Origin of the sequence: Chryseobacterium koreense CCUG 49689, assembly GCF_001045435.1 — a bacterium.
Taxonomy (GTDB): domain Bacteria; phylum Bacteroidota; class Bacteroidia; order Flavobacteriales; family Weeksellaceae; genus Kaistella; species Kaistella koreensis.
This window is the reverse complement of sequence record NZ_LFNG01000006.1, coordinates 172131-287473: the sequence shown is the minus strand read 5'-3', so window position 1 is coordinate 287473 and position 115343 is coordinate 172131. Positions and strand designations below refer to the sequence as shown.

The 115343-nt window shown below is 41.0% G+C and carries 104 protein-coding genes, 2 tRNA genes, 3 rRNA genes and 1 pseudogene (1 of these 110 only partly in view); 93 read left to right on the top strand and 17 right to left on the bottom strand.

All coding sequences use genetic code 11. The features are described from left to right. The first annotated feature begins 12 nt into the window (after window positions 1–12). The 5 genes from ACM44_RS06165 (at window position 13) to ACM44_RS06145 (ending at window position 3285) form a co-directional block, all read left to right on the top strand. Window positions 13–1284: a hypothetical protein gene (locus ACM44_RS06165; protein ID WP_048499138.1), complete on the top strand. Its 1272-nt coding sequence runs from the start codon at window positions 13–15 to the stop codon at window positions 1282–1284. Continuing rightward, the gene (locus tag ACM44_RS06160) at window positions 1281–1610 is read left to right on the top strand and encodes a metal-sulfur cluster assembly factor (protein WP_048499137.1); all 330 of its coding nucleotides are present in this window, start codon (window positions 1281–1283) and stop codon (window positions 1608–1610) included. Before ACM44_RS06165 ends, ACM44_RS06160 begins: the two co-directional genes overlap by 4 nt. Window positions 1611–1700: 90 nt before the next feature. Then, a complete protein-coding gene (locus ACM44_RS06155; protein WP_048499136.1) occupies window positions 1701–2471 on the top strand; it encodes an alpha/beta hydrolase family esterase in 771 nt (256 codons plus the stop codon). An 83-nt stretch (window positions 2472–2554) separates the two neighbouring features. Beyond that, window positions 2555–3046, top strand: coding sequence for a hypothetical protein (locus ACM44_RS06150; protein ID WP_048499135.1), 492 nt, complete (start codon window positions 2555–2557; stop codon window positions 3044–3046). A gap of 56 nt (window positions 3047–3102) precedes the next feature. Continuing rightward, window positions 3103–3285, top strand: a complete 183-nt coding sequence (locus ACM44_RS06145) for a hypothetical protein (RefSeq protein ID WP_048499134.1) — start codon at window positions 3103–3105, stop codon at window positions 3283–3285. A gap of 110 nt (window positions 3286–3395) precedes the next feature. Here the strand turns inward: ACM44_RS06145 and ACM44_RS06140 are convergent, their stop codons facing one another. The 6 genes from ACM44_RS06140 to miaE all read right to left on the bottom strand — a co-directional run bounded on the left by ACM44_RS06140 (window position 3396) and on the right by miaE (window position 7388). Beyond that, the gene (locus ACM44_RS06140; protein WP_048499133.1) at window positions 3396–3917 is read right to left on the bottom strand and encodes a hypothetical protein; all 522 of its coding nucleotides are present in this window, start codon (window positions 3915–3917) and stop codon (window positions 3396–3398) included. A gap of 117 nt (window positions 3918–4034) precedes the next feature. Beyond that, window positions 4035–4337 carry a type II toxin-antitoxin system RelE/ParE family toxin gene (locus tag ACM44_RS06135; RefSeq protein ID WP_152669308.1) on the bottom strand — a complete coding sequence of 101 codons (303 nt, stop codon included), beginning with the start codon at window positions 4335–4337 and terminating at the stop codon, window positions 4035–4037. Beyond that, window positions 4325–4549 carry a hypothetical protein gene (locus ACM44_RS06130; RefSeq protein ID WP_048499131.1) on the bottom strand — a complete coding sequence of 75 codons (225 nt, stop codon included), beginning with the start codon at window positions 4547–4549 and terminating at the stop codon, window positions 4325–4327. The genes ACM44_RS06135 and ACM44_RS06130 overlap by 13 nt, the downstream gene beginning before the upstream one ends. A gap of 90 nt (window positions 4550–4639) precedes the next feature. Then, the gene (locus ACM44_RS06125) at window positions 4640–6016 is read right to left on the bottom strand and encodes a tryptophanase (RefSeq protein WP_048499130.1); all 1377 of its coding nucleotides are present in this window, start codon (window positions 6014–6016) and stop codon (window positions 4640–4642) included. 100 nt (window positions 6017–6116) lie between these two features. Then, window positions 6117–6737, bottom strand: coding sequence for a DUF502 domain-containing protein (locus ACM44_RS06120; protein ID WP_048499129.1), 621 nt, complete (start codon window positions 6735–6737; stop codon window positions 6117–6119). 69 nt (window positions 6738–6806) lie between these two features. Further along, window positions 6807–7388: a tRNA-(ms[2]io[6]A)-hydroxylase gene (gene miaE / locus ACM44_RS06115; protein ID WP_048499128.1), complete on the bottom strand. Its 582-nt coding sequence runs from the start codon at window positions 7386–7388 to the stop codon at window positions 6807–6809. 179 nt (window positions 7389–7567) lie between these two features. Here miaE and ACM44_RS06110 point away from each other — a divergent pair, with 179 nt between their 5' ends. Next, on the top strand, window positions 7568–7807 hold the full coding sequence (locus ACM44_RS06110) for a hypothetical protein (RefSeq protein ID WP_048499127.1): 240 nt from the start codon (window positions 7568–7570) through the stop codon (window positions 7805–7807). Window positions 7808–7836: 29 nt separating this feature from the next. Here the strand turns inward: ACM44_RS06110 and ACM44_RS06105 are convergent, their stop codons facing one another. Next, the gene (locus ACM44_RS06105) at window positions 7837–8934 is read right to left on the bottom strand and encodes an acyltransferase family protein (RefSeq protein ID WP_048499126.1); all 1098 of its coding nucleotides are present in this window, start codon (window positions 8932–8934) and stop codon (window positions 7837–7839) included. 168 nt (window positions 8935–9102) lie between these two features. Between ACM44_RS06105 and speB the strand changes: the two genes are divergently transcribed. The 35 genes from speB to trmB all read left to right on the top strand — a co-directional run bounded on the left by speB (window position 9103) and on the right by trmB (window position 61317). Beyond that, window positions 9103–9957 (top strand): agmatinase, encoded by an 855-nt coding sequence (gene speB / locus ACM44_RS06100; protein ID WP_048499125.1) that lies wholly within the window; start codon window positions 9103–9105, stop codon window positions 9955–9957. Between the two features lie 197 nt (window positions 9958–10154). Beyond that, window positions 10155–10769, top strand: a complete 615-nt coding sequence (locus ACM44_RS06095; protein ID WP_048499192.1) for an alpha-ketoglutarate-dependent dioxygenase AlkB family protein — start codon at window positions 10155–10157, stop codon at window positions 10767–10769. 203 nt (window positions 10770–10972) lie between these two features. Next, window positions 10973–11449 carry a BON domain-containing protein gene (locus ACM44_RS06090; protein WP_048499124.1) on the top strand — a complete coding sequence of 159 codons (477 nt, stop codon included), beginning with the start codon at window positions 10973–10975 and terminating at the stop codon, window positions 11447–11449. 6 nt (window positions 11450–11455) lie between these two features. Continuing rightward, window positions 11456–11875, top strand: coding sequence for an SH3 domain-containing protein (locus tag ACM44_RS06085; protein ID WP_048499123.1), 420 nt, complete (start codon window positions 11456–11458; stop codon window positions 11873–11875). A 399-nt stretch (window positions 11876–12274) separates the two neighbouring features. Beyond that, window positions 12275–13525 (top strand): dicarboxylate/amino acid:cation symporter, encoded by a 1251-nt coding sequence (locus ACM44_RS06075; protein ID WP_048499191.1) that lies wholly within the window; start codon window positions 12275–12277, stop codon window positions 13523–13525. A 143-nt stretch (window positions 13526–13668) separates the two neighbouring features. After that, entirely contained in the window at window positions 13669–14772 is a 1104-nt protein-coding gene (locus tag ACM44_RS06070; RefSeq protein WP_048499121.1) for an Mrp/NBP35 family ATP-binding protein, read from the top strand. 103 nt (window positions 14773–14875) lie between these two features. Next, window positions 14876–15121 carry a NifU family protein gene (locus tag ACM44_RS06065; protein WP_048499190.1) on the top strand — a complete coding sequence of 82 codons (246 nt, stop codon included), beginning with the start codon at window positions 14876–14878 and terminating at the stop codon, window positions 15119–15121. A 104-nt stretch (window positions 15122–15225) separates the two neighbouring features. Next, window positions 15226–16086 carry a BadF/BadG/BcrA/BcrD ATPase family protein gene (locus ACM44_RS06060; protein WP_048499120.1) on the top strand — a complete coding sequence of 287 codons (861 nt, stop codon included), beginning with the start codon at window positions 15226–15228 and terminating at the stop codon, window positions 16084–16086. A 170-nt stretch (window positions 16087–16256) separates the two neighbouring features. Beyond that, window positions 16257–18542, top strand: a complete 2286-nt coding sequence (locus tag ACM44_RS06055) for an NADP-dependent malic enzyme (protein ID WP_048499119.1) — start codon at window positions 16257–16259, stop codon at window positions 18540–18542. Between the two features lie 127 nt (window positions 18543–18669). Further along, a complete protein-coding gene (ruvA, locus tag ACM44_RS06050) occupies window positions 18670–19254 on the top strand; it encodes a Holliday junction branch migration protein RuvA (RefSeq protein ID WP_048499118.1) in 585 nt (194 codons plus the stop codon). A gap of 3 nt (window positions 19255–19257) precedes the next feature. Next, complete coding sequence (gene sov / locus ACM44_RS06045; protein WP_053215440.1) at window positions 19258–26331, top strand: T9SS outer membrane translocon Sov/SprA; 7074 nt, start codon at window positions 19258–19260, stop codon at window positions 26329–26331. Window positions 26332–26480: 149 nt separating this feature from the next. Continuing rightward, window positions 26481–27146, top strand: a complete 666-nt coding sequence (folE, locus tag ACM44_RS06040) for a GTP cyclohydrolase I FolE (protein ID WP_048499117.1) — start codon at window positions 26481–26483, stop codon at window positions 27144–27146. A 99-nt stretch (window positions 27147–27245) separates the two neighbouring features. After that, window positions 27246–28712, top strand: coding sequence for a cysteine--tRNA ligase (gene cysS, locus ACM44_RS06035; protein ID WP_048499116.1), 1467 nt, complete (start codon window positions 27246–27248; stop codon window positions 28710–28712). 174 nt (window positions 28713–28886) lie between these two features. Beyond that, entirely contained in the window at window positions 28887–30047 is a 1161-nt protein-coding gene (locus ACM44_RS06030; RefSeq protein ID WP_048499115.1) for a T9SS type A sorting domain-containing protein, read from the top strand. A gap of 218 nt (window positions 30048–30265) precedes the next feature. After that, complete coding sequence (locus tag ACM44_RS06025; RefSeq protein WP_048499114.1) at window positions 30266–32923, top strand: 4-alpha-glucanotransferase; 2658 nt, start codon at window positions 30266–30268, stop codon at window positions 32921–32923. A 276-nt stretch (window positions 32924–33199) separates the two neighbouring features. Then, the gene (locus ACM44_RS06020) at window positions 33200–34120 is read left to right on the top strand and encodes a hypothetical protein (RefSeq protein ID WP_048499113.1); all 921 of its coding nucleotides are present in this window, start codon (window positions 33200–33202) and stop codon (window positions 34118–34120) included. A gap of 130 nt (window positions 34121–34250) precedes the next feature. After that, window positions 34251–34757, top strand: a complete 507-nt coding sequence (locus ACM44_RS06015; RefSeq protein ID WP_152669307.1) for a hypothetical protein — start codon at window positions 34251–34253, stop codon at window positions 34755–34757. Window positions 34758–34867: 110 nt separating this feature from the next. Further along, the gene (locus tag ACM44_RS06010) at window positions 34868–35848 is read left to right on the top strand and encodes a glycosyltransferase family protein (RefSeq protein ID WP_048499112.1); all 981 of its coding nucleotides are present in this window, start codon (window positions 34868–34870) and stop codon (window positions 35846–35848) included. 96 nt (window positions 35849–35944) lie between these two features. Continuing rightward, window positions 35945–36355, top strand: coding sequence for a hypothetical protein (locus ACM44_RS06005; protein WP_048499111.1), 411 nt, complete (start codon window positions 35945–35947; stop codon window positions 36353–36355). Window positions 36356–36482: 127 nt separating this feature from the next. Further along, window positions 36483–38369 carry a DUF3857 domain-containing protein gene (locus ACM44_RS06000; RefSeq protein WP_048499110.1) on the top strand — a complete coding sequence of 629 codons (1887 nt, stop codon included), beginning with the start codon at window positions 36483–36485 and terminating at the stop codon, window positions 38367–38369. After that, on the top strand, window positions 38366–40297 hold the full coding sequence (locus ACM44_RS05995) for a DUF3857 domain-containing protein (RefSeq protein WP_048499109.1): 1932 nt from the start codon (window positions 38366–38368) through the stop codon (window positions 40295–40297). Before ACM44_RS06000 ends, ACM44_RS05995 begins: the two co-directional genes overlap by 4 nt. A gap of 503 nt (window positions 40298–40800) precedes the next feature. Further along, the gene (gene rpoB, locus ACM44_RS05985) at window positions 40801–44628 is read left to right on the top strand and encodes a DNA-directed RNA polymerase subunit beta (RefSeq protein ID WP_048499188.1); all 3828 of its coding nucleotides are present in this window, start codon (window positions 40801–40803) and stop codon (window positions 44626–44628) included. A gap of 197 nt (window positions 44629–44825) precedes the next feature. After that, window positions 44826–49094 (top strand): DNA-directed RNA polymerase subunit beta', encoded by a 4269-nt coding sequence (gene rpoC / locus ACM44_RS05980; RefSeq protein WP_048499107.1) that lies wholly within the window; start codon window positions 44826–44828, stop codon window positions 49092–49094. 106 nt (window positions 49095–49200) lie between these two features. Then, window positions 49201–49506 carry a DUF3467 domain-containing protein gene (locus ACM44_RS05975; RefSeq protein WP_048499106.1) on the top strand — a complete coding sequence of 102 codons (306 nt, stop codon included), beginning with the start codon at window positions 49201–49203 and terminating at the stop codon, window positions 49504–49506. A 276-nt stretch (window positions 49507–49782) separates the two neighbouring features. Beyond that, a complete protein-coding gene (locus ACM44_RS05970) occupies window positions 49783–50280 on the top strand; it encodes a thermonuclease family protein (RefSeq protein WP_083993653.1) in 498 nt (165 codons plus the stop codon). A gap of 200 nt (window positions 50281–50480) precedes the next feature. After that, window positions 50481–52004 carry a TlpA family protein disulfide reductase gene (locus ACM44_RS05965; RefSeq protein ID WP_048499105.1) on the top strand — a complete coding sequence of 508 codons (1524 nt, stop codon included), beginning with the start codon at window positions 50481–50483 and terminating at the stop codon, window positions 52002–52004. 80 nt (window positions 52005–52084) lie between these two features. Further along, complete coding sequence (locus tag ACM44_RS05960; protein ID WP_048499104.1) at window positions 52085–52381, top strand: hypothetical protein; 297 nt, start codon at window positions 52085–52087, stop codon at window positions 52379–52381. A gap of 2 nt (window positions 52382–52383) precedes the next feature. Next, entirely contained in the window at window positions 52384–52686 is a 303-nt protein-coding gene (locus tag ACM44_RS05955) for a hypothetical protein (RefSeq protein WP_048499103.1), read from the top strand. A 131-nt stretch (window positions 52687–52817) separates the two neighbouring features. Next, window positions 52818–54233 (top strand): 23S rRNA (uracil(1939)-C(5))-methyltransferase RlmD, encoded by a 1416-nt coding sequence (rlmD, locus tag ACM44_RS05950; RefSeq protein ID WP_048499102.1) that lies wholly within the window; start codon window positions 52818–52820, stop codon window positions 54231–54233. Window positions 54234–54267: 34 nt separating this feature from the next. Further along, window positions 54268–54744, top strand: a complete 477-nt coding sequence (locus tag ACM44_RS05945) for a DUF6452 family protein (protein ID WP_048499101.1) — start codon at window positions 54268–54270, stop codon at window positions 54742–54744. Beyond that, window positions 54710–55369, top strand: coding sequence for a DUF6048 family protein (locus ACM44_RS05940; protein ID WP_048499100.1), 660 nt, complete (start codon window positions 54710–54712; stop codon window positions 55367–55369). The genes ACM44_RS05945 and ACM44_RS05940 overlap by 35 nt, the downstream gene beginning before the upstream one ends. A 341-nt stretch (window positions 55370–55710) precedes the next feature. Beyond that, window positions 55711–58647, top strand: a complete 2937-nt coding sequence (locus tag ACM44_RS05935) for a reprolysin-like metallopeptidase (protein ID WP_048499099.1) — start codon at window positions 55711–55713, stop codon at window positions 58645–58647. A 174-nt stretch (window positions 58648–58821) separates the two neighbouring features. After that, complete coding sequence (locus ACM44_RS05930; protein WP_048499098.1) at window positions 58822–59613, top strand: hypothetical protein; 792 nt, start codon at window positions 58822–58824, stop codon at window positions 59611–59613. Window positions 59614–59754: 141 nt separating this feature from the next. Further along, window positions 59755–60486: a DUF6759 domain-containing protein gene (locus ACM44_RS05925; RefSeq protein ID WP_241477147.1), complete on the top strand. Its 732-nt coding sequence runs from the start codon at window positions 59755–59757 to the stop codon at window positions 60484–60486. Between the two features lie 129 nt (window positions 60487–60615). Further along, window positions 60616–61317 (top strand): tRNA (guanosine(46)-N7)-methyltransferase TrmB, encoded by a 702-nt coding sequence (trmB, locus tag ACM44_RS05920; RefSeq protein ID WP_048499096.1) that lies wholly within the window; start codon window positions 60616–60618, stop codon window positions 61315–61317. An 8-nt stretch (window positions 61318–61325) separates the two neighbouring features. On the opposite strand, the gene ACM44_RS05915 is transcribed toward trmB, so the two are convergent. Then, on the bottom strand, window positions 61326–61802 hold the full coding sequence (locus ACM44_RS05915; protein ID WP_048499095.1) for a Dps family protein: 477 nt from the start codon (window positions 61800–61802) through the stop codon (window positions 61326–61328). Window positions 61803–61904: 102 nt separating this feature from the next. Further along, complete coding sequence (locus ACM44_RS05910) at window positions 61905–63533, bottom strand: leucine-rich repeat domain-containing protein (RefSeq protein WP_048499094.1); 1629 nt, start codon at window positions 63531–63533, stop codon at window positions 61905–61907. Window positions 63534–63618: 85 nt separating this feature from the next. Between ACM44_RS05910 and ACM44_RS05905 the strand changes: the two genes are divergently transcribed. Continuing rightward, window positions 63619–65226, top strand: coding sequence for a glycosyltransferase family 39 protein (locus ACM44_RS05905; protein ID WP_048499093.1), 1608 nt, complete (start codon window positions 63619–63621; stop codon window positions 65224–65226). A 1-nt stretch (window position 65227) separates the two neighbouring features. On the opposite strand, the gene ACM44_RS05900 is transcribed toward ACM44_RS05905, so the two are convergent. Continuing rightward, complete coding sequence (locus tag ACM44_RS05900; RefSeq protein WP_048499092.1) at window positions 65228–66085, bottom strand: hypothetical protein; 858 nt, start codon at window positions 66083–66085, stop codon at window positions 65228–65230. Between the two features lie 151 nt (window positions 66086–66236). Between ACM44_RS05900 and rpsL the strand changes: the two genes are divergently transcribed. The 4 genes from rpsL to rpsJ are packed head-to-tail and all read left to right on the top strand — an operon-like array spanning window position 66237 to window position 69601. After that, entirely contained in the window at window positions 66237–66650 is a 414-nt protein-coding gene (gene rpsL, locus ACM44_RS05895) for a 30S ribosomal protein S12 (RefSeq protein WP_048499091.1), read from the top strand. A gap of 25 nt (window positions 66651–66675) precedes the next feature. Further along, window positions 66676–67152, top strand: coding sequence for a 30S ribosomal protein S7 (gene rpsG, locus ACM44_RS05890; protein WP_048499090.1), 477 nt, complete (start codon window positions 66676–66678; stop codon window positions 67150–67152). Window positions 67153–67158: 6 nt separating this feature from the next. Continuing rightward, window positions 67159–69276: an elongation factor G gene (gene fusA, locus ACM44_RS05885; protein WP_048499089.1), complete on the top strand. Its 2118-nt coding sequence runs from the start codon at window positions 67159–67161 to the stop codon at window positions 69274–69276. 19 nt (window positions 69277–69295) lie between these two features. Further along, window positions 69296–69601 carry a 30S ribosomal protein S10 gene (gene rpsJ, locus ACM44_RS05880; RefSeq protein ID WP_002661363.1) on the top strand — a complete coding sequence of 102 codons (306 nt, stop codon included), beginning with the start codon at window positions 69296–69298 and terminating at the stop codon, window positions 69599–69601. 192 nt (window positions 69602–69793) lie between these two features. On the opposite strand, the gene ACM44_RS05875 is transcribed toward rpsJ, so the two are convergent. Beyond that, window positions 69794–70288 (bottom strand): hypothetical protein, encoded by a 495-nt coding sequence (locus tag ACM44_RS05875; RefSeq protein ID WP_160303968.1) that lies wholly within the window; start codon window positions 70286–70288, stop codon window positions 69794–69796. 372 nt (window positions 70289–70660) lie between these two features. On the opposite strand from ACM44_RS05875, the gene rplC reads away from it, so the two are divergent. The 29 genes from rplC (at window position 70661) to ACM44_RS05735 (ending at window position 85579) form a co-directional block, all read left to right on the top strand. Continuing rightward, entirely contained in the window at window positions 70661–71287 is a 627-nt protein-coding gene (rplC, locus tag ACM44_RS05870) for a 50S ribosomal protein L3 (protein WP_048499087.1), read from the top strand. Then, window positions 71278–71907: a 50S ribosomal protein L4 gene (gene rplD, locus ACM44_RS05865; RefSeq protein WP_048499086.1), complete on the top strand. Its 630-nt coding sequence runs from the start codon at window positions 71278–71280 to the stop codon at window positions 71905–71907. The genes rplC and rplD overlap by 10 nt, the downstream gene beginning before the upstream one ends. 3 nt (window positions 71908–71910) lie before the next feature. Continuing rightward, window positions 71911–72198: a 50S ribosomal protein L23 gene (rplW, locus tag ACM44_RS05860; RefSeq protein ID WP_048499085.1), complete on the top strand. Its 288-nt coding sequence runs from the start codon at window positions 71911–71913 to the stop codon at window positions 72196–72198. A gap of 56 nt (window positions 72199–72254) precedes the next feature. Further along, window positions 72255–73076, top strand: coding sequence for a 50S ribosomal protein L2 (rplB, locus tag ACM44_RS05855; RefSeq protein WP_048499084.1), 822 nt, complete (start codon window positions 72255–72257; stop codon window positions 73074–73076). Window positions 73077–73078: 2 nt separating this feature from the next. After that, window positions 73079–73357 (top strand): 30S ribosomal protein S19, encoded by a 279-nt coding sequence (gene rpsS, locus ACM44_RS05850; RefSeq protein ID WP_048499083.1) that lies wholly within the window; start codon window positions 73079–73081, stop codon window positions 73355–73357. A gap of 2 nt (window positions 73358–73359) precedes the next feature. Further along, a complete protein-coding gene (gene rplV / locus ACM44_RS05845; protein WP_048499082.1) occupies window positions 73360–73761 on the top strand; it encodes a 50S ribosomal protein L22 in 402 nt (133 codons plus the stop codon). 3 nt (window positions 73762–73764) lie between these two features. Further along, complete coding sequence (rpsC, locus tag ACM44_RS05840) at window positions 73765–74511, top strand: 30S ribosomal protein S3 (RefSeq protein WP_048499081.1); 747 nt, start codon at window positions 73765–73767, stop codon at window positions 74509–74511. A gap of 92 nt (window positions 74512–74603) precedes the next feature. Further along, the gene (gene rplP, locus ACM44_RS05835) at window positions 74604–75029 is read left to right on the top strand and encodes a 50S ribosomal protein L16 (RefSeq protein WP_048499080.1); all 426 of its coding nucleotides are present in this window, start codon (window positions 74604–74606) and stop codon (window positions 75027–75029) included. A 10-nt stretch (window positions 75030–75039) separates the two neighbouring features. Then, window positions 75040–75228, top strand: coding sequence for a 50S ribosomal protein L29 (rpmC, locus tag ACM44_RS05830; protein ID WP_048499186.1), 189 nt, complete (start codon window positions 75040–75042; stop codon window positions 75226–75228). A 12-nt stretch (window positions 75229–75240) separates the two neighbouring features. Further along, on the top strand, window positions 75241–75498 hold the full coding sequence (rpsQ, locus tag ACM44_RS05825; RefSeq protein WP_152669306.1) for a 30S ribosomal protein S17: 258 nt from the start codon (window positions 75241–75243) through the stop codon (window positions 75496–75498). Beyond that, the gene (rplN, locus tag ACM44_RS05820) at window positions 75498–75866 is read left to right on the top strand and encodes a 50S ribosomal protein L14 (RefSeq protein WP_031503404.1); all 369 of its coding nucleotides are present in this window, start codon (window positions 75498–75500) and stop codon (window positions 75864–75866) included. The genes rpsQ and rplN overlap by 1 nt, the downstream gene beginning before the upstream one ends. Window positions 75867–75886: 20 nt before the next feature. Next, window positions 75887–76207: a 50S ribosomal protein L24 gene (gene rplX, locus ACM44_RS05815; protein ID WP_048499078.1), complete on the top strand. Its 321-nt coding sequence runs from the start codon at window positions 75887–75889 to the stop codon at window positions 76205–76207. A 13-nt stretch (window positions 76208–76220) separates the two neighbouring features. Continuing rightward, a complete protein-coding gene (gene rplE / locus ACM44_RS05810) occupies window positions 76221–76772 on the top strand; it encodes a 50S ribosomal protein L5 (RefSeq protein WP_048499185.1) in 552 nt (183 codons plus the stop codon). Window positions 76773–76775: 3 nt separating this feature from the next. Continuing rightward, entirely contained in the window at window positions 76776–77045 is a 270-nt protein-coding gene (rpsN, locus tag ACM44_RS05805; RefSeq protein ID WP_031503409.1) for a 30S ribosomal protein S14, read from the top strand. A gap of 148 nt (window positions 77046–77193) precedes the next feature. Continuing rightward, window positions 77194–77592, top strand: coding sequence for a 30S ribosomal protein S8 (gene rpsH / locus ACM44_RS05800; protein WP_048499077.1), 399 nt, complete (start codon window positions 77194–77196; stop codon window positions 77590–77592). A gap of 17 nt (window positions 77593–77609) precedes the next feature. Then, window positions 77610–78155, top strand: a complete 546-nt coding sequence (rplF, locus tag ACM44_RS05795) for a 50S ribosomal protein L6 (protein ID WP_048499076.1) — start codon at window positions 77610–77612, stop codon at window positions 78153–78155. A gap of 14 nt (window positions 78156–78169) precedes the next feature. Then, window positions 78170–78517, top strand: a complete 348-nt coding sequence (rplR, locus tag ACM44_RS05790) for a 50S ribosomal protein L18 (RefSeq protein ID WP_048499075.1) — start codon at window positions 78170–78172, stop codon at window positions 78515–78517. 19 nt (window positions 78518–78536) lie between these two features. Beyond that, window positions 78537–79058, top strand: coding sequence for a 30S ribosomal protein S5 (rpsE, locus tag ACM44_RS05785; RefSeq protein WP_048499074.1), 522 nt, complete (start codon window positions 78537–78539; stop codon window positions 79056–79058). 10 nt (window positions 79059–79068) lie between these two features. Then, on the top strand, window positions 79069–79245 hold the full coding sequence (rpmD, locus tag ACM44_RS05780) for a 50S ribosomal protein L30 (RefSeq protein ID WP_048499073.1): 177 nt from the start codon (window positions 79069–79071) through the stop codon (window positions 79243–79245). A 77-nt stretch (window positions 79246–79322) separates the two neighbouring features. Then, window positions 79323–79769, top strand: coding sequence for a 50S ribosomal protein L15 (gene rplO / locus ACM44_RS05775; RefSeq protein WP_048499072.1), 447 nt, complete (start codon window positions 79323–79325; stop codon window positions 79767–79769). Between the two features lie 9 nt (window positions 79770–79778). Then, window positions 79779–81158, top strand: a complete 1380-nt coding sequence (gene secY, locus ACM44_RS05770; RefSeq protein ID WP_048499071.1) for a preprotein translocase subunit SecY — start codon at window positions 79779–79781, stop codon at window positions 81156–81158. An 11-nt stretch (window positions 81159–81169) separates the two neighbouring features. Continuing rightward, window positions 81170–81385, top strand: a complete 216-nt coding sequence (gene infA, locus ACM44_RS05765) for a translation initiation factor IF-1 (RefSeq protein ID WP_004917349.1) — start codon at window positions 81170–81172, stop codon at window positions 81383–81385. Between the two features lie 89 nt (window positions 81386–81474). Further along, on the top strand, window positions 81475–81591 hold the full coding sequence (gene rpmJ / locus ACM44_RS14975) for a 50S ribosomal protein L36 (protein ID WP_007839480.1): 117 nt from the start codon (window positions 81475–81477) through the stop codon (window positions 81589–81591). A gap of 9 nt (window positions 81592–81600) precedes the next feature. Then, window positions 81601–81978 carry a 30S ribosomal protein S13 gene (gene rpsM, locus ACM44_RS05760; protein WP_048499070.1) on the top strand — a complete coding sequence of 126 codons (378 nt, stop codon included), beginning with the start codon at window positions 81601–81603 and terminating at the stop codon, window positions 81976–81978. A gap of 15 nt (window positions 81979–81993) precedes the next feature. Continuing rightward, window positions 81994–82383, top strand: coding sequence for a 30S ribosomal protein S11 (gene rpsK, locus ACM44_RS05755; RefSeq protein WP_048499069.1), 390 nt, complete (start codon window positions 81994–81996; stop codon window positions 82381–82383). Between the two features lie 81 nt (window positions 82384–82464). Beyond that, a complete protein-coding gene (rpsD, locus tag ACM44_RS05750) occupies window positions 82465–83073 on the top strand; it encodes a 30S ribosomal protein S4 (protein ID WP_048499068.1) in 609 nt (202 codons plus the stop codon). Between the two features lie 34 nt (window positions 83074–83107). Beyond that, complete coding sequence (locus ACM44_RS05745; protein ID WP_048499067.1) at window positions 83108–84103, top strand: DNA-directed RNA polymerase subunit alpha; 996 nt, start codon at window positions 83108–83110, stop codon at window positions 84101–84103. Between the two features lie 6 nt (window positions 84104–84109). Beyond that, window positions 84110–84664 (top strand): 50S ribosomal protein L17, encoded by a 555-nt coding sequence (rplQ, locus tag ACM44_RS05740; RefSeq protein ID WP_048499066.1) that lies wholly within the window; start codon window positions 84110–84112, stop codon window positions 84662–84664. A 435-nt stretch (window positions 84665–85099) separates the two neighbouring features. Next, entirely contained in the window at window positions 85100–85579 is a 480-nt protein-coding gene (locus tag ACM44_RS05735) for a hypothetical protein (protein ID WP_048499065.1), read from the top strand. A 153-nt stretch (window positions 85580–85732) separates the two neighbouring features. Here ACM44_RS05735 and ACM44_RS05730 read toward each other — a convergent pair whose 3' ends face one another. Continuing rightward, window positions 85733–86098, bottom strand: a complete 366-nt coding sequence (locus ACM44_RS05730; RefSeq protein WP_262486471.1) for an integrase core domain-containing protein — start codon at window positions 86096–86098, stop codon at window positions 85733–85735. 111 nt (window positions 86099–86209) lie between these two features. On the opposite strand from ACM44_RS05730, the gene ACM44_RS05725 reads away from it, so the two are divergent. From ACM44_RS05725 to ACM44_RS05700, 6 genes are all read left to right on the top strand, one after another. After that, window positions 86210–87726, top strand: a 16S ribosomal RNA gene (locus ACM44_RS05725). A gap of 209 nt (window positions 87727–87935) precedes the next feature. Continuing rightward, window positions 87936–88009, top strand: a tRNA-Ile gene (locus ACM44_RS05720). Between the two features lie 85 nt (window positions 88010–88094). Further along, a tRNA-Ala gene (locus tag ACM44_RS05715) sits at window positions 88095–88168 on the top strand. A 171-nt stretch (window positions 88169–88339) separates the two neighbouring features. After that, window positions 88340–91103 (top strand): 23S ribosomal RNA (locus ACM44_RS05710). A gap of 65 nt (window positions 91104–91168) precedes the next feature. Then, a 5S ribosomal RNA gene (gene rrf, locus ACM44_RS05705) occupies window positions 91169–91277 on the top strand. The 16S, 23S and 5S rRNA genes sit together here with 2 tRNA genes alongside, the layout of an rRNA operon. A gap of 177 nt (window positions 91278–91454) precedes the next feature. Continuing rightward, the gene (locus tag ACM44_RS05700) at window positions 91455–91967 is read left to right on the top strand and encodes a hypothetical protein (RefSeq protein ID WP_048499064.1); all 513 of its coding nucleotides are present in this window, start codon (window positions 91455–91457) and stop codon (window positions 91965–91967) included. Window positions 91968–92273: 306 nt separating this feature from the next. Here ACM44_RS05700 and ACM44_RS05695 read toward each other — a convergent pair whose 3' ends face one another. Beyond that, complete coding sequence (locus ACM44_RS05695; RefSeq protein ID WP_048499063.1) at window positions 92274–93878, bottom strand: BamA/TamA family outer membrane protein; 1605 nt, start codon at window positions 93876–93878, stop codon at window positions 92274–92276. Window positions 93879–94133: 255 nt separating this feature from the next. On the opposite strand from ACM44_RS05695, the gene ACM44_RS05690 reads away from it, so the two are divergent. The 10 genes and pseudogenes from ACM44_RS05690 (at window position 94134) to ACM44_RS05645 (ending at window position 104461) form a co-directional block, all read left to right on the top strand. After that, window positions 94134–95834, top strand: a complete 1701-nt coding sequence (locus ACM44_RS05690) for a T9SS-dependent choice-of-anchor J family protein (RefSeq protein WP_048499062.1) — start codon at window positions 94134–94136, stop codon at window positions 95832–95834. Window positions 95835–95999: 165 nt separating this feature from the next. Continuing rightward, complete coding sequence (nadD, locus tag ACM44_RS05685) at window positions 96000–96584, top strand: nicotinate (nicotinamide) nucleotide adenylyltransferase (protein ID WP_048499061.1); 585 nt, start codon at window positions 96000–96002, stop codon at window positions 96582–96584. A 67-nt stretch (window positions 96585–96651) separates the two neighbouring features. After that, on the top strand, window positions 96652–97449 hold the full coding sequence (locus ACM44_RS05680; RefSeq protein WP_152669304.1) for a hypothetical protein: 798 nt from the start codon (window positions 96652–96654) through the stop codon (window positions 97447–97449). Between the two features lie 31 nt (window positions 97450–97480). Continuing rightward, window positions 97481–97819, top strand: a complete 339-nt coding sequence (locus ACM44_RS05675) for a DUF3817 domain-containing protein (protein ID WP_048499059.1) — start codon at window positions 97481–97483, stop codon at window positions 97817–97819. 353 nt (window positions 97820–98172) lie between these two features. Beyond that, window positions 98173–99018 (top strand): RteC domain-containing protein, encoded by an 846-nt coding sequence (locus tag ACM44_RS05670; RefSeq protein WP_048499058.1) that lies wholly within the window; start codon window positions 98173–98175, stop codon window positions 99016–99018. Window positions 99019–99293: 275 nt separating this feature from the next. Beyond that, window positions 99294–99620 (top strand): helix-turn-helix domain-containing protein, encoded by a 327-nt coding sequence (locus tag ACM44_RS05665; RefSeq protein ID WP_446662284.1) that lies wholly within the window; start codon window positions 99294–99296, stop codon window positions 99618–99620. 12 nt (window positions 99621–99632) lie between these two features. Next, a complete protein-coding gene (locus tag ACM44_RS05660) occupies window positions 99633–99941 on the top strand; it encodes a helix-turn-helix domain-containing protein (protein WP_002978404.1) in 309 nt (102 codons plus the stop codon). An 85-nt stretch (window positions 99942–100026) separates the two neighbouring features. Then, the gene (locus ACM44_RS05655; protein WP_048499057.1) at window positions 100027–101493 is read left to right on the top strand and encodes a DUF3945 domain-containing protein; all 1467 of its coding nucleotides are present in this window, start codon (window positions 100027–100029) and stop codon (window positions 101491–101493) included. 6 nt (window positions 101494–101499) lie between these two features. After that, window positions 101500–103593 (top strand): type IA DNA topoisomerase, encoded by a 2094-nt coding sequence (locus ACM44_RS05650; RefSeq protein ID WP_048499056.1) that lies wholly within the window; start codon window positions 101500–101502, stop codon window positions 103591–103593. Further along, a pseudogene (locus ACM44_RS05645) lies at window positions 103583–104461 on the top strand (ORF6N domain-containing protein). The gene ACM44_RS05650 and the pseudogene ACM44_RS05645 overlap by 11 nt, the downstream one beginning before the upstream one ends. A 41-nt stretch (window positions 104462–104502) precedes the next feature. Here ACM44_RS05645 and ACM44_RS05640 read toward each other — a convergent pair. Together ACM44_RS05640 and ACM44_RS05635 are read right to left on the bottom strand one after the other, a co-directional pair. Next, window positions 104503–105261 carry a Swt1 family HEPN domain-containing protein gene (locus ACM44_RS05640; RefSeq protein ID WP_048499055.1) on the bottom strand — a complete coding sequence of 253 codons (759 nt, stop codon included), beginning with the start codon at window positions 105259–105261 and terminating at the stop codon, window positions 104503–104505. A 30-nt stretch (window positions 105262–105291) separates the two neighbouring features. Beyond that, entirely contained in the window at window positions 105292–107502 is a 2211-nt protein-coding gene (locus ACM44_RS05635; RefSeq protein WP_053215439.1) for a DUF262 domain-containing protein, read from the bottom strand. Window positions 107503–107606: 104 nt separating this feature from the next. On the opposite strand from ACM44_RS05635, the gene ACM44_RS05630 reads away from it, so the two are divergent. Together ACM44_RS05630 and ACM44_RS05625 are read left to right on the top strand one after the other, a co-directional pair. After that, a complete protein-coding gene (locus ACM44_RS05630) occupies window positions 107607–108044 on the top strand; it encodes a DUF1896 domain-containing protein (RefSeq protein ID WP_048499054.1) in 438 nt (145 codons plus the stop codon). Continuing rightward, complete coding sequence (locus ACM44_RS05625; protein WP_048499053.1) at window positions 108031–113475, top strand: N-6 DNA methylase; 5445 nt, start codon at window positions 108031–108033, stop codon at window positions 113473–113475. Before ACM44_RS05630 ends, ACM44_RS05625 begins: the two co-directional genes overlap by 14 nt. Before the next feature lie 59 nt (window positions 113476–113534). Here ACM44_RS05625 and ACM44_RS05620 read toward each other — a convergent pair whose 3' ends face one another. Together ACM44_RS05620 and ACM44_RS05615 are read right to left on the bottom strand one after the other, a co-directional pair. Further along, window positions 113535–114356 (bottom strand): RteC domain-containing protein, encoded by an 822-nt coding sequence (locus ACM44_RS05620; protein WP_048499052.1) that lies wholly within the window; start codon window positions 114354–114356, stop codon window positions 113535–113537. Window positions 114357–114721: 365 nt separating this feature from the next. Next, window positions 114722–115343 carry the 3' portion of a DUF1259 domain-containing protein gene (locus ACM44_RS05615; protein ID WP_053215438.1) on the bottom strand. The gene runs 347 nt beyond the window's last position, so the window shows 622 of its 969 coding nt (coding positions 348–969); the start codon falls outside the window, past its right edge; it ends in the stop codon at window positions 114722–114724.

Sequence of the window (115343 nt, the reverse complement as noted above, 5' to 3'; positions counted from 1 at the left end):
CGAATTCAAAAAGTGGCAGAAATCAACATCGGTAAAGCACCGGGAAACAGCGCAATTCTTCCGTTTTATGCAACAGGAGCAGTGGTTTTTCTGGTTCTTTGCGTGGTGATGTTTTTGACGCCGGAATCCTTTACCCGGCATTATTTCACCCCGCATTTATTGACCATTGTGCACCTCGCCGCTTTGGGATGGGGAACGATGATTATTTTTGGGGCGGTTCATCAGTTGCTGCCCGTGATTTGCGAGCAGGATCTCTACAGCGAAAAAATGGCTTCCTTAAGTTGGTACACCCTCACTTTGGGTATTATTTTGCTCACCTGGAAATTTTGGAACCTCGATGTGGGTTGGGTGATGATTTCGGGTGGTTCGCTCATCGTTTTTTCGGTGGTGCTTTTTGTGGTGAATGTGCTGAAAACCGCCAGGATTTGCGCCAGATATTCCGCCCAGAAAATGTTCATTACCGGTTCGGCAATTTGGTTGCTTTTCACGGTTTCTGTGGGGCTTTTGTTGGCAATCAACCTGAAGATGAGGTCGTCCATTTTTCCGATCAGCCATTTGGAGGTGCTGAAACTTCATGCGCACATGGGAATTGCGGGATGGTTTCTGCAGCTCATTGCGGGCGTTTCCACCAAACTGGTTCCCATGTTTTTGTTGGGGAAATCTACCAAAGAATATTTGCTGAAAAGGGCATTCTTTTTTCAAAACCTCGGGTTAATTTTATTTTTGATAGACGGCTTTTTCTTCCAGATCACCTGGCGGATTTTCATTGAAGCAGGTCTCGTTTTTCTCGGAATCGTCTTTTGGCTGACGTATCTTTATGATGCCTACAAAAACCGTTTGCGAAAAAGGGTCGAACTCCTGATGAAGCATGCCTTTCTTTCCTTTTTAAGTTTAATAATAGCGGTGCTTATCATTCCCGTGGTTTATTATTCCGAAGGTTACCGATGGGTGATGGTTTATGGGACGCTGATTTTCCTGGGTTGGATCACCAATATTATTTTAGGAAAAACCTTCAAGACCTTGCCTTTCATCATTTGGAATGGCCATTACAAACACCTTTCGGGGAAGGTGAAAGTGCCGCTCCCGAAGCATTTGTATAGCGAGCGACTCACCATTTGGCAGTTCCGGATTTTTATCGCGGCGATGCTCACTTTCGCTTTAGGACTGATTTTGCAGCATTTAGTCGTCATCAGAATCGGCCTTTTCCTGTGGGTGGTTTTGGCGGTGATTTATAATGTGAATGTCTTTAAATTACTCTTACACAAAACAAAAAAATTAGCATGACTTTCGACGAAAACGATAAAAATTACGACTTCCAAAGACGCGCAGAAATGGTGCTCTATGAAGTGATGGATCCTGAATTAATGGTCAATATCATCGATTTGGGATTGGTGTATGACATTGATTTCCCGGCTGAAGATAAAGTGCACGTGTTGATGACTTTGACCTCGCCATTTTGTCCGATGGGTGACGCCATCAAAATGGGGGTGACCAACGCCCTGGAAAAAGAATTTCCGGAAATAGAAGTGGAAATAGAACTCACCTTCGAACCCGCCTGGAACTATGATTTTGTCTCCCCGGAAGGCATGATGGAGCTGCAGAATCGGTAGCTGGTTTTTTGAAATGGGCAAATCACGCATAACTTCGCTTTTATTGAAATAAGAAAACCGGCAATTTTTTCGTTTACCTCAAAAAGTTATATGAAAAACATTTTGATTTTTCTGCTGGCAGCGCTGTCTCCATGCTGTTTTGCACAAAAGGAATTCACTTTCAATATCAATGGTGCCGAGCGAAAAGCGCTGATTTATGAACCAGACAAAACCGGCGAAAAAATTCCCGTGGTCTTTGTCTTTCACGGACATGGCGGCAACGCAAAGCACGCATCGGGAACCATGCCTTTCCAAAAATATTTTCCGGAAGCTTTGGTGGTCTTCATGCAGGGCATCCCCGGGACTTCGGGCTATGTGATCGATAAAAAGGGACTGCTGAACGGTTGGCAAATGTTCCCGAACGAAAATGGAAACCGGGATGTGCTTTTTTTCGACGAGGTTTTAAAGCAATTGCAGAACAAATTCCACTTGGATTCCGATAGGATTTACTTGGCGGGCCATTCCAACGGTGCGCGTTTCGTGAATGTTTTGTGGAAAGAAAGAGGCGACAAGATCGCGGCCATCTGCTCCGTGGCCGCACAGGGAGGTTTGATGGTGAAGAATGCAAAGCCTGTTTCGATCTGGATGAGCATGGGCAAAAATGATCCGCTGGTTCCGTACCGCATGCAGAAACAGTCCATCGATATCGTGGCGTCCAATTTGAAAACGGACGCTAAAACCGCCGTGGTAAAAGGGGACCAAACTTTTTATAAGGGAATCAATGATACGGAACTTGTCGTGGAAGAACGCAATGCCGGACACGAATTTCCCAAAGAATCCCTCCCCGAAATGGTGGCGTTTTTCAAAAGGCATCACAGGTAGAACATCAAATAGGGTGTTTTCACGGGTGTTTAGTTGACTGGGTTATAGTATTTTCTTAATGCTAACCATTAAAACTTATAGTTATGCCTTTAACAAATCTCAACAATGCACATCTCACCCCGGCTGAGATCGCTGCCGCAGAAGACGCCCTCACCCAATTGGAAACTACCCTCGCAATGCTGACGGTGACCCTGACTCCCCATGAGCGCATGATCTACGGAAGCATCAACGAGCAAAACAAACTCCTGGTCAACAAGGTGTGGGATTACCGCCAGAATATGCCCAACCTTTCGGTGCCGGATCTGGATTGGACGGAGTTTGAAAACGATTACAAAAGCCGCTTGGTAATGGAAAATCTGGAGAACCGTTTGGGTGCCTTGCAGGAAAAAATCAAAAACACCAAAATCTTGCACGATCACGACAATTACCAAAGCGCGCTGGAAGATTACGCCTACACCGTTTACAGGGCCGGCTCCCAGGTGGCGGGTTACGAAACGAAGATGAACGAGCTGAAGCAGTTCTTTTTGTCGAGAGGCAACAGAAAACCCCCTGGTGAACAGCCGAGTGGCGAATAACTGGCCAACATTTCACTACCATATCCCTGCCTCGTGCGGGGATTTTTTATGCAATCGTGGTTCCGAGGCAACACAACGCGGTTGCAGACCGGGAATTCGTGGTTCGGGACCGGGACATCGTGGTTTGGAACCGGGAATTTGGGGTTATAGACCGGGAATTTGTGGTTTGGGACCGGGAATTTGGGGTTGTGGACGTCAAGGATGGGTATGTGGACGTATCATTTGGTGTTGGAAAGTAAACTGGCTAAGTAGCGGGCGCAAAGTGGGGAGGCTTTGGTAATTGAAGCTTTGTAAATGCAAAAAAAGATCCGTTCAGCAATGCCAAACGGATTTTGTGGTTTTTACTACTTTATTGTTTTTGTCCAATTCTTGAATTAACAACATTCCACTTTTCTAGATCTCTTTTAAGGATGTAAATATTTTCCTGAAAATAACCAAGTTTATCCCACTTTGTAACTACAATAAAAGCCATCTGATCATTGCTGAGGAAAATTGGACTTGAAACCTGAAAGGTGTTTTTATTACTTTTTGCAGTGTTATATTTCAATTTAGGATTAATATCTTTTATAATATTTATTCTATTCAGCTCATAGGTATTATTAAGAATTTTTAAAGAATCAGTTTTAGTGTAATTTGGGTAAGCGTTTAAAATCTCTTCTATATCAACAGAAGGATATTGATAGATTATATTATCACGCTCATTCGATGAATATACTGTGAGCGGGAGTATTTCTGGATTAATTTTATTCGTTAGCGAATGGTAAATACAGATGCTTTGAACTATTCTGTTTAATTCTTCGTTTTGTTGTGTTTCAGAATTATTACAGCCAAAAAATAAAATAAGTGAAAAGGTGATGAAAAATCTTATCATTGATAAGGGTGTAAATTAGCAGCAACTCTCAAATATCCAACTAAAAACTCAATCCACCAAACAATAATTACCTACAACATAGCGAATTAAAAAATCCGCTCAGCAATGCCGAACGGATCAAATGCCTAAACCATGTTTGTGATGATCTTCGTGGGTGCTCTTGAAAGCAATGATATTTATCGTGCGCTGCGTTACTTTATAATAAATGTAAAATTGATTGAGCATCGTGATTTTTAAAACAGAAAGTTCGGTATTGGTCGTTTTGCCCAGATGAGGATTAGAGATCAGAATTTCCTCAAATCTTTCTACTTCCTGCATTATTTTCAGCGAATATTCGGTGGATTTGTTGTGCTCAATCCAATATTCCAGGGTCGAATAATACTCCTGTTCCGCTTCGGGCATCCACCTTATCTTGAACATATTTCTCTTGCCTTATTGCGGATTTCGGTACTGTCTTTTCCCAATCCCTGTTTCAGCTCTTCCAGTCCTTTCTGTATGCTTGGCAAATGTTCCGCCGGAATTTCTTCCTCTTCACTTTCTATCTTAACCACTTCAATATCCAATGATTGCAGCAGCTTTTTTAAGGTTGCCAGACTGAAATTATTTGGGTTGTTGATCGTAATGGTTGTCATGTCGGTATATTATTTATTCAAAATTACGCAAAAAAAAACATTGCTGAAGCTCAAAACATCAGCAATGCTCCTCATGATTTTCTCTAAATTTTAAGCTTCCTCCAGTTTCACGGTGAAGTGTCTCAGGATTTCAGATTCCCACGTGATGTGATACCCTTTCAGAATCTCGTCTCGTCGGTCGAAAACGTTTTTCACCGCTGCCGCGATATAATCCATGTGGTTGTTCGTGTAGGTTCTGCGCGGGATGGCGAGGCGAACCAGTTCCAGTTTTGGGTAGCGGTTTTCTCTGGTGTCCGGATCGCGGTCTGCCAAAATGGTCCCGATTTCCACCGTGCGGATTCCCGCTTCCTTGTAGATTTCGTTGGCCAGGGTTTGTGCGGGGTATTCCGCTCTTTTTACGTTGGGCAAAAACTTTAAGGCATCGATGAAAACGGCATGTCCGCCAATCGGCTTCTGGATTGGGATTCCGTATTCAATCATCTTGTTTCCGAGATATTCCACCTGCGATATGCGGCTTTCCAGATAGGGGAATTCCGTGGCTTCATTCAAGCCAACCGCCAATGCGGCCATGTCTCTTCCCGCCATGCCGCCATAGGTGATGAACCCTTCATAGATGATGGTGAAATTGGATGCGGCGCGGTAGATTTTTTCATCGTTTAGGGCGATAAATCCGCCGATATTGACCAAGCCGTCTTTTTTGGAACTCATCGTCATTCCCACTCCATAAGAAAATACCTCTCGCGCGGTTTCCTTTATCGAACGGTTTTCCTGGCCTTTTTCTCTTTGTCTGATGAAATAGGCGTTCTCTGCAAAACGCGCGGAATCGAAATAAATCGGGATTCCGTAACGGTCTGAAAGTTCTTTCACGGCCCTCATGTTTTCCAGGGAAACCGGTTGTCCGCCGGAAGAATTGCAGGTAATGGTAATTAAACAGAACGGAATTTTTTCTTTCGGATAGATTTGGTAAACGTGCTCCAATTTTGCCAGGTCTATATTTCCCTTGAATGGATATAGGTTTTCAATATCGAAAGCTTCGTCCACCGTGCAGTCGATGGCATGTGCTTTTCTGAATTCAATGTGTCCCTTTGTAGTGTCAAAATGCGAGTTTCCGGGAACCACGTCGCCCTCTTTCACCAAAACTGAAAACAGCACGTTTTCGGCGGCTCTTCCTTGGTGCGTGGGGAGCAGGTATTGGTAGCCGGAAATTTTTTGCACGGTTTCATGCAGCTGCTGGAAGCTTCTGGAGCCGGCGTAGCTTTCGTCGCCCGTCATCAGGGCGCCCCATTGTTGGTCGCTCATGGCGCCGGTTCCGGAATCGGTTAACAGATCGATAAATACCTGCGATGATTTCAGGTTGAATAAATTGTAATTGGCTTCTTTCAGCCATTGTTCTCTTTGTTCGCGGGTGGATTGTTGGATTTCTTCCACCATTTTTATTCTGAAAGGTTCAGCGTATGGGAGTTTCATAAATAATGAATAATTAATAAATAATGATTGGAAATTGAGAGTTTTAAACAAAAATTGGGGCTACTGCCGTTTCTTTGTTCATTATTAATTGTTCATTATTTCATTCCGGTGCCTTGAAAACATTGTCATCAGAATGGAAACCTGCAACGCCGCCGCTCACGGCAAACTTCATCGCTTGCGCTGCGGAAACATTTTCGAGATGCACGATATTGGTGGCCAAAACAAAAACCACCCAACCGGAAACCGCATAAGAATGCGGCAGATAAACCGAAACGTAATCCGGATAACCCACTGAGCTCAAATCATTTTGGGTTAAAAATCCCACGCGCCAAATCTCCGGATTTTCACCGGTCTTGATGAGTACGGGTTGGTTGAATTTCTTTTTGTCGCCCACGAATGAGGTCATCACATCTTTCAGCGAGGTGTAGATGAATTTGATTCCCGGGGTGTGCTCCAGGAGATAATCGAAACTGTCGACCACCACACGCCCGATAATGAATTTATTGCCTAAATATCCGATGAGTGTGGTCCCCAGAATCACAATCAGAAAGGTGATTCCGGGATACAGTTTCTCCGAAAGGGCGGGGATGATGTTATCGATAGTCGAAACAATGTACCAGATGATCCACACGGTGAGCGCAAACGGCCCGATAATGAGCAATCCCTGAAAAAATGATTTTGCCAGAGTGTTGAGAAGTTGTTCGAATCGGGTACGGTCCATTGACGTTTTCAGACTTATTGTTAATGATGGTAAAAATACTAAAAATCCGAAAACCTGGGCTAAAAAATACTATCCGTGGATGGTTTCTTTTTTACCGTAAGACTGAATGACTTTGGATTCATACTCCAGCCATTCTTCCCAGCGCTGGTTGACTTTTTCGGGATCGCCCAATTTTCTGGCAAAACCGATGAAGGTGGTGTAGTGATTGGCCTCGGAAATCATGAGTTCCTTATAGAAAACTTTCAGTTCTTCGTCTTTGATGTTTTCAGTCAAAACCTTGAAGCGTTCGCAGCTTCGGGCTTCAATCATCGCGGCGAAGAGCATGCGGTCGATAATCCTTTCGTCTCGGGTACCGCCTTGTCGGACGAATTTCATGAGTTCGCCTACATAATCGTCTTTTCTTTCCCTGCCGAATTCGTAACCCCGTTTTTTAATGATCTCGTGAACCATTTGAAAATGTTCCAGCTCTTCCTGTGCAATCGCTAAAAGTTCGCTCACGATTTCAGGATATTCGGGAAGCATCGTGATCAATGTGATGGCGTTGGTGGTAGCTTTTTGTTCGCACCATGCGTGGTCGGTGAGGATTTCTGAGAGATTTCCTTCGGCGATATTTGCCCATCGCGGATCGGTCAATAATTTCAGTTTAAACATGTGGAAAACTTTTCGGTAAAAATAGTGATTCTATTTGAGGTCACCTGTGCTCTTTTCCTCGCGTCAGGATTGTCAAAAATACGGATATTGGGATTCTGATTTGAATAATTGATAAATAAAGGTCTAAAATATTGGCATAAAACTTGAAAGTAGAATAAACAACATTAAAATATTAAATTATGAACACGCATGTTATTTCCAAAAAAATTGAAAATCTGGGGATTTTCTTACTTACTTTTTTCTTCAGCATCCTTGCTTTGGCACAAGAAGAAACGCCTAAAGTAGATGTAACCACCACTTCCACCAAAACCACCACCACCGAGGAATGGTTTACCAATCCGGTTTACTGGGTGATTGGAGCGCTGCTTTTCATCATTTTGATCGCAGTAATTGTGAGAGGCGGCGGAAAGAAAGAATAATTTGCCGCTATGGTCAATCCATTGCCGTTTCAGTTTATTGCTGAAGCGGTTTTTTTTCGCAGAAATTCCAAAACTTTCCAGCCGAAATCATCCAGTTTTTTGGCGCCTTCGGCAATGATGACGGCTAAAAGGAGATTGATGCAAAATATCAGAATCATCAAAATCCACCACGCCATATATTCTTTTAAAGGAACCGCGATGAAATAGACCAAAGACGAACTCATTCCCTGTGCGAAATAATAGAAAATCGCATTTTTCCCGATATAGGTGACGAAGTTGTCCTTCTCGATTTTCAAGCGGTTGTACAAAACAAAAAGCGTCAACAAAGAGAAAGAGGACCAGAAAATGTAGAGCAGTTTCGGCGGGAATTTGGCTTTGTTCATCTTCATGAAAAAATCTTTGCCGAAATTCCAGAACAGGATGACCAAAATTGCAATTAAAACTCCATACAGCGCAGGAATCCACTTTTTCGGAATTTGTTTTCCTTTCAGCTGATGGGCTACTAAAAACAATCCGAGATAAAACGCCACATAGCCGACTTGTCCATTAGGATAATACCATGGCAAAATATTGAAAAGTAAGGTCAAACCGAAACAAAGCGCGATAAACCATTTGACGTGTTTTGGAAAAAACCTTAAAATCAAAACACCGAAAACCGTTAAAATGAAATACACCTTCAAATACCAGAAACTTCCCATCACCACAGGAAAAGTGTCCGCCATTGTATATTGATGCAGATACCAGTTCCCGAGATTTTGCCATTGCGGTTCGGTGGAAATATTTTTTGGGGTATATTTTGCACCAAATGTGGAATAGAAATCTTTCATCCAATCCAAACCAAAGAAATTCAGCCCGAAAACTTTAAAGAAATAATCAAGGAAAAACAAAAACGTCACGAAAATCATATAGGTGATCTGCAGCTTCAGCAAGCGGTACATCGTTTTTTCCACATTGCCACCGGAAGTCAGCCCGCTCAGCGCATAAAACAGCGGAACATCCACCAGCAAAGACAAAACCCGCAATTCTGTAGGGACATAAAACTGACCGGACCAGAAAACGGTGTGGATGAAAATAATGGCAATGGTCGCCATTCCTTTTGCAAAATCAATGTAGAGATCCCGTTTCATTCGTTTATTTTTTCAAATATATGAAATTGGAAGTTTCCTTAGGAATAAAAGTTTTTTTGAATTTAATCTTAAATTTTCTAATGATATTCAAGCCAATTGAAACTCATTCAAACCAAATCAAGCCGAACATTTTCATATCTTTGTCACTCAGAAAAAACCAATCAAAATATGAATACTTACGCCGGAATTCCAGAAGAAAACGCGACCCTTGAAAACGCAAAAGTAATGCTTGTCACCGTTCCTTATGATGGAACTTCAACCTGGGGAAAAGGTGCCGACAAAGGCCCGGAACTCTTCCTGGATGCCTCAGAAAACATGGAGCTTTTCGATATTGAAACCAGAACCGAACCTTATCTGGAAGGAGTTTACCTCGCGGGTGAAGTTTCTGAAAAATCTTCTCCGGAAGCAATGACGGAAGCGGTTTATCAGAAAACCAAAGAATTGCTGAATCACGAGGGAAAATTGTTCACGCTTTTCGGAGGCGAACATTCCGTTTCCATCGGCTCAATTCGTGCAGTTGGCGAAAAATATGAAAACCTGACGGTTTTGCAACTGGATGCGCACACCGATTTGAGACCGGATTTCCACGGTTCCACTTGCAATCACGCTTGTGCGGTTTACGAAGCCAGCAAAAAGCATAATTTGGTACAGGTGGGAATTCGATCATGCGACATTGAAGAAATGGAGCACGTGAAGGAAGAGCAATGTTTTTGGGCGCACCAGATCGCCGTCAATGAAAACTGGGTGAATGACGTTCTGGAAAAAGTTTCCGGCAATGTTTATATCACCATCGATTTGGATGCTTTCGATCCATCCATCGCGCCATCCACAGGAACTCCGGAACCGGGCGGATTGCAGTGGTATCCCACTTTGGAATTATTGAGAAAGGTTTTTGAGAAATGCAATGTGGTGGCTTTTGACATTGTGGAACTGATGGATTCGCCGATGCCGAAACCGACTGCGTTTTTGGCCGCGAAACTGTACTACAAAATGTTGGCGTATTACCACATCAGTAAATCGTAAAAACGCAATTCATTACGTCTAAAGACATGGTCCTAAACTGAACGCTTTTAATTTTGCAGAAATTAAAAGCGTTTATTCAATGAGATTTCTTAGAGGAGATTCATGAACAGTTCAGTAGGGGCGGATTTTATCCCGATTTCCGGCATAGCCAGGATTTGACTTTCTATGGTGAATTTAATTCTCCGTATTTTATGAGTATGCATCACCTTTTCGACCAAGAATCCGACCCGGAAACAAACCTCCTTCCAAGAGATGGAACGGTGAACTATTATGGCAAAATATTAGATCCTGAAAAAGCAGATTATTTTTTCGAGCAACTGCTGAAAAAGATCAACTGGAAAAACGACGAAGCCATAATTTTTGGGAAAAAGATTTTAACCAAGAGAAAAGTGGCGTGGTATGGAAATGAAGATTTTGAATACACCTATTCGAAATCCACCAAAAAAGCTTTGCCATGGATTCCTGAATTGTTGGAGCTGAAAAAACGGGTCGAGGAAATCTCCGGTGAAACCTACAATTCCTGTCTTTTAAACCTGTACCACGACGGAACCGAAGGAATGGCCTATCACAGCGATGGCGAAAAAGACCTGAAGAAAAATGGCGCCATCGCTTCACTGAGTTTCGGTGCGGAAAGAAAGTTTTCCTTTAAACACAAAGAAACCAAAGAGAAAGTGGAACTGGTTTTGGAACACGGCAGTCTTTTGGTGATGAAAGACGAAACTCAAACCTTTTGGCTTCACCGGCTGCCACCGACCAAAAAAATATTTTCGCCCAGAATCAACCTCACTTTCCGCACGATTACGGAAAAATAATTACCTCGCAAAATCTGGTCGGACGAGTAATTTCAGCGCGGTTTTTTTCGATTGATCTTTAAAAGAAAACCATTTCGAAATCCCCAAATTAGTTGGAATTTTTCAGATACTTTAAGAAAAATTTATATTTTTTTACCAAATTGGCACATAAATTATTGCTAAATTTGAGCATAAGTTTTTTATTAACATTAAATAATCCAACTATGAAAAAAACACTCGCTATGGCAGTTTTGGCACTGGCTGTGTCATTCGGTACAATTGCCTGTAAGAAAAAAATTTCCGATGCCGAACTTCAAACCACGGCAACCACTGTAGTAACTTCTAATCCGAGTGCTTCCGTGGAAGTGAAAGACGGAACTGCACATTTGAGCGGAACTTTCGCGGACGAAGCTTCAAAAGATGCGATGATCGCCTCCCTAAAAGCAATTCCGGGAATTAAAGACGTGATGGACATGGCAACCATCGCTCCTCCAGTGGTAGAAACCGTTTCCGCTGTGGATCCCGAAGTTCAGCAAAAAGTGGCTGATGCCGTGAAAGATTTCCCTTCAGTGAAAGTGGAAGTGGTGAATGGAGAACTTACCCTTACCGGAAACGTTTCTCCAGAACAGGCAAAAAAGATCAAAATGTCTGTAGATGCTTTGAAAGCAGGAAAAGTCAATTACAATTACACCGTAAAATAATTTAAGATGAGTGCATTACAAGATAAATACGCCGGAGTAATCTCCGCAGCGCAATCTGCAGGAATTTCGAACCTGCAGGTTACCGAACAAAACGGGATTCTTTACGTGTCCGGGAATGCAGCCAATTCCGCGGCCAAAGATGCCGTTTGGAACGCATTGGGAGCAATTGATTCCACCTATACCGCTTCTGATATCAATGTAGATGTGCAGGTTTCCGGATTGGCAGCCGGCACCTCATTAACCGTGGCTACCGAAGATTCCAACCTCAACATCAGACAGGAACCATCCACCGAAGCCGCGATCATAGGAAAAGCCGCAAAAGGTGAAAACGTAACCTTGGTAGAACAAACTTCTGACGACTGGTGGAAGGTGAAAACCGCTTCAGGAACAGAAGGCTATGCTTACGCCAGATATTTGCAGGCATAATCTAAAACAAAATCCAAATCAAACCTCTGCATTTCCAGGGGTTTTTTTGTTTCCCCAAAATTCATTACACCCGATCATCTTCCTCGTGAAATTTTTTTTGGGGCCATCCCGAAAAATTTCGCCACGCCACATCCAACCCAAAAATTTTCGGGACCGCGCTATCCACTGCAATCTTTTTGTTTTTCCCCAGCAGTTCCCCATGCCAAAAAACAAAAAGGATTTCCGTTACTATCGCTTGTCCGGGATTCCGCATGTTCCCAAAAACATCCTGAACAATGGAAAACCACCCTTCTTTTCGCAGGATTCCCGCACTCCGCTGCCAAAAATCATGCAAAGCGCAATTTCCACCCAACCAAAAAAAATCTATATTTGTAACCTTTGAAAAATAAATCAAAACAAATGAAAGGTCAAAACAAACTCTTCATCGCCATTGTCATCGGTTTGATTCTGGGCGTGATCATGGGCGGAGTGGTGCACACGCAATATCCTGAAAGCATAGATTCTTTCTCGAAAAACATCAAACTTTTGGGAACCGTTTTCATCAGATTGGTTCAGATGATTATCGCGCCGCTGGTTTTCACGACACTGGTAGTGGGGATTGCCAAAATGAGCGATATGCGCATGATCGGAAGAGTGGGTACAAAAGCGATGCTCTGGTTTATTTCCGCATCACTGGTTTCACTGTTCATCGGGTTGATTTTTGTAAACTGGCTGGAACCGGGACATGTCACGCAACTTCCGATTCAGGACCATTCTTCAGCAGAAGATTTGATCAAGTCCAGCAAGGGATTTTCAATGGATGATTTCGTAAAGCATATTTTCCCGAAAAGTATTTTCGAGGCATTCGCCACAAATGAAGTCTTGCAGATTGTGGTTTTTTCAATCATGTTCGGAATCGCTCTAGCAAATATGGGCGAAGAATACACCAAGCCCATCATCAAAGCGTTTGATATTTGTGCACACGCCATCCTGAAAATGGTGGGTTACATCATGTGGGTTGCACCATTGGGAGTTCTGGGCGCAATTGCCGCAGTGGTTGCCACAAACGGATTTCAAATTTTTAAGGTTTATGCCATTTATCTCCGGGATTTCTTTTTCGCACTGGGTGTTTTGTGGTTAGTGCTTTGCATCGTGGGATATTTCATCCTCGGAAACAGACTATTTGAATTGTTCCGCAGAATCAAAGAACCTTTACTCATCGCATTTTCCACCACGAGTTCAGAAGCGGTATTCCCGAAACTGGTGGAGGAACTAGAGCGATTTGGCTGTAACAATAGGGTGGTGTCGTTCATTTTGCCTTTAGGATATTCCTTCAACTTAGACGGAAGTATGATGTATATGACTTTCGCAGCGATCTTCATTGCCCAGATTTATGGAATCGACATGACCATCGGCCAACAAATCACAATGCTTTTGGTTTTAATGTTGACTTCCAAAGGAATCGCCGGAGTGCCAAGAGCGAGTCTGGTCATCATTGTCGCAACCTGTACCATGTTTGGGATTCCGCCCGAAGGAATCGCATTGATCCTCCCGATCGACCATTTCTGCGATATGGGAAGAAGCATGACCAATGTTCTCGGAAATGCGTTGGCCACTTCTGCCGTCTCCAAATGGGAGGGGCAACTTGATAATCACGGCGGCGAACTGTAAAATCAAATTTACTTTAAATAAAATATTATAATGACTGCTGAAAAGGCGGTCATTTTATTTGAAAGACAAAAGTCATAGATTTTATTCATTCTAAATAAGAAAAAATTTGCCTAAATTTGTCACTCAATTTTTAGAAGAAAATTATGTTGACGAAAGCAAAAGTTCAGGATTTCCTGAAAGAGATAGAAGTGGACGATTTGGTTCACAATTTCCAGGTGATGGGAAACGACGTGTATATCGATATGACCGCACATTCACCCGCAATGCACGAAAAGAAGAAGTTGGAAGTGGCCATGAAGCAGGCGTTTGCAACAGAGTTCGGTGAAGAGGTGGTCTTGAAATTGAAAATCGCTTCTCCAGAACCAACCGAAGTTCAGCAAAATCAAATTAAAGGGAAGCAAATCCCCGGTATTCAGAATATTATCGCCATCGCTTCCGGTAAAGGAGGTGTTGGGAAATCTACTGTTACCACCAATATCGCGGTCACTTTGGCTAAAATGGGATTCAAAGTTGGCGTTTTAGACGCCGATATTTATGGGCCATCCATTCCGACCATGCTGGATACTTTCGGCGACAAACCATTATCCATAGAAGTAGATGGAAAAAACCTGATGAAACCCATTGAGAATTACGGCGTGAAAATGCTTTCGATAGGGTATTTCTCCGGTGCAAATCAGGCCGTAGTTTGGCGTGGACCAATGGCTTCAAAAGCATTGAATCAGATGATCAGAGATGCACATTGGGGTGAGCTGGACTTTCTTTTGATCGACCTTCCTCCGGGAACAGGAGACATCCATTTATCCATCGTTCAAGAAGTTCCCGTCACTGGAGCGGTAATTGTCTCAACACCGCAACATATCGCATTAGCCGATGTAAGAAAAGGAATCGCAATGTTTACCATGGACAGTATCAATATCCCGGTTTTGGGGCTGATAGAAAATATGGCATATTTCACTCCGGAAGAATTACCGGACCATAAATATTATATCTTCGGAAATCAGGGAGCTCAATTTCTTGCGGAAGATTTGGGAATCCCGGTTCTGGGCGAAATCCCATTAATCCAAAGCATCCGTGAATCGGGTGATGTGGGCCGCCCTGCAGCATTGCAGGATGGATCAAAGATTGCCGAAATCTACACCAAAACCACTCAAAATATGATCGAAAGTTTGGTGGAAAGAAATAAAAACCTGCCTCCAACTGAAGCGGTGAAGATTACCACCATGGCCGGATGTTCGCCGAAGAAATAGTGGCAGCGTTGGCGATTGGAGGAGTGAATGGAATAGAGGTTTAGGGAACCGATAGATGGAAGATGTATCCGGAAGCTTGTATCTCGAAAAAAAAGAAAGAATTATGAAAAATATAAAATACGAAGAAACCGTAACGAAGGTTTTGGATGCACTGGAAAGTATCCGACCATTTTTGAACAAAGATGGTGGAGATATTGAACTGGTGGATGTAAAGGGAAAAACGGTTTTTGTAAAACTGGTCGGGAATTGCAACGGTTGCCCCATGAGTTTCTCCACGATGAGGTTAGGGGTGGAAAACACCATTAAGCAGTTCGTTCCGGAAATTGTTGAGGTTCTGAATGTTGAATAAACTTCCGCTACTATAAAGAAAGGCAGTTCATTTTGAACTGTTTTTTTTATTTCAAATCCATTTTTGAAATTAAATTAATATTTTAGCAGATTAAACTTTACTGTATGATTGCCATTGTTGACGGCGGCTCCACAAAATGCGACTGGGTGATTCTGGACAAGTTCGGGAAGATTTTCCTGAAAACGGAAACCATCGGCTTTAATCCCAATATCATAGACGCTGAAATGATCGTTCCCGAAATCGAGAAAAACAATAATCTGCTTTCGATCAGGGATTCTTTGCAAAAGGTGTTTTTTTACGGATCTGGTTGTGGCGTTCCTGAAAATGTAGCTTTGGTGGAAAATGAGTTTCAGAAAGTTTTTAAAAACGCTGAAATCACGGTGAAAGAAGATCTTACTGCGGCGGCTTATGCGGCTTATAACGGAAAACCGGCGATTGTCTGCATTCTCGGCACAGGTTCCAATTCCTGCTATTTCGATGGAAAAACCGTAAAACGAGAGTTGCCCTCGCTCGGGTTTTTAATCGGTGACGAAGGGAGTGGAAGCGCAATCGGGAAGCTGCTTCTGCGGAGGTATTTCATGAAAAAACTTCCTTCAGATTTGCATCATGCTTTCGTGGAAAAATACAACCTCACCATTGAAGATGCCATTAAAAACATGTATCATAATCCCAGAGCGAACGCTTATTTAGCAGATTTCAACCGATTTGTAGTGCAGCATAAAAGTCATCCGTATTTTCAGAACATGCTTTTCGACGAGATGAAGAATTTTCTCGATTACCAGGTTTTGCCTTATGATGAAGCAAGAGAGGCCGAAATCAATTTCATCGGCTCCATTGCGTTTTACTATGAGGATTTTATTCGTGCAGCTGCAGCAGAATTAAATCTCACGGTTGGAAACATCGTGCAGAAACCCATTGAAAGTTTGGTGGATTATCACAAAAAATACATCCTGAATCTGGATTAACCCTTAATTTTTCAGTGTTTTTGAAAATCTCTACCATGTGGCGAATAGTAATTCGTTTCAATTTCCGAACTTTGCATCCGCAATTTTGAATTTTCAAAATCACAATCAGAATTTTGAGTCCATTCTTTTGGAACTCAAAATGTTTTTCTAATACTTTAAACCAAAGTCCTATGCCCAACAAAAATAAAAGAGACGAAAAAAACTTTAACCAAGCCGCTTTGGATTATCATAAAGCAGAACCTAAAGGAAAAATAGAGGTGATTCCTTCTAAACCCCATTCCACAGCGAGAGATCTGTCTTTGGCATATTCTCCCGGTGTGGCAATTCCTTGTCTGGAGATTGAAAAAAATCCGAAAACCGTCTACGACTATACTGGAAAAGGGAATTTGGTCGCGGTAATTTCAAACGGAACCGCAGTTCTGGGTTTGGGAAATATTGGTGCAGAAGCATCAAAGCCCGTGATGGAGGGAAAAGGACTTTTGTTCAAAATCTTCGCCGACATCAATGTTTTCGATATTGAGATCGATGAAAAAGATCCCGACAAATTCATCGAAATTGTAAAAGGAATTGCTCCGACTTTTGGCGGAATCAACCTGGAAGACATCAAAGCTCCGGAAGCGTTCTACATCGAACAGCGCCTGAAAGACGAACTCGATATTCCATTGATGCACGATGACCAACACGGAACCGCGATTATTTCTGCGGCTGCGCTGATCAATGCGCTGGAAATTGCCAACAAAAAAATAGATGAGGTGAAAATGGTCGTGAACGGCGCAGGAGCTGCCGCCATCGCGTGTACGAAACTCTACATCGAGCTCGGTCTGAAAAAGGAAAATATCCTGATGTGCGACTCAAAAGGCGTCATCAATCATAAAAGAGAAAATCTCACCCCGGAAAAAATTGATTTCATCGCAGAAACCGATCTTGAAACCCTGGAAGATGCACTGAAAGGAGCTGACGTTTTTGTGGGGCTTTCCAAAGGAAATGTGATGACTCCGGAAATGCTGAAATCCATGGCGGACAATCCGGTGGTTTTCGGACTGGCAAATCCAGATCCGGAAATCGAGTATAATTTGGCGATGGAAACCAGACCAGACACCATCATGGCAACCGGAAGAAGCGATTATCCTAATCAGGTGAATAATGTTCTCGGTTTTCCATATATTTTCCGAGGTGCGCTGGATGTTCAGGCCACTTCAATCAATGAGGCCATGAAATTGGCAGCGGTTCGCGCAATTGCAGATCTGGCGAAAGAACCTGTTCCGGAAGCGGTGATTTTGGCTTATAACTTAAAGGGATTGAATTTCGGGAGAGAATACTTTATTCCTAAACCTTTTGACAACCGACTGATTACGAAGGTTTCTATCGCGGTTGCAAAAGCTGCGATGGAAAGCGGAATCGCCGGAAAACCAATTGAGGATTTCGAGGATTATGAAAATGCACTTTTGGACAGAATGGGTCGCGATGAAAAACTCATCCGAATGATGCAAAACCGGGCACGATCTAACCCGAAAAGAGTCACCCTTGGAAACGCCGAAGAATACAATGTTTTGAAAGCTGCCCAGATTCTGTACGAAGAAGGAATTGCACAGCCGATTCTTTTGGGCGAGAAAAAATTCATCAAGGAACAGATGAAGAAGTTCGGAATCGATCTGAAGGTTCCAATCGTGGATCCAATGGATGACGACCAGGAAGAATACCGTATCAAATACCGCGAAACCCTTTGGAAAATGCGCCAGCGAAAAGGAATGAACGAGTACAAAGCGAAAAGGTATGTCCGCCAAAGAGATTATTTCGGTCCGCTGATGCTTCACCACGGTGATACGGATGCCTTGATCGTTGGTTTTTCTAAGAACTATTCTTCGGTTTTAAAACCGATCCTGAAAATCGTGGAAAAAGAAAAAGGAGTGGATAAGATTTCTTCCATGATGATGATTCTCACGGAAAAGAAACCGATTTTCTTCGCCGATGCGTCAATTATTCAAAATCCAACGGCCGATGATTTGGTGAACATCGCAAAAATGGCGGAAATGACTGTGAAAACTTTCGCCATCGAACCAAGGATTGCCATGCTTTCCTTCGAAAATTTCGCCGCGATTTCCGATACATCAAAAAAAGTGGCAAAAGCGGTCTCCCTTCTTCACGAGAAATACCCAAACATGATTGTGGATGGGGAAATTCAGCCGGATTTCGCCATGAATTCCGATCACCTTGCGGATTATCCGTTTTCAAAATTGGGAACTACGCCGGCAAATGTGTTTATCTTCCCCAATTTGGAGAGTGCCAATATTTCCTACAAAATAATTCGCGGAATGAAAGTCGCACAAGTGGTCGGACCCATTCTGATGGGATTGAAAAAGCCGGTTCACGTGTTACAGATGCGCGCAAGTGTGGATGAAATTGTGAATTTGGCAACGATTGCGGTTTTGGACGCACAACGCCGTGAAAATATGTGATCCGCCAGAGGAAAAGTAAAATTTATGCTGGAATTGGGTTTTCATCGAAATTGATTTTTTTGGTTTCATTTTAAAATATTATATTTATCCCCATTTTAAAAAACACAAATCTTAAACTCCATCCGTAATGATTTATTCTCTAAAGGGCGTTGTGCAGCAACTCAACCCAACCTCCGCCGTGGTCGATGTGAATGGAGTAGGATATTTTGTGGGAATCAGCTTGCAGACTAGCGAGAAATTGGTTTTGGGAAAAGAAACCTTTCTGAATATTCAGCAGATTATCCGTGAAGATGAACATTTGCTTTTCGGGTTTAACACCATTTTGGAAAAAGAAATGTTTAATCTGTTAATTAGTGTTAACGGAGTAGGTCCGGTTTCCGCCCTCATCATGCTGTCTTCACTTTCGCTGGAAGAAATTTCATCGGCCATCCTTACCGGAAGAAGTTTGGTTTTGCAAAAAGTGAAGGGAATCGGTACAAAAACGGCTGAAAGAATCATCGTCGATTTGCGTGATAAAGTCCAAAAATTCAAGGTTTCCGATGAAAATATTTCTACATTTGCAGATAATAAAGTGAAAGAAGAATCGTTATCTGCATTAGAGGTTTTGGGAATTCCTAAGAAGATGAGCGAGAAGATTGCAGACCGGATCCTGAAGCAAAATCCAGATCTTTCCGTGGAAGAATTGGTGAAACAAATATTAAAAAATATTTAACATTTGGAGAAGAAAACTATTTTTCAGCATAAATTATTCGCATTTCTATTTCTATGTTTTTCCTTTGCTTCAGTCTTTGCACAGGTGAAACCAGCAGACAGTGCATCAGTTCGCCAGGATTTTCCCCTGCCAAACCCCCTTCACTATGAGGCGTTTTATGATGTTCACAGTGGGATGTACATTCTGTACCCGAAAGTTGGTAATATGGTGGTCGGGACACCCGTTTCCATGACTACGGATGAATATCATCAATATGTGTTAAGCAATCAGCTTGCAGCTTACTACAGAGAAAAATCGGCGCTCAACAATCTCGGTTACCGAAAAGATCAATCGGATGCGGTGAAGAAGGGACTTCTACCTACTTTAAATATTAAGAATAAACTTTTCGAAACCCTATTTGGAGGCACCAAAATCGAGCTGATTCCACAAGGTTTCGCTTCTTTTGATCTTGGCATCCTTTATCAAAAAATAGACAATCCATTAATTTTACCACAAAACCGGACCAGTTTCGCAATAGACATTCGGCAGAGAATCCAGTTGGGATTATTGGGAAAAGTAGGTGAGAACCTTCAGCTCAAAGCCAATTACGACACCCAAAGTGGATTTGCCTTTGAAAACAAAATGAATTTGGTTTGGCAGGCAAAAGGAACTTGGAAAGATTTGATGAGCAAAGGTCTGAATGACAAAACCACAGGTGGAGAGGATAAAATCATCAAAAGAATAGAATTCGGAAATGTGAATATGCCGCTATCGACCAGTTTAATCCGCGGTTCGGAATCACTTTTTGGTCTGAAAACCGAATTCCAATTGGGAAAAACTTATGGTACTGTGGTATTCTCCCAACAACAAGGTGAAGCTCGGACAATCGTGGCACAGGGAGGAGGCGTGATGAACACCTTCAAATTAAACGCGATTGATTATGAGGATAACCAGCACTACTTCATGGGGCATTATTTCTTTAATAGTTATGACAATGCACTTTTGAATTACCCGCAAGTGAATTCCAGAATCAATATCACAAGAATTGAAGCTTGGGTTTTGGATCAGGGATCGGGGAATCTTCAGGATCAGAAAGGAATTCTTGGTATTCGTGATTTGGGAGAGGGAGCAAGTGGATATCCGGATAACTCGCAGAACAACCTTTACCAGAGTATAACCGCTTTGGGGCCTGCAATTCGTGATGTGAATACCGCATACAATGCCATCAACGGACAGAGTTTCCCAAATGCGAACGGTGTTCCGGAAACCTATACCGATGGCGAACAGTTCATCTTTAACCGAAAAGCAAGAAAACTGAATCCAAACGAGTATAAATTCCATGCACAGCTTGGTTACCTTTCACTTAATCAAAGGCTTAATGACAACCAGTTGTTGGCGGTTGCATATTCCTATACCTTAAACGGAGACAGCAAGGTGTATAAAGTCGGTGAGTTTTCTGAGGATGGATCAGTCTTGGTTACCAAAGTTTTGAAACCCAATACCACGGTGAAAACCACTTCGCCAATGTGGAATTTGATGATGAAGAATATTTATTCCCTCAATTCAAATGCGGTTTCTGCCGACGGTTTCTTGCTCAATGTCTATTACCGCGACGCTCAAAATGGCAAGGTGAATTATTTGCCATCCACGTCGGGCAACCCGGATGTGGACGGACAAAACTTATTGAAACTGTTCAATTGGGACCGACTGAACATCAATGGAGACTTGCAGCAAAACGGAGGCTCCACCGGCGATGGGATTTTCGACTTTGTGCCTAATATCACCATTGACCCCGAAAATGGAAAGGTGATCTTCACAAAGAAAAAACCATTTGGGGAGTATTTGCAAACCAAGTTGGGAAGCAATGATCCGAAATTTGTGTTCAACGACCTCTATGACCAGCTTAAGCAAGTCGCAACCCAAAACAACCTAGCCTTGCGATACACCATGGAAGGTCGCTATAAAGGTTCACAAGGAAGCGGAATTTCGCTCGGTGCAATTAATGTTCCGCAAGGTTCGGTGAAAGTGACTGCAAACGGAGTGCTCCTGCAAGAAGGAATAGACTACACGGTGGATTATATGCTGGGAACGGTGAACATCATCAATGAGGCGGTGAAACAATCTGGTCAGGCGATCAATATTTCCCTGGAAAACCAGTTGACTTTTAATACGCAGAGAAAAAGGTTCTTAGGATTAAACTTAGAAAGGAAATTTAACGAACATTTGACCATTGGTGCAACCGTTGTCAATTATGCCGAAACGCCTTTAACCCAAAAGGTCAATTTCGGTCAGGAGGCGGTCAACAACACGATGGCTGGGTTCAACATGCTCTATAATAACGAATTGCCATTCCTCACCAGATTGACGGATAAGATTCCATTGATCAACACAGAAGCACCATCAAATCTAAATTTTATGGCAGAAGCTGCCTATTTGATGCCGGGACAGAGCAAAGGAACAAATGACCAGTCCTATATTGATGATTTTGAACAAACTACTTCCAAAATATCCTTGAAGGAACCGGGATTATGGGCACTTGCTTCAAAACCGGAGAAAAACCCCGAACCTATTTTCTCCACTGCGGGCCTCAATGATAATTTAGATTATGGAAACGGAAGAGGTTTGCTTACATGGTACAACATTGATCCAAGATTTTATGGTGTAGGTGGAAGCGCACCAAAAGGAATTAATGCACAAGCGGTTTCCAACCACACCTCAAGGCGGGTGCAAATGAGGGAACTCTACAATAGCAGGGATTTTGTAGCAGGAGAGCAGATTTTCACCAATACTCTGGATATTTCCTATTTTCCAAATGAAAGAGGCCCATACAACGTCAACAAAGCAACGGAAACTCCGCTCCAAAGATGGGGTGGATTGATGAGGTCTATTTCTGTGTCCAATTTTATCAACTCCAATATCGAATATGTGGAATTTTGGATGATGGACCCTTATGCAGATGGAAATACTTTTGGAAACAATCCTAAACTTTTACTGCATCTTGGAAATGTTTCAGAAGATGTGTTGAAGGATGGAAAACTTCAATACGAAAACGGATTGCCAACTCCCACTATTCCGGCAAATACCAGTAACACCAATTGGGGAACCCAGCCCAACCAATTTCCGATTCTTTATGCGTTTTCTACAGAAGGAGCTGACAGAAGCGCACAGGATTTAGGCTATGACGGATTGGATGCTGATGGTGAAGCTGCTAAATTCGGAACTAATTTTGTGAATCCGGTGACCAATAATATGGATCCGGCTTCCGATGATTTCGTATTTTATTTATCCGACAAATTCCAGGGTGATCAGGCTTCATCTGTGACAGAACGATACAAATATTTTAGAGGTCCGGAAGGGAACTCTCAATCCAACTCTTTGGAGGTTGCTACCCAAACTCCGGATGCAGAGGACGTGAACCGCGATTACAACCTGGATCAAAACGAAAATTATAACCAGTACACCATCAAACTAGATAAATCCAATATGGTTTTGGGCCAAAACTTTATCGTGGATGTGAAAGAAGTGGAAGCCAAATTCCAAAACGGACAGACCGGAACCAATAAATGGTACCTATTCCGGGTTCCGGTGAGCCAATTTGATCCCAACTCTGTAGGCGGGGTAGCGGATCCATCAATTCTTAATAATGTGCGCTTCGCCAGAATGTTGTTGACCGGTTTTGAGCAGAATGCCACCCTCCGTTTCGGTACTTTGGATTTGGTAAGAAGTGATTGGAGAAAATATACCAAAGATATCGCGACCAACCTCCCAGATCCTGAAGGAACCACCATGGTAACTGACCAAAATCTGGACGTGGGAAGTGTCAACTTAGAAGAAAACGGATTAAATGAACCTCCTTACGTTCTTCCTCCGGGAATCGACCGACAAGTTTTAAGTGGGAATTCCGGAGCACAAAGACAAAATGAATCTTCACTTTATATGAAGGCCGCTCCATTGATGGCAAAAACTTCAAGAGGAGTTTTCAAAAATGTGGCATTAGACATGAGAAGATACAAAAAGCTTGAACTTTTCGTGCATGCCGAAAACCTTCGAGATGTATCTTCTTCCGCATACGACCCGGACGCGAAATTCTTCATCAGATTCGGTAGTGACGCGACTGACAACTATTACGAATATGAAGCTTCCTTAAAATATACTTCCAAAACTGCGAGATCACCACTTGAAATCTGGCCATTAGAAAACACGGTGAATCTGGAAATTCAAAATTTCGTGGATGCGAAAATGAGAAGGGACCAGAATACGCCAAGTGCGATTGACCAAAGAAGTGAAGATGCAGAATTTGGCGCCGCTGATCCGAACAAAAAAATATTCATCAAAGGGCGTCCGAGTTTAGGAAATGTCACCACAATCATGTTGGGTGTGCGGAACAAAGATGCCGCTATTGCCAAAGAAGTGGTACTGTGGGTCAATGAAATCCGCCTTTCTGAAATCGAGAATAAAGGTGGATGGGCAGGAAATGCAAGCGTAAACTTTAACCTGGGAGATTTTGCAATCGTGAATGCGAATGCTTCCCATTCCACAGTGGGATTTGGCGCGATTACCGAAAAACCTTCGGAAAGATCACAATCTGCGCACACGGCTTTCACCATCAATACTTCAGTGAATGCTGATAAATTCTTGCCTGAAAAAGCAGGAATGAAAATTCCGGTGAACTATTCCTATACCCAAACCATTGAAGATCCCAAATACAACCCTCTGGATAATGACGTGACTTTTGATAAAGCTTTAAACAAAGATGAGCTGAAGAAAGTCGCCAGAACTTTCACCCAGCAGAGAAGTATCGGTGTGGTAAATATGCGTAAAGAACGGATGAACCCCAATAAAAAACCGAAATTCTATGATGTGGAAAACCTTTCTGCAACAGTGGTTTACAACGACGATTATTTCCGTGACGTGTACACCAAAAAGAATTACAGACAGTATTTGAAAGGATATATTGATTATAATTATTCGTTCAAACCTTGGGTTCTGCGTCCTTTCAATAAAATGGTAAGCGATACCGCAAAATCGGCTAAATACCTCAGATGGTTTAAAGAATTCAACCTTAATCCTGTTCCCACAAGGCTTTCCTTCAGAACTGAACTTGACCGTAATTACAACGAACTTCAATTTAGAAATATAGAAGCTATTTTGAGTGGGAATGCGGGACAGGAATTCGATGTGATTAGAAACAGGAACTTCTTCTTCGGGTGGCAATATGGATTGGGATTCAACTTCACCAAATCGCTGAAGATGGAGATCAATTCTGCGATGCGTACTTTGAATGATAATGTGAATCCACTGGAAATGAACGACAAATCCATTTTTGCCAATCCTTTCAGGGCAGGAAGACCGGTGCTTTACAACCACAGAGTTCAGCTCAACTACAAGTTCCCGTTTGAATATTTGCCATACCTCGATTTCATGAGCGCAGAAGTCGGTTATGGATTTACCTACAACTGGAATGCCAGAAGTACCGTAATGACCCAGTTCATCAACCCGGATACCAATCAGCCGGAAAGTTTGGGAAGTATTGGTCAAAATACCAACAACATCATCGGAACCGCCGCGGTGGATATGCCAAAATTCTTCAGCAAATTCAAGTATTTCCAAAAAATGAACTCGAAAATGCAGAAAAGAAAACAGGAAATTGACTCCTTGAACAATGCCTATAACGCAATGTGGCAAAAGAAAAATGCCAAGAAAACATTTAAAAATTATAAGTTTAAAAATAAGCTTAATCCGCTACAAAGTATTGCTTATGCGTTGACTTCAATTAAGCAACTCGATATTTCTTATAATGAAAGTAATGGAACAGTACTTCCGGGTTTGCTTTCTGCACCTAATTTCTTTGGATATGGACAAACTATAGGTGGTCCAACTTATGGATTCCTCATGGGTTCGCAAGCAGATATTCGAAGGACGGTCATTGAAAATGGTTGGATTTCCAATTCAAATTACATGAATGATGCGTATTCTCAGATGAAGAACCAAAACTTCCTTGCGAACGTGCAGATTATGCCGGTGAACGATTTCAGAATTGACTTGAATGTGATGAAGAATTACAACAGCAATTTTGTGCAGGGCGGTTACAACGTAGATGCAGATCCAATTAAGGACGGATTCCAGTTCTCTTTTGGTAGTGATATTATTTCCTATTCCAGAACCGCATGGACTTTCGGAACTTCTTTCTCGGGAGGAACTTCCATCTATGACAATTTGATTGCCAATGCCAAACACATCTCCTTGCAGATGGGAGGTGCGGTGAATCCCGATGGTTTCACAGATGGTCATTCCTTGGCAAATGCCTATGTTTTGGTTCCTGCTTTCCAGGCGGCAGTAGAAGGGAAAACTCCGAATGGTCCGGTTACCGATGCCAAGAAATCCGGTTTCCCACTTCCCAACTGGAGAGTTGTTTATTCGGGATTAAAAAATATCCCAATCGTCAACAGTCAGTTCTCCAAATTTGATATTCTGCACGGATATACTTCAACATATACCGCAAGTGGAATCCAGTCCAGCATTAATTACTACAATTACCAAAATAACGGAGGTCCAAACCGAGATTCTTTCGGGGATTTCTATAATCCGTATTCCTTCTCACAGGTTGGTTATGTGGAAGCTTTTTCGCCGCTGATCGGAGCAGATGTCACGATGAGAAACAATATGCAGTTCCGTGTTTCCTACAATCGGGACCGAACCGTAATGTTGGGATTAATCAACCATACTTTGACAGAAGACATCGGAAAGGAATATATTTTCGGATTTGGATACCTATTGAAAGATTTACCGATGAAAGTTTCCTTCAAAGGAAAAGAGCGAACCATCAAAAGTGATTTGAACATGCGTGCCGATTTCTCATTGAGGGACAGCGAGACCAGACTTACCAACATTCTGCAAAGCGATTCACAGATCACCGGTGGCCAAAGAATGATGAGCATCAAGGTTTCTGCTGATTACAACATGTCCAAAAATTTGAATCTGCGTCTGTTCTACGACCAGTTATTGACCCGATACAAGATTTCCACATCATTCCCATTGTCCTCCATTCGGGCTGGTTTGACGGCGACATTTACCTTCAGTGGACAAGGTGGATTTTAATTAAAGACAAAACTCAGGATTTCGATTCTGAGTTTTTTCTTTAGTGCTTATTCATTCTATTTTTTTTTACCCAATCTTCCTTCGCTTTTGGGAATGGGTTTTATTTTAATATTTAAAATCCCTAATTTTGCCTTTTCATCATTAAAAATATGAATCCAGAATTCGAAAATGACGACGACCTCTTCACCGGAAAAGACCACACTCCTTTGCGGAAAGACGCTTTCGAGAAATCACCCGCAGAAAAAATCGAAATCATTCAGGAACATTTCCGCGCCATTATGGAGACTTTGGGAATGGACATGAGTGATGATTCGCTGAAGGATTCCCCAAAACGAGTGGCAAAAATGTACGTGAATGAAATTTTTGGCGGACTTTTACCAGAAAACAAACCTGGAATTTCCACCTTCTCAAACAAGTACAAATACCGGCAAATGCTCGTAGAAAAAGACATCACGGTATATTCATTTTGCGAACACCATTTCTTGCCAATCATCGGGAAAGCGCATGTAGCCTATATTTCGAATGGGGAAGTGATTGGGCTTTCAAAAATCAACAGGATTGTGGATTATTATGCAAAACGGCCGCAAGTTCAGGAAAGACTGACTATGCAGATTGTGGATGCGCTGAAAGAAGCTCTGGGAACTAAAGATGTTGCCTGTATCATTGATGCAAAACACCTTTGCGTGAATTGTCGCGGAATAAAAGATACGGCAAGTTCCACCATCACCGCGGAATTAAGTGGAATCTTCAGAACCAACCCGATTACAAGGCAGGAATTTCTGCATTATGTGGGAAGCCACGCAAAATTTGATTAATTCTTTTGTTCCAAGTTCCAAGTTTAAGGTTCCAAGTTCTTGGACGTGCTTAACTTGAAACTTGAAACCTGAAACTTGAAACCTGAAACAAACTAAGAGATGAACCTCAAAATATACAACTCCCTCTCCGGCGAAAAAGAGACCTTCAAGCCCATCCACGAAAATAATGTCGGGATGTATGTCTGCGGACCCACCGTTTACAGTAACGTGCATCTCGGAAATGTGCGTACTTTCATGTCTTTCGATTTTATTTATCGTACCTTGATTTTTCTTGGCTATAAAGTTCGGTATGTGCGAAACATTACGGATGCCGGACATTTAACCGATGATGGCGATGTGGACAACGACCGATTCGTAAAGCAATCCCGCCTGGAAAAACTTGAGCCCATGGAAATCGTGCAGAAATACACGGTAGATTTCCATAAGGTTTTGGATGCCTTCAATTTGCTTCCACCCACGATTGAGCCCACCGCAACCGGACATATTCTGGAGCAAATCGAACTGGCCCAAAAATTAATTAATACCGGATTTGCTTACGAAAGCAATGGTTCCGTTTATTTCGATGTGTTGGAATACAACAAACGCGGACTGAATTACGGCGAACTTTCCCGAAGAAATATTGAGGAACTTTTTGCCAACACTAGAGATTTGGACGGACAAAACGAAAAGAAAAATCCGCAGGATTTCGCTTTGTGGAAATCGGCTTCTCCGGCGCACATCATGCGGTGGAATTCTCCGTGGGGAGAAGGTTTCCCAGGATGGCATCTAGAATGTACCGCGATGTCAACGAAATATTTAGGTGAAAATTTCGACATCCACGGTGGTGGAATGGATTTGAAATTTCCGCACCACGAATGTGAAGTCGCACAGGGAAAAGCATGCAATGGAACCGCTCCGGTCAATTACTGGATGCATGCCAATATGCTGACCATGAATGGACAGCGAATGAGCAAATCCACCGGAAATTATATTTTACCGATGGAATTGGTTTCCGGGAAAAATGATTTCTTCGAAAAGCCTTTTCATCCTGCAATCGTGCGTTTCAACTTTATGCAGGCACATTACCGCAGCGTTTTGGATATTTCCAATGAAGCGATGGTGGCGAGTGAAAAAGGTTATCAACGATTGATGGAAGCCGTGAAGTTGCTTTCAGGTTTCCCGTTTCAGGTTTCAGCTTCTTCAAGTTTTGACCTAAAATCTTGGAAAGAGAAATGCTACGATGCTTTGACCGACGATTTCAATTCCCCGATTCTGATTTCCCATTTGTTCGAGGCTGTTAATTTCATCTTTAAGCTAAAGGATGGAAAAGAAACCATCACTTCCGAAGATTTGGAAGAACTGAAAAAACTGATGCACGGTTTCGTGTTTGAAGTGCTCGGCTTACAAAACATCGAGGAAAACAACAACGAAAAACTCGATCAGGCGTTACAGGTTTTAATCGAGCTCCGAAACCAAGCGAGAAAATCCAAAAACTTCGAACTTTCAGACCAAATCCGTGATCGGTTGCTTGCCGAAGGAATTGAGTTGAAAGATGGAAGGGATGGAACGACTTATAGTTTGAGTTAAAGGGAAAAATGCAATAAGACAGTGCCTCAATTGAAAGATTGAGGCATTTTTTGCATCATGTAATTACAGAAAAATTATGATTTTGCATTTTAAATTTAACAATTTAATCCCATACCACTTCAAAATAATTCCTAACTTAGTTCTCTCAAAATCACACTTTTAAAACTTCAAATTATGAAAAGAAAACTCTTCACTTTAACAATGTTGGCTTTTGCTGCAAGCATTTTCGCCCAACAGGATGTGTATGCACTTACCGGTAAAAACACTCAGGCGATTCAGTTTAGTGATTTCCGGGCAATTGATGTGAACCATGGTATTTCAGGACAAATCATTTTCAGTTCGGAATCTGCGCCCAATGTTTTTTCACAGGTTCAGAACAGAAATGTGACGGAAATCCAGAATACCTTCAATAATTCACAGGCAGTTTCCATGGCGTCACTCGCCTATGATCAGTTGAATGGAAAATTGATTTACATTCCTATGTTTTCTGGGAATATCTATGTTTTGGACCAAAAATCAAAAAATATCACGTTGGTGGAAAGTCAAGTCATTAAAACTACTGCTTGCGATTTGGCTTCCCATATCACCAGAATGACTACTGGCGCCGATGGAAATATCTATGCGATGAGCAATTCCGGTTCGCAGCTGATTCAGATTTCTAAAAAAGATGGAAAATATATTTCGGTTGATTTAGGATTGGTGGAGGATGATTCCGGTAACGGAGAGAATTCTTTGAAGGTGGTTACCAAGGGTTTTGGTGGCGACATGGTGGCGGATCAGGCGAACAATCTCTACGTTTTTTCGGCTTCCGGAAATGTCTTTAAACTTTCATTAAGGTCAATGACGGCCAAATTCATAGGCAAAATATCCGGGCTTCCTGAGAATTATTCCGTAAACGGAGCTGCCGTGAATGCCAGTGGAAATGTGGTGGTAGCAAGTGCAAAAGGAGAACCCATGTACGAAGTGGGAATTACAGATTTGCAGGCGAAACCCATCGCAGGAAACCTGAAGCTGCCCGTTTACGATTTGGCCAGTCCTTATTTAATCGGCGAAAGACTGACCTTGGTTTCCGCAACTGGTTCGGCTATTTATCCGACAAAAGTGACCGAAGACTATTTCAATGTGAGAATTGACGATAAGAAAATGAACGGAAACATTTCCGTGGAAGTCTATGATTTTTCAGGAGTGCAGATTTTGCAGAAAACACTGTCTAACATCCAGAAAAACAATCCGCAAAGAATTGATTTAAATAATTTGAAATCAGGAATTTATGTGGTTTCGGTTTTGGCTCAAAATGGAAAAGTAATCCTGAGTCAAAAGATTTCGGTGGAATAGATTTCAATAGAAAAATCACTACCCAAAATAGCCTTTTCAATTTCAGTTGAAGAGGCTTTTTTTCTGTTTTTAAGCGTGTTATGAAACTCTGTTTGTAATTGTCTGAAAATGAGATAATAGACCTTGTTTAATGCATTGGAAATGTGTTGGTTTTTTCAGAAATTGATGCTGTTTTTTTGTAACTTGCACCTTTAAAACATCATGTTTAAATTTTCGAGATGAAACTTTATTTTAACATCAACTTCAAAACCAAAATGGGCGAGAAATTGCAGGTTTTGGTGATGGAAGAAGGAACAGAGGATAAAATCCATTTCCTGAAATACACAGACAACGGAAACTGGAATGCGGAAGTAGATTATTTTTCAAAAACGATTTCCTATAAATACCAATTGACGGACGATGGCGGAAATATCCTGGACGAGGAGATTTCGCTGCATTATCTCAATTTTCCCCACAATTACAATGAATTCAGCATTTATGATTACTGGAATCTGAAAAATTTCCCGGAAAATTATTTGAATAATAAAATCCTTAAAAATATTTGGCAAAATTTCAAACCGGAAAAAGCTGCAGTGCTGAAGAAACATACTCATCTTTTCAGGCTGGAAGCACCGATCTATAAAACAAATTGGAGGGTGGTTCTTCTGGGAAATTGCGAAGCTTTGGAAAATTGGGAGTGGCTGAATTCAGTAGCGATGTCGCAAACGGATTTCGGAGTTTGGGAAGTTGCGGTGGAATTGCCGCAAAATCAGATCATACAGTATAAATACGGTTTGCTGAACACTGATACCGGAAAGGTTTTCGATTTGGAATACGGGAATAACCGTTTCGTTTTGGCTAATTCGGAAAAAAACATCCTTCAAATCAAGTCCGACCATTTCTTTAAATTCAAGTCTTACGAAATGTATCACGCAGCCGGAGTTGCGGTTCCTGTTTTCGCGTTGAGGAGTGAAAATGGTTTTGGCGTTGGTGAATTTTCGGATTTGAAAATCCTCGCAGATTGGGCGAAGAAAACCAATCTTTCACTCATTCAGATTTTGCCGATTAATGATACCACTGCAAATTTCACATGGACCGATTCCTATCCTTATGCAGCGATTTCAGTTTATGCGCTTCATCCTCAATACCTCTCCGTTGAAAATCTGGAATATTCATTACCGAAAAATTTAGTTGAAGAATTTAAAACCAAAAAGTCCGAACTGAATGCTTTGGATCTCATTGATTACGAGCTGATGATTTCAGGAAAATGGAAATATATAAAAGCTGTTTTTGAGGAATCGAAAGATGAAATCCTAAAAGATCGAAACTTTAAAAAATTCATCAAGGATCATGAAGGTTGGCTGCTTCCATACGCTGCTTTTTGCGTGCAAAGAGACAAATACAAAACACCGAATTTCAGTAATTGGAAAACGCACAAAAAATATATCGCCGGTAAAATAGCCGTTTTTTTCAGTCCGAAAAGCAAAGATTATGAGGAAGCGATGCTTCATTCCTGGGTTCAGTATCAGCTTCATCTCCAATTGAAAGATGCAGTGGATTACAGCCACAGTTTGGGAATTTCCCTGAAGGGAGATTTGCCGATAGGGATTTACAGATATTCCGTGGAAGCATGGACGGAACCTGAATTATTCGGCATGGATTTTCAGGCGGGAGCACCACCGGATCAGTTTACGGAATTGGGACAGAATTGGGAATTCCCGACCTATAATTGGGAAGCGATGAAAGAAAACGGCTACCAATGGTGGAAAAACCGATTCAAAGCACTGGAGCAGTATTTCGACGCGATGAGAATCGATCATATCTTAGGATTTTTCAGGATTTGGAGAATGCCGATGAGCGCTACTCAGGGAATCTTGGGATATTTTTATCCGGCAGTTCCGGTGAGAATGGAGGAGTTTCATGCCAGAAATATTCCCTTCAATTTCGAGAGGTATTGCAAACCGTTTATCAATGATGAGGTTCTTTGGGATTATTTCGGTGAGGAAAGGGAAGCAATTCATAATGAATTTATGTATAACCACTGTGATGGAACGTACACCTTGAAAGAAGAATTTGATACCCAAAGAAAACTTAAAGATTATTTCGAGGAAAATCCGCATCCATGGGCAGAAGAAAAACTGATTTCGCTCTGTGCGAATGTGCTGTTCCTGCAGGAGGATAAAGAAAATGGGGAAGCGGTGTATCACCCAAGGTTCAACATTGACAAGACCGATTCCTACAAATTTCTGAGCGATGCGGAAAAACAGGCCATTTATGATTTATACCTCGACTATTTTTTCAAAAGACAGGATGGATTGTGGTACCAAAGCGCCATGGAAAAACTTCCCGTCATTCTAAATTCAACCGATATGCTGATTTGTGGCGAGGATTTGGGTCTGGTTCCGAATTGTGTTCCCCAGGTGATGGAGCGGTTGGGAATTACCGCGTTGAAGGTTCAAAGAATGCCTTCTGATAATAGTCCGTGGTACAATCCTAAAAATTCCGGCTATATGAATGTGGTAACTGCAAGTTCGCATGATAGTTCCACGCTTCGTCAGTGGTGGCATGAAGACCGTACTTTGACCCAGAAATATTTCAACCAGCAATTGGGGCAGTACGGAACCGCACCTTGGAATCTGGAGCCAGAGTTGGCGGAAATGATCATGAAGCAGCACCTGTACAATGAGGCCATGCTCGCAGTTTTTCCGATCCAGGAATATTTTGCTACAGATTCGCATTTGGCCAATCCGGAAATGCAAAACGAGAGGATCAATGAACCGGCAGTTTTTCCACATTACTGGCGATACAGGATGCATTTGAATTTGGAAGATTTGGTGAAACAGGATGATTTCAACAGCAAGATTTCTTCCTGGATTGTGGAGTCCAACCGGATTTAGATATTTGTAAACAAAATTATTTTTAAAATTTATTCAAATATTTTGATGAAAATTGGTTGGAGTTAAAAATATTTTATCTTCTGATTATCAGTGTCATATATTATTTTTCAGGGAAGTTGAAACTTTGGTTTTAACTTCCTTTTTCTTTTTAAATCAAACAACTAAAAAATTCTCGTGAATTCTTTAATAAAAGGACTTCATGGGGGATTTGAGGGAAATTATTTGGCATGCTTTTCTAATATTGAAAGGTGAATATTTAAAAGAGACTTTAATACTATGAAAAAAATACTACTTGGACTTTCAGTGTTGTTTGCGACATTGATCTCTGCGCAGAATTATCCGGACTCCTATCCAAACAACAGCTGGGGAAACGGCAGCCAAAATTATGGCTATTACGGTGATGAAGAGGATCAATACTATTTCCCGGACGATTATTATTATCAGTACCCCTCAGATTATTATACCCCTTCTTACTATGAAGCCTATTATAATGACTATTTAAGAAGTATCAATGACGTCAATTGGAACAGGTTTTTCGCAACCTATCGATTGGCGCCGTGGCAAATCCGAGAAATCATCCACCTGAACCAAATGTTCCCGTCTTTTGCCGTTTGGGACCAGTATTACAGATACAATCCTGACCGATGGTACTATGACCGATTCTATGCTTTGGAAAGAATTTTAGGCCCTAGGATTTTCGTGGTATTTCAAAATATATATTATGGCGGTTACAGTCCGGTGGTTTATTACCAGAAATACAGGACGAGACATTATGCCAGAAATATTTATGTGGTTCCCAGATACCGGAATATCAACATCAATGTATATCGATTAGATCGGGACAGTTATCATGCAAGCAACCCGAGACAAAATTGGGGTTCGATCAACGGAATAAGAAATAGCAATTCCCCAAGAATTGGCAACACACCGAGCGCCGGAAACCAGAATGGAGGATTCAGAAATGATGCAGGAAACGGAGGTTTCAGGTCTAATGAAGGTTCGCAGCCAAGAATTGATACAGGGACCAGAAGCGGCGGTTTCAGAAATGATGTGGGAACAAAAGAAAGTTCCATCAGAAATGCCACGCCAGAAAGAAAAATAGAGAGCAGTTCTAATTTTAGGAGCAATGACGGCGCCGGATTCAGGACTCCACGAAATTCCGGTGGAAACTCCGGAATTCGATTGACATCGCGATAATTTTAGTTTTTTTAATGTTAGTAATGATGGAGGGCAGTTTCAGAAATGGGACTGCCCTTTCTCTGAGGCTAGAAATTATTTTGGCACAGAAATGGAAACTTGATCCAAACAACCAAAACAATTATTAGAAATGAAAAAATTATTGATGACACTCAGCCTTGGCGTTTTTATCTTTGGATATTCACAGTCAGATTATTACAATGATTATCAACGAAGTATCAATGCCGTAGATTGGACAGATGTGATCACTTCACTCGCTCTGTCGCAAACTCAGCAAAATCAATTATTGTCGCTGAACAGCCAATACCCGAATTACGATTCCTGGAACAGAGTTTATGGAAATAATCCTGTGAGATGGAGAACAGACCGATATTCCAAAATGGAAGAAATCATGGGGAAAGACAAGTATATGAAATTCAAAAATAAATACTACAAAGGTCAAAATCCAGTTGCGGTGTATAACAGAAACAAAAACAACTACAAAAAATACCAAAACAGCAAGTACAAAAAATACAAATCCCAAAATGACCAGGGCGAAAATTCCAATAAAATGAAAGAATATAAAAAAAGAAAAAATGACAAGGATGGAAGTTACCGGTGGATTAGAAAAAATAAGTCAAACAAAGACCGGGATTAACAAATCCAAATAAAAGGAGGAACAGAGATGTTCGTCCTTTTTTATTTTAAATTATCATTAACTTTTAATGAAATGTTTTGATGGCCGCATTTTAATTATAGTTTTGTGTGATGAAGATTTTGTATTCCATCCAGGGAACCGGCAACGGTCATGTGAGCCGCGCGCGAGAAATTATTCCGCACCTTAAGAATTATGGTGAACTGGATTTGCTTATAAGCGGAACTCAGGCTGAAGTTGGTTTGGAAGATGAGGTGAAGTTCAGGTTCCAAGGTTTTGGTTTTGTCTTTGGCAAAGATGGCGGCGTGGATTTCAAGGAAACCTGGCGAAGATTTGATTCTATTCAGTTTCTGAAGGATTTGAAAAAACTTCCGGTACATGATTATGATTTGATTATCAACGATTTCGAACCGGTTACCGCGTGGTCTTGTAAACTGAAAGGAAAAAAATCTGTGGCAATGAGTCACCAGTCGGCTTATCTTTCACCGAAAACCCCGCAGATCAAAGGTTTTCACTGGGGCAAGATCATCATGGATCATTATGCTCCCGTAAAAAAACATGTCGCGTTCCACTTTGAGAGATATGATGAGTTCATCCATACTCCGATCATCAGAAGTGAAATCAGAAACCTGAAGACCGGTAATCTGGGTCATTACACGGTTTATCTTCCCGCTTATTGCGATGAATTTATTTTAAGCAAAGTAAAAGATATTCCCAATTCTAAATGGGAGATTTTCTCAAAACATAGCGGCGAACATTATCAAAAGTTTAATGCAGAAATTTTCCCCATCAGTAATGAAAAGTTTCAAAAATCTTTAGCCGAATGTTCCGGATTGCTCACCGGAGGAGGGTTTGAAGGTCCTGCCGAAGCACTCTTCCTGAAAAAGAAAGTGCTCGCCGTCCCCATGAAAAATCAATATGAACAGCAATGTAACGCGTTGGGACTTGAAAATTTGGGTGTGCCCGTCATCTGGAAGGAAAATGAATTTGATGACAAATTGAAACATTGGGTGCAAAATGAGGATGTTATCAAGGTCAACTTTCCGGATGAGACCGCCGAAATAGTAAAAAAACTGGTGGAAAATTACGGTTAATTCATTTTTAACAAAAATTTATGAATAAACTGTTTAACCAATTATCATTCTAGCAATCAAAAAGCCAAATAACAATACTAACAAAATTATTACGAAATGAAAAAAATTGTTTTAACCGCGGCTTTCCTCACAGTAGGAGTATTCGCAATGGCACAGCAAAACGGTGGAATGATGCAGAAAGATCCTGCTCAAATGGAGCAAAAAAGAGCAGAAAATCTAAAAAAAATGCAAACTGACCTGAACCTCACTGATGCGCAGGTAAACCAGATCAAAGCCTTGCAGGACAAAAGAATGGCGGAAAGAAAAGAACAGGCTCCAGCTATGCAGGCAGAAAGAAAAGCAAGAATGGAAGCATGGAGAGCTAAAAGAGAGCAGCACATGGCGGAAATGAAACAAATTCTTACGCCGGAACAGTTCCAAAAGTGGGAGGCACAAAAAAAAGAACAAATGCAGAATAGAGGAATGAAGATGAAAGAAATGAAGATGAAAAAAATGCAAAATAACTGAACAAGTTCATAATTTTATTTTTAAGTGGGAGCGGGGATTAATTTCTCCGCTTTTTTTTATTTCACATTCCGAAATAATTGTATATTTGAGTCAACATCCAATTGAGTGGTAATCACCACTAAAACTTATGAATAAACTCTCCAGATTGTTACTGCTTTTGCTGCCTTTCGCCATTTTTTCACAAGATTTAAATGTTGCCAATATTCCTGAAAACCTCAAGGAAAACGCCAAGGCGGTAATTCGCGAGAATCGTGAAGATTATGTGTTGAAGTCTATCGATAACCTGACCATCAAAAGTTCCCGATCTACAACCATCATGAACGAGGGCGGTGACGATTTTGCCTACGTGGTCATCCATTACAATCCCACGACCAGAGTAAGCGACATCAAGGTGGAGATCCTGGATGCCCAGGGAAAAACCATTAAATCCTTTAGCAAAAGAGATTTCACGGATGTCAGCAACGGAAGCGATTCCCCGCTTTATGTGGACGATCGAGTGCTTTATTTAAAGCCGGTTTCCACGAAATATCCGTACACTGTGAAATACTCCTATGAAACCAATACTTCAAATACTGTATACATCAGCAGGTTTGCACCCTATAATTCCTTTGACATTGCATTGCAAAAAAGTGAGATGACTCTGACCAATAATTCGGGAATAAATGTCAGGACAAAGATCACCGAAACCCCTTTGGCAATCCTGAAAACTTCCCAGAATGGTAATACTTCAACTTATTCCTACGAAAATGTTCCGGCCCTTAAAGCAGAAGAACTTGCGCCCACCATTGATTATTTGGTTCCAAGGATTGAGTTTTCGCCCGAAAAGTTTACTTTGGAAGGGAAACAGGGGGATCTCAGCGATTGGAATTCCTTTGGGAAGTGGTATTACCACCAACTCATCAATCCCGTTTCAAAGATAACTCCTGAAATTTCGGCGGAAATTTCGGCACTGAATCTGCAGGGATCCACCGCGGATAAAGTAAAGACCATTTACCGGTACATGCAAGACAAAACACGCTACGTGCTGATTTCCATGGGAATTGGCGGTTGGCAGCCGATGCCGGCTTCGGAGGTGAGCAAAAAAGGTTATGGAGACTGTAAGGCTTTGACAAACTACATGCGCACCCTGCTCAACGCTGCGGGAATTCCTTCTTATTACGCCGTGATTTACAGCGATGATTCTGTGAGGAGTTTTGACCGTGATTTCCCAAAGCTTTCCGGGAACCATGTGGTTTTGATGGTTCCGACCGAAGAGGGAGAGATCTGGCTAGAAAACACTTCGCAAAAAGTAGCATTTAATCACCTGACTTATTCCTCTTACAATAGAAATGTGCTCGGTGTGAATGAAAATGGAATCAAAATCATAGATACGCCGGTTTACCGTCCGGAACAAAGCAAAGAAAAACTCACCGCAAAAATTATTTTGAAAGAAGATGGAGGTTTTAATTCTCAAGCCAACATGGAATTTACCGGTGGTCAATATGATCAAAACTTAAGGTTGTTCAGCCTTAAAAATGATGAGGTGCAGGAAGTTATGAAAAATCGACATTATCACCTCAAATTTTCAAGCCTCAAAATCGAAAACCTGAAAAACGATAAAGATTATGGGGCCATCACCTATGACCTGAACATGGAGGTGAACGGATTTTCGAAAAAGATAGGAAACGACTTGTTTTTCCAGGCAGTACCTTTTTATGAGGCAACCATGTTTTCTGCCACTGAAGAGCGAAAGCTGCCGCTGGAAATCTCATTTCCGTTCCAGGATGATTACGCCATTGAATTTGAGATTCCTGCAGGCTATAAACTGACGGAAATACCTAAATCCTCAGAATTGAGCTCAGAATTTGGTTCTTACTCCATCCATTTTGATTTAAAAGACAACAAATTGATGGTGCGCCGGATTTTAACGATAAAAAAAGGAAATTATCCCAAAGAAAAATATAAAGAATACGTCGCTTTCCGAAAAAAAACCGCCGGAAATGACAATGCTAAAGTCTTAATAACAAAGCTATGATCAAGAAATTTATCCTCATTATTCCAATTCTTTTGAATGGAATCCTTTTGTCCCAGCACAAATTCCTGAATATCCCTAAACTTTCCGATGAAGATTTAAAAAGTGAAAAATCTGAGAAATATCCAGATGCTCCTGCGGAAGTGCTGTATCGCTCCATCCACTTTTTGATAGATTATAATGGCTTTTTGACAAAAAATGTGGTGGACCGGGTGAAAATCTATAACAAGAACAACGCCTCCGAATATCTGGACCAGAAAATAACGCTTTATGACGACGGGAAAGGACTTTATGAGACTTTGAGCAACCTAAAGGCAAACACCTACAATTTCGAGAACGGCAAAAAGGTGACGACCAAAGTGGAACGGAATGAAAAATACAATTCTACCGAGGATAAAAATTACAAGGTCACCAAATTTGCATTTTCGGGCGTGAAAGACGGTTCGGTGGTGGAATGTAGTTATTCGGTTTATACTCCTTTTATGGGCTCCACACCGCGGGTTTTAATTGAGGACAAAATCCCAGTTCGCTATGTGGAATTTGTGCTTGATACCCCGAAACCTTTCGGCTACACCATCAATTACAAAGGCGATGTATCTCCTCAGCACAGACTGGTGGAGGAAGCCAACATGTATGGAAGTCCCTACTTTACTTATAGGTTTGGTTATGATGATATTCCCGCATTTAAGGATGAAAAATATGTTCAAAACAACGATAATTATAAAACCGGAGTGAAGGCGGAAATCAATTCGGTAATGAATAACGGGGTATTGAAATCTTTGGCCATAAGCTGGAAAGATATTAGAAAACGGCTCTATGATCATGACGATTTTGGTGGGCAATTGAGTAAGGATCATCTGGTAAAAGGTCTTTTGCCTGCAGCCATCAATGATTTACCGTCGAATTTGGAGAAAGCTAGGCAAGTTCTGAGATATGTGCAGCAAAACTATACCTGGAACAAGGAAGATAATGTGGTGACCGATAAAGGCATTCGTAATCTGATCAGCACCAAAGTGGGAAATTCTGCAGAAATAAATCTTCTGTTGACCATGCTTTTAAGAAGTGTGGGGGTAAAAGCAGAGCCGGTAGTGCTTTCCACCATCAAAAGGGGAGTATTGCTTGCCTACAATCCGTCTGTTAATCAGTTGAACTATGTGCTGAGCAGTTTTGAGGATAATGGCCAATTGTACCTTTTAGACGGAACCTTAAAACAGTCGGAAATCAATCTGATTTCGCCGAAAGCACTGAATTATCATGGAATCATCATGACCAAAGATGAAGCGAAACAGATCAATATTCTTTATCCGGACGTAAGTCAGAATACATACGCGGTAGATGCGAAAATGAATCCAGATGGTACTTTCGAGGGACGTTTCATAGACCGAGACAACAAATTGTTCGCTTTGGTTGCCAATGAAAAGTACCTGGAAGACAAAGAAAAATTCTCCAAAACCTATAGGGATGCCTATAAATTCCCGTATTCTAATATCACACATCAACTTCAGGAGAATGGGGATTTCGAAACAAGTTTTGATTTTTCGGCTGACACTTTTGCTGATGTTATTGGGAACAAGATCGTCTTTAATCCATTGCTCTTCCTTTACACCCAAAATCACGATTTTAACCAGACCGAACCTAGAAGGGCGCCTTTGGAATTTTATTCTGCTTTCGACCGGGTGAAAAAGGTGACCATCACTTTGCCGGAAAATTATGTTTTCGAAAATGTTCCAAAATCCAAAAAATTCAGAACCGAAGACAGCGCCTTGCAGTACAGTTATCTGGTGACGCAGGAAGGAAATAAACTGACCATAGAAACCACCGTGAAAGTGGATGATCCGGTTTTCCCTAAAGAATACTATCCTGCTTTTACCCAGATATTTGACAATATCACCAAACAGGAGGCACAGGTAGTGACCGCGGTGAAAAATTAAAATTTTAAAGACTGTTCCTTTCTTTTTTCCGGAAGGGAACTTTTTTTAGCTGCCAAAAGTTCAAACACGCGATAAATAATTAACAAAACTTTAAGCATTCCAGCAATTTACACATTTGGACATCATTCAAAATTATCGTACATTTGCAGTCCTTTTGGCGCTAAAAATTGTTCTTAAATCAGTAAAATATTGAAAATCAACTCTTTCATGAGAATGAAGGAGGTTTCGTGTTTTCTACTGTTTTCTGCGGTTTTGATGCCAAATGGAAAATCAAAAAATATTTTGCACTACTCCGTGAAAAGATATACCGGCGTTGCAGTTAGAGAAGATTTTGAGAAAAAGAAACAAGGAATTAAGACAAAAACTCTCAGTTTTCAAAACGTAAGCGCCAACTTAGGTAAGTCTATCCTCTTTTCTCTTTCCTCTATTCTACTCTGATATTTTTGCCCATGTCCGCCGAAGGCGGGAAAATATTTTTTAACCCTCATTCTTTACAAATTTTTATGAGTAAATCTAAAGCAGTCGCAAAAACTCAGCCGAGTGAAAGAATCAATTTTTCCGCAGTGAAAGGGAAAATTGAAACTCCTGACTTTTTGGACATTCAGATCCAGTCATTCAAAGAGTTTTTCCAGTTGGACACCCTTCCGGAAAATAGAGTCAATGAAACACTCTACAAAACCTTTGAAGAAAATTTCCCAATCACCGACTCCAGAAACCAATTCGTTTTGGAATTCCTGGATTACCTGGTTGATTCACCGCGCTACTCGATCGACGAGTGTGTGGAAAGAGGACTGACCTATTCAGTTCCCTTGAAAGCCAGACTTAAACTGTATTGTACCGATCCGGAACACGAAGATTTTCAGACCGTGGTGCAGGATGTTTATTTAGGTCCGGTTCCTTACATGACTCCTTCCGGATCATTCATTATCAATGGTGCGGAACGTGTAATTGTTACCCAGCTTCACCGTTCTCCGGGTGTGTTCTTTGGTCAGACTTATCACGCCAATGGAACCAAACTGTATTATTCCAGAATTATCCCTTTCAAAGGATCTTGGATGGAATTTACTACCGACATCAACAACGTGATGTATGCTTACATCGACCGTAAGAAAAAATTACCGTTGACCACTTTGCTTAGAGCAATCGGATACGAATCCGATAAAGATATCCTTCAAATTTTCGACCTTGCTGAAGAAGTGAAAGTTTCTAAAGCAGCATTGAAAAAAGTGGAAGGAAGAACTTTGGCCGCGAGAGTTTTGAACACCTGGTTCGAAGATTTCGTGGACGAAGATACCGGTGAGGTAGTTTCCATCGAAAGAAACGAAATCATCTTGGATAGGGAAACCGTTCTTGAAAAAGAGCACCTGGATTTGATCTTGGAAGCGGGTGTGAAATCCATCCTGATCCACAAAGAAAATTCAAACGAGTTCTCCATCATCCAAAATACTTTGCAAAAAGACCCTACCAACTCTGAAAAAGAAGCGGTAGAATATATTTACCGTCAGCTGAGAAACGCTGATCCGCCAGATGAGGAAACTGCAAGAGGAATCATCGAGAAATTATTCTTCTCCGAGCAGCGATATTCATTAGGTGAAGTAGGCCGTTACAGACTGAACAAAAAATTAGGATTAAATATTCCTGAAAAAACGGAAGTTTTAACTAAAGAAGATATCATCTCCATCGTTCGCCACTTAATCGAATTGGTGAATTCCAAAGCGGAAGTGGATGATATTGACCACTTGTCCAACAGAAGAATCAAAACTGTTGGTGAGCAATTGGCGGGTCAGTTCGGTGTTGGTCTTTCTAGAATTGCCAGAACAATCCGTGAAAGAATGAACGTTAGAGATAACGAAATCTTTACGCCTATCGATTTGGTTAATGCCAAAACTTTGACCTCTGTGATCAATTCGTTCTTCGGAACCAACCAGTTGTCCCAGTTCATGGACCAAACCAACCCACTTTCGGAAATCACTCACAAGAGAAGACTTTCCGCATTAGGACCTGGTGGACTTTCCAGAGAGAGAGCAGGTTTCGAGGTTCGTGACGTTCACCATACGCACTACGGAAGAATTTGCCCAATTGAAACTCCGGAAGGACCAAACATCGGTTTGATTTCTTCACTAGGTATCTATGCGAAAATCAACAACTTAGGATTTATTGAAACTCCATACCGAAAAGTAAAAGACGGAAAAGTTGACTTGAAGAGTGCGCCGATTTTCCTTAATGCAGAAGATGAAGAGAATAAAGTAATCGCACAGGCCAACGTGGAAATGGAAGATGACGGAACCATCTCTACAGATAGGGTTATTGCCCGACTTGATGGAGATTATCCGGTGGTGGAACCTTCAGAAGTGAACTTGATCGATGTGGCGCCAAACCAGATTTCCGGTATTTCCGCTTCATTGATTACTTTCTTGGAACATGATGATGCGAACCGTGCATTGATGGGATCCAACATGATGCGTCAAGCAGTTCCGCTATTGAAGCCGCAAGCTCCGATTGTGGGAACAGGTCTTGAAAAACAGGTCGCAAAAGATTCCAGAATATTGATCAATGCTGAAGGAAATGGAGTGGTGGAATATGTGGATGCAGATACGATCACCATTAAATATGAAAGAAGTGAAGACGAAGATTTGGTTTCGTTCGAATCCGCTACGAAATCCTATAAGTTGACCAAATTCAGAAAAACCAACCAATCCACTACGATTACTTTGAGACCGAACGTAAGAGTTGGTGACAAGGTGACCAAAGGACAGGTTCTTTGTGATGGATATGCAACCGAAAACGGAGAATTGGCATTGGGTAGAAACTGCGTGGTAGCGTTCATGCCTTGGAAAGGTTACAACTTCGAGGATGCAATCGTGATCAACGAAAAAGTAGTTCGTGAGGACTGGTTTACTTCAATCCACGTGGATGAATATTCTCTGGAAGTTCGTGATACCAAATTGGGTATGGAAGAATTGACCTCAGATATTCCAAACGTTTCTGAGGAAGCAACCAAAGATCTGGACGAAAACGGAATGATCAGAATTGGTGCGGAAGTGAAACCTGGCGACATCATGATTGGTAAAATCACGCCAAAAGGGGAATCCGATCCAACTCCTGAAGAAAAACTATTGAGAGCGATTTTCGGTGACAAAGCCGGTGATGTGAAAGATGCTTCCCTGAAAGCCGATTCATCATTGCGAGGTGTTGTGATCAACAAAAAATTGTTCTCCAGAAATATCAAAGACAAAAAGAAAAGAACCGAGGAAAAACTGAAGCTTGAAGAAATCGAAAATACCTACAAAGCAAAATTCGATGACTTAAGAAACACCCTCCTCGAAAAACTCGGAACTCTGGTAAACGGTAAAACTTCTCAAGGAGTAAATAACGACCTTAATGAAGAAATCATCGGAAAAGGAGTGAAGTTCACCACCAAATTGCTTCAGAGTGTTGAAGATTACGTCAACGTAAGTGGAGCAGATTGGACCGTTGATGCAGATAAAAACGAGTTGATCAAGCAATTGATCCACAACTACAAGATCAAGTACAATGACATCATGGGAGTGAAAAACCGTGAGAAATTTGCAATTTCAATCGGGGACGAACTTCCTGCAGGAATCATTAAATTGGCCAAAGTATATATCGCTAAGAAACGTAAGTTGAATGTTGGTGATAAAATGGCGGGTCGTCACGGAAACAAGGGTATCGTATCCAGAATCGTTCGTGAGGAAGACATGCCATTCTTGGAAGACGGGACTCCGGTTGACATCGTGTTGAACCCACTTGGTGTACCTTCACGTATGAACATCGGCCAGATTTACGAAACCGTTCTTGGCTGGGCCGGTCAGAAATTAGGATTGAAATTCGCAACTCCGATTTTCGATGGTGCTGAATTGGAAGAAATCAACGAGTACACTGACAAAGCAGGACTTCCAAGATACGGAAGCACTTATCTTTATGATGGTGGAACCGGTGAAAGATTCTCACAGCCGGCGACAGTGGGTGTAATCTACATGTTGAAATTAGGCCACATGGTAGATGACAAAATGCACGCACGTTCCATCGGACCTTACTCATTGATTACGCAGCAACCACTCGGTGGTAAAGCGCAATTCGGTGGGCAGCGTTTCGGGGAGATGGAAGTTTGGGCGCTTGAAGCGTTCGGAGCATCAAATATTTTACGCGAAATCTTGACCGTGAAATCTGATGACGTGATTGGTAGAGCAAAAACTTACGAAGCCATCGCAAAAGGAGAGGCTATGCCGGAACCTGGTATTCCAGAATCCTTCAACGTTCTTCTGCACGAACTTCAAGGTTTAGGTTTAGATGTAAGATTAGAAGAATAATTTTAAATTTTAATTCAAAAACAAAATTTGAAATTATCAATACAGGCGGGATTTCCTGCATGGAATGTAGTCGAAATGAGCCCGTCCTAAAAATTGACAATTACAAATGGCTTTGGCCAAAACCTAATTTAAACGGTTTTAGTTTAAAGATTTAAAAACCTGAAACTTTAATCCTGAAACCTTAAACAAAAAAAAGTATGTCAAATAAGAATAAAACAAGTAATTTCAGTAAAATTACGATCGGTCTTGCTTCTCCCGAATCGATTCTTCAGGAATCAAGAGGTGAAGTTCTAAAGCCCGAAACCATCAACTACAGAACGCACAAACCAGAACGTGACGGACTTTTCTGCGAGAAAATATTCGGTCCCGTGAAGGATTACGAATGTGCATGTGGAAAATACAAAAGAATCCGTTACAAGGGAATCGTTTGTGACAGATGCGGGGTGGAAGTTACCGAAAAGAAAGTGCGTAGAGAAAGAATCGGGCACATCAACTTGGTGGTTCCTGTAGCACACATCTGGTATTTCCGTTCATTGCCAAACAAAATTGGTTACCTTCTTGGATTGCCTTCCAAAAAGTTGGATATGATTATCTATTACGAAAGATATGTCGTAATTCAACCCGGAATCGCGAAAAAGGCGGATGGTTCCGATTTCGAGGACATGGAATTTTTAACCGAAGAAGAATATCTGGATATCCTGGATACGCTTCCTGTTGAAAACCAATATCTTGATGATTCCGATCCCAACAAGTTCGTTGCCAAAATGGGTGCCGAAGCTGTGGAGGAATTATTGAGAAGAATCGATTTGGACGCATTGTCATTCGACCTTCGTCACAAAGCGCACAACGAATCTTCAAAACAAAGAAGAACCGAAGCGTTGAAGAGACTGAACGTGGTAGAAGCACTTCGTGGAGCCAACACCAGAATGATCAACCGTCCGGAATGGATGATCATGAGAGTTCTTCCGGTAATTCCACCAGAATTAAGACCACTCGTTCCATTGGATGGTGGCCGTTTCGCAACTTCGGATTTGAACGACCTTTACAGAAGGGTTATCATTAGAAACAACCGTTTGAAGAGACTTTTGGAAATCAAAGCTCCGGAAGTAATCCTGAGAAACGAAAAGAGAATGTTGCAGGAATCTGTGGATTCACTATTCGACAACACCAGAAAATCTTCCGCGGTAAAATCTGAATCCAACCGACCATTGAAATCGCTTTCAGATTCACTGAAAGGAAAACAAGGGCGTTTCCGTCAGAACTTATTAGGAAAAAGGGTGGATTATTCCGCACGTTCGGTAATCGTCGTGGGTCCAAACCTTCAGCTTCACGAATGTGGTATTCCTAAAGATATGGCGGCGGAATTGTACAAACCGTTTATCATCAGAAAACTCATCGAGAGAGGAATCGTTAAAACCGTAAAATCTGCAAAACGAATTATCGACAGAAAAGAACCTGTTGTTTATGATATTTTGGAGAACGTGATGAAAGGTCACCCGGTACTTTTGAACAGGGCACCTACGCTTCACAGACTCGGTATTCAGGCGTTCCAGCCAAAAATGATCGAAGGTAAGGCAATCCAACTTCACCCATTGGTAACCACGGCGTTCAACGCTGACTTTGATGGTGACCAAATGGCGGTCCACTTACCTTTAGGACCGGAAGCGATTTTGGAAGCACAACTCCTGATGCTCGGTTCACAAAACATCTTGAACCCTGCAAACGGTTCTCCAATTACCGTTCCTTCTCAGGACATGGTTCTTGGACTTTACTTCATGACCAAACAACTGGATTCTACAGAAACCAAAAAAGTTGTTGGTGAAGGTCTTGCTTTCTACTCTCCAGAAGAAGCGGAAATCGCGTATGCTGAAGGTAAAGCATCTTTAAATGCAAAAGTAAGATGTAAACTTCCGGTAAAAAATGAAGAAGGGGTCATTGAAACCAAACTGATTGAGACTACCGTGGGTAGAATTTTATTCAACCAAATTGTACCTAAAGAGGTTGGTTTCATCAATGAACTTTTGACTAAAAAATCATTGAGAAATGTCATCGGTAGAATCTTGGCAGATACGGATTTCCCAACTACCGTGAAATTCTTGGATGATATGAAGAACCTTGGTTATGCGAACGCTTTCAAAGGAGGTCTGTCCTTCTCATTAGGAGACATCGTGATTCCTGACGAGAAAAAGAAAATGATCGCTGCTGCGGTAGAAACTGTAGATGAAATCAAGGCAAACTATAACATGGGTCTGATTACAGACACCGAAAGATACAACCAGGTCATCGACGTTTGGACCAATACCAATGCAGGTTTGACCGAAATGATCATGAGCAGGATGAAAACCGACCAAGGTGGATTCAACTCTGTTTACATGATGCTGGATTCCGGTGCGAGGGGTTCCAAAGAACAGATCCGCCAGTTATCCGGGATGAGAGGTTTGATGGCAAAACCGCAAAAAGCAGGTTCTACCGGTGCGGAAATTATTGAAAACCCGATCGTGGCGAACTTTAAGGAAGGTCTTTCCATCTTGGAATACTTTATCTCCACTCACGGTGCCCGTAAAGGTCTTGCAGATACCGCTTTGAAAACGGCGGATGCAGGTTACTTGACCAGAAGATTGGTTGACGTGGCTCAAGACGTCATCATCACTGAAGATGATTGTGGTACTTTGAGAGGAACCGAAATCACTCCTTTGAAGAAAAATGACGAAATCGTTGAGAAAATCTCCGAAAGAATTTTGGGTAGGGTTTCTCTTCACAATATCTTCCACCCAGAAACTGATGAAATCATTCTGGAAGCTGATACCATCATTAATGAGGCGTTTGCAAAACAGATTGAAGACGCAGGAATCGAGGTGGTTGAAGTTCGTTCGCCATTGACTTGTGAGGCCAAGAAAGGAATCTGTGCAAAATGTTACGGTAGAAACTTGGCAACCGGAAAACCAATCCACATGGGAGAGGCAGTAGGAGTAATCGCTGCACAATCCATCGGTGAACCGGGAACTCAGTTGACCTTGAGAACCTTCCACCAAGGAGGTACCGCAGGAAACATCTCAGAAAATCCTTCCATCGTTGCCAGAAGAGACGGTATCGTGGAAATGGATGAGGTAAGAACTGTAACCTCGGAAATCGAAGAAGGCAAAAAAGCTGAAATCGTGGTTTCCCGTTCTACTGAATTCCGTTTGGTTGCTGACAATGCAGCCAGAACTCCATTGATGGTGACCAACTTGCCATATGGTTCAGAACTTTTCGTGAAATCTGGTGACAAAGTAACCAAAGGTCAAACGATCGCAAAATGGGATCCGTACAATGCGGTAATCATTGCGGAAACTTCCGGTAAGGTAGAATACGAGGACATTATCCAGGGAACTTCTTACCAGTTGGAAATCGATGAACAAACCGGTTTCGAGGAAAAAGTAATTTCCGAATCCAGAAATAAGAAAGCCGTTCCTACTTTGAAGGTGGTTGACTCCAAAGGGATTGAGCAAAAAGCTTACAACCTTCCTGTTGGTGCCCACTTGATGGTTAATGACGGTGAGAAAATTAAATCCGGTAAAATCTTGATCAAGATCCCGAGAAAATCTGCAAAAGCAGGGGATATCACGGGTGGTCTTCCAAGAGTTACCGAATTGTTCGAAGCAAGAAATCCATCGAACCCGGCTGTAGTAACCGAAATCGACGGGGTAGTTTCTTACGGGAAAATCAAGAGAGGTAACCGCGAATTGATCGTGGAAGCAAAAACCGGGGAAATCTCCAAATATTTGGTGAAACTTTCCAACCAGATTTTGGTTCAGGAAAACGACTTCGTGAGAGCTGGTTCGCCACTTTCCGATGGTTCCATCACTCCGGACGATATCCTTAAGATCAAAGGTCCAACCGCAGTTCAGGAATATTTGGTGAATGAAATCCAAGAAGTGTACCGACTTCAAGGGGTGAAAATCGACGACAAACACTTCGAAATCATCGTTCGTCAAATGATGACCAAAGTAGAGATCGTGGACGGTGGAGACACCCAATTCCTAGAAGGTGCTTTGGAGCACAAATACGATTTCTTGGAAGAAAACAACAGGGTTTTCGGACTGAAAGTGGTAACCGATGCAGGTGATTCCAAAGAATTCAAACCGGGTCAGATGATCACCGCAAGAGAACTCAGAGATGAAAACTCCAAGCTGAAACGTGAAGATTTAGCATTAGTAGAAGTTCGCGAAGCACTTCCGGCAACGGCAACTCCTGTGCTTCAGGGTATTACGAGAGCCGCTTTGCAAACCAAATCCTTCATGTCTGCAGCATCCTTCCAGGAAACTACTAAAGTGCTGAACGAGGCGGCAGTTTCCGGAAAAGTTGATTATCTTGGCGGTCTGAAAGAAAACGTGATCGTGGGACACAGAATTCCTGCAGGAACGGGTCTTAAAGACTACCAAAGTATTATCGTGGGTTCTAAAAAAGAATTCGAAGACATCAACTAAAAATTCAGTTCCGAGTTTTGGGTTTCAAGTTTCAGGTTTCACCGCCCACAACTTGAAACCTGGAACTTGAAACAAATAATATTAAATAACATCAAAAAATTTAGCAATGGACAACAATCAAAACCAAGATCCAAACAACATCAACATTGAATTAAACGAAATGGTAGCTGCAGGAGTTTACGCAAACCTTGCTTTGGTAAACCATTCTCCATCAGAATTCGTGGTGGACTTCATCCAATTGATGCCAGGAGTTCAGCAGGCGAAAGTAAGATCAAGAGTAATCTTGGCTCCGCTTCACGCAAAAAGAGTTCTTGCCGCATTGCAACAAAACATCGCGAACTACGAGCAACAATTCGGCGAAATCAAAGAAGTTGAGCCGTTTGTATTAGGACAGAACAACGTTCAGGCGTAATAATATCTTTGCCAAAACTTCAAACTTTGGCACAATTAAATCCCGATTCGCAAGATTCGGGATTTTTTTATGGATAAAAATTTCGATCGCAGGTGAAAAAAAATGAAAATTCATGGAATTTTCTGTGTCCAACGAAAAAGCAGGAATTTCACCAAAAATTTCGGTGAAACTCGCCAAATTGCTGAAACGTTAAAAAATCCCGAAATAAACACCAAAGAAAACTTCACCATCAAATGAATTCCTTTTTTCCGTAAATTGCTTTTCTAAATACAAATCATGCAGAAAATACTTTTCTTATTATTCATTTTCATAAGCAATACCTTCATTCCTGGAGCTTTTCATGTTGCTGAACAAAACATAGTAACCTTAAAACTGAAAATCATCGGGGTGAAAGATGGCGACACCGTGGAAGGTCTGTATTATGAATTGCCCATGAACATTCGTCTGGAGCACATTGACGCACCGGAAAAAAAGCAATCGTTTGGGACAAAAGCCAAGGAAAAACTGTCCGATCTATGTTTCGGGAAAATGGTAACTATTATCAGCAAAGGAAAAAACGGAAATTATGATTCCAGAGGAAGGATCATTGCCGAGATTTTCTTGGAAGACGGAACCAACGTGAACAAAGAAATGGTGAAAGCCGGTTTGGCTTGGCATTTTAAGAAATATTCTTCCGATGCCGAATACGCAAGATTGGAAGATGTTGCCAGGAGTAAAAAACTCGGTTTGTGGAGCGATCCGAATTCGGTTTCGCCTTGGAGCTTCCGAAAATAGTTGTGAAAACAGTGGGGAAATCTAACGGAAATAGGGTGGATTTTCATCAACTAATACTTTCGGTGAAAAAAGTTCTGCTCCTCATCTGCCTATTGCACCATTCACAGCAGTGAAAATCATGTTAAAATAATGATAAAGTGCTTATTTTTTCGTGTGTTCGCAAAGAATAAATTATTTTTGCAGGAATTTAATTTTTAATAATGAAAACTTATTTTTTAGTATTTCTTTTTGCCGTACTGGCGGTATCATGTTCAAAAAAAGTAGAAGTTTCCGGAAATTTTGCCGGAGGTTCACCATTGGAAAGAGTAGAGATTATTGAAGCATCCGGTGTGGGAACTTTGCCTTTGATTAATATGGGCGTGGATTCAAAAGGCAGCTTCAGCGGTAGTTTTGATGCTCCGAAAAATGGGATGTATCTCATTTCTTATGCCGGAAAACAGGCGATGGTTTATTTGAAAGGCGGCCAAAAATTCAATATTTCTGGTCAGGCTGCAAATTTTCCGCAACAGTTCACTGTGACTGGAGATGCGAAAAAAAATAATGACTTCATTGCTGAAACTGTGAAATTCATCCAGGAATATGCACCGAAAATCAATATGCAGGAACTGATCACGAAAGATGAAGCGGCTTTCCTGAAGGGAGTGGAGAAAATCAAGACAGATATTGGAAATAATATAGAGTCGGCTGCCAAGAAAACCTCGCCAGACAGCGATGCGGTTCAGTGGAAAAAAGACGAACTTATTGCAAGTATCCTAAGTGTGATGGCACAGTATGAAACCAATCACGGAATGGCTACCGGGAATCCAAGCTTCAAGGTGACCAAAAACTTCCTTGATTTGGAAAAGAAGTTGACCACGGACCACGACAGACTGTTGAGAAATCAGCCTATTTTCCGAAATTACCTTTTAGGGAAACTGACTAACGGATTTCAAGAATTTGCTGCTGCCCAAAACAAGGACGGAAAATCAACCTCGTCCGAGATCTTTGCAAAATATTTGGAAACTAAAAAAGATTTGTCGCAGCTGACTAAGGATTATTTGCTCGCGTTCGTTATTTCCAGCCAGGATGTTTCTCCCAATGAGTCTCCTGAAAGGGCAGAATCCATCAATAAACTGATTGAAAAAAACATCAAGGATTCTGAAGTGAAAAAAGATCTGCAGAGGATTCAGTTTGTGATCAATGGTCCAAAAATAGGCGAAGCAGCTTCCTCCGGAAAATTGGTGAAAGCAGACGGGAGCACTGACAAACTTTTTGACGGAAAAGGAAAACCAACCCTGGTGATGTTTTACGCTTCATGGAATCCCTACATCTCGGAAGCAGCGATTCCGGTACTAAAAGAAGTAGTGAATTTCTATAAATCGAAAATGAATTTCGCCTATGTGAATTTGGACGATACGAAAGAACAGTTCGTGAAAACCAGCAACGCCATGTTGAAAGGGATCCCGGGAACAAACCTTTATGCTGATGGTGGACTGAATTCTCAGATAGCCAAAGATTTCGGAATTTATGGTTTCAAAATGCCATCATTTATCGTTTTGGATAAGGACGGAAAGATTGCAAGCCGTTTCTTTTACAATTTGGGGGATCCCGAAGTAGTAAGTATTTTGGATAAAATGACCGGATTGAAAGCTCCAACAGTTGCACCGGAAGCACATCTGCAAAACGACTTGTTGGCACCAGGTGCTCGCGATTCCCAAGAACAGCCTGCTCCTACCACAAAATAAAAATACAGAAAGTAAATATTCAAATTCCCGATGGCTTTGTCTATCGGGAATTTTTATATATTTACTTAAATTTAGAATTGATGGAACATCCGCTCTTGATTCCAAAAAGATATTTACTGCCACTTGCGGTTTTTGGATTGGTTGTTGTCTTGCTCGGCGCTTACATGAGGATTGCTCATTGGGTTTTTGGTAATCTCACTGGGAGTATCGTCATCGACTTAGGAATTGTTTTTTCTGCAATTTCTTGGGTCATCGTGATTACAGATATTTTTAGAAACAGAAGTAAATATTCGGTATTTTGGATTGCGGGAATGATTTTTTTCGGAAGCATCACCACGATATTTTACCTCATTAAAAGAAATGAAAAAACAGATTAAATATGACATCAGATCTACTTGTTTCCAAGAATATGCTTTATCCAATTGCTTTATTTGGGCTGATTTTTGGAATTGTGACCGTAACTTTTGACCTCAGAAGTTTAGGAATTCCGCTGGCAATGGGGATGGTTCTTCCTTTTTTGGCGCTAATTTGCAACTTTATTACCGTTGCGGTATTGATTGTGGATGTTTTTAAAAATAATCTTTCCGCCAAATATTTGTGGACACTGGCGTTTTTATTTGCCGGCTGTATCGCGGGAGTTTTCTATCTGATGAATCGGACGCTGTATTTGCCGATGAAATGAAGTTGCTCCACATCGCCAGTTTCGAATTTAAAGTTGCCATCTTGATGGTTTCGAAAAATTTTGAATGATAGATAAGGGATGATTCCCTTTTTTTATTTTAAAACCTTAATTTTGTCCCACTAAAATTTTCAATGAGAAAGAAGCAAAAAAACACGGTGTTGGAAAACATCAAACTGGTTTCCGCAGGAGCGAAAGGAGTTGCAGTGGGAAAAACGGAAGAAGGGAAAACCGTTTTGGTTTCAGGTGCTGTTCCCGGTGACGTGGTAAATGTGCGGGTGAAGAAATCCAAATCAAAATATGTGGAAGGCGAAGCGTTGGAAATCTTGGAAAAGTCGCCATTCCGAACTGAACCAAAATGCATCCATTTCGGAGTTTGTGGGGGCTGCAAATGGCAGAATCTTTCTTACGAAAAACAACTCGAATTCAAGCAGGAAGAAGTATATAACCATATCAAGAGAATCGGGGGAATTGAAGATTTTGAAACCTTGCCGATTTTGGGAAGCGAGGAACAATATTTTTACCGAAATAAAATGGAGTTTTCTTTTTCCAATGCGCGTTGGCTCACTTTTGATGAGGTGAGTTCCGGCGAAGACTTTGGCGATAAAAATGCACTGGGTTTCCATATTCCCGGAATGTGGAGCAAAATTTTGGACCTGAAGGAATGTTGGCTGCAGGAAGAACCATCGAATGCGATTCGTCTCGCTGTGAAAAATTATGCGGTGGAAAACGGACTGGAATTTTTCGATGTGAAAAACCAGGAAGGTTTCTTGCGAACTTTGATGATGCGCCAAAATTCAAAGGGAGAATGGATGGTTTTGTTTCAGCTTTTCCGTGAAGAAAAAGAGCAACGCGAGCAATTGTTTGATTTTCTCTTGAATCAGTTCCCGCAAATTAAAACTTTGGTTTTCGCCATTAATTCAAAGCCAAATGATTCCATTTATGACCAAGATGTTCAGACCTATTTCGGGGAAGGATTTTTAATGGAAGAAATGGATGGATTGAAGTTCAAGATCGGCCCGAAATCATTTTTCCAGACCAATTATAAGCAGGCATTAAACCTTTATCGAAAAACCTTGGAATTTGCCGATTTGAAAGGTGATGAGGTGGTTTATGATTTATACACGGGAACCGGAACAATTGCACAATATGTTGCCCGAAATGCAAAGCAGGTCATCGGGATAGAATCTGTGCAGGAAGCGATTGACGCGGCAAAAGAACATGCGGAATTAAATGGGCTTACCAATTGCTCGTTCTATTGTGGCGACATGAAGGATATCTTTAATGACGAATTTTTGGCCAGCCATCCAAAAGCAGATGTTTTGATTACCGATCCGCCTAGAGACGGGATGCATCAAAAAGTAGTAGAACAAATTCTGAAACTTTCACCCGAAAAAATTGTCTATGTGAGCTGCAACTCGGCGACTCAGGCTAGAGATTTGGCTTTGATGAAAGACGAGTATCAATTGGTGAAAATCCTTCCGGTGGATATGTTTCCCCAAACTCACCATGTAGAAAATATCGCACTTTTGGTGAAAATCGTGAAATAGTCTGTAAGCGGTCGCAAATTAGTACATTTGAATCATGAAATTTCTGAAAATATTTTTATGGTCGGTTTTTCTATTATCACTTTTTTCCTGTGGAAGTGACGACGATATCTGCATCGGCGGGGAAGCAACTCCGAGAATGAAACTGAAATTCAAGACCAAATCTACCGGAAAAATGAAGACATTGGATTCGCTTTATGTAAAGGTGAACTATGGAAACGGTTGGCTTCCGGTGGTTGCAAAAGCGAAAGTGGATTCGGTATTTATTCCGCTTCGGGTGGATGAAAGCCCATTTACTGAGATTTTGGTCGGCGTAAAAAAAGCAGAAATTAACTCAAAAGTCAAAGTTAATTACACCACTGCCACTCAATATGTTTCACCCGCTTGCGGAATTAAGAAAATTTACGAAAATGTGACTGCTCAGTTGGAGGTTTCAGATGCCGTAATTGACCTTGAGCAAAATCAAACCCAAATTACCGATGAAAACAAAACGCATCTTTTCCTTCTTTTTTAGTTTTCTTTTCATTTTGAGTTTTGCACAGATTCAGCAGGATTCCACGAAATTAAAATGGAAATATCAACCCAATTTCTTGGTTGGAGCAGATCTTTTGAATGCTGGGACTGGATTTTTTTCTGACCGTAAACTTTATCAGGGTTTTGTTTCATCGCGTTTGACCAAAAATATTCATGCCGTCGTGGATGCTGGTTTTGAAAGAAATATTTACCAAAAAAATGGATATGATGCCACAGTAAACGGGCCTTTTCTGAAATTGGGAGCATTCTATATGCTCGCGAGTGACCGAGAAAATCAGATGAACGGCTTCTATCTGGGTGGCAAATTGGCCGGAGCTTTTTACAGCCAGGAATACCGAGCGGTTCCGGTTCGCGGATATGGCGGAAGTGAGACATCGGTCGCCTATCCAGCGAGTTCGCAAAGCTCTTTTTGGTTGGAGGGAACCATTGGTGGAAGAGTTCAGCTTTTTGAGACTCCTTTTTATATTGATGTCAATATTCAGCCGGGATATCTCCTGTATTCCACGAAACAGGACGATATTCAACCGATGATTGTTCCGGGTTTTGGGAAAAGTTCTGGCAGGTTTAATCTGGGTTTTGCCTGGAATATTGCGTACTTCTTTTAACGAAAAATGCGGTTTCTGCATTTTTTTTCTACCTGATTATTTTTATCGAATTGCCATGAATTTCCCTTGCTGGAAATCATATCTGCCAAAATTGATATGCAATGGATACATTTTAGTATTGCTAATTTTTCCCCCTAAAAATTACTTCAAATTTTTTAAATTAAAAACTATCATTGTGTTATGTTTAATTTTATACCCTTTGTGGTGTGTATTTGGCAACATAATGTTTGACTTTATAGTGATAATATGGAAAATATTCCCAGATATTAACATTTTTATTTTGATAGAGAGTGAAAAAAGCTATACATTTGGATGATATTTAAAAAATAATGTTTAATTCTATGAAGAAAATTTTTACTTCTTTGCTTTGTGGAATGATGAGTACCGCCGCCATTGCGCAGTGGAGTCCTACATCAATGCAAGGAGAGAGAATCCGCCCGACATCTAATGTCACGAGTTATTATTCCTTGGATCTTACTGCCATGAGATCTATGCTTTCTAAAGCGCAGGAAACAGGCAAGAATTCGACTGCCGTTGAGGTCAAGTTACCAACTTTAGATGGAAAAATCCAAAGATTTGCAGTGTACAGTGCGCCTGTAGCAGTGAAATCATTAGCGGAAAAGTATGATTTGGGTTCTTATGTAGGGGTGGGGATTGATGATCCTACTGCTTATGTGAGATTCAGCTTGTCTCAAAATGATTTTCAATCGATGATGCTGAGAAATGGCGCCTATGAATTTATCGAGCCACAAAACGCGGCGAAAACGGTTTACGGAGTGCTTCCAAAAACAAATAAAGTCGCCTCGGACAATGCATTTTTCTGTTCAAGTACTGAACCTGCATTGAGCAAAGCCCAGATTGATAAACTGTATATGTCTGGAAAAAGTTTTGGAAACAATCCTACCAATTTCGGCAAGTCATCTGACAAGAAATTCAGAACCATGCGTCTTGCAATGTCTGTAACTGGGGAATATACCCAGTATTTTGGTGGAACAGTAGCTGGAGCATTGACTGCCATTAATGCGACTTTGACCAGATGTAATTTTGTTTTCGAGAAAGATTTTGCGTTGCAACTTTTGCTGCAGGATTTCCCGCAATTGATTTACACGAATCCGAATACAGATCCATATTCGCCTGCTGCTACCGGAGCTGGTGGCGCATGGAATCTCGAACTGCAGAATACCCTTACCAACACCATTGGTAATGCTGCTTATGATATCGGGCATTTGTTCGGTGCTACCGGAGGGGGTGGAAACGCCGGATGTATCGGTTGTGTATGTGTGAATCCTGTTAATTCAAGTTCGAAAGCAAAAGGTTCCGCATTTACTTCTCCTGCAGATGGAAAACCATTTGGAGATAACTTCGATATTGACTATGTTGCACACGAAATGGGCCATCAGCTTGGTGCAAACCACACATTCTCTATGAGTCTTGAAGGAACCGGCCAAAACGTAGAGCCAGGTTCGGGTTCAACCATTATGGGATATGCAGGTATTACTGGCGCGACGGATGTGCAGCCACACTCTGATGCCTATTTTCACATCAATTCAATTATTCAGGTGCAGAATAATCTTGCATTAAAAACCTGCGACGTGGAAACTTCGATCAATAATAGTCCGCCGGTGATTACGCCAATGCCAGCAGTGACCATCCCAAAAGGAACTGCATTTGTACTAACTGCACAGGCTACAGATCTTGAAGGAGATCCACTGACCTATACTTGGGAAGAGGTCGATAATGCTACAGTAGCGATTACCAAAACCAATTTGGGAACTACAACAAGTGGTGCGAGCTTCCGCTCAATCACTGGAACAGCAAGTCCAACAAGATATTTCCCTAAGTTCGCAACGGTAATGGCTGGAACGCTGAGTGATCCAAACGGATGGGAAGCTGTTTCCTCTGTAGCAAGATCTTCAAACTATAGAGTAACTGTAAGAGACAATAACCCCGATCCACTACAGCAACAAACGCAAGAAGCTCTTCAATCTGTGACCGTTCATGGCAATGGACCATTCAAAATTACTTCTACAAAAGTTTATAATAATGCTCCCGGTGCAGTGACTTGGGACGTGGTTGGAACAAATGCTGCACCTTTCAATGTGGCAAATGTAAAAATTGACTACACCACAGATAACGGTGCGACTTGGACTGTACTGGCTGCTTCAACCCCTAATGATGGGTCTGAAAACTTCCAGTTTACCCAAACAACCGGATCCACTTTGAAAATTAGAATTTCAGCTATTGGTAACGTATTTTATGCGGTACAGCAAGTGACCGTGGCCGCGATGGATCCTTGTACCGGAGCTGCTCCTACAGGACTTACGGTTACAAATATTGTTACTGATGGCGCAACTGTTTCTTGGAGCGCAATGGCTAACGCAACCTATATCGTGAGATATAAAAAAGCAACAGACACCAACTGGACCGAAGTTCCGGTTGCAACCAACCTCTACAATATTACTGGATTGGAGGAAGGAACAGCCTATAACGTGCAGGTAGCTGCTGTTTGTTCAGGAACTACAGGAACTTATACCGCGGTGACCAACTTCAATACCTCTATGTTGCAGTATTGTACTTTGGCTTCTACCAATTCTAATGACGAGTTCATTTCTAATGTGAAAGTAACGCCGGAAGGTGGTACGCCGGTGATGAACAGCAACTCCGGGGCATCAACATATACCAATTATATGGCAGACCCAACTAGACTAATCAACTTGGTGGCTGGAACGACCAATAATGTCATTTCAGTTTCAAAAACTTGGACCTCAACGCAGTACAACGAAGCTGTATCAGTTTGGATCGATTTTGACCGAAGCGGCACATTTGATTCCAATGAAGTCATTATGTCAACCAACCCAGACAAAATCACGCCAGTTACTGAGATTTTTGAAGTTCCTTCAAATGCTTACGTAGGACCAAAACCAGTAGGAATGAGAGTTGCTTTGAGATACAGTACGCCGCAAACCTCTCCTTGTGGAACTTACACTTTTGGCGAGGTAGAGGATTATGCCGTGAACATCACATCCAATCTTGCGGTGAATGACGCTGTCAAAGCCGAAGGAGTAAAAGTATTCCCTAACCCGGCAGTGGATTTGTTGAACATCGTGAAAATTTCTGACAAAGCGACTTATGCCATTACCAATATGGCTGGCCAAGTGGTTTCTAAAGGACAGGTAACCGGGAACAAAGTTCAGGTTTCTAACTTGGAGAAAGGAGTTTACATGATCTCCATCAATGACAATGGACAGGTAAGCCAAGTGAAATTTATCAAAAGATAATTAAAATCAAATAAATGCATGATCCCCGAAGTTTTGCTTCGGGGATTTTTTGTGCAGCAGGGAAAAATTCAAAATGCATTAACGGAATTTCTCAATATTTAACCTAACTTTAACCGTATTGCATCATCCAATAGTCGGATTTTACATAAAAATTCGATTATTTTTGCTGCTCGTATGAAGAAAACTTTTTTACTGATGATCGTCTTTTTCTTTTGGAAGGCGAATGCTCAATTTTTTTCCGGTGAAATATTGATCAGGGATCAATCCATCTATTATCTGAATCAGATCTATGTCACCAATATTACCGAGCATAACACCGTTTATACCGATTATTACGGATCATTCAGAATACCTGCGAAACCAGGAGACATCATCCGGTTTACCTCTATTGTCACAGATCGTAAAGATATGGTGGTCACGGCTGAAAATTTAGAAAATTCCCGAAATATCGTTGAGCTGAAAGTCGCTTATTATGACATCCAGGAAGTCGTGATCAGCAAATTCAAACCCACCGGAAATTTAAGGAAGGATGTGGCATCTCTAAAAAATGGAGAAAAAGAACTTGCATTGCAAAAAGTGATCGGATTGCCCGCTCCGAAAGGAAACGGTTTACCTCCAGAACTTCCGGTCGCAAGTCTGGCAAATGGTGGACTCAGCTTCAGTTTAGAGAGCATATATGATATCTTATCCGGAGAAAGAAAGAAGAAAGAGAGGGCTCAAGAATACGAGAAAATGAACTACGCGGTTACTGCTGTGAAAAACTACTTCGGAAAAACCTATTTCAGTAATTTAAAGATTCCCGATAACCTGGTAGACAATTTTCTGCAATTTGTCTATACTTCCGATAATTTCTATTCCATGGTGGAAAACAAGAAAATTGAGGTAGTGGGAATTTATATTGAGAAATATCTCCCTGTTTACCAGCGGCGTTTGAGAAATTCCCATTTAATAGACGCTGCCAAATAGGATCTGCTTCTAAAAAAAATTAGCTATTTTTGGCGGAATAATTTGAACTGTTTATTCGGGGATCAGCCTATGAAGAATTTTTCGAAAATCACCTTTTTCCTCATGGTTTTTTGTGCCACCTCTTTTTATTCGCAAGAAAAAATGAAGGACTACTCCCGCATTATGGGCAGCACAAATGTTTACGAAATCGAAGCGTTTCTTCGGGATGCACATCCAGACGACCCGAAAAGGATTATTCTGAGACCACGACTGATCAAAATGTTGAGGGAATATATTAAGAATGCAAAACCTGGTGACCAGAGGGTTAAGGAATTTCAAGAAAAAATTTCTCTGCTCGTGAAAAAGGGATCCACCAGAATTAGCTTTGATGAAATGAATGCGAAAATCAAACAGGCGCAGATTGCCAAATTTCAACGAGAGCTTGCGGAAAAAGGAACAGGAACTTACACCACGAAAGTTTACGGGACCCATTCTGCAACAGGTTCAGAATCACCGAAAGAGCAAGCTTCTGCTGAAGATATTTCCTCCAAAGGAATGTCGGACGAGGAAAATGAAGAATTCAAAATGCTGATGAGTGAAAATCCGGTTGAACATAAAAATAGAACGGTAAAAATTCTGAACTCCCTTTTTGATAACGATCCCAATAGCGCTGAAAGCATTGTGATGATTACGAACAAGTCAAAATGCAATATGATCATGCGCATTGAAGGAGTGGGCTATACCAAATATAGGCTTCCGATTCCGGCAAATGGTGATAATACTATTGTGGTGAAAAAGGGTGATTATCTCTTTTCCGCCATGGTGTGCGGCTCCCAGTATTCTTCCCAGAAAACGGTGCAAAAAGCAATCATGGTTTCCTTGGGGGACAATTAACCGATCCGTTGAGCTTGCATACCAAAAGGAAATTTTTATCTCACTGTATCATGCAATTTTTTTAGCAGCAGTCAGGAATCTTCCGTAGTTCTAATATTTTTTTTTACATTTGTCCGCTTTGATTTTTAAATGGGTAAAAATAAACTGGCAAGATTTGCCGAAAACAAGACGCTAGAAAACGTTTTTCAGCCAACTCGTGAGGAAGCGCTGAACAATCACTACTTAAAGGGAAAATGGAGGTCTGATGTTTTTAAGAATGAACATCCGATCGTCCTGGAGCTAGGTTGTGGAAAAGGAGAATATTCCGTGGGTTTAGCAAGAGCTTTTCCGGACAAAAACTTTATCGGGATCGATATTAAAGGGGCCAGATTTTGGTTTGGCGCAAAAGAAGCGATTGAAGGGAGGTTAAGAAATGTAGCTTTCCTAAGAACCCAAATTGAACTGGTGGATTGCTTTTTTGACCATGATGAGGTAGATGAAATCTGGATCACCTTTCCCGACCCGCAAATCAAGTACCGAAGGACAAAACACAGAATGACCCACCCTGATTTCCTGGAACGGTACAAGAAGATTTTGAAAAAAGACGGCGTCATCCATTTGAAAACAGACTCCGAGTTCCTGCATGGTTACACGCTGGGATTGCTTCAAGGTGCAGGACACGAGATAATTTCCGCACACCACGATATTTATGGAGCACCAGAATACGAACCGGGAACACCTCTTCTTCGCGAAATAAAAACCTATTATGAAGGCTTGTTTTCAGCGAAGGGGAAAACAATTACCTATACCAAATTTAGGCTAAGTAATTCATCGGCTGATCCAGAGAAATAGGAAGTAGATTACTTTCCAAGATAAGAATTATACATCCAGACTTCTTTTTCCTGTTCGGTAATGTAGTCGCTCATCTGCGAATTGGTTCCCTCATCACCTGCTTTTTCCGTAAGATCTAGCACGTCTCGCTGCAAATCGATGATGATTTTGAAGGAAGCCAAGATGTTTTCAACACATTTTGTCCCGTCACTGACTTCTTTGCTTTCTTTGATGGAAGAAAGTTTCAGGTAATCGGAATAATTGTGGTTTGGAACTCCCCCCAAAGTGAGAATCCTTTCGGCGATCTCGTCAATCTTTACCACTAAATTATTGTAAAGTTCCTCGAATTTTGGATGAAGGGTGAAGAATTGTTCTCCCTTGATGTTCCAGTGGGCACCTCTCGTATTTTGGTAGAAGATAGAATAATCTGCTAAAAGGATGTTCAGTTGTTCCGCGATTTTCAAACAATCGGCTTCTTTTAGGCCAATAATATTAGAATTTTTCATAACTTTTTATTTTATACAAAAGTACGAAAATGGAGTCGCATTAAAAAAAATAAGCAATAGTCAAAAACAATCAAGGTTATACAAAAAGATGTCTAAAATCTATTATTGCTTGATGAATTTGAAAGATTTCACACCGTCCGAAGTCTTGATAGATAAAATATAGTTTCCGGAGGGAAGATTAGAAACGTTGATCCGCCTGCTGTTTTCAGAAAAGATCACCTTTCCGCTAAGATCAAAGACGAAGACCTTTTCGATATCATTCCTGTTTGTTTTAATATTCAGAAAATCCTTGGTCGGATTCGGATAAACGATCAGATCTCGGGAAACCTCTTGAGTTGCCAGTGCATTGGCCAGAGTTACAGGTTCCCGGTAAAATGCAACTTCCATCAATGCTTGCGGAAGTGCTTCGAAATAATAGGCTTCACAGGTATAATCTGCGAAGTCACTGTCGGTTACATTGCTGATGTAATAAGATTCTGTGGTCGAGGCGGTTTTCTCGTCCAAATTTTTGAACCAGGTGAACAAATACTCGTCTCCGGTGAGTTCCTGCGGAAGCACTGCAGATGCACCCACTGATGCGGAGATGGTTTTCAGCTCATCATATCTCTGTGGAGAATAGGTGAAGTCTGCCATTTCCTTATTTTTCAAAAGAAAATTCCGAATTTCCGATTTCGTGTACCGGTTGTTATCGATGAAGGTTAAGGCGGGAATCAGGTCCGGAATCGTGCCCGTCATTTGATTTCCGACCAGTGAAAACATTTGCAGCATCGGCAGCTGAAGCAGGGTTTCGGGAAAAGCGGTAATTTCGTTTTTATCCAAATACAGTTGCTCCAATTTTTTCAAGAGTCGAATGGTTTGAAAACCAGATGAAATCTTATTGTCTCCTAAATTGAGGTGAACCAAATTGCTGAGCTGCGAGAATTCTGCAGGAATGGCGGTGATTTGGTTGCTTCTTAGCGAAAGCCATTCCAATTTTTTTAAAGGTGAAAGTGCTGCGGAAAAATTCGTGGTGAATAAATTATTGCTCAAGTCCAGTGTTTGCAGCGTGGTCAGATTTCCAACTTCGGTGGGGATTTTGATCAGCTGATTTCCCGATAGGTTTAATTCCAATATTTGGATCAAAGTAGATAAGTTCCCAAAATTTTGTGCAATCGCATTATTGCTTAGGTTGAGTACCTTCAGGGAAGTGAGCGTGGAGATTTTTTGTGGAACAGCAGTCAAGCCGGTATGTGATAGGTCCAAAACCAACAACTGTGGAAAGTTTCCGAGCAGCATGTTGAGGTCTGCAAATTGAAAATTGTTGTTTCCTACGGAGATTTCCGTCAACTTTGAAAGGGGCAGAATTGCCGCGGTGGGATCTCCTGTAAAACGGTTGTTGCTTATATCCAGGCGAATCAGGTTTTGCAGGGAAGAAATCGCCGGAGAAACATCCCCCGAAAGTTGATTGGAACTCAGGTCAAGTTTTTCCAGTTTTGGCAGACTTGCAACTGAAGTAGGAAAACTGCCTTTCAAAGCATTTCCGCGCAGGTTCAGTTCTGTTACACTGCCGCTTTTTACCTTCACGCCGAACCACGTTTTGGGATCTCTGGTCATGTCCCAAGTTTGGCTCCACTGTTCCCCGGAAGTAGCGTTGTAAATACTGATCAGCGCGTTTCTTTCCGCATTGGAGATGCTCCATTGCTGGGAGAAATACAGTTGAGATAATAGAAGAAAAAGTAGAATTTTTTTCACCCTGATTGTGTTTTTTTTAGAACTACAAATATATATTAAAAGTTGAAAAGAGAAATTAATTTCTAAAATTTTGCATATTTGCGGAATGAAGCGGCATTTAATTTTGCTTTTATTGATTTTCACCACTATTACGGGCGGGTATTTTTTTTGGAGTTGGAGTCTGCTGCCGGATGGCGAACGTTTTATTTATCCACTGGACGATGCCTATATCCATTTGGCGATCGCGAAAAATTTCGCACTGAATGGGGCGTGGTCGATTAATTCCACAGGATTTGACAGTGCTTCGTCGTCAATTCTATATACTTTATTGCTTTCCACATTGATCAAAATTTTTGGGGTCTGGGAATTTTATCCTTTGATCATCAATATTATAGCCGGATATTTGGCGGTATATTGGTTTTACAGGTACTTCAGGGATTTTTACTCCAAATCTGAAATGGTGTGGGCGGTCATTCTGCTTTTGCCCTTTTCTTTATTATATGCAATGACGCTGATTGGTATGGAGCACACGATCCACATGTTTCTGATGGTTTTGGGGGTTTACTGGATCCGCAAAAATGTGGATTCCAATTTTGAAAGGAGGGATTTCATTAAACTTTTAATCATCGTCTTTTTTATTTCAATTGTTCGCTTCGAAAGTATTTTTTTTACCGCAGCGCTCGCTTTTGCTTTATTGCTGCGGAAGGACTTTTTAAAAGGATTGATTATTTCTGTTGTCGGATTTCTTCCGATTCTTGTTTTTGGTTTGATTTCTTTAAAGAATGGCGGTTATTTTTTCCCCAACTCTGTACTGATCAAAGGAAATGTTCCGGGTGGGACGGGTATTCTTGAAAAAGGTTTCACGATGGTTAAGGATGGAATTCTTCTCAACCGCAGTTTTTATAAATGCCTGTTTTTTCCTTTAGTCCTTATTTTGATTGACCTGGTCAGAAAATACAGATCGGGAAAGCTGAGCGATTTTTTCAGGAAAGAAACTTTAGTCATTGCCATCGTTTTGATGGCTTTGATGCACAGTGTTTTCGCAATATTGAAATACAGATATGAGAATTACGTCATGATTTCGATGTTAATGATCATTGTGCCGATTCTCGCAGCTTTCTTTAAAAAGATTAAATCTGAACGGCGCAAAATAACGGTCGAAAATACTTTAATGGCATTTGGTGTCGCTGGAATTTTCGCGGCTTCTGTTTATCGTTTTCAGTATATGCACCATCCTTCTGTGATTGGGTCAAAAAATATTTACGAGCAGCAGGTGGAATTATCTGAATTCCTAAGGAAAAATTATCGGGGTGAAAAAATAATCGCAAATGATATAGGGGCAATATCTTATTTCAGTGGCGTGAAATTATTGGATATGGTCGGACTCGGCTCCACCGCTGTCACCCAATTCATGGTGGAACATAAAAAACTTGATCAGGAAAGATACACCAAAGAATTCCGGCTGTTTCTTATGAATTATGCAGGCGCTAATGATTTCAAGATTGCGGTAATATATCCCGAATGGTTTCCAGGAAAAACGCCTTCAACCTGGATTCCTGTTGCGTCTTGGACTGTTCCAGACAATCGTGTTGCGGCTAGAAATCGGGTGGTTTTTTATGCGTTAAGACCTGAAGAGGTGCAAAACCTTCAGATGAAGCTCATGGGTTTCCCCCGTGACAAGAACGTGGTTCAGTGGTTTTATATCAGGAAGTAATTTATTTGATTCTGTTCATTGCGTCCCGGACAAAATCATAATTCGGTTGCTGATTCACGCATTTCAATACATCCGTCCGAGATCTTTCTCTGATAAAGTCATTGTAGTCATCGCAGTTTTTGAAGATGTTGAATTCCTGGTTTTTGTAATCCCAAACCACTCCTTTTCCGGTGGTCAAAGTACCGGCGATCGCTCCTCCGGCAGCTCCGGCATTATAGGCAAGTGCTTTCGCCCAAACATTGGCAAGCGGAACTTCCGTGTAAAGGTAATTTTCACCACCGAGGAAAACTTTCGCGAAACTGTTCGGATTATCGGAATCTTGTGCTCTATCAGTTTTGTTTCGGTTTTCTAGAATGGCTTTCACATTGAAATAAAGAAAACCGTTATGAACTACCGCGAAAACATTTTTGAGCTTGGATTCTTTCATGTCAAAGAAAAAGCAGATCGTTTCATCATCGCCCAAAAGAGGTTTGTCGAAACCATAGAGCCCGCGTTTGCTGATTTTGGGATTTGAACTTGGCGTTTTGCTGATGAAGTCTTGCTTGGTTTTGTAAACGCCTTCAGGATAGCCAAAGTTTTCCTTTTTCATGGTTTTTTCTTCAAATTTTTGGGCTACCGGAGCGACTATGGTGATTTCTTTTTCTTCAATTTTTATAATGGAGGCATCGAATAACTCTTCCGGTTGATTGGTATTTGCATTAATATAGGCTGCTTTATCGTTTTTCCAGGTCAGATCCTTGAACAGGACTTTGTCATTGTTGATTAAGGTCATTTCTCCTGATCTCATGTTCTTTTTTTCAATCTGGGAAAAAGCCATCTGCGAAAAAAGGATGCAGATCAAAAAGGAAATAGTTCTCATGCCGATTTTTTTATTTAAAGGCTAATATATCAAAATTGATTCGTCAAATGGAATTGATTCCTAATGATTTGATTCAGAAAATTATTTGATAGGCAGTTTGTCAATTAAAATTTTATTCCTACTTTTGCACCCTAAAATAAAAAGCAATTAAATGCCTACTATTCAACAACTAGTAAGAAAAGGAAGAGCCACACTTGCCAAGAAGAGCAAATCGGCTGCCCTTGAATCATGTCCACAAAGACGAGGTGTGTGTACGAGAGTATATACTACCACGCCGAAGAAACCGAACTCTGCACTTAGAAAAGTTGCAAGGGTAAGACTTTCTAACGGTAAAGAAGTCAACGCTTATATCCCGGGCGAAGGACACAATCTTCAAGAGCACTCGATAGTATTGGTAAGAGGCGGAAGGGTGAAAGACCTACCGGGAGTACGTTATCACATTGTTCGTGGAGCTTTGGATACCGCAGGAGTTAACGGAAGAACTCAGAGAAGATCTAAGTATGGAGCTAAAAGACCAAAACCAGGTCAAGCTGCAGCAGCACCTGCAAAAGGTAAGAAAAAGTAATCATTAATTATTAAGAAACGAAACAATGAGAAAGACAAAAGCGAAAAAAAGACCGTTGTTACCGGATCCAAAATTTAATGATCAACTGGTGACGAGATTCGTAAACAATTTGATGCTTGACGGAAAAAAGTCAATCGCATTCAAAATTTTCTATGATGCACTAGACATCGTGGAAGCTAAAAAAGGTGAAAACGAAAAGTCTTCCCTTGAAATCTGGAAAGATGCTTTGACCAACGTAATGCCTCACGTAGAAGTACGTTCAAGAAGAATCGGTGGTGCAAACTTCCAGATTCCGATGCCGATCAGAGCGGATAGAAAAATCTCTATGGCAATGAAATGGCTCATCAAATATTCTAAAGCAAGAAATGATAAATCGATGGCTCAGAAATTGGCTGCCGAAGTAATCGCTGCTGCTAAAGAAGAAGGTGCTGCGTACAAAAAGAAAACAGACACTCACAGAATGGCTGAAGCAAACAAAGCATTTTCACATTTTAAATTCTAATCTGAAATGGCAAGAGACCTTAAATATACAAGAAACATCGGTATCGCTGCTCACATTGACGCAGGGAAAACCACCACTACAGAAAGAATTTTATTTTACACCGGTAAAACCCACAAATTGGGAGAAACCCACGAAGGTGCATCACAGATGGACTGGATGGAGCAGGAAGCAGAAAGAGGTATCACCATTACTTCGGCTGCAACTACTTGTTCTTGGAATTTCCCAACTTCTCAGGGACAACTTTTGCCTGAATCTAAACCTTACCACTTCAACATCATCGATACACCGGGACACGTGGACTTCACTGTAGAAGTAAACCGTTCCCTAAGAGTATTGGATGGATTGGTATTCCTTTTCTCTGCTGTTGACGGAGTTGAGCCACAATCCGAAACCAACTGGAGATTGGCAGACAACTACAAAGTGGCGAGAATGGGATTCGTAAACAAAATGGACAGACAAGGAGCCGACTTCTTAATGGTAGTAAACCAAGTGAAAGAAATGTTGGGTTCAAACGCTGTTCCAATCGTTTTGCCAATCGGTTCAGAAGAAGATTTCAAAGGAGTAGTTGATCTCATCAAGAACAGAGCAATCGTTTGGGACGATGCGGGTCAAGGGGCAACTTACCAAGTGGTTCCAATTCCGGAAGATATGAAGGAAGATGTTCATACTTACCGTGAAAAATTGGTTGAAGCGGTGGCTGATTATGATGATACTTTGATGGAGAAATTCTTCGAAGATCCAGATTCAATCACTGAAGAGGAAATCAACGAAGCTTTGAGAAAAGCAACCATCGATATGTCTATCATCCCGATGACTTGTGGTTCTTCATTCAAAAATAAAGGAGTTCAGTTCATGCTGGATGCAGTTTGTAAATACCTTCCTTCTCCAATGGATAAAGAAGCGATCGACGGAACTGACCCAAGAACTGATGAGCCGATTACAAGAAAACCTTCTGTTAGCGAACCTTTCGCTGCTTTGGCTTTCAAAATTGCAACCGATCCATTCGTAGGAAGACTGGCTTTCTTTAGAGCATATTCCGGAAGACTTGATGCAGGTTCTTATGTTTTGAACACCAGATCTGGCAACAAAGAAAGAATTTCCAGAATCTATCAGATGCACGCAAACAAACAAAATCCGGTGGAATATATTGAAGCAGGAGATATCGGTGCAGCTGTAGGATTTAAAGATATTAAAACAGGTGATACCTTGTCTGACGAAAAAAACCCAATCGTTTTGGAATCGATGATCTTCCCGGATCCGGTAATCGGTATCGCGGTGGAGCCAAAAACGAAAGCAGACCAAGATAAAATGGGTAACGCTCTTGCTAAATTGGCCGAAGAAGATCCAACTTTCCAGGTGAAAACTGACGAAGCTTCTGGACAAACGATTATTTCCGGTATGGGTGAACTTCACCTGGACATCATCGTGGACCGTATGAGAAGAGAGTTCAAAGTGGAAGTCAATCAAGGTCAACCACAGGTGGAGTACAAAGAAAACCTTACTGCTACAACCAATCACAGAGAAGTTTACAAGAAACAATCCGGTGGACGTGGTAAATTTGCGGATATCGTTTTCGAATTGGGTCCAACTGATGACGGAAAACCTGGTTTGGTATTCGTGAATGAAATCAAGGGTGGTAACATTCCAAAAGAATTCATCCCTTCCGTTGAAAAAGGATTCAGAGAATCTATGAAAAACGGTCCATTGGCAGGTTTCGAAATTGAAGGAATTAAAGTTACCCTTAAAGACGGATCTTTCCACGCAGTGGACTCCGATCAGTTATCTTTCGAATTGGCTGCAAAAATGGGATTCCGTGAAGCTGGTAAGAAAGCCAAACCGGTAATCATGGAGCCAATCATGAAGCTGGAAGTAGTGACTCCGGAAGAATACATGGGAGATATCGTGGGTGACCTTAACAGAAGAAGAGGAACCGTGAACGGTATGGACGATAGAAATAACGCCAAAGTAATCAAAGCTTTCGTGCCACTTTCTGAAATGTTCGGATACGTAACCTCATTGAGAACGCTTTCCTCAGGTAGAGCAACCTCTTCAATGGAATTCGAAAAATACGAAGCAGCGCCAACCAACGTTGCCGAAGAAGTAGTCGCAAAAGCTAAAGGTTAATTTTAAAAATTAGATCAAAATGTCACAACGAATCAGAATAAAATTAAAATCTTACGATTACAATTTGGTGGACAAATCTGCTGAGAAAATCGTAAAAACGGTAAAAGCGACCGGTGCTGTAGTAAACGGACCCATCCCTTTGCCAACGAACAAGAGAATCTTCACCGTGTTGAGATCTCCGCACGTAAACAAAAAAGCAAGAGAACAGTTCCAGCTTTCTGCACACAAAAGATTGATGGACATCTATTCCTCTTCTTCTAAAACTGTAGATGCTCTTATGAAACTGGAGCTTCCTTCAGGAGTTGACGTGGAAATCAAAGTGTGATGATGGAGCAGAAAATTCTGAAGTCCGAAGATGGAAGACTAACTGCGAAATAATTATAATGAATCCGCTCTCGAAAGAGGGCGGATTTTTGTATTCAAAATAGTCAACTGCACATTTCCTCCGAATCGGTGTTTTAGCGAAAGTATGTTGACGATCAGTAAGGGTTTCGTATTCCGGATTTCGTCTTGAAATCTAAAATCCTTTTCCATAAAATGAAGTGATGTCAAAGTAATAACTTTTAGTGGAACCATCCGGCTTGGTCACCATGATGATGTCATAAAATCTGCCTTTGTTCACACTGAGCGACTGGCTTTTTAATATGCAGCCGGTGCAATTTGCTCTCACATATTGATACTCCTCCGGAATGCTGCCTATTTTGATGGCATTTTCATAGGAGGATCCGTCTTTTTTACTCGCGGTTTCCTTTTTTGCATTTCCGGTTTTCGTGTCTATGAATTCATATTCACTGTTTTCCATTCCGATTGCTATTTTTTCGCTCTTAAATTTCACACGCTTTGGATCCAGAAAGGTATAGCTGTAAACATCTGTTTTCCCGTCATAATCGTGGAATTCATAATATTTCCCGTTTTCGGTCCACCATTCACCTTCTTCTTGGGTGGAATCTGTCATTTTACCTTGCGTGAATTTGAAATTGATGGTGTAGGTTCCGTCATCCATTCTTTTCATTTCCCAGGACTTGAAGAGGCCGTCTATTTGATGGTCTTTTTCGGAGCCGGTCCAGACTCCGGCCAATCTGGTGTCTAATTGTTTTCCGTTTGCAAGGGTTTTGATCTGTGGCGAACATCCTATTAAAAACAGGCCGAAAATTGACAGTAGAAATATTTTCTTCCTTCTTTAAATATTTATTTAAAAGTAGGCAAAAATTAGGGAAAGCTTCACAATTAAATTTTAAAAATATTTTTATCTCTCTCATTGTCAATTCAAAAAATCTTCATACATTTGCACACTCAATTTAGGGAAGAAGTGTGCCTATTTCGAACGTAGAAATCACTGCAATCTCTGATTGACAATGAAGAACTTAATAGATATATATAAATAATGTCAGGTATTATTGGTAAAAAAGTCGGGATGACTTCCCTGTTTAACGAAGAAGGAAAAAACATTCCTTGTACCGTTATTCAAGCGGGTCCATGCTCGGTTTTACAGGTCAGAACCATAGAGAAAGATGGGTACAAAGCTGCCCAGCTTGGTTTCGATGACAAGAGTGAAAAGAACGTTGGTAAAGCGTTGGCCGGCCATTTCAAAAAGGCGGGTGTGACTCCAAAAGCTAAACTTGTAGAATTCTACAATGAATTCGTAGACGAGTTGAAAGTTGGAGATGAAGTAAAGGTGGATCTCTTCTCTGAAGGAGAATATGTGGATGTTACCGGAACTTCTAAAGGTAAAGGTTTTCAGGGTGTTGTAAAGAGACACAACTTCGGTGGTGTAATGCAGGCAACACACGGACAGCACAACAGATTAAGAGCTCCAGGTTCTATCGGTGCAGGTTCCGACCCGTCCAGAGTTTTCAAAGGAATGAGAATGGCGGGTAGAATGGGTGGCAAGCAAGTTACCGTTCAAAACCTTGAAGTGTTAAAAGTGGATGAAGAACAAAATCTTTTAGTAGTAAAAGGTGCTGTTCCGGGAGCTAAAAATTCTTATGTAATTATCAGAAAATGGAACTAGTAGTATTAAATACATCAGGAAAGGAAACCGGAAGAACAGTTACTCTGGACGATTCCATCTTCGGGATTGAGCCAAACCAGCACGCGGTTTACTTAGAAGTGAAACAGTACCTTGCTGCGCAAAGACAAGGAACTCATAAATCAAAAGAAAGAAGCGAAATCACCGCTTCTACCAGAAAGCTTAAAAAGCAAAAAGGTTCAGGTTCTGCAAGATATGGTGACATCAAATCACCTACTTTCAAAGGTGGAGGTAGAGTATTTGGTCCAAAACCAAGAGACTACAGATTCAAACTGAACAAAGCTTTGAAAAGATTGGCTAAAAAATCTGTGCTTTCTCAAAAATTGAAAGATAATTCTATTAAAGTTTTGGAGGCTTTCACTTTCGATGCCCCTAAAACCAAAGAATTTATCAACTTGAACAACGCACTTGGTTTCGAAGGGAAAAAGTCTCTGTACATTTTGCCTGAAGCTAACAAGAACGTTTACCTATCATCTAGAAATTTACCGAAAACCAAAGTTCTGACTTACAATGAAATCAGTTCTTATGACTTGGTACATGCAGGTGAGATTGTATTCTTAGAAGGTGCTATCGAAAAATTCCAGGAAAATTTAAGAAAATAAATCATGTCTATTATCATTAAACCAGTTATTTCAGAAAAAGCAAACTATCTTACTGATTTAAGAGGGACTTACAGCTTCTTGGTTCAACCAAAAGCTAACAAAATCCAGATTAAAAAAGCGATAGAAGATGCTTACGGTGTGAAAGTGGCGGAAGTAAACACCATGATTTACGCTCCTACCGTTTCTTCGAAATACACCAAAAAAGGACTACAGGTTGGGAAAACCAACAAATTGAAAAAAGCGGTAGTGAAGCTTGCAGAAGGCGAAGTTATCGATATTTTAGCAGTGTAAATAGCAACCGGCAAATAGCCAATAGCAATAAGCAATAAATAATTTAAACAATAGTAATGTCTGTTAGAAAATTAAAACCTATCACCCCGGGACAGAGATTCAGAGTTGTAAACAACTTTGAGGAAATTACTACCAACAAACCAGAGAAATCTTTGGTAGTGGGTATTAAAAAGTCAGGTGGACGTAACAATACAGGTAAGATGACCATGCGTTACACCGGAGGTGGACACAAAAAGAAATACAGAATTATCGACTTCAAGAGAAATAAATTTGATGTTGAAGGTACGATTAAAACTGTAGAGTACGATCCAAACAGAACTGCTTTCATCGCACTTGTGGAATACACAGACGGAGAGAAGAGATACATCATCGCTCCAAACGGTATCAAAGTGGATCAGAAAGTGATTTCTTCTGAAAGTGCAGAACCAAACGTTGGTAATGCAATGAAATTGAAAAACATCCCTTTAGGAACTGTGATTTCTTGTGTGGAATTGAAACCTGGACAAGGTGCAATTTTAGCTAGATCTGCAGGTTCTTCAGCTCAGTTGGTTTCAAGAGACAAGAAGTATGTGATCATCAAATTGCCTTCAGGTGAATCCAGAATGATTCTTTCTGAATGCATGGCAATGATTGGTTCCATCTCCAACTCAGACCACCAATTGACTGTGTCTGGAAAAGCAGGTAGAAGCAGATGGTTGGGTAGAAGACCAAGAACCAGAGCAGTAGTAATGAACCCGGTTGATCACCCAATGGGAGGTGGTGAAGGTCGTTCTTCTGGAGGTCACCCAAGATCAAGAAACGGTAAACCAGCTAAAGGTTACAAAACAAGAAAGAAAAACAAAGAGTCTAACCGATATATCTTATCTAAAAGAAAATAATTATGGCAAGATCACTTAAAAAAGGACCTTTCATTCATCATACTTTAGATAAGAAGGTTCAGGCAAACATAGAGTCTGGTAAGAAGACAGTAATTAAAACGTGGTCCAGAGCGTCAATGATCTCTCCGGATTTCGTGGGACAAACCATCGCGGTGCACAACGGGAAATCTTTTATCCCGGTTTACGTTACTGAAAACATGGTGGGTCACAAGTTAGGCGAATTTTCTCCGACAAGATCTTTCAGAGGTCACGGTGGTAACAAAAATAAAGGAGGTAGATAATCATGGGATCAAGAAAAAGAGAAAGTGCTTTGGCACGTAAAATAGCAAACCAAGATGTGGTAAAAGCGTTGCACAACGACTGCCCGTCTTCTCCCAGAAAAATGAGATTGGTTGCAGACATCATCAGAGGTGTAGAGGTAGACAAAGCTTTGGCTATCCTGAAATTCTCAAAGAAAGAAGCATCCAACAAATTAGAGAAAGTGTTACTTTCTGCAATGGCAAACTGGCAAATGAAAAATGAAGGTGCAGACATTGAAGAAGCAGGACTTATCGTGAAGGAAATTCATGTGGACAGTGCAAGACAATTGAAGAGACTAAGACCGGCACCGCAAGGAAGAGGTTACAGAATCAGAAAAAGAAGCAACCACATCACATTAATTTTAGGTACTAAAGATAATAAATAAGGTATGGGACAGAAGACAAATCCAATTGGTAACAGATTAGGAATCATCAGAGGATGGGATTCTAACTGGTTCGGCGGAAACGATTATGGAGACAGAATCGCGGAAGACTACAAAATCAGAAGATACCTTGAAGCAAGATTATCTAAAGGTGGGATTTCAAAAATCTTTATTGAAAGAACCCTGAAGTTAGTGACCGTAACCATCACCACTGCAAGACCAGGTTTAATCATCGGGAAAGGTGGTCAGGAAGTTGACAAATTGAAAGAAGAGTTGAAAAAGATTACCGACAAGGATATCCAAATCAACATCTTCGAAATCAAAAGACCGGAACTAGACGCAGTATTGGTTGCAGACAGCATCGCAAAACAAATCGAAAACCGTATCTCTTACAGAAGAGCTGTGAAAATGGCAATGGCTTCCACAATGAGAATGGGCGCTGAAGGAATCAAAGTAATGATCTCCGGAAGATTAAATGGTGCTGAAATGGCAAGAAGCGAATCCTTTAAAGAAGGAAGAATCCCATTGTCAACATTCCGTGCAGATATAGATTACCACATCGGTGAAGCCTTGACACAATACGGAAAACTAGGTGTGAAAGTTTGGATCATGAAAGGCGAAGTTTACGGTAAAAGAGAATTGAGCCCACTAGTAGGACAACAGAAAAAAGGACCTTCAGGAAGAGGAGAAAGAAGCGAGAGAGGTGAAAGAGGGGACAGAGAAAGAAAACCTAGAAGAAATAATAACAACTAAAATTTTAGATGAGGATTTTTGGAATTTAAATTACCGTTACTTTTTTAAATCTGAAATCTGAAGTCTGAAATCTAAATCTAAAATTTAAAGAAATGTTACAACCAAGAAGAACTAAATTCCGTAAAGTTCACAAAATGAAGATGAAGGGGATTGCCCAAAGAGGGAATCAACTTGCTTACGGAACTTTCGGGATCAAGGCAACAGAAGGTGCTTGGATTACTGCAAGACAAATCGAAGCCGCGCGTATCGCCGCTACGAGATATATGAAGAGAGAAGGTCAGCTATGGATCAAAATCTTCCCGGATAAACCAATTACCAAAAAACCAGCCGAAGTACGTATGGGTAAAGGTAAAGGTGCCGTGGAATATTGGGTAGCCGTAGTGAAACCAGGTAAAATCATGTTCGAAGTGGGTGGTGTTCCTTACGAAGTAGCGAAAGAAGCACTCAGACTTGCCGCACAGAAATTACCGGTAGTTACCAAATTTGTAGTCGCTAACGATTTTGTTCAACCTCAATAATCTTAAAGAAATGAAGAAAGCAGACATCAAAAATCTAAGCGCGGGAGACATCCAAAACAAATTAGCTGAGGTAAGAGCAGATTTCCAGAAATTGAAATTGGCCCACAAAATCAGCCCGGTTGAAAATCCAATCCAAATCAGAGATTTGAGAAAAACAATCGCGAGACTGGAAACAGAATTAACACTTAAACAACAATAAGAATTTCATTTTATCATGGATAGAAATTTAAGAAAAGAAAGAATCGGAATCGTTTCTAGCAATAAGATGGAAAAAACCATTGTTGTAAGTGAAACGATGAGAATGAAACACCCGATGTACGGTAAATTCGTTTTGAAAACGAAAAAATATACCGCTCATGACGAGAACAACGAGTGCAGCGAAGGCGACAAAGTTTTGATTACCGAAACCAGACCTTTGAGCAAAAGTAAAAGATGGAGATTAGTAAGAATCATTGAAAAAGCTAAGTAATGTTACAAACAGAATCAAGATTAAAAGTTGCTGATAACACAGGTGCAAAAGAAGTACTTGTAATCAGAGTTCTAGGTGGAACTAGAAGAAGATATGCTTCAGTTGGTGATAAGATCGTAGTGACTATCAAAGATTCAACACCACAAGGAAACGCTAAAAAAGGTACAGTTTCTAAAGCTGTAGTCGTGAGAACTAAAAAAGCGGTAAGAAGAAAAGACGGTTCATACATCAAATTCGACGATAATGCTTGCGTACTTTTGAACGCAGCAGGAGAAATGAGAGGAACACGTGTTTTCGGACCGGTTGCTAGAGAACTGAGAGACAAGGAATACATGAAAGTAATTTCATTGGCACCTGAAGTACTTTAATTTTTTAAAATTTTAAGAAAATGACTAAAGTTAAAATTAAAAGAGGAGATAACGTAATCGTTACTACCGGAAAAAATAAAGGAAACAAGGGCGAAGTTCTTGAAGTAATCAAGAAAGAAGGCAAAGACCCAAGAGTGATCATTGCAGGATTGAACATCGTGAAAAGACACACGAAACCATCCGCAGGAAATCCTCAAGGGGGAATTGTAGAAAAAGAGGCATCTATCAATATTTCCAACGTAGCACTTTTGGATGACAAAGGAAAAGCTACCAAAGTTGGCTATAAAGTGGAAGGTGACAAAAAAGTAAGAGTTGCTAAAACAACCGGTAAAACAATATAATTTGTAAATGACAATGGAATTTATAGCAAGACCTAAAAAAATATACAAAGAGAAAATTGTTCCTGCAATGATGGAAGAATTTGGGTACAAATCTGTAATGCAGGTACCTAAATTAGAAAAAATCGTTGTATCACAAGGTTTGGGAGCTGCTACAGCTGACAAGAAGATTGTGGACTATGCAGTGGAAGAATTAACAGCAATTACCGGCCAAAAAGCAGTTGGAACAATCTCTAAAAAAGACGAGGCAGCATTCAAATTGAGAAAAGGAATGCCGGTGGGAGCAAGAGTGACTTTGAGAGCTGAAAGAATGTACGAGTTTCTTGATAGATTGACTTCTTCAGCATTGCCACGAATCAGAGATTTCAACGGAATCAAAGCTGACGGTTTCGACGGAAGAGGAAATTACAACTTGGGGATTACCGAGCAAATCATTTTCCCAGAGATCGTGATCGACAAAGTGAAGAAAATCCAAGGGATGGACATTACTTTTGTAACTTCCGCGAAAACTGACAAAGAAGCAAAATCATTATTAACTCACTTCGGTTTACCTTTCAAAAAGAACTAAGAAATGGCTAAAGAATCAATGAAAGCGCGTGAGCGCAAAAGAGAAGCTACAGTTGCAAAATATGCTGAGAAAAGAAAAGCTTTGAAAGAAGCCGGAGATTACGAAGCATTACAAAAACTTCCGAAAGATGCGTCACCAGTTAGATTGCACAATAGATGCAAATTAACCGGAAGACCAAGAGGATACATGAGAACCTTCGGTATTTCCAGAGTAACTTTCCGTGAAATGGCAAACGCAGGACTCATCCCGGGTGTTAAAAAAGCAAGTTGGTAATAATTATTAACTAATCTAGACAGCCAAGTTGACCTAAGATAAAAGAAAAAAGAATAGAGAGCATCGCTTTAAGTCTTGTCTCTTTGTTCTTTGATCTTTAATCTTGATCAAAACTGATTGTCCTTAACCAATAACAACAAATAGAAAAATGGTAACAGATCCAATTTCAGATTTCCTGACCAGAGTAAGGAACGCACAAAGCGCAGGCCACAAAGTGGTGGAAATTCCTGCATCGAAAATCAAAAAGGAGATTACGAAAATTTTGTTTGACCAGGGTTATATCTTGAACTACAAGTTCGAGGACAACGCTGTTCAGGGAAATATCAAAATCGCTTTGAAGTATGACAAACAAACCAACAAACCAGCAATCAAAAGCATTCAACGTGCATCAAGGCCAGGTTTGAGACAATACAAAGGTTCGGACGAACTTCCAAGAGTATTGAACGGTTTGGGAGTGGCTATCATCTCTACTTCCAGAGGAGTAATGACTGATAAAAAAGCCAGACAAGAAAAAGTTGGTGGAGAAGTAATCTGCTATGTATATTAATTTTTAATCCAAGGAAAATGTCAAGAATTGGTAAAGCAATTATAGAGATTCCCGCAGGAGTTACCATTACTGAGAAGGATGGACTGGTTACTGTGAAAGGCCCGAAAGGGGAGCTTACACAGCAATTGAGCGAGGGAATCACTCTAAAACAAGAAGACGGAACACTAACTTTAGATAGACCGTCTGAATCAAAACAACACAAAGCATTGCACGGTCTTTACAGAGCGTTAATCAATAATATGGTTCAAGGAACTGCTACTGGGTGGACCAAGCAGCTTGAACTCGTAGGGGTTGGATACAGAGCTTCACATTCAGGTCAGAAACTTGAATTGGCTTTGGGATTCTCTCACGGGATCGTATTGGATCTTCCAAAAGAAGTAGGTGTGGAAACACTTTCTGAAAAAGGTAAAAACCCAATTATCACGTTGACGTCTTATGACAAGCAACTTTTGGGAATGGTAGCCGCTAAGATCAGATCATTCAGAAAACCTGAACCTTACAAAGGAAAAGGAATCAGATTCGTAGGAGAAATTGTTAGACGTAAAGCTGGTAAATCTGCTTAATAAAATTTAAGAAAATGGCACTGAATAAAGTACAAAAAAGAGACAGAATCAAAAGAAGAGTTCGTGGAAAAATTTCCGGCTCTGCTGAATTGCCAAGATTATCCGTTTACAAAAGTAACAAGGAAATTTACGCGCAATTGATCGATGATAAAGACGGTAAAACTTTGGCTTCAGCTTCTTCAAGAACATTGAACGCTAAAGGAACTAAAGTAGAAATTTCCGCAGAAGTAGGTAAAGCAATCGCTGAAAAAGCCAAAGCTGCAGGAATTGAAACCATAGTGTTTGACAGAAACGGATTCGTGTACCACGGTAGAGTGAAAGCTCTTGCTGATGGCGCTAGAGAAGGTGGACTAAAATTCTAATCAATAAATTTCGGATAATATGTTAGGACTAGATAATATAGAAAAAGTAAAACCGGGAGGATTAGAATTGAAAGATCGTCTCGTGGCTGTAAATAGAGTAACAAAAGTAACCAAAGGTGGTCGTGCATTCGGATTTTCTGCAATCGTGGTTGTAGGTGACGAAGAGGGAACTGTAGGTTACGGTTTGGGAAAATCTAAAGAAGTTGCTTCCGCAATCGCAAAAGCAGTGGAAGACGCTAAGAAAAATTTGGTAAAAGTTCCGGTAATCAACCATACCATCCCTCACCAAACTTCCGCTAGATACGGTGGTGCAGATATCTTCCTGAGACCTGCAACTCACGGTACCGGTGTAATCGCGGGTGGAACTGTGCGTATGGTGGTAGAAGCAGCTGGAATTAAAGATATTCTTTCAAAATCTAAAGGATCTTCAAACCCGCACAACGTGGTGAAAGCAACTTTCAAAGCGTTGTTGGACATCAGAAGACCTGAAGAAATCGCTAAATTGAGAGGTGTTTCATTAAATAAAGTGTTTAACGGTTAATAAATAAGCAATGGCAAAAATTCAGGTAAAACAAGTAAGAAGCGCTATTGGTAGAACAAAAACCCAAAAAAGAACGCTTGAAGCATTAGGATTAAAAAAACTTCACCAAGTTGTAGAGCACGAGGCAACTCCTGCAATCCTTGGAATGGTAGCGGCGGTAAGCCACTTAGTTGAAGTTCAAAAATAAGAAAATGGACACGAGATCGGAGACTGAAAATATTAAAGTCTCCTGTCTCTAATCTTTAAATCTCAAATCTAAACAAAATGAATTTAAATAATTTAAAGCCGGCATCAGGTTCCACCCACAGCCAAAAAAGAATTGGTAGAGGACAAGGAAGCGGATACGGGGGAACTTCTACAAAAGGTCACAAAGGTCAGAAATCAAGAGCCGGTTACTCCCAAAAAATCGGGTTCGAAGGTGGTCAGATGCCTTTGCAAAGAAGATTGCCTAAATTCGGTTTCAACAATGTAAACAGAAAAGAATACAGAGGAATCAATCTAGATACCATCCAGCTTTTGGCAGATGCTAAGAACATCACCGAAATTACAAAAGATATCTTGGTGGAAAACGGATTGGCAAAAAAATCTGAAATCGTGAAAATCATGGGTAGAGGTGAATTGAAAACAGGCGTTTCGATCTCTGCAGACAAATTCACAAAATCCGCAGAAGAAGCAATTTCTAAAGCAGGAGGAAAAGCAATTACCCTTTAATTTTTACCAATGAAAGAATTTATACAAACACTGAAAAACATTTGGACTCTTAAGGAACTCAGAGAAAAAATTCTTTTTACGCTCGGTATTATCCTCGTGTATAGATTCGCATCTTATATTTCCCTACCTGCGATCAACATGACGGAGGTGGGAAGTTTATTGGAGCATTATAAAAACCAGGGTGGCAACAAACAGGGAGCAGGTCTTCTTGGGTTGCTTTCCTCGTTTACAGGGGGTGCGTTTTCCAGAGCGTCAATTATGGCACTCGGAATCATGCCCTATATTTCTGCATCCATCATCGTGCAGCTGATGGGGATGGCAATTCCTTATCTTCAGAAACTTCAGAAGGATGGCGAAAGCGGCAGAAATACCCTTAACCAGATCACAAGATGGTTAACTATTGCAGTTTGTTTGGTGCAGGCACCTTCTTACCTTACCTCTATTACCCAGATGTTCTTGCCGCATGCGCAATTTGCTTCGGCATACTATGTTCATCCGCAGTCAATTATGTTTTGGCTTCCAAGTATAGTGATCTTGGTCGCGGGATCTGTATTTGCGATGTGGTTGGGTGAAAAAATTACGGATAAGGGAATTGGAAACGGTATCTCCATCCTTATCATGGTGGGAATCCTGGCAAACTTACCATCTTCTTTTCTTCAGGAATTGGCAACGCAGACCGGAAAAGGCGGATTGGGAACAATCATGATCCTGATCGAAGTATTATTCTGGATGTTGGTGGTATTATTGGGAATTCTACTTTCCGTAGCGGTGAGAAAAATTCCAATTCAATATGTTAGCAGAGCACAGGCGAGAGGAGGAATGAACAGAAACTTAATGCAGGGTGCTAGACAATGGATTCCATTAAAAGTGAATGCAGCCGGAGTAATGCCGATCATCTTTGCACAGGCACTGATGTTCGTTCCGGGGTTATTGACCAAAGTGGATGAGTCCAACACTTTCTTGGCTGGTTTCAAAGACGTGTTCAGCTGGCAATACAATGTTTTGTTTGCAGTGCTGATCGTTATTTTCACCTTCTTCTATACTGCGATCACCATTCCGGTGAATCAGATGGCAGATGACCTGAAAAGAAACGGTGGATTGATCCCGAAAGTAAGACCCGGTAAAGAAACATCTGATTATCTGGATGATATTTTATCTAAAATTACCTTTCCAGGTTCAATTTTATTAGCTATCTTTGCAGTCCTTCCGGCGTTTATACACGGATGGCTTGTTCAGACTGATGGATTTGCCCTGTTTTTCGGTGGCACCTCCCTTCTAATTATGGTCGGCGTAACCCTGGATACCGTTCAGCAAATTAACACGTATTTGTTGAACCATCACTATGATGGGTTAATGCAGTCTAAATTATCCAGAACAAGCAATTCATAATTAAAAGGTTAATGGCAAAACAAAAACATATCGAACAAGATGGCGTGATCGTGGAGGCACTTTCAAACGCCATGTTTCGTGTTGAACTTGAAAATGGACACGTGCTCATCGCGCATATTTCAGGCAAGATGAGAATGCACTACATCAAGCTATTACCCGGAGATAAAGTGAAATTGGAACTATCTCCTTACGATCTTTCGAAAGGGAGAATTACTTTCAGATATTAATCTGAACGAAATAGAAGAATACTTTTAAACAATAAAATGCGAAACGCCGAAAGCCGAAAGCCAAAAGCCGATTGCGAAAATTAGAAACAATGAAAGTTAGAGCATCTATCAAAAAAAGAAGTGCTGATTGCAAAATCGTTCGCAGAAAAGGCGTTCTGTTTGTAATCAACAAGAAGAACCCAAAATTTAAACAAAGACAAGGCTAAAATTAAATTATGGCGAGAATTTCAGGTATTGATTTACCAAAAAACAAAAGGGGCGTAATCGGTCTTACTTACATCTACGGAATCGGAAGAAGTACCGCTGCTCAAATTTTGAAGAACGCTGGAATCAGCGAAGACAAGAAAGTCAACGAATGGAATGACGATGAATTGGCATTGATCAGAAACTACATCACCGACAACATTAAAGTGGAAGGTGAATTGCGTTCTGAAGTACAATTGAACATCAAGCGATTGATGGATATTGGTTGCCAACGAGGAATACGTCACAGACTGGGATTACCTTTAAGAGGCCAAAGAACTAAAAACAATTCTAGAACCCGAAAAGGAAGAAGAAAAACTGTTGCTAACAAGAAAAAAGCAAGTAAATAATCTTTAGAATTAATTATGGCAAAACAGACTAAAGTCGTTAAAAAAAGAAAAGTAAAAGTTGAAGCGATCGGAGAAGCACATATCCAGGCATCATTCAACAACATTATTATTTCTTTGACAAATAAAAACGGAGAAGTAATCTCTTGGGCATCTGCCGGTAAAATGGGATTCAGAGGTTCTAAGAAGAATACTCCATTCGCAGCACAGATGGCTGCAGAAAATTGCTCTCAAGTTGCGCACGAAGCAGGACTCAGAAGAGTAAAGGTGTTTGTGAAAGGTCCGGGAGCAGGTAGAGAATCTGCGATCAGAACCATCCACAATTCAGGAATTGAAGTAAGTGAAATCGTTGACGTGACTCCAATGCCACACAACGGATGCAGACCACCAAAAAGAAGAAGAGTATAACAATCTTAGTTCCAAGTTTCAAGTTCCAAGTTCCATGGCGAACCTGAAACCTGAAACCTGAAACACTTAAACAAAAATTTTATGGCAAGATATATTGGACCAAAAACTAAGATTGCAAGAAAATTTGGTGCTGCAATCTTCGGAGACGATAAAAACTTCGAAAAAAGAAAGAACCAACCACCGGGACAACACGGCCCGAACAAAAGAAGAGGCGCAAAAAAGTCCGAGTATGCAGTTCAGTTGACTGAAAAGCAGAAAGCAAAATACACCTACGGTATTTTGGAAAGACAATTTGCTAATTTATACGAAAAAGCGCAAAGAGCAAAAGGCGTTACAGGTGAAGTCCTTTTACAATTATGTGAGTCTAGATTAGACAACGTGGTGTACAGATTCGGTTTTGCAAAAACCAGAGCTGCTGCAAGACAGTTGGTCTCTCACAGACACATAACTGTGAACGGAGAATTGGTAAACATTCCTTCATATTCATTGAAAGCAGGTGATGTGGTGGCAATCAGAGAGAAATCAAAATCTCTGGAAGTGATTGCCGATTCATTGGCTTCAAAGTCAAATTATGAGTGGTTGCAATACAACGACGAGAAAAAAGAAGGTACTTTCGTATCAGCTCCGGAAAGAATCCAAATTCCGGAAGATATTAAAGAACAACTGATCGTCGAACTTTACTCTAAATAATAATTTTTTCAAATTTTTGCTCAACCCAAATTATATGGCAATTTTAACATTTATTAAACCCGATAAAGTAATCCTGCTCAATTCCGATGACTTCAAAGGACAATTTGAATTCAGACCATTGGAACCGGGTTTTGGACTTACCATCGGTAATGCTTTGAGAAGAGTTTTGCTTTCTTCTCTAGAAGGATATGCTATCTCATCTATTAAAATAGAAGGCGTAGAGCACGAATTTTCAACCATTCCGGGAGTAATTGAAGACGTTACAGAAATTATTCTGAACCTGAAACAATTAAGAGTTAAAGCTAAATCTGAAAACGCATCCGCGGAGCAGGTTACCGCTAAAATTTCCGGTCAAACCATCGTGACTGCAGGTGATTTAGGAAAATCAATTCAAGGATTCGAAGTATTGAACCCTGATTTGGTGATCTGCACTCCAAACAAAAGCGTGAAGTTTGAAATGTCTTTCCAAATCGAGAAAGGAAGAGGTTACGTTCCATCAGAACAAAACAAGTCCGCAAACGCTCCTATCGGAACCATTGCCATAGACTCTATCTTCACCCCGATCAAAAAAGTGCAGTACAGCGTTGAAAACTATCGTGTAGAGCAAAAAACAGACTACGAAAAACTCGTTTTGGATATTGAAACTGATGGTTCCATCAGTCCTCAAAATGCATTGACGGAGGCTTCCAAGATATTGATCTATCACTTCATGTTGTTCTCTGATGAGAGAATCACTTTGGAAACCGAAGCCGTGAAAGCATCCATCCAATATGACGAAGAAACTCTTCACACAAGACAATTGCTTAAATCTAAATTGACAGATATGGATCTTTCGGTTAGAGCATTGAACTGTTTGAAAGCTGCCGAAGTGGAAACATTGGGCGAGCTGGTTTCTTATACCAAGTCTGATTTGATGAAATTCAGAAATTTCGGTAAAAAATCTTTAACAGAATTAGAAGAATTAGTGCATGCAAAAGGTCTGAACTTCGGTTTCGACGTTGCTAAATATAAATTAGACGCTGATAAATAAAAAACAATGAGACACGGTAAAAAAATCAATCACTTAGGAAGAACAGCTTCGCACAGAAAAGCAATGCTTTCTAATATGGCTTGTTCTCTTATTGAGCATAAAAGAATCAACACTACTGTTGCCAAAGCAAAAGCTTTGAGAGTATATGTTGAACCTCTACTTACAAAGTCGAAAGAAGATACAACACACAACAGAAGAACGGTTTTCTCTTACCTGCAAAGCAAAGAAGCAGTTGCTGAATTATTCAGAACGGTTGCTCCGAAAATTGCAGAAAGAAACGGTGGGTACACCAGAATCATCAAAACCGGATTCAGACCGGGAGACGCTGCAGATACTGCAATGATCGAACTTGTAGATTTCAACGAACTTTACAACCCGAATGCTGAAGAGAAAAAAGCAACCAGAAGAAGCAGAAGAGCTGCGGCTCCTAAAAAAGAAGCAGTTGCTACCATTCCTGCAAAGGAAGAAGCAAAAGCTGAGGAACCGGTTGCAGAAGCTCCTGCAGCGGAAATTCCAGCTGCTGAAGCAACTGACGCTACAGAAGAAAAAACGGAAGAATAAGAACTTCGGTTTTCCAAATAAAAATCCGCCCGGAATTTCTGGGCGGATTTTTTGTTTGGGGTTTGGAGTTTGAGGCCTGTCTGCCGACAGGTAGATTTGAAGTTTGAAGTTTCAAAAACACAAGTAGTGATTTACAGAAAAGGAAAAAAATAGAATTTCTTTATTTATCGGAGCGATGCCTATTGCTATTGTCTTTAGCCGAATTTTTAAACAGCATTTTTATATTTCCAAAAAAAGATGTTTTGGAAATTAAACAAAGAATTTTTGAAATTGATGAAAAATTAATGATCATTAATAATTTTTTTTAACAGAAATTTATATATTTGTTTATATAATTAAAAACACATTATCATTAAAAAATTCTACACTATTTTTTTATTTATTTTCATTAAAGTATTATTTGCACAAAGCTATTACTATTACAAAAGTCAAAAAATGTATCTAAGTTTAGATAAAACAGAGATTAGCATTTATACGAATAATAATTTTTTAGCAAATACTGTTTCGTCTAATAATATTCAACCAATAGTCATAAACACAATCAGCCAAACGGAAAAAGAGGCAGATATAAAGTTTATAAATCCTCCTAGTAATGTTGATTATTTCTCCAAAGTCAATGAACTTAAATCCAATGTAGATATCAATTCGGTTCAACCTGTATTTACAAATTCTACAGGTGACAAATTGTATCTTTCAAGCTATACTTTTGTTAAGCTTAAAAATAGCAATGATATTAATATTTTGCAAAATTATGCAAACAACAAAAATTTTACAATCATTGCTCCGAATCAGTTCATGCCACTTTGGATCAAAATAAAATGCGACAAAAATACTTTGGGTAATTCATTAGAAGTATCAAATTACGGTAAGTGGTCTACTTTTTTGACAGTTTGTAAATATAGTTTTTTCAATTGAAATTTGCATCTGCCAACCGAAACGGAATCGGGCTCTGCTGGGGAGCAACCCGAGAGGGATAGGTTGGCCGACGAAATATAGTTTTCAAAGGCACTGCTTTTAGCGGTGCTTTTTTCTGAACTATATTTCAGAAGTCTATGCCTTAAAAAACCCTTATGCGGCTTCATATTCCGATGGGGTTTTAAAGTCCAGTGCTTCGTGTGGCCGTTCATGGTTGTAATCTTCCATCCATAGTTCCGTAAGGTCTTTTACGTCCTGAAGAGAGAAAAACAGGTGGGCGTCCAACACGTCTTCTCTGTAGGTTTTGTTAAACCGCTCGATAATGGCATTTTGCTGTGGTTTTCCTTTCTGGATTTTAACCCATTCAATATCGTTTTTATCCAGCCAATCCTGGAAAAGGTGCGAGGTGAACTCCGAACCGTTATCGGTGCGGATGCCCCTGGGTTTGCCATGCTTCTCGATCATTCGTTCCAAGAACAGAATCACTGCCCTGGATGGCATCGACGTTCGTACGTCTATCCCCGGTCCTTTTCAGCGGAGAGAACAAAGTTCATTGACATCACAAATAACAACCAAAAAAGTAAGGAAAAACTAGAGCGTCAATTTTTTTTGAGCGAGTCAGACAAACATACAATGGAGAGTTTGATCCTGGCTCAGGATGAACGCTAGCGGGAGGCCTAACACATGCAAGCCGAGCGGTATGGATAGCTTGCTATCCAGAGAGCGGCGTACGGGTGCGTAACACGTGTGCAACCTGCCTTTATCTGGGGGATAGCCTTTCGAAAGGAAGATTAATACCCCATAATATGGTGTCCGGCATCGGTCGCCATTGAAAGCCTCGGCGGATAGAGATGGGCACGCGCAAGATTAGATAGTTGGCGGGGTAACGGCCCACCAAGTCGATGATCTTTAGGGGTCCTGAGAGGGAGATCCCCCACACTGGTACTGAGACACGGACCAGACTCCTACGGGAGGCAGCAGTGAGGAATATTGGACAATGGGTGGAAGCCTGATCCAGCCATCCCGCGTGAAGGATGACGGTCCTATGGATTGTAAACTTCTTTTGTACAGGGATAAACCTGCCCTCGTGAGGGCAGCTGAAGGTACTGTACGAATAAGCACCGGCTAACTCCGTGCCAGCAGCCGCGGTAATACGGAGGGTGCGAGCGTTATCCGGATTTATTGGGTTTAAAGGGTCCGTAGGCGGGCCTGTAAGTCAGTGGTGAAATCTCATAGCTTAACTATGAAACTGCCATTGATACTGCAGGCCTTGAGTAAATTTGAAGTGGCTGGAATAAGTAGTGTAGCGGTGAAATGCATAGATATTACTTAGAACACCGATTGCGAAGGCAGGTCACTAAGATTTAACTGACGCTGATGGACGAAAGCGTGGGGAGCGAACAGGATTAGATACCCTGGTAGTCCACGCCGTAAACGATGCTAACTCGTTTTTGGATCTTCGGGTTCAGAGACCAAGCGAAAGTGATAAGTTAGCCACCTGGGGAGTACGTCCGCAAGGATGAAACTCAAAGGAATTGACGGGGGCCCGCACAAGCGGTGGATTATGTGGTTTAATTCGATGATACGCGAGGAACCTTACCAAGACTTAAATGGGAATTGACAGATTTAGAAATAGATCCTCCTTCGGGCAATTTTCAAGGTGCTGCATGGTTGTCGTCAGCTCGTGCCGTGAGGTGTTAGGTTAAGTCCTGCAACGAGCGCAACCCCTGCCAACAGTTGCCATCATTCAGTTGGGGACTCTGTTGGGACTGCCTACGCAAGTAGAGAGGAAGGTGGGGATGACGTCAAATCATCACGGCCCTTACGTCTTGGGCCACACACGTAATACAATGGCCGGTACAGAGGGCAGCTACCTGGTGACAGGATGCGAATCTCGAAAGCCGGTCTCAGTTCGGATTGGAGTCTGCAACTCGACTCTATGAAGCTGGAATCGCTAGTAATCGCGCATCAGCCATGGCGCGGTGAATACGTTCCCGGGCCTTGTACACACCGCCCGTCAAGCCATGGAAGTCTGGGGTACCTGAAGTCGGTGACCGTAATAGGAGCTGCCTAGGGTAAAACAGGTAACTAGGGCTAAGTCGTAACAAGGTAGCCGTACCGGAAGGTGCGGCTGGAACATCTCATTTTAGAGCGTCCTAGGACGTTAAACAAGAAAGGGCACTTCGATGTGCCGTGCACTCGCTCAAAAGATGCTCTAGTTTTTTTACTTTGGTTGGTATTTAAAAAAATAAACCCACTAGGAATTAGTAACAGGGAGGGGAGATTGAGTATGGAGGAGAGGAAGGAGACAGGTAGATTTTGCTGCCTGCAGGCCTTCACCTATTACTCATAGCGAAGTCTCGTAGCTCAGCTGGTTAGAGCGCTACACTGATAATGTAGAGGTCGGCAGTTCGAGCCTGCCCGAGACTACTAATTAAAATAGACGGGAAGAAGAAAGAGAAAAGAAAAAAGATAAGTCTTTGTTCTTTATTCTTTGCTCTCCAGGTCTAACTAGGGGGAATTAGCTCAGCTGGCTAGAGCGCCTGCCTTGCACGCAGGAGGTCAAGGGTTCGACTCCCTTATTCTCCACAGTCTCGGAGGCCTGGTTTAAAGGTTGCGGATGGAGCCAAAAACAACATTCGCTCATCAGGTTGAAGAGGAGACACAAAGATCATTGACATCGACGGTAAAGACATCACAAAGAGAAAACCGAGCGCCTTCGGGCGCCGAGTATAAAAATATACTAATATAACAATTAGGAAAGAAATCGTTAAGGGCGTATGGCGGATGCCTAGGCTTTCAGAGGCGAAGAAGGACGTGGTAAGCTGCGAAAAGCTGCGGGGATCGGCACACACGAATTGATCCGCAGATGTCCGAATGGGGCAACCCGGCTGGTTGAAGACCAGTCACCCGCCGTAAGGCGGGGGCAAACCCGGAGAACTGAAACATCTAAGTACCCGGAGGAAAAGAAATCGAAGAGATTCCGTAAGTAGTGGCGAGCGAAAGCGGATTAGCCCAAAAGTCTTTATATGTTTAGAAGAACGTTCTGGAAAGAACGGCCGCAGAGGGTGACAGCCCCGTAATCGAAAGGCATATTTTGATGATAAATGAGTAGGGCGGGACACGTGAAATCCTGTCTGAATATGGGGGGACCATCCTCCAAGGCTAAATACTCCTGAAAGACCGATAGTGAACAAGTACTGTGAAGGAAAGGTGAAAAGCACTCCGAACAGGAGGGTGAAAGAGAACCTGAAACCGTACGCCTACAAGCGGTCGGAGTCCCGAATTTTCGGGATGACGGCGTGCCTTTTGCATAATGAGCCTACGAGTTAATTTTACTGGCGAGCTTAAGCACTTCAGGTGCGGAGGCGGAGCGAAAGCGAGTCTGAATAGGGCGCATAGTCAGTAGGATTAGACGCGAAACCTTGTGATCTACCCATGGGCAGGTTGAAGCTTTGGTAACACAAAGTGGAGGACCGAACCGGTTGACGTTGAAAAGTCTTCGGATGACTTGTGGGTAGGGGTGAAAGGCCAATCAAACTGGGAGATAGCTCGTACTCCCCGAAATGCATTTAGGTGCAGCGTCGCGATAAGTTTATTAGAGGTAGAGCTACTGATTGGATGCGGGGGTTTCATCGCCTACCAATTCCTGACAAACTCCGAATGCTAATAAATGATGCGCGGCAGTGAGGGCATGGGTGCTAAGGTCCATGTCCGAGAGGGAAAGAACCCGGACCAACAGCTAAGGTCCCCAAATATATGCTAAGTTGAGACAACGCGGTTGGACTGCATTGACAGCTAGGATGTTGGCTTGGAAGCAGCCATTCATTTAAAGAGTGCGTAACAGCTCACTAGTCGAGCGGTCCGGCATGGATAATAATCGGGCATAAGCATATTACCGAAGCTATGGATTCCCCGCTATGCGGGGTCTGGTAGGGGAGCATTCTATCGGCGCAGAAGCGGTACCGCGAGGTTCCGTGGAGCTTATAGAAAAGAAAATGTAGGCATAAGTAACGATAAAGGGGGCGAGAAACCCCCTCACCGAAAGACCAAGGTTTCCCCAGCCATGCTAATCAGCTGGGGGTTAGTCGGGACCTAACGCGAACCCGAGAGGGGAAGTGGATGGACAACGGGTTAATATTCCCGTACTTGCTCACACTAAAAAGGGGACGGATCGCCGTACCTGCTGGAGACTGACGGAATAGTCAAGGCCTAGCCTCCGGGCGAAGCTGCTGCAGGGAAAGCGGTTCCAAGAAAAGCCGAAGTGAAGCAACCCGTACCAAAACCGACACAGGTGGTCGAGGAGAGAATCCTAAGGTGCTCGAGTGAGTCGTGGCTAAGGAACTAGGCAAAATAGTCTCGTAACTTCGGAAGAAGGGACGCCAGCCGCAAGGCTGGCCTCAGTAAAGAGGCCCAGGCGACTGTTTATCAAAAACACAGGACTCTGCTAAATCGAAAGATGCTGTATAGGGTCTGACACCTGCCCGGTGCTGGAAGGTTAAGGAAGGAAGTTAGCGCAAGCGAAGCTTTTGACTGAAGCCCCAGTAAACGGCGGCCGTAACTATAACGGTCCTAAGGTAGCGAAATTCCTTGTCGGGTAAGTTCCGACCTGCACGAATGGTGTAACGATCTGGGCACTGTCTCAGCCACGAGCTCGGTGAAATTGTAGTATCGGTGAAGATGCCGATTACCCGCAATGGGACGAAAAGACCCTGTGAACCTTTACTATAACTTCGTGTTGACTCTGAGTAAGCAATGTGTAGGATAGGTGGGAGGCTTCGAAGCGTGTACGCCAGTATGCGTGGAGCCGTCGTTGAAATACCACCCTTTGCTTACTTGGAGCCTAACCCCGGATTCCGGGGGACACCGCGTGGTGGGTAGTTTGACTGGGGTGGTCGCCTCCAAAAGAGTAACGGAGGCTTTCAAAGGTACCCTCAGCACGCTTGGTAACCGTGCGCAGAGTGTAATGGCATAAGGGTGCTTGACTGCGAGACCAACAAGTCGACCAGGTGCGAAAGCAGGACATAGTGATCCGGTGGTTCCGCATGGAAGGGCCATCGCTCATAGGATAAAAGGTACTCCGGGGATAACAGGCTAGTCTCCCCCAAGAGCTCACATCGACGGGGAGGTTCGGCACCTCGATGTCGGCTCGTCACATCCTGGGGCTGGAGAAGGTCCCAAGGGTTGGGCTGTTCGCCCATTAAAGTGGCACGCGAGCTGGGTTCAGAACGTCGTGAGACAGTTCGGTCTCTATCTATTGCGGGCGTTAGATGTTTGGGAGGGCTTGAATCTAGTACGAGAGGACCGATTTGAACGAACCTCTGGTGTATCTGTTGTGCCGCCAGGCGCACCGCAGAGTAGCTACGTTCGGTATGGATAAGCACTGAAGGCATATAAGTGCGAAACCTGCCTCGAGATGAGACATCTTTTAAGGGTCGTGGGAGATGACCACGTCGATAGGCTGCAGGTGTAAAGCCGGCAACGGCATAGCCGAGCAGTACTAATTACCCGTAGATTTATGGCCTGATTGGGCGCCGGGAGGCGCGCTCAAGGTTTGCTCTTTGTGACACACTTTACCGTCAATATATTTAGGGTGGCTATAGCGGAGGGGCTCACCCGTTCCCATTCCGAACACGGAAGTTAAGCCCTCCAGCGCCGATGGTACTGCGACAAGCGGGAGAGTAGGCCGCCGCCAGTTTTTTTTCAAGTCCCCGACCGGAAATGGTCGGGGATTTTTTGTTTCTTGCAAGTGGAAATATTCTGATTATTCTTTATGTAAATGTTTTTATCTTTGATGAACGTCGGCTTATGATGTTTAATAGCTCAGATGAGTCGAGATGATTAGAGCAGCTGGGTAAATCTAATTTATAAGAGTATGAAAAAGCTTTTAATGCTAGTAGTTATTAATATTATTGTTAGTTGCCACTCCAATGTTCAGAGACATAAAAGGAGTGAATTATTTCATACGATTGTGCAGGCTTATATTGAATATAGAAATTCTGAAAGAGAATTTAATAGGGAAGAAAACATTTTAACAATTAGCGCTAACACAAGTGAAAATACAGAAGACGCATTTGGTTTAGATATCGGTTTTGTTAATCCGAAATTATTATATGGTGTCAATTATACGAAAGTATATTTAATTGACGGATACCGATTAATTATAGACGAGTCACTCAATAAATCTGAGATACTAAAAAAGTCATTTAAGGAGACCAAATTCGAAAACCTCAATTTAGCAGTTAAGCACATTGACTACAGTGTAAAAAATTGGTATCTTATATTTAATGATGATTATGAGATCATCGGAATTCCAGCGCCCTATCAAAAATCGGAAGTAATAAAGAAATTGCTGATGAAAAAAAATGTGAAGTTTAGGAATCTTTAGATTCCACTATGAAAGAAAAGTTGTATAAAAAACAATAAACTGCTTACCAACTGAAACCGCTTTCCGCAATCTCTAAATTTTTGAACAAATTCCAGTTCAAATCTCTCTGTTCAGAAAAACATTGCATTTAAGAAATTTACTTTTCCAAACCTGCAAAATTTCAAAAGAAAATCCACGCTTCAAAACTAGCCCCGATGGAAGCGGCTACCCCACAGCAAGCGGTGGGATTTGCGGCTGTGCGAGGAGTAATAGCGGACAGCGGGACCGCCTGTGAAAGAAAACCCAACTCTTGTTGCTCCTAAAAAATCAGAACCTTGTTAGGATCCCCCAGTGAATCTTCGTGTCGCTGAATTTTATGGGATTGCCAAATTCATTACCATTAGAAATCTGGAAACTCATCAAGCCGATCGGTAAAAAGAAATTAAACCCAAACCCAAAACTATAAAACTTTGGTTTTAAGGACAGCGTCTTGTTGTTCAATTGCGCATATTGCCCGAAAATATCGAAGAATGCCTGATTGCCGGTGACATACCGATATTCTGCGTTTCCGTAGTAATAAAAGTCGGCGTAAAGGGAGTTTTCATTGAAACCACGCAAGGAATTCCAGCCACCAAATCGCAGAAGTTCATTTGCTGCAAATTCGTTTTTGGAGCTGATCATTGCAGTTTCACCTTTTAAGTTGAGATAGTGATTGGCTTTGATATGAAAATTTCGTTCGCCAAATAAGTAGAAATTATTTTGCGCAACATTCTGATTTTCCTTCGAATAATTGGTTGAAATATAATCCGCTTCTGCGCGAATCCTGGTTCGGTACAGAAAAAGTTCTATTTCCGAAGGTTCAAGGTATTCATAAAAAGCACCGATTCCTTTTTTGTTGTAATCTTTTCCGCCTGTATAAAGGGAATCCATAACGGTAGATGTTTCAAAAGTTCCGCGAACACCTAATTTTTGCCTGTTGTTTAAGTGAATATAAAATCCGGGAATGAATTTCACATTGGCAAAAGTGGAATCCTGTCGGAAAATATTCACGTTGATATTCGTTCCCACATTCGAGCCGAAAAGGTAAGGAATATCGGTTTTCAGGTCGAAAGTTTGTCCACGATCCGGATTTCTTTGCCAATAAATATTGATGCTTTCGAAACTGTTGAACATATTTCTGAAGTTCACATTGATGCTGCCGTTAAAGGTGAATTTGTCTGTTTTATCATTTCCAAAACCAATGATTCCATCAAAAGTATTAGACTTCTTCTTTTGGGTAAAAAGAAAAATTTGGGTAGAATCCTTCGTGAACAGCGTTTGCGGTGGCTTATCCAAAAGTAGAAAGGGGTGGTTCTGCAAGGATTTGTTGATCTGGACCAGATTTTTGTCTTCATAAATTTTGCCCCTAAATTCTTTTTCCAAATTTTTCACGAAGCGTTTCGGCAGTTTTTCGTAGCCGCGAAACTCGAATGAGTCAATTTTCCGCTGATTTCCGGGAATTACGGAGACCTGTACCTGTGGAATTCCATCTTTCATTCCAATGAATTTTGACTTTACCCGGTTGAAAGCATATCCCCGGTTACGATAGTTTTCACTGATTTCTTTTTTTAAGGAATCTAAATTTTTTGTGAAGAACGATCTCTGAAGTTTAGCGTTTTTCTGGATTTCATCTGAAAGATTGACATGTACTTCATTGAAGTCTTTGCCTTTATCGTAATATATTTCGGTTTTATTTCCGTCTTGGGTAACTTTTTTTAGCTCCGTCAAATAGAAACTATTTTGCGAAAGCGAGTCCAAAAATCTCACAGCGGCGGCGGAATCTTTAACCAAAACCTTTTTGCTGGTCTGCACATCCACCACCCAGAATTCTTTTTGCTGTGCATTGAAAAGCAGGCTGGAAGATAACAGTATAAATATTATCAGGAATTTCATTAAAAAGTATTCAAGAATTGAACAGAAAATTACAACAAATATTATTTCGAAATTTTGCGATGATCCAAATATACTTAAATACGGCGCAGATCAACAATTCTTTTTTAATTTATCCACTATAAGTTAAATTTAAAAAGTCCAAAAGGGGTTCACGATTTTTTTTGAATAAAATTTACTTGATGATGAAATATATTTGTAATTTTGATATCGCAACGAAAAGCAGTAAACATTATTTAAATTTCAAATGTTCAACTTATGAAAAATCTTTTTACCATTTTTATGCTGGTTTTCTTAGGAAATTCCGCATTCTCTCAATCCTGGACTATTAACTATTGTTCCAGTGCACCCAATCTTAATTTAGGGAGCAATTCTTATGGCCCGATGAATACGGTGGCGACTGCAAATGCTACCAATCGTACAGCAGTTATTTACCCGTCAAGTCAACTGACAGGTATTGCCGGAAAAGAGCTCTCCATAATGTATTTTTACAAAGTGACTTTGCCGGCGATGTTAGGTAGCTCTGCTAATTTTAAGCTATATCTTGCAGAAACCACCGCAACCGATTGGGGTACCGCCGCGCTCGATTGGGCAACAGCAACTTCTACCGCCACTAAAGTTTTTGATGGTGATCCGCAACCTATTGCCGATGGTACAGCTGGTTGGAAGGGGTTTAATTTTTCCACGCTTTTCACTTACTCAGGAACTAAAAATCTTGCAGTTTTTATGGAATATACAAATCCATCTGCTTCGAACAGCTTCACCTGGGCTTATGAATATACAGCTTCATGCATCAGTACTACAAATAATAATACGACAAAATACGTCAATAATACTACCGGTACTCCGGGTACAAGCTTATCGAGCGCAAATTATCGAAGACCTTATATTGGCTTTACCTGGACAGGTGCTTGTTCCAGTGCAGTTTCCGTTTTGGCAACTACTAATGTCACTGCGAACAGTGCAACGATAAATTGGTCGGCTGGAAATCCGGCTCCTTCAAATGGATACAGCTATTATTACAGTACTTCCAACACCACTCCAACTTCAAGCACAACCCCATCTGGAACTGTTGGTGCAGGAATAACAACAGCAGATATTAGTGGTTTGATTGAAGCAACTAAGTACTATTTCTGGATTCGTCCAGAGTGCGGCAGCAACTCCGGAGACTGGAGTGCAATGGGATCTTTCAATACTTCTTGTTTATCAACTGCATTACCTTGGACAGAGAATTTTGATTCCTACACTGCTGCCGTCGGAAATCTTCCGCCATGTTGGGCGCAACAAGCAGCAGCGACCGGAAATGCACAGTATTCAATTGCGAATGCCGCAACACATACCTATAATGATCCTAAATCTGCTCCTAATTATGTAACTATTTATTATCATAATAATGTGGAATATTACCTGTGGACTCCTGGATTTAGCATGACCGCGAATAGTACCTATAAACTGAAATTTAGTTGGGCAGGAGACGGTGTTTCAGGATGGAGCGGAAAGGTATATGCGAATAATGCCCAAAATCCTACAGGTGCGACCACTTTAAACACTTTTGTTACTCCTTCTACAACTACCTCTGCGACTTACAAGGACGTAAGTGTTGATTTCACTCCATCCACTACTGGTGTCTATTACTTTGGTATTGGGACCAATTCCACCACAACTTCTCCATGGTGGTTAGGTTTTGACGATTTCAGTGTTACTGATAATGTATTGGCAACTAATAATTCAAATCTAGATCAAGCGGTTCAGATATTTCCGAATCCTACTAAAGACGTGTTGAATGTAAAAGGTATGATACCAACTGAAGTTTCGATTTTTACAGCGGATGGTAGAACTGTTCCTGTAAAATTTGAAGGAAGTGTCATCGATACGAAAAACCTCTCTGCAGGAAATTATGTTATTCAGATGAAGGACAAAAATGGTAATACCACAACAAAACGCTTTATTAAGAAGTAACATTCTTTAAATTTCTTACTTCCGCCACAAAAACTTGTGGCGGATTTTTTTGTGCGGAATGTATCCTGAAATTTTTCTTTAGAATCCTTTTTTCTATCTTTAGCCTCTTAATGGATTTCTTGACAATTTAGAACACGAAATTGACAAGAATCAACATTAATTATTATGAAAAAAGTAGGTTTGTTTTTCGGTTCTTTTAACCCAATCCATATCGGGCATTTGATTTTGGCCAACTATATCCTGGAAAATTCGGATATGGAGGAACTTTGGTTCGTAGTGAGTCCGCAAAATCCCTTTAAAGACAAGAAATCTTTGCTAAAGGATCACAATCGGTTTGATATGGTGCAACTTGCAGTAAAGAATTACCCGAAAATGCGCGCTTCTAATGTAGAGTTTTCATTGCCGAAACCGAGCTATACGATTGACACGCTGACTTATCTCCACGAGAAATTTCCGGACTATACTTTCGCATTGATCATGGGTGAAGATAATCTGGACGGACTTAAAAAGTGGAAAAACTCGGAAACTTTAATTAAAAATCATCAGATTATTGTGTATCCTCGCGTTTTCAATGGCGAGAAACGGAATCACGAATATCTGCAGCACGAAAATATTCATTTAATTAAAGCACCCGTGGTTGAACTTTCTGCCACAGAAATCAGGGAGATGATTAAGCTGGGAAAAAATGTGCGGCCGATGTTGCCGCCAGAAGTTTTTGAATATTTGGACGGATCTTCTTTTTATAGGTGATGAAAGATAAGAGCTGGAAGACCGAAGTCGGCAGATGGAAGACTTTTGTCTTAATTAGTTTAAGCGAATGAATTATAATAAATACATAATTTCTCTTGTTATTTTTATTTGTTGTCAGCATTTTCTGTTGGGGCAGATCAGTGATAGTATTCGCATAAAAATGGTGGAGGAGTTGAAAAAAAATTACTACTCAAAATGTGACATTGATGAAAAAAGAGCTGCGGAAGATGCTAAAACGAAAACAATTTATTACATCAATCTTCCAGCACCAAGTTCTTACAATTTCTTGCAAGGAGTTGAATTAGAGGAAATTTTAAAAAAGGACGACATTATTTTCGGCGGAAGCTGGATGGGGAGTGACCTACCTTTTCATTACACACAGCAAGAATGCTATAAATATTTCATGACGAAAAATGCTGAAGAAAAATTTGGCGAAAAATATTTTGAGGCAAAAATTGACGAAGCTCTAAAGATTTTTATTAAAAATAATCCCGAGCGAATTTTTGACTCCCGCTTTGATGAACTGGACCATAAACCAATATTATTGGGGACCGAAACATTTCAAGAACAGCGTAATATTATTGAGGATGGATTTTGGAAAAAGTATAATCTGCCAAAAGGATATGCAAATCGAAAAACTGATGAGCTTTATTCTTATGTCAGCGCGTATTTTATTTTGGACCAAAATGGAAAGATTTCTAATTTGCAAGTGGAGGCAGAATTTCAAAACCCAAAAAACAGTAAATTCAGACAATATTTTGAAGAAAGTTTAAAAAAGTATATAACAACCTTAAAATGGCAAGCTAAAACTTATCAAGGATATAATGTAAAAAGTAGGGACTATGTGAGTATCTATTTGCCTTAATAAAATCCTAAAGTAATCGCCGCTCTAAATCATGAATTTCATAGAAAAGTATCTGTCAAAATATTCCGAAGAAAAAATCATCAAATGGTTCAAAAAAGTTTGTGAATTAGAAGCCATTTCGTGGGCACTTTTGTTTTCGGCGATGATCTGGATCCGCTATGATCGAGATGGTTTGCTGCCCATTATTTACATTGCGACCATCGGAAATATCCACGGTTTGTTTTTTACCCTTTACCTTTTGCTGATTCTTCCTGCAAGAAAGATTTTCAAGTGGGACGATGAAGATTTCGTCTTTGCTTTGATTTCGGCATTTTTCCCTTTCGCCACCATCTGGATAGAAAAGAAGCTGGCTCGTTTCGACCGGGAATAATTTCATTTTTTTAGTTAAAAAGATTAATATAGCCCAAAGTGGCTAATAAAGAGTAGTTTACAAGAACCGAAAGTGCTATCGGTAACGATTTAGTAATGGTGCTTACTGCACTCGCTTTCATCTGATTACCTTGTAAATCATTATTGCAAATTTAATAAAAAAAGGGTTAAGTCGTAGTGTACTTAACCCTTTTTCTGCTTTTCCAATATACATCAAAAAGCGTAATTGGAAATAAATCTTTCCCAATATGGGGACACAATGTGATAATGGTTTACATATTATTTCCAAGTTTTGGTATATCAATTAAAATGTGGTTCCGAAACAAGTAGTGATAACTTTTAACAGACTAAGCTATGGAAATCGTGTTGAGTAAAATATTATCGCAAATTCAGCATCAGGAAGATAATCTTTCTTCTCAAATTATGCAAACTGCTGATGAGGCTTACCAAATGACCTTATTCCTGAAGGAAATGCTATTTACCATAAAGATGAAAGTCTTACAAACCGGATTTAAGGATGAACAGCAGGAAATCAATTTTTTCAAGAACATTAAACCGCAGATTTTAGGAAAACTAATTTATTACAATAAAGTATTCCGTATTGAAACCACCTGTCCTGTAAGTACCGGGAGAATACATCAAAGCTATTTTGAAAACCAACTGAAAATCCTGAAATCCGAATATAAGGAAAGCATATCCAATGAAGATTTTTACAGGTACTACCGTGCAGGCAGAACAGACCGTGACCACAGTTATTTCAGGCTCGGAAAAGTCAATTACCACGATGGTTTAAAGAGTGCCGTATTTGAAATTGACCTTAGCTTTTCAACCTACTACGATAACAAAGTTGCCCACATTATAGCCAATGAATTACTCTATACTTTTTTGCTTACCAAAATCAATCCTGAAAAAAATCCCGATACCATTTTAATGAACGGGGATGCAAGCAAAGACATTTCGTGGACTAATTCACAAAATGCACTGATAGAATTGATTTACGCCCTGTATGCTTCCAATTCTATTGCATACGGTAAAATAGGCATCAGAAAATTAGCTCTGATTTTTCAAATCTTATTCCGAACGCCCTTGAACGATATACACCATTCTTTCCACCGAATGAAAACAAGGGCAGGCTCCCGGACGGCGTTTTTAGACCAACTCAAAATTTCCCTCGAAGAGTATATGGATAAAGACCTTTAGCCGTAACAGCAAAAGTGTTTCAAAGCAGTACATTTTGTGTACTGCTTTTTTTGTCCATATCTGCCAATTGGCAAAAGTTGGCAAAAAGCTACAACAAAATAACTGAAACACGCTAAAACCCTTATTAAACAAGGATTTTCCTCATTGCAAAAAAAAATCAAAAAAGTGCCAAACCAATGGGTAAGCATTGGCAGACAAACACTGCCACACTTCTGAATTTTGCCCTGTGAACATTAAACAGCAGTGCAATGAATATTATAACAGTTGACGAAGAAGTGTGGAAGCACCTCAATGAGCGGTTGAAAGCCATTAGCGAATATATCCTCAAACTGGAAGATACAAGCTACGATAGTTTGTGGCTCAACAATCACGAAGTCTGCCAGTATCTCCACATCAGCGAAAAAACATTGTGGCGTATGCGCACCAATGGGCAGATAGCCTTTTCAAAAATGTACGGGCAGTATTACTATACGATTGGTGCTATCAAGGAAATGCTCAACGCTAACGCTGTGCAGACCACCGATGAATATGTAGAGCAGCTTATGGCGAAAGGCAAAAGCTATATCGAAAAAGGCAGAAAGCTGAAATCAGGTAATAATTAAAAGCGTACCCGTATGAATATCGACAAAATGGAATTTGTGGCGTGGATGGAACGCATAATGGATAGGCTGGACATTCTTGGCAATCACATAGACGATTTACAAAAGAAGCGCAACAGCATAGACGGCGAAGAATTACTGGACAATCAGGATTTATTGCAAATGCTGAAAATCAGTAACCGTTCCCTGCAACGGTATCGCTCCATAGGCAAGCTCCCTTATTATACCATTAGCGGAAAACTGTATTACAAACTGTCTGATGTGCATCAGTTCATCAGGGAAAGTTTTAACCCTCCCTTGCCCAAACTGGATGCCAATAAATGACAAACGCTGCCTTTGAATGCCACATAACGCAAATCAGTGAAGGCTTCCTTTACATTCGACCGTGAAATTTTAAAATTTTCAGACTATGAGCGAAGAAACAACAAATAAACAGGAAATGCCCGAACAGCTTTCGGACATCTTACTCGTACTGGATAAAGAGAAAATGAAAATCCAGGCGGTAAAGAGTATAGGCGAAAACGGGAAAATGGAAACCGTTGACCCTACCAAGAAGAACCAAAATCAGTTTATGCGTGTGGACAAAAGCGGCGATTTCTTTTCCAACTTCTTTTCCAATTTTTTCAGCCAGTTAAAGAACCCTACAAACTTTACTTTCTTCAAAGTGCCTGCCCCTGTTGCTGCTGAAAAAGCAGAGGAACTGCAAAAGCACGTAGATAAGCCCACTCCACAGGGCGAAAAAGTGCTGAAAGAACACGAAGTGAAAGCAGAACCCCAACCGGATAAAAAACAAGAAAATCAAAATAATATGGCAACAGCACAAACAACAACGGAAACAAGCGAATACCGCTACAAGCCGGAGCAGATTGATTGGGACACAATGAAAAACCTCGGATTAAGCAAAGAATATCTTGAAAAAAGAAACCTGCTCGACCCTTTGTTACGGGGTTACAAAACCAATGAACTTTTACCGATAGGTATTAACCTCGGTGGTTCTATCCTCCGCACGGATGCCCGCCTGTCTTTGCAGCAAGCCGAAGACGGCAATGTTATCGTGGCAATACACGGTATCAAAAGAGAACCTAACCTGCACTTTGAGTTTTTCGGACACAAGTTTACGGACGAAGACAAGAAAAACCTGCTTGAAACGGGCAATATGGGGCGTGTGGTCAATCTCGTAAATTCCAAAACAGGCGAACTGATGCCGTCCATTATCAGCATTGACAGGCTGACCAATGATGTGATTGCGCTACGCACGGAGTTTATAAAAATCCCCGATGAAATTAAAGGCGTAAAGCTGAATGAGGAACAAAAGCAAACGCTGATGGAGGGCAAACCACTCTATTTAGAGGGTATGATTTCCACAAAAGGAACGGAGTTCTCGGCAACTGTACAATTCAATGCAGATAAACGATACGTTGAGTTCCTGTTTGACAGAAGCAACAACAATCAGCAAGCGCAAAAGAACCAACAGAACACCCAACAAAGCAATCAGCAAAGCCAACCGCAGGAAGCTCCAAAAACTTTCAGGGGCAAAGAACTGGATGATGAGCAGTACAACAAGTTCAAAGCCGGACAAACCATATATGTTGAACTGAAAGACAAAAAAGACCAACCGTATAAGGGCTATATCACTTTTGATAAAGATACCGGCAAGACCAAATTTGAGTTTCCAGGTCAGTATAAAGCACGGGTAGAGCCTGCCGAAAGCCATAAAACGCAAACTGCCGTCAATTCGGAGGGCAAGACCAACGAAGCGACCAAGAACGTCCAAGAGCCTTTGAAGTCCGGTCAGCAAACTCCGAAAAACAAACAGCAGCAGGAACAACAGGAAAAACCCAAAGCTCCTGCGAAATCCAAAGGCGTAAAAAGATAATCAAGTATGAAAACAATTATTGCAGAAAAACCAAGCGTAGCAAGAGAGATAGCCGGCTTGTTGGGAGCATCCGATAAAAAGGATGGCTACCTTACAGGTAACGGCTATTTTGTTACGTGGGCATTCGGTCATTTAATTGGACTGGGAATGCCAGAAGATTACGGCATTTCGGGATTTGACAAAGCATCCCTGCCGATATTGCCTAACCCGTTTTTATTGACCGTCCGCAAGGTCAAAAAAGACAAAGGATACACAGCCGATACTGGCGCATTAAAGCAACTGAAAGTCATTGAGCAGCTTTTTAAGCAAAGCAACAGCATCATTGTTGCTACCGATGCAGGTCGTGAGGGCGAACTCATTTTCAGGTACATTTATGAATACCTGAAATGCAACAAGCCTTTTGAACGCCTTTGGATAAGTTCGCTTACCGAAAAGGCAATAAAGCAGGGCTTCGACAACCTGAAAGACGGGACAGCATTTGACGGACTGTATCAGGCAGCGCAAGGCAGAAGCCGTGCCGACTGGCTTGTGGGCATCAATGCTACGCAGGCATTGAGCATTGCCGCAGGTAACGGTATTTATTCGCTCGGAAGAGTGCAAACGCCCACACTGGCTTTGATATGCAAACGCTACCTCGACAATAAGAATTTCACGGTAAAGAAATACTGGCAGATACAATTAACCCACAATAAAGCGCAGATTGATTTCAAAAGCATTTCCGCTACTAAATGGGAAGAAAAGCAGCTTGCAGATGATACCCTTAAAGCTATTAAGCGTGGCGCAACGGCAACCGTTACCTCGGTAGAAACCAAAAGCGTTACAGAACAACCGCCCTTGCTTTTTGACCTGACAGGCTTACAAAAGGAAGCCAACAAAAGGCTGAAATTATCTGCTGAAGCAACCCTCAATATTGCGCAAAGCCTGTATGAAAAGAAGTTTATCACGTACCCCCGTACCGGAAGCAAATATATCCCTGAAGATATGTGGGTAGAAATTCCAAACCTTGTGCGGGCATTGCAGAACCGTGAGGATTGCAAGCAAGCCCTTACCAAAATCAAATGGGGACGGTTCAACAAACGTATCGTGAATGACCTCCGTGTAACGGACCATCACGGTTTGTTGATTACGGACAAAGTGCCGTCGGTACTCAACGCAGACGAAGACAAGATTTACAATATGATTGCACTTCGATTGCTCGAAGCCATATCGCAAGCCTGTATTAAAGAAATAACCGATGTATCATTACAGGTATTGCATTACGACTTTACGGCAAAAGGCTGTAAAATTCAGGAAGCAGGTTGGCGTTCCATTAAAGGCAGTTTTACAGACGATGGCGAAGAGCCAGCACAGGAACTACCTGAACTGCATAAAGGCGACGAACTTGCGATAAAGGAGGCCGCCGTTTTGGAAAAGCAGACCAAACCGCCAGTGCTTTACACAGAAGCCGGGCTTTTGTCGGCTATGGAAACCGCAGGGAAAGAAATCGAGAACGAGGAAGAGCGCAAAGCACTGAAAAATATCGGTATCGGTACGCCTGCAACAAGAGCCGCCATTATCGAAACCCTGTTTACCCGTAATTATATCCAACGGGATAAGCGTTCTTTAATCCCTACGGAAAAAGGATTGCAGGTTTATGAGTTGGTCAAAGAACGTAAGATTGCGGATGTGGCAATGACCGCCGAATGGGAATTGGCATTACAGAAAATTGAGAACAACGAAGCGAATGCCGGAACGTTCCAAAAGGAAATGGAAACCTATGCCAAATCTATTACTGATGAATTGCTGCAAACTACTATTGCAAGCACCAATCAGCCGAAACTGACCTGCCCTAAATGCAAAAGTCAGCAGCTTATTATCCGTGACAAGATTGTGAAATGCCCTGATGAGGCTTGTAACTGGGTACAGTTCCGCACTGTCTGCGGTGTACAAATCAGCATCGAAAACATAACAAGCCTTGTCAATAAAGGCAAAACCTCTCTTATCAAAGGAATGACAAGCAAAGCCGGAAAGAAATTCGATGCTTACATCATTCTGAAAGAGAACGCAGAAAGTTCCTTTGAGTTTGAGAAAAACAAAAGCAGTAAACGCAATGGAAAATAAACCGTCAATCGTACCCAAAGAAATCAGAAACCTGATTTATACCATTCGGGGCAAACAGGTAATGTTGGATAGCGACCTCGCTGCCTTATATCAGGTGGAAACAAAGAACCTAAACAAAGCCGTAAAAAGAAATATTGAGCGATTTCCTGTGTAATTCTGCTTTCAACTGACCGAAGAGGAAGTGGAAAACTTGAGGTTCCAAATTGGAACCTCAAGTTTAAATTACGGCGGCAGGCGTTATTTGCCCTATGTTTTTACCGAACAAGGCGTTGCAATGGCATCTGCCATACTCCGTTCTGATATAGCCGTTAAAATGAGTGTTGAAATAATGGAAGCCTTTGTAGAAATGCGGCGTATGCTCATTAGCAACGCTTCTTTGTTTCATCGTTTGGATAATATCGAGTTAAAGCAACTGGAAGCCGACCAAAAATTTGAAGAGATTTTTAAGGCTTTGGAAAGCGACAAGCTCCACAGCGAAAAAGGAATTTTCTACAACGGGCAGGTGTTTGATGCCTACGCCTTTGTTTCCGATACTATCCGAAGTGCCAAAAGCTCTATTATTCTGCTTGATAATTATGTGGATGATACGGTGCTTACTTTGTTGGGTAAACGTAAAACTAATGTAACCGCTACAATCCTTACCAAAAGCATCAGCAATCAGCTACGGTTAGATTTACAACGCTACAACAGCCAATACCCTCCGGTAGATATTGAGGTTTTTTCCGATGCCCACGACCGCTTTTTAATTATTGACCATACGGAACTTTACCATATCGGAGCATCACTGAAAGACCTCGGCAAAAAATGGTTTGCCTTTTCGAGAATGGATATTGAAGTCGGCAGGATGCTTCAAATCCTTAATCCATAATAAAAACCCTCTGAATTAGAGGGTTTGTTTTCCAATCTATACTATAATTGTAATTGGGCTGTAATACTCTTATAATAAACTTTTAGTGCATCACGCTCATCCTTACCAACATAACTATTGTGAGCAACTAAACAGCGTATCTTGTACAATTCATCAACCATTACATTCAGCCAATGTTCATTCTGTTTAGGGAAATACTTTCCGAAAATTGCCCAATTCCCAACTATTATTTTTCCTAACTCTATAAAATCGCAATAAAACAAATCGCTATTACCTCGTATGGGTAAATATTTGCTCTCTTGTTCGCTTTTCTTTAATTTATCTATTGTTTCTTGTACTTTTCTTGGAATATTTACTATTTCCGTCTTCATAATTTCTTCAATAAATATTCTTAACGAATTTTCAATACAATACAAATACAAATAAACCTCCGACATTTCTCGCCCTTTTTGTTGTACATCTTGGGGCAAAAGGTTTAAATGACCAAAGTTTACATTTTGTTGTATTTCCTCTATACTATCCAATAGGGAATTTTCATCCGAAATTAAAGGGTAGAATATCTCATTAATATATTTTCTTCGTTCTGCATACCCACCTTTAGCTTGCATTTCTCTTCTAAATTCTTGAAGTGTAACACAAATTTTAAATTCTTTGGGTTGATTAGTTTTGAACTTAGAAGATTTATTCAGTTCATTTTTTAACCTTTTATATTCAGCTTCATTTTCACTTGTTATAGTAACATCAGTGGACGCTCCTGTAAGGAGTATTTTTAAACGTTCAATATTTTCTGTATAATTCATTTACACTATCATTTCTATATATTATTCAGCTTATTCTTCAGTGGTACGTAGTTCCTCTTCTTCTTCGAGCATAAAATCAAGGAATAATAATTCTGCTTTTGCTGTATCATCTTCAAATTTCAAGTCCCAACGCTGCTCCATAAATTCCAATAATTTATTACCTCTATCGAGGATAGTATCAGAGTTCCAAACATCATATCCTGAAACTTCGATTTCAGAGTGTGAACCATCAGAATAACCCTGTCTTATTTTCTCCTTTTTGTCATTATATTTTGCACTCTTCTTGTCTTCAAAACAATCATTTTGGAGGCTTGAATTTATACTTTGTGACAATGGTAAAAGATTTCCTAAACTTCCTTGAAAAAAAGGTAGCTGTGATTTTTTGTAACCTTTAAAACTGTCTTTCCAGATTTTATGTGTGGGAGTTTGAGGATAAATATGTTCAACGGAAACTTTATCTTTTTCACTCTTTACAAATAATTTCCAATCAATCTTCTGGCTACCTCTTTGTCTTACTTTTTCCATTTCATATTCATATAAGAAATATCGAAGCCCATTCCAGTAATAAAACCCGCCTCCGCTTTTGAATTTCTTATCAATGAACTTTTGGAAATATGTATAATCGAAATAGGTTTCTTCCGAATTTTCAGGTGTATAAAAACAGTAATTCATTCTATCATTCAATCGTTGAATGATACTGTTGATTGTCAATTCTCCATTTCGCAACTGCCTTGCTGCACGATAAAATTCACTATTTCTATATGTCGAAAAGGCTCGGCTAAGCCTGAATGTAATAAATATAAAACGTTCAATTGCTTTAAGTAATTCAACTCGCTTATCCGAATTAATGTCCTTGTTTAAAAAAGCTACAGTTACAAGTGGACGGAAATAAATTATACCTATTCTGTTCAGTCGGTCTATCCACAGACTTTCCTGTGCGGTTAAGTCTAAATTGTTTACCGGATTATGGGTATTATACCAATGAACAGCAGCGGATTTTAAGCTATTTACGTAATCTTCAATTTCTTTTGGAGAAAGTTGGGAACGCATCACTATTATTTCCTCTTCTCCATTTGCCTCGACTTCTTCTTGGTCGGTATCTTCATCTTCCCTGACTTCTTCAAATTCCTGTATTGAACTAAGTCTTACTTCAGTTTTAGCATAAATATTTTGTGGTGTAAACTTCTGTTCTAATAAAAACCTGATATAGTCGTCGCCTTTTTCCCTTGTGTATTGAAAATACATAATCCAGTGAGCCACTAAAAAATCATCATCGTTAAGTGGATTTTTTTTATTTCTTCCAAGTTGATAATAAACTTCTTTCCAAGCATCATTGATTTTTTCACGCAAAGAAATGCGCTCGTCATTTTTTAATTCTTTTTCATCGTACAAAGTGGTTAGATAAATCAGGCGATTTTTAAGAAGCTCTAAATTTGACAGCTTCTTTCCACGATTGTTCATCGTTTCAAATGCAACGAAAACATCAAAATCATCACTTATTTCATAGACATTAAACATCATATTCTGTGTAACCTTTTTGAACAATGCCTCGATTTCGCTCAAACCATATTTATCAAAATAATTTTGCAGATTTTCTTTGAAAAAGCGTTTGGCATTTTCAAGGTTGAGTGTATAAAAAGTTTCCTGAATTGTTCCGCTATCGGGTTCCAAAAAGATTTTATGCCGTAGAAATTTGAAACTTGGATTATCAACCTCGTATCCAAACTTGTATGTTTTGATAATGAATTGCGGTGGTTTTTCGACTACTAAATATTCTTCCTTAATTGCTTTTAGACTGAAAGAGCCAAGATAAATTTCTTCATCCTTTTTATCCTTGTTTTCAGGTATAGCTTTGAGTTGTTCCGAAATGGCTTGTATGAAAATCACAAATGTTGTTAGGCGTTGTTGTCCATCAACAATATGAAAAGGCTTAAAACCCCTATCTTCAATTAGCCAACGCTCATCATTCCAATTATTCCAAATGTTTTTATCTACTTTCTTTAATGAGAGTAGTCCTGTATAATGAAACCTATCAGTTGGAAGATTTACTAAATCCTCCCAAAAATCTCTTAGTTGTCGTGTTGTCCAAGCGTAGCCACGCTGGTAATCAGGAATTTTAAAAATTCTGTCTTTAAAAATACTTTTTAGAGGTTCTAATTCATTCATATTTCTTACCTGTCGATTAATTGTTTGCTCTGATAGCACAAAAATACAAATTAAATCCCTGGCTATTAATTCCATTACGCCAAATCCTGCCTTTCAAAGCCAAACCCTGCAACATTATCAAAGGCATTTGCTCCTGCTTATAATTTTAGGATTTAAGTAAAATTCTAAACAAAATAAGTATGGATGTACAGCAAAAAGACCTGTCGTATTTCAGGTTACGACTGCAAGAATTATTAAACAGCAGCTTTCCCGAAAAGGCGCACGACCAAAAATTTATTGACCAACGGTCTTCGTGGGCTGCCAATGCTTATGAGGGTGCTTTCCGTTCGGGAAACGCCGTTGAGCAATGCGACGAAATAGCCAACTACATACTTTTTGAGGGCTTGCACTTCTCCAAGTTCGATACGGTTTTCAAAGTGGTATGCAATGAGTTTGATACCATAATGGCAGACGAGGAACTGCGACCGTTCGCCCTTAAAATGTTTCCCGTTTGTGAGCCTGTTTTCGCAGGATATGAATTAACTGATGATTTCGCCAACGGAAATGAGTTTGATGTACTCTATACCGAACTGACCGGAACCATCTCAATATGGATTGAGGAAAATGGGCTTCAGTAAGCGGTTCCATCTCCAACAGAATATTGATGCCCTGCGAATTGTTTTTAAACTGGAAAAGGAGAAACGGCAAGCCACCGTAGGCGAAAGACTGCTAATGATGCGATACAGCGGATTTGGCGGTCTTAAATTCGTTCTGAACCCCGTAGAAAGCGAAATAGACATCAATCATTGGAGAAAAACAGAACACGACCTTTTTCCACTTACGCAGGAACTCCACCAACTACTCAAAGAAAATTCCGAAGATGATAAGCAATACCGCAGGTATGTGGACAGTATGAAAAGTTCCGTACTGACGGCTTTTTATACACCGCCAAAAGTTATAGATGCCATTTCGTCCGCCTTGCGGGATAATGGTCTGCACATTGACAAATTCCTCGAACCCTCCGCAGGTATAGGTTCATTCATACAATCCTTTTCGGAAAATCAGAAAGCCAGTGTTACCGCTTATGAAAAGGACTTGCTTACAGGCAAGATTTTAAAGCAGCTTTACCCCGAAAGTAATATCCGTATAAACGGTTTTGAGGAAATCCCCGAAAGGGAACAAAACAGCTATGATGTAGTTGCCAGTAATATCCCTTTTGGCGACACTTCCGTATTTGACCTTTCTTATTCCCGTAGTAGAAACAGCGCAAAGGAACAAGCTGCCCGAAGCATACACAATTATTTTTTTCTGAAAGGTGCTGATATGCTCCGTGAGGGCGGGTTATTGGCTTATATTACTTCGCAGGGCATCCTCAATAGCCCTAAAAACGAACCCATACGCAGGGCGTTAATGCAGGATAATAATTTGGTTTCGGTTGTGAGATTACCCAACAACCTGTTTACCGAATATGCAGGTACGGAAGTGGGCAGCGACCTGATTATCCTGCAAAAAAATACGGCAAAAGAAAATCTGAACGAAGCGGAAGAACTGTTTTGCCAAAGCAAGCCAACCGAATACAATACTCCTGGCAATGCGCTCTTTCAAGATAGTGCAAGAATTATCCATACCGACCAAAAATTAGATACCGACCCATACGGTCAACCTGCCTTAATCTATACGCATAAAGACGGTGTTGAGGGGATTGCCAAAGATTTAAAACAAATGCTTTCCGAAGATTTTGGAAAGCACCTGAATTTGAATTTATACAGAGGCGAACGTGACGAAGAGCCTGTTATACAAATCCCGATTGAACCAAAGGTTACACCTCCGGTTATTGAGCCTGTAATCATTCAGCAAAAACCGCAAGCTGTACCCACTCCGGCAGTCCATCAGGAAAGCCCGCAGGAATTAAAGCAACTAAGTATTTTTGACCTGTTTGAAAGTGCAGGCGAACCTGTAATGGTTCTTGCTCCGCCTAAAAGAACCACCCAAACCAAAAGGCAAAGCACCAAAAAAAGAAGAGGCACAATAGGTCGTCAGCCCGACCTGTTCAGCAGTGCAAGGCAGCAACCTAATACGCTATTAAAATCTAATGGTGCTGCCAATGGAACAACCCAAGTTAACGGTAAAAAACAGGAAGCCATCGGCGACCTGTTTTCACAGATAAACGGTAATGGCCAGTCTGATAAGACAGCCATTACCGCTACCAATATTAATGCTATTCCTGAACCTGCCCCGTACACTGGCGAACTGCAATCGTTCCATCGTAACGATTGCCTTGTGGTGGATAACGGTTGGGTGGGTTATCTGCAAGATGTGCAAAAGAACGAAGAAAAGGCAGCAGCAATCTTTCATCCATTGCAGTTGCCGACCTCACAGAAAGCAAGAGCCGAAGCCTACATAGCCGTAAGGGACAGTTACATCAACCTATACCAAAAAGAAGCAGAAAAGCAGACCGAACACAGGGAAGAACGGGAAACGCTGAACCTCCTGTACGATGCCTTTACCAAAAAATACGGCAATCTCAATGCTGCCGATAATGCCAAGCTGATAAAGACAGACAGCGCAGGTAAAGAAATTCCCTATCTGGAGCGTATCATCGGCGGCGTAATCCACAAAGCGGATATATTCAGCCGTCCCGTTAGTTTTTCTACTACCACATTAGCAACCGATAATCCCGAAGAGGCTTTAGCCGCCTCGCTGAACAAATACGGAAACGTGGATTTGGGCTTTATGTCCGAAATCAGCAGCCTGCCTGCCGATACCTTGAAAGAAGCCCTGCACGGTCGGCTGTTCTACAATCCGCTACAACTGGAATACGAAATAGCCGAACGTTGGATAGCAGGCAACGTAGTTGAGAAAGCCGATGAAGTAAGAGCCTATCTCGAAAACAATCCTGATGATACCGAAGCCAAAGAGAGCCTTACCGCTTTAGAGGAAGCCCGACCAAAACGTATCGAATTTGAGGAACTGGATTTTAACCTCGGAGAGCGGTGGATACCTACCGGAATTTATGCCCGCTTCGCTTCGCACCTGTTCGATGCGGACGTGCTGGTTCATTATTCCGAAAGCTCCGACGACTTTTCCGTGAAGTGTCATCAGGGCAATATGCACATTTGGGAAAAATATGCGGTCAAAGCGGAAAGCCGCACGTTTGACGGTATTGCTCTGCTCAAACACGCCCTTGTCAATACCACGCCTGATATTACCAAAAAAGTAATGGTTGGCGACCAAGAGGTCAAAGTACGGGATATGGAAGCCATACAAATGGCGAACACCAAGATTGACGAAATCCGTACCGCCTTTACCGATTGGCTACAAGCACAAAACGATGAGTTTAAAAACAGGCTGACCGACCAGTACAACGATACCTTTAACTGCTTCGTTCGCCCGAACTATGACGGAAGCCATCAGGAATTTCCGGGGTTAGACCGTAAGGGAGCAGGCATTGAAGACCTCTATTCGAGCCAAAAGGACACCGTTTGGATGATAAAACTGAATAACGGTGCTATCTGCGACCACGAAGTAGGCGCAGGAAAAACGCTGATAATGTGTACCGCAGCGCAGGAAATGAAGCGTTTGGGATTAGCCCATAAGCCAATGATTATCGGATTGAAAGCGAATATACCTGCCATTGCCGAAGACTACCGCAAAGCCTATCCGCACGCTAAAATCCTTTATCCAGGTATTGATGATTTTACGCCAAAGAAACGCCTGCGTATTTTCGGGGATATTAAAAATAACGATTGGGATTGTGTGCTACTCACACACGACCAGTTCGGAATGATACCGCAGTCGCCCGAAATACAAAAGGAAATCCTCGAAATAGAATTAGATAGCGTAGAGCGTAACCTCGATGCCCTGAAATCGCAAGGCAAGGAAGTGACAAGGGGAATGCTCGCCGGAGTAATCAAGCGGAAAGAAAATCTTGAAGTAAAGCTGAAAACGCTGCAACACGATATTGAAAACCGCAAAGATGATATTGTGGACTTTAAGATGATGGGCATAGACCATTTGTTTGTGGACGAAAGCCACCAGTTCAAAAACCTGATGTTCAATACCCGTCATACACGGGTTGCCGGACTGGGTAACGTGGACGGCAGCCAAAAGGCACTGAACTTGCTTTTTGCAATCCGCACTATTCAGGAGCGTACCAATGCGGATATGGGTGCAACCTTTCTTTCGGGTACAACTATCAGCAATTCATTAACGGAGCTGTACCTGCTGTTCAAATACCTGCGCCCCCGTGCATTGGAAAAACAGGGTATTCATTCTTTTGATGCGTGGGCGGCTATCTATGCAAGGAAAACGACCGATTATGAATTTTCGGTAGCTAACAATATCGTAGCGAAAGAACGTTTCCGCTACTTTATCAAAGTGCCGGAACTGGCGCAGTTCTATTCTGAAATCACGGATTACAGAACGGCAAAGGATATTGGCATAGACCGCCCCAACAAGAACGAGGTATTGTACAATATTCCGCCAACGCCCGACCAAGAAGCCTTTATACAAAGCCTGATGGCTTTTGCCAAAACGGGCGATGCAACTTTGCTCGGTAGAGAACCATTATCGCAAAGGGAAGAAAAAGCAAAGATGCTCATTGCTACGGACTACGCCCGTAAGATGTCGCTCGATATGCGTATGGTAAGCCGTATATATGAAGACCATCCCGACAACAAGGCTTCGCATTGTGCGACAAATATCGCCAAGTATTACAACCAGTTCAATGCACAGAAAGGAACGCAGTTCGTTTTCTCGGATTTGGGGACCTATAAGCCGGGCGAATGGAATGTGTACTCTGAAATCAAACGCAAGCTCGTGGAAGACCACGGCATACCTGCACACGAAGTAAGGTTTATTCAGGAAGCGAAAAATGATAAGCAACGTAAGGAACTTATCAACGGGATGAACGAGGGAAAAATCCGTGTGCTGTTCGGTTCTACGAGTATGTTGGGTACGGGTGTCAATGCACAGAAAAGAGCCGTTGCCGTGCATCATTTAGATACACCTTGGCGACCGTCGGACCTTGCCCAAAGGGACGGGCGGGCAATCAGAAAAGGCAATGAGATTGCCAAATTCTTTGCCGATAATAAAGTGGCTGTGATTATCTATGCAGTTGAAAAATCGTTGGACAGTTACAAATTCAACCTGCTGTATAATAAGCAGCTTTTCATCGACCAGTTAAAGACTAACAACCTGACCAAAAGAACGATTGACGAGGGAAGTATGGACGAAAAATCGGGAATGAACTTTTCGGAATATGTGGCAATCCTGTCAGGAAATACAGACCTGTTGGATAAAGCCAAACTGGAAAAACAGATTGCCGGACTGGAAAGCGAAAAGCAGGCGTTCAACCGTTCTAAATACAGTGCGAAATATAAATTGGAAGACTATACGGCAGAATTGGACAAAGCCAAATCTCGTTTTGACCGCATGAGCTTAGATTGGAATAATCTGCAAAGGCGTGTTCAAAAATGTCCAGACGGTTCTATTGCCAATCCTATTCAATTAGAGGGCTTATCGGCTAATGCAGATGTAAAACAAATCGGTGCTAAGCTCAATCAGCTAGCAGAAAAAGTCCGTACAGGTGGCGATTATGAAGAAATCGGCAGTTTGTATGGTTTTCAGCTCTTGGTAAAAACCGAAATTTCTCAAAAAGAAGGCATTGATATTCGGGTAAACCGCTTTTTTGTACAGGGCGAGGGAAACATTAAATACACGCACAACAACGGTGCAATGGCTAAAGACCCCGAAACAGCAGCAATCAATTTTTTAAGAGCTTTGGAAAAATTACCTTCTTATATCAAGAAAGAAAAGGAAAATATAGACGAGTTTCAAAAAGATCTGCCTGTTCTTCAGCAGGTGGTTAATGGCACATGGTCTAAGGAAAATAGATTAAGTGAACTTAAAACAGAACTCGCTGCTGTCGAAAGAAAAATACAATTGTCCATTGAGCCTGTTAATCAGATTGAAGAACCTGCTGAACAAGTCGAAAAAAAGGAAAATCAGAAGATTTCAGAAAGTATTATCAGAACGAAAAGTGTTCATTTACCAAGAGGTATATTGTGAATGTAAATGGATTAATAAAGAAAACGGGAATCTGTAAGTTTCCGTTTTCTTTTTAATTTCTAATCTTCTTCCTGTTCGTCCATCCGTTTTATTAATGCATCACGCAAGTTGTCAAGGAATTTTGTTCTATTTATCTTTCGGGCTTTCAATTCCATAAATGTATGGTAGAAGTCGCCCAAATCAACATTGAAAATACTTTCAAATGTTTTAGCTATTATTTTAATATCAGTATGATCAAATGCACCTTGAGCATGTAAGGCATATATCAATTCAGTTAATGCCGTTTTACTTCCTCGCCAATTTAAGTTAGGTAACTCTATTGATTTACTTTTATGTACCGGTCTGTGAAGTTGGTCTTCAAGATATACTTGTATCAGATCATTGGCTATAATTTTAGCTGCTTTGTAATCGTGAGATGTAGAAAATCTATGATCGGTTTCAAAATAGATTGTATCCAAACTTAGTTTTAGATCGTGTTTACCACGAACAAATAATTTATCGTCAATAAAAGAATTATTGGTTCTATAGTATTTATAAAATTCAAGGTTATTTTCAAAATACTTTTTAAGTTTTTTTAATTCTTCATTCAAATATTTTTTTAATGCCTTTGTGTCATTAGGTTTTTTCATTTCTATCTTGTAGATAGCATTATGAAAGATAAGTTTTGCAACAATAGCTGGTTTTTGATATTTGAAAAAATGAATTTCGTCGTTAATATTCTTAAATCCATTTTTTAATACAAACTCTTTAATTTTAGATAGAGCATTTACGATAAGTTTTATTACCTCTTCAATACGTTGGATAGGACAATTAGCTTCAATTTCAAGATCCCTAATTTCGTCTTCTAGCTTGTTTAGTGTTTCTTCGTAAAATTTATTCATTAAACTATATTAAGATATTAATATTTTTCTTATATACTTTATAAATGATTTGTTTTAACAATCGTGTGCTTCATTTCTCATCTTATTTAATTTTCTGACAATCAAATAACTGAATTTCAACTAAAATATAACTGTATTAACATTTTATTCATTATGATAAGATTGAATGTAAAAAACGTCGCCTATTCAGTTATTAAGAACTATTTCTAATCACATGCTTCTCTTCAAACATTGTTTCGAAGGAAAGAGCTATAAGGAATTATTAAAAAAAAATAACTCGAATAAGATAAAGCCTTGCGAAAGTGGTGTTTCGAAAGGCTCAATTATTTGTAATAGTTATTTCGGATATATAGCCTATTGTTCTATCAATGTTTCATTTTCATTCCACCAACTTTACCTGTTTTGCTCAGCGCAATTTTTAAAGACTTTATAAGTTCCTCCGCATTTCCAATTGCCCAATAGTGTAAGAAAAATACGTGTGGCTTTTCCTGCACCATGTGATTATGAACAGCAACCACTTCAATTCCATTTTCAATAAGCGCCTTAATCACTGGAGCTACTTCATCCTCTAGCATAGCAAAATCTCCTGCGATTGCAGCCTTTTCCTCTGTTCCTTGAATGGCAATCCAGGTATTATAACCAAAGAAAGTTGAGATTGGTATTCCATGCTCTGTAATGGGCGCATCTGGGCGACCAATGGTATATTTGTAAACGCCATTATTCATCTCTCCTGTGATACCCAAGATAGCGTCCAATTTTTTTGTGTCAATCGTGTTTTCAACCTTTCTCCCTGCAAAAGTACCTTTCAATGGATCTGCACCTCGCATTTCTTTAACTTTATTCAATACTGCTTTTGCCTTCATTGCCATCTGTTCAGCGGGACCACTTCCTCCGATATGCATATACATGACGTTCGGATGATTTCTAACGAAATGGTTATGTATCGCCGTAATGGTAAGTCCCTGCTTTATAACCTCGAACTGTACT

Bases quoted from the DNA above. Each gene is read 5' to 3' on its own strand.
- ACM44_RS06070 (WP_048499121.1), top strand. From the start codon at position 13,669: ATGTTGACGAAAGCAAAAGTTCAGGATTTCCTGAAAGAGATAGAAGTG.
- ACM44_RS05620 (WP_048499052.1), bottom strand. From the start codon at position 114,356: ATGAATAAATTTTACGAAGAAACACTAAACAAGCTAGAAGACGAAATT.
- rplF (WP_048499076.1), top strand. From the start codon at position 77,610: ATGTCAAGAATTGGTAAAGCAATTATAGAGATTCCCGCAGGAGTTACC.
- ACM44_RS06085 (WP_048499123.1), top strand. From the start codon at position 11,456: ATGAGTGCATTACAAGATAAATACGCCGGAGTAATCTCCGCAGCGCAA.
- ACM44_RS06010 (WP_048499112.1), top strand. From the start codon at position 34,868: ATGAAGATTTTGTATTCCATCCAGGGAACCGGCAACGGTCATGTGAGC.
- ACM44_RS05625 (WP_048499053.1), top strand. From the start codon at position 108,031: ATGGGCTTCAGTAAGCGGTTCCATCTCCAACAGAATATTGATGCCCTG.
- ACM44_RS05940 (WP_048499100.1), top strand. From the start codon at position 54,710: ATGAAAACAAAACGCATCTTTTCCTTCTTTTTTAGTTTTCTTTTCATT.
- rpmC (WP_048499186.1), top strand. From the start codon at position 75,040: ATGAAGAAAGCAGACATCAAAAATCTAAGCGCGGGAGACATCCAAAAC.
- ACM44_RS05975 (WP_048499106.1), top strand. From the start codon at position 49,201: ATGGACAACAATCAAAACCAAGATCCAAACAACATCAACATTGAATTA.
- ACM44_RS05935 (WP_048499099.1), top strand. From the start codon at position 55,711: ATGAAGAAAATTTTTACTTCTTTGCTTTGTGGAATGATGAGTACCGCC.
- rpsS (WP_048499083.1), top strand. From the start codon at position 73,079: ATGGCAAGATCACTTAAAAAAGGACCTTTCATTCATCATACTTTAGAT.
- ACM44_RS05965 (WP_048499105.1), top strand. From the start codon at position 50,481: ATGAAAACTTATTTTTTAGTATTTCTTTTTGCCGTACTGGCGGTATCA.
- rpoC (WP_048499107.1), top strand. From the start codon at position 44,826: ATGTCAAATAAGAATAAAACAAGTAATTTCAGTAAAATTACGATCGGT.
- ACM44_RS05630 (WP_048499054.1), top strand. From the start codon at position 107,607: ATGGATGTACAGCAAAAAGACCTGTCGTATTTCAGGTTACGACTGCAA.
- ACM44_RS06065 (WP_048499190.1), top strand. From the start codon at position 14,876: ATGAAAAATATAAAATACGAAGAAACCGTAACGAAGGTTTTGGATGCA.
- ACM44_RS05675 (WP_048499059.1), top strand. From the start codon at position 97,481: ATGAATTTCATAGAAAAGTATCTGTCAAAATATTCCGAAGAAAAAATC.
- ACM44_RS05925 (WP_241477147.1), top strand. From the start codon at position 59,755: ATGAAGGACTACTCCCGCATTATGGGCAGCACAAATGTTTACGAAATC.
- rpsH (WP_048499077.1), top strand. From the start codon at position 77,194: ATGGTAACAGATCCAATTTCAGATTTCCTGACCAGAGTAAGGAACGCA.
- ACM44_RS05735 (WP_048499065.1), top strand. From the start codon at position 85,100: ATGTATCTAAGTTTAGATAAAACAGAGATTAGCATTTATACGAATAAT.
- rpsD (WP_048499068.1), top strand. From the start codon at position 82,465: ATGGCAAGATATATTGGACCAAAAACTAAGATTGCAAGAAAATTTGGT.
- ACM44_RS06125 (WP_048499130.1), bottom strand. From the start codon at position 6,016: ATGAAACTCCCATACGCTGAACCTTTCAGAATAAAAATGGTGGAAGAA.
- rpsK (WP_048499069.1), top strand. From the start codon at position 81,994: ATGGCAAAACAGACTAAAGTCGTTAAAAAAAGAAAAGTAAAAGTTGAA.
- speB (WP_048499125.1), top strand. From the start codon at position 9,103: ATGAATACTTACGCCGGAATTCCAGAAGAAAACGCGACCCTTGAAAAC.
- secY (WP_048499071.1), top strand. From the start codon at position 79,779: ATGAAAGAATTTATACAAACACTGAAAAACATTTGGACTCTTAAGGAA.
- rpmD (WP_048499073.1), top strand. From the start codon at position 79,069: ATGGCAAAAATTCAGGTAAAACAAGTAAGAAGCGCTATTGGTAGAACA.
- infA (WP_004917349.1), top strand. From the start codon at position 81,170: ATGGCAAAACAAAAACATATCGAACAAGATGGCGTGATCGTGGAGGCA.
- ACM44_RS06025 (WP_048499114.1), top strand. From the start codon at position 30,266: ATGAAACTTTATTTTAACATCAACTTCAAAACCAAAATGGGCGAGAAA.
- rpsM (WP_048499070.1), top strand. From the start codon at position 81,601: ATGGCGAGAATTTCAGGTATTGATTTACCAAAAAACAAAAGGGGCGTA.
- rplQ (WP_048499066.1), top strand. From the start codon at position 84,110: ATGAGACACGGTAAAAAAATCAATCACTTAGGAAGAACAGCTTCGCAC.
- rpsG (WP_048499090.1), top strand. From the start codon at position 66,676: ATGAGAAAGACAAAAGCGAAAAAAAGACCGTTGTTACCGGATCCAAAA.
- cysS (WP_048499116.1), top strand. From the start codon at position 27,246: ATGAACCTCAAAATATACAACTCCCTCTCCGGCGAAAAAGAGACCTTC.
- ACM44_RS05650 (WP_048499056.1), top strand. From the start codon at position 101,500: ATGAAAACAATTATTGCAGAAAAACCAAGCGTAGCAAGAGAGATAGCC.
- ACM44_RS05960 (WP_048499104.1), top strand. From the start codon at position 52,085: ATGGAACATCCGCTCTTGATTCCAAAAAGATATTTACTGCCACTTGCG.
- rplO (WP_048499072.1), top strand. From the start codon at position 79,323: ATGAATTTAAATAATTTAAAGCCGGCATCAGGTTCCACCCACAGCCAA.
- ACM44_RS05660 (WP_002978404.1), top strand. From the start codon at position 99,633: ATGAATATCGACAAAATGGAATTTGTGGCGTGGATGGAACGCATAATG.
- ACM44_RS06135 (WP_152669308.1), bottom strand. From the start codon at position 4,337: ATGTTCAAGATAAGGTGGATGCCCGAAGCGGAACAGGAGTATTATTCG.
- rplN (WP_031503404.1), top strand. From the start codon at position 75,498: ATGTTACAAACAGAATCAAGATTAAAAGTTGCTGATAACACAGGTGCA.
- ruvA (WP_048499118.1), top strand. From the start codon at position 18,670: ATGATTTATTCTCTAAAGGGCGTTGTGCAGCAACTCAACCCAACCTCC.
- ACM44_RS05695 (WP_048499063.1), bottom strand. From the start codon at position 93,878: ATGAAATTCCTGATAATATTTATACTGTTATCTTCCAGCCTGCTTTTC.
- ACM44_RS06075 (WP_048499191.1), top strand. From the start codon at position 12,275: ATGAAAGGTCAAAACAAACTCTTCATCGCCATTGTCATCGGTTTGATT.
- rplD (WP_048499086.1), top strand. From the start codon at position 71,278: ATGGAACTAGTAGTATTAAATACATCAGGAAAGGAAACCGGAAGAACA.
- ACM44_RS06110 (WP_048499127.1), top strand. From the start codon at position 7,568: ATGAACACGCATGTTATTTCCAAAAAAATTGAAAATCTGGGGATTTTC.
- nadD (WP_048499061.1), top strand. From the start codon at position 96,000: ATGAAAAAAGTAGGTTTGTTTTTCGGTTCTTTTAACCCAATCCATATC.
- ACM44_RS05680 (WP_152669304.1), top strand. From the start codon at position 96,652: ATGAATTATAATAAATACATAATTTCTCTTGTTATTTTTATTTGTTGT.
- ACM44_RS06000 (WP_048499110.1), top strand. From the start codon at position 36,483: ATGAATAAACTCTCCAGATTGTTACTGCTTTTGCTGCCTTTCGCCATT.
- rpmJ (WP_007839480.1), top strand. From the start codon at position 81,475: ATGAAAGTTAGAGCATCTATCAAAAAAAGAAGTGCTGATTGCAAAATC.
- ACM44_RS05995 (WP_048499109.1), top strand. From the start codon at position 38,366: ATGATCAAGAAATTTATCCTCATTATTCCAATTCTTTTGAATGGAATC.
- ACM44_RS06105 (WP_048499126.1), bottom strand. From the start codon at position 8,934: ATGAAACGGGATCTCTACATTGATTTTGCAAAAGGAATGGCGACCATT.
- rlmD (WP_048499102.1), top strand. From the start codon at position 52,818: ATGAGAAAGAAGCAAAAAAACACGGTGTTGGAAAACATCAAACTGGTT.
- rpsE (WP_048499074.1), top strand. From the start codon at position 78,537: ATGTTAGGACTAGATAATATAGAAAAAGTAAAACCGGGAGGATTAGAA.
- rpsL (WP_048499091.1), top strand. From the start codon at position 66,237: ATGCCTACTATTCAACAACTAGTAAGAAAAGGAAGAGCCACACTTGCC.
- ACM44_RS06005 (WP_048499111.1), top strand. From the start codon at position 35,945: ATGAAAAAAATTGTTTTAACCGCGGCTTTCCTCACAGTAGGAGTATTC.
- ACM44_RS05955 (WP_048499103.1), top strand. From the start codon at position 52,384: ATGACATCAGATCTACTTGTTTCCAAGAATATGCTTTATCCAATTGCT.
- ACM44_RS05915 (WP_048499095.1), bottom strand. From the start codon at position 61,802: ATGAAAAATTCTAATATTATTGGCCTAAAAGAAGCCGATTGTTTGAAA.
- ACM44_RS06055 (WP_048499119.1), top strand. From the start codon at position 16,257: ATGCCCAACAAAAATAAAAGAGACGAAAAAAACTTTAACCAAGCCGCT.
- rplR (WP_048499075.1), top strand. From the start codon at position 78,170: ATGGCACTGAATAAAGTACAAAAAAGAGACAGAATCAAAAGAAGAGTT.
- miaE (WP_048499128.1), bottom strand. From the start codon at position 7,388: ATGTTTAAACTGAAATTATTGACCGATCCGCGATGGGCAAATATCGCC.
- ACM44_RS05635 (WP_053215439.1), bottom strand. From the start codon at position 107,502: ATGGAATTAATAGCCAGGGATTTAATTTGTATTTTTGTGCTATCAGAG.
- rplE (WP_048499185.1), top strand. From the start codon at position 76,221: ATGGAATTTATAGCAAGACCTAAAAAAATATACAAAGAGAAAATTGTT.
- ACM44_RS06030 (WP_048499115.1), top strand. From the start codon at position 28,887: ATGAAAAGAAAACTCTTCACTTTAACAATGTTGGCTTTTGCTGCAAGC.
- ACM44_RS05655 (WP_048499057.1), top strand. From the start codon at position 100,027: ATGAGCGAAGAAACAACAAATAAACAGGAAATGCCCGAACAGCTTTCG.
- ACM44_RS05970 (WP_083993653.1), top strand. From the start codon at position 49,783: ATGCAGAAAATACTTTTCTTATTATTCATTTTCATAAGCAATACCTTC.
- ACM44_RS06120 (WP_048499129.1), bottom strand. From the start codon at position 6,737: ATGGACCGTACCCGATTCGAACAACTTCTCAACACTCTGGCAAAATCA.
- rpsJ (WP_002661363.1), top strand. From the start codon at position 69,296: ATGTCACAACGAATCAGAATAAAATTAAAATCTTACGATTACAATTTG.
- ACM44_RS06140 (WP_048499133.1), bottom strand. From the start codon at position 3,917: ATGATAAGATTTTTCATCACCTTTTCACTTATTTTATTTTTTGGCTGT.
- rplC (WP_048499087.1), top strand. From the start codon at position 70,661: ATGTCAGGTATTATTGGTAAAAAAGTCGGGATGACTTCCCTGTTTAAC.
- ACM44_RS05905 (WP_048499093.1), top strand. From the start codon at position 63,619: ATGAAGCGGCATTTAATTTTGCTTTTATTGATTTTCACCACTATTACG.
- rpsN (WP_031503409.1), top strand. From the start codon at position 76,776: ATGGCTAAAGAATCAATGAAAGCGCGTGAGCGCAAAAGAGAAGCTACA.
- ACM44_RS05670 (WP_048499058.1), top strand. From the start codon at position 98,173: ATGGAAATCGTGTTGAGTAAAATATTATCGCAAATTCAGCATCAGGAA.
- ACM44_RS05640 (WP_048499055.1), bottom strand. From the start codon at position 105,261: ATGAATTATACAGAAAATATTGAACGTTTAAAAATACTCCTTACAGGA.
- ACM44_RS05930 (WP_048499098.1), top strand. From the start codon at position 58,822: ATGAAGAAAACTTTTTTACTGATGATCGTCTTTTTCTTTTGGAAGGCG.
- rplX (WP_048499078.1), top strand. From the start codon at position 75,887: ATGACTAAAGTTAAAATTAAAAGAGGAGATAACGTAATCGTTACTACC.
- ACM44_RS06130 (WP_048499131.1), bottom strand. From the start codon at position 4,549: ATGACAACCATTACGATCAACAACCCAAATAATTTCAGTCTGGCAACC.
- ACM44_RS06160 (WP_048499137.1), top strand. From the start codon at position 1,281: ATGACTTTCGACGAAAACGATAAAAATTACGACTTCCAAAGACGCGCA.
- ACM44_RS06095 (WP_048499192.1), top strand. From the start codon at position 10,155: ATGCATCACCTTTTCGACCAAGAATCCGACCCGGAAACAAACCTCCTT.
- ACM44_RS05945 (WP_048499101.1), top strand. From the start codon at position 54,268: ATGAAATTTCTGAAAATATTTTTATGGTCGGTTTTTCTATTATCACTT.
- rplP (WP_048499080.1), top strand. From the start codon at position 74,604: ATGTTACAACCAAGAAGAACTAAATTCCGTAAAGTTCACAAAATGAAG.
- ACM44_RS05875 (WP_160303968.1), bottom strand. From the start codon at position 70,288: ATGAAAAGAATGGATGACGGAACCTACACCATCAATTTCAAATTCACG.
- ACM44_RS06020 (WP_048499113.1), top strand. From the start codon at position 33,200: ATGAAAAAAATACTACTTGGACTTTCAGTGTTGTTTGCGACATTGATC.
- ACM44_RS05690 (WP_048499062.1), top strand. From the start codon at position 94,134: ATGAAAAATCTTTTTACCATTTTTATGCTGGTTTTCTTAGGAAATTCC.
- ACM44_RS05745 (WP_048499067.1), top strand. From the start codon at position 83,108: ATGGCAATTTTAACATTTATTAAACCCGATAAAGTAATCCTGCTCAAT.
- rpsC (WP_048499081.1), top strand. From the start codon at position 73,765: ATGGGACAGAAGACAAATCCAATTGGTAACAGATTAGGAATCATCAGA.
- ACM44_RS06155 (WP_048499136.1), top strand. From the start codon at position 1,701: ATGAAAAACATTTTGATTTTTCTGCTGGCAGCGCTGTCTCCATGCTGT.
- ACM44_RS05700 (WP_048499064.1), top strand. From the start codon at position 91,455: ATGAAAAAGCTTTTAATGCTAGTAGTTATTAATATTATTGTTAGTTGC.
- ACM44_RS06015 (WP_152669307.1), top strand. From the start codon at position 34,251: ATGAAAAAATTATTGATGACACTCAGCCTTGGCGTTTTTATCTTTGGA.
- rplW (WP_048499085.1), top strand. From the start codon at position 71,911: ATGTCTATTATCATTAAACCAGTTATTTCAGAAAAAGCAAACTATCTT.
- rplB (WP_048499084.1), top strand. From the start codon at position 72,255: ATGTCTGTTAGAAAATTAAAACCTATCACCCCGGGACAGAGATTCAGA.
- ACM44_RS06060 (WP_048499120.1), top strand. From the start codon at position 15,226: ATGATTGCCATTGTTGACGGCGGCTCCACAAAATGCGACTGGGTGATT.
- fusA (WP_048499089.1), top strand. From the start codon at position 67,159: ATGGCAAGAGACCTTAAATATACAAGAAACATCGGTATCGCTGCTCAC.
- rpoB (WP_048499188.1), top strand. From the start codon at position 40,801: ATGAGTAAATCTAAAGCAGTCGCAAAAACTCAGCCGAGTGAAAGAATC.
- ACM44_RS05900 (WP_048499092.1), bottom strand. From the start codon at position 66,085: ATGAGAACTATTTCCTTTTTGATCTGCATCCTTTTTTCGCAGATGGCT.
- folE (WP_048499117.1), top strand. From the start codon at position 26,481: ATGAATCCAGAATTCGAAAATGACGACGACCTCTTCACCGGAAAAGAC.
- ACM44_RS06150 (WP_048499135.1), top strand. From the start codon at position 2,555: ATGCCTTTAACAAATCTCAACAATGCACATCTCACCCCGGCTGAGATC.
- ACM44_RS06090 (WP_048499124.1), top strand. From the start codon at position 10,973: ATGAAAAAAACACTCGCTATGGCAGTTTTGGCACTGGCTGTGTCATTC.
- trmB (WP_048499096.1), top strand. From the start codon at position 60,616: ATGGGTAAAAATAAACTGGCAAGATTTGCCGAAAACAAGACGCTAGAA.
- rplV (WP_048499082.1), top strand. From the start codon at position 73,360: ATGGGATCAAGAAAAAGAGAAAGTGCTTTGGCACGTAAAATAGCAAAC.